Annotated in this window: 112 protein-coding genes, 1 pseudogene and 2 riboswitches (1 of these 115 running past the window's edge); of the genes and pseudogenes, 79 read left to right on the forward strand and 34 right to left on the reverse strand. The window is 37.8% G+C overall.

Annotated elements, in window-relative coordinates; all coding sequences use genetic code 11:
- Positions 1-517: 517 nt before the first annotated feature.
- Positions 518-1,150, reverse strand: a complete 633-nt coding sequence (locus tag C1N55_RS01470) for a glycerol-3-phosphate acyltransferase (protein WP_137727157.1) — start codon at positions 1,148-1,150, stop codon at positions 518-520.
- A 151-nt stretch (positions 1,151-1,301) separates the two neighbouring features.
- Positions 1,302-1,408, forward strand: a riboswitch (SAM riboswitch).
- A gap of 113 nt (positions 1,409-1,521) precedes the next feature.
- Between C1N55_RS01470 and C1N55_RS01475 the strand changes: the two genes are divergently transcribed.
- The 5 genes from C1N55_RS01475 to C1N55_RS01495 all read left to right on the forward strand — a co-directional run bounded on the left by C1N55_RS01475 (position 1,522) and on the right by C1N55_RS01495 (position 6,322).
- A complete protein-coding gene (locus C1N55_RS01475) occupies positions 1,522-2,823 on the forward strand; it encodes an O-acetylhomoserine aminocarboxypropyltransferase/cysteine synthase family protein (RefSeq protein ID WP_137727158.1) in 1,302 nt (433 codons plus the stop codon).
- A 270-nt stretch (positions 2,824-3,093) separates the two neighbouring features.
- Positions 3,094-3,483: a hypothetical protein gene (locus C1N55_RS01480; protein WP_137727159.1), complete on the forward strand. Its 390-nt coding sequence runs from the start codon at positions 3,094-3,096 to the stop codon at positions 3,481-3,483.
- A gap of 181 nt (positions 3,484-3,664) precedes the next feature.
- Positions 3,665-4,216: an RNA polymerase sigma factor gene (locus tag C1N55_RS01485; RefSeq protein ID WP_137727160.1), complete on the forward strand. Its 552-nt coding sequence runs from the start codon at positions 3,665-3,667 to the stop codon at positions 4,214-4,216.
- Positions 4,209-4,967, forward strand: coding sequence for a hypothetical protein (locus C1N55_RS01490; protein WP_137727161.1), 759 nt, complete (start codon positions 4,209-4,211; stop codon positions 4,965-4,967). Before C1N55_RS01485 ends, C1N55_RS01490 begins: the two co-directional genes overlap by 8 nt.
- Positions 4,968-5,335: 368 nt before the next feature.
- Positions 5,336-6,322, forward strand: a complete 987-nt coding sequence (locus C1N55_RS01495; protein ID WP_137727162.1) for a homoserine dehydrogenase — start codon at positions 5,336-5,338, stop codon at positions 6,320-6,322.
- 81 nt (positions 6,323-6,403) lie between these two features.
- Here the strand turns inward: C1N55_RS01495 and C1N55_RS01500 are convergent, their stop codons facing one another.
- On the reverse strand, positions 6,404-6,634 hold the full coding sequence (locus C1N55_RS01500) for a DNA-binding protein (protein ID WP_137727163.1): 231 nt from the start codon (positions 6,632-6,634) through the stop codon (positions 6,404-6,406).
- Positions 6,635-6,998: 364 nt separating this feature from the next.
- Here C1N55_RS01500 and C1N55_RS01505 point away from each other — a divergent pair, with 364 nt between their 5' ends.
- On the forward strand, positions 6,999-7,865 hold the full coding sequence (locus C1N55_RS01505; RefSeq protein ID WP_137727164.1) for a DMT family transporter: 867 nt from the start codon (positions 6,999-7,001) through the stop codon (positions 7,863-7,865).
- Between the two features lie 337 nt (positions 7,866-8,202).
- Here the strand turns inward: C1N55_RS01505 and C1N55_RS01510 are convergent, their stop codons facing one another.
- Entirely contained in the window at positions 8,203-8,625 is a 423-nt protein-coding gene (locus tag C1N55_RS01510) for a MarR family winged helix-turn-helix transcriptional regulator (RefSeq protein WP_137727165.1), read from the reverse strand.
- A 144-nt stretch (positions 8,626-8,769) separates the two neighbouring features.
- Between C1N55_RS01510 and C1N55_RS01515 the strand changes: the two genes are divergently transcribed.
- From C1N55_RS01515 to C1N55_RS01550, 9 genes are all read left to right on the forward strand, one after another.
- Positions 8,770-9,174, forward strand: coding sequence for an Ohr family peroxiredoxin (locus C1N55_RS01515; RefSeq protein WP_137727166.1), 405 nt, complete (start codon positions 8,770-8,772; stop codon positions 9,172-9,174).
- A gap of 134 nt (positions 9,175-9,308) precedes the next feature.
- Positions 9,309-9,854, forward strand: coding sequence for a glutathione peroxidase (locus C1N55_RS01520; protein ID WP_137727167.1), 546 nt, complete (start codon positions 9,309-9,311; stop codon positions 9,852-9,854).
- A gap of 598 nt (positions 9,855-10,452) precedes the next feature.
- Positions 10,453-11,154 carry a response regulator transcription factor gene (locus C1N55_RS01525; protein WP_137727168.1) on the forward strand — a complete coding sequence of 234 codons (702 nt, stop codon included), beginning with the start codon at positions 10,453-10,455 and terminating at the stop codon, positions 11,152-11,154.
- A complete protein-coding gene (locus C1N55_RS20400; RefSeq protein ID WP_168193769.1) occupies positions 11,144-11,287 on the forward strand; it encodes a hypothetical protein in 144 nt (47 codons plus the stop codon). The genes C1N55_RS01525 and C1N55_RS20400 overlap by 11 nt, the downstream gene beginning before the upstream one ends.
- A 17-nt stretch (positions 11,288-11,304) precedes the next feature.
- Positions 11,305-13,527 (forward strand): sensor histidine kinase, encoded by a 2,223-nt coding sequence (locus C1N55_RS01530; RefSeq protein WP_137727169.1) that lies wholly within the window; start codon positions 11,305-11,307, stop codon positions 13,525-13,527.
- Positions 13,528-13,659: 132 nt separating this feature from the next.
- Positions 13,660-14,739, forward strand: a complete 1,080-nt coding sequence (locus C1N55_RS01535; RefSeq protein ID WP_137727170.1) for a metallophosphoesterase — start codon at positions 13,660-13,662, stop codon at positions 14,737-14,739.
- A gap of 121 nt (positions 14,740-14,860) precedes the next feature.
- Entirely contained in the window at positions 14,861-15,688 is an 828-nt protein-coding gene (locus C1N55_RS01540) for an undecaprenyl-diphosphate phosphatase (RefSeq protein WP_137727171.1), read from the forward strand.
- A gap of 163 nt (positions 15,689-15,851) precedes the next feature.
- Positions 15,852-16,289, forward strand: a complete 438-nt coding sequence (locus tag C1N55_RS01545) for a cell wall hydrolase (protein ID WP_137727172.1) — start codon at positions 15,852-15,854, stop codon at positions 16,287-16,289.
- A gap of 322 nt (positions 16,290-16,611) precedes the next feature.
- Entirely contained in the window at positions 16,612-17,913 is a 1,302-nt protein-coding gene (locus C1N55_RS01550) for a methyl-accepting chemotaxis protein (protein WP_240758348.1), read from the forward strand.
- A gap of 193 nt (positions 17,914-18,106) precedes the next feature.
- On the opposite strand, the gene C1N55_RS01555 is transcribed toward C1N55_RS01550, so the two are convergent.
- Positions 18,107-18,901: a TIGR00266 family protein gene (locus C1N55_RS01555; protein WP_137730489.1), complete on the reverse strand. Its 795-nt coding sequence runs from the start codon at positions 18,899-18,901 to the stop codon at positions 18,107-18,109.
- Between the two features lie 185 nt (positions 18,902-19,086).
- On the opposite strand from C1N55_RS01555, the gene C1N55_RS01560 reads away from it, so the two are divergent.
- The 3 genes from C1N55_RS01560 (at position 19,087) to C1N55_RS01570 (ending at position 24,147) form a co-directional block, all read left to right on the forward strand.
- A complete protein-coding gene (locus C1N55_RS01560; RefSeq protein ID WP_137727174.1) occupies positions 19,087-20,568 on the forward strand; it encodes an aldehyde dehydrogenase family protein in 1,482 nt (493 codons plus the stop codon).
- Between the two features lie 22 nt (positions 20,569-20,590).
- Complete coding sequence (locus C1N55_RS01565) at positions 20,591-21,760, forward strand: saccharopine dehydrogenase family protein (RefSeq protein WP_137727175.1); 1,170 nt, start codon at positions 20,591-20,593, stop codon at positions 21,758-21,760.
- A 215-nt stretch (positions 21,761-21,975) separates the two neighbouring features.
- A complete protein-coding gene (locus C1N55_RS01570) occupies positions 21,976-24,147 on the forward strand; it encodes a beta-propeller domain-containing protein (RefSeq protein WP_137727176.1) in 2,172 nt (723 codons plus the stop codon).
- Positions 24,148-24,218: 71 nt separating this feature from the next.
- Here C1N55_RS01570 and C1N55_RS20705 read toward each other — a convergent pair whose 3' ends face one another.
- Positions 24,219-25,667, reverse strand: a complete 1,449-nt coding sequence (locus C1N55_RS20705) for a polysaccharide deacetylase family protein (RefSeq protein ID WP_240758349.1) — start codon at positions 25,665-25,667, stop codon at positions 24,219-24,221.
- Between the two features lie 127 nt (positions 25,668-25,794).
- Here C1N55_RS20705 and C1N55_RS01580 point away from each other — a divergent pair, with 127 nt between their 5' ends.
- Both C1N55_RS01580 and C1N55_RS01585 read left to right on the forward strand, forming a co-directional pair.
- Positions 25,795-26,544: a threonine/serine exporter family protein gene (locus C1N55_RS01580; RefSeq protein WP_137727177.1), complete on the forward strand. Its 750-nt coding sequence runs from the start codon at positions 25,795-25,797 to the stop codon at positions 26,542-26,544.
- A gap of 10 nt (positions 26,545-26,554) precedes the next feature.
- Positions 26,555-27,037 carry a threonine/serine exporter family protein gene (locus C1N55_RS01585; protein WP_137727178.1) on the forward strand — a complete coding sequence of 161 codons (483 nt, stop codon included), beginning with the start codon at positions 26,555-26,557 and terminating at the stop codon, positions 27,035-27,037.
- A gap of 74 nt (positions 27,038-27,111) precedes the next feature.
- Here C1N55_RS01585 and C1N55_RS01590 read toward each other — a convergent pair whose 3' ends face one another.
- A complete protein-coding gene (locus tag C1N55_RS01590) occupies positions 27,112-29,139 on the reverse strand; it encodes an EAL domain-containing protein (protein ID WP_137727179.1) in 2,028 nt (675 codons plus the stop codon).
- A gap of 438 nt (positions 29,140-29,577) precedes the next feature.
- Here C1N55_RS01590 and C1N55_RS01595 point away from each other — a divergent pair, with 438 nt between their 5' ends.
- From C1N55_RS01595 to C1N55_RS01615, 5 genes are all read left to right on the forward strand, one after another.
- Positions 29,578-31,311, forward strand: coding sequence for an ABC transporter ATP-binding protein (locus tag C1N55_RS01595; protein ID WP_137727180.1), 1,734 nt, complete (start codon positions 29,578-29,580; stop codon positions 31,309-31,311).
- Positions 31,311-33,140: an ABC transporter ATP-binding protein gene (locus tag C1N55_RS01600; RefSeq protein ID WP_137730491.1), complete on the forward strand. Its 1,830-nt coding sequence runs from the start codon at positions 31,311-31,313 to the stop codon at positions 33,138-33,140. Before C1N55_RS01595 ends, C1N55_RS01600 begins: the two co-directional genes overlap by 1 nt.
- 102 nt (positions 33,141-33,242) lie before the next feature.
- On the forward strand, positions 33,243-34,121 hold the full coding sequence (locus tag C1N55_RS01605; RefSeq protein ID WP_137727181.1) for a GNAT family N-acetyltransferase: 879 nt from the start codon (positions 33,243-33,245) through the stop codon (positions 34,119-34,121).
- A gap of 189 nt (positions 34,122-34,310) precedes the next feature.
- Positions 34,311-35,222 (forward strand): 1,4-dihydroxy-2-naphthoate polyprenyltransferase, encoded by a 912-nt coding sequence (locus C1N55_RS01610; RefSeq protein WP_137727182.1) that lies wholly within the window; start codon positions 34,311-34,313, stop codon positions 35,220-35,222.
- A 166-nt stretch (positions 35,223-35,388) separates the two neighbouring features.
- Complete coding sequence (locus C1N55_RS01615) at positions 35,389-36,330, forward strand: ring-cleaving dioxygenase (protein ID WP_137730492.1); 942 nt, start codon at positions 35,389-35,391, stop codon at positions 36,328-36,330.
- Between the two features lie 431 nt (positions 36,331-36,761).
- Here C1N55_RS01615 and C1N55_RS01625 read toward each other — a convergent pair whose 3' ends face one another.
- A complete protein-coding gene (locus C1N55_RS01625; protein ID WP_137727184.1) occupies positions 36,762-37,697 on the reverse strand; it encodes an aldo/keto reductase in 936 nt (311 codons plus the stop codon).
- Positions 37,698-38,694: 997 nt separating this feature from the next.
- On the opposite strand from C1N55_RS01625, the gene C1N55_RS01630 reads away from it, so the two are divergent.
- A complete protein-coding gene (locus C1N55_RS01630) occupies positions 38,695-39,690 on the forward strand; it encodes an LLM class flavin-dependent oxidoreductase (RefSeq protein ID WP_137727185.1) in 996 nt (331 codons plus the stop codon).
- A gap of 65 nt (positions 39,691-39,755) precedes the next feature.
- On the opposite strand, the gene C1N55_RS01635 is transcribed toward C1N55_RS01630, so the two are convergent.
- From C1N55_RS01635 to C1N55_RS01650, 4 genes are all read right to left on the reverse strand, one after another.
- Positions 39,756-39,968, reverse strand: coding sequence for a hypothetical protein (locus tag C1N55_RS01635; RefSeq protein WP_137727186.1), 213 nt, complete (start codon positions 39,966-39,968; stop codon positions 39,756-39,758).
- Positions 39,969-39,987: 19 nt separating this feature from the next.
- Positions 39,988-40,530 (reverse strand): DUF2441 domain-containing protein, encoded by a 543-nt coding sequence (locus C1N55_RS01640; protein ID WP_370452609.1) that lies wholly within the window; start codon positions 40,528-40,530, stop codon positions 39,988-39,990.
- A 747-nt stretch (positions 40,531-41,277) separates the two neighbouring features.
- Positions 41,278-42,258 (reverse strand): FecCD family ABC transporter permease, encoded by a 981-nt coding sequence (locus C1N55_RS01645; RefSeq protein ID WP_137727188.1) that lies wholly within the window; start codon positions 42,256-42,258, stop codon positions 41,278-41,280.
- A 38-nt stretch (positions 42,259-42,296) separates the two neighbouring features.
- The gene (locus tag C1N55_RS01650; protein WP_137727189.1) at positions 42,297-43,343 is read right to left on the reverse strand and encodes a FecCD family ABC transporter permease; all 1,047 of its coding nucleotides are present in this window, start codon (positions 43,341-43,343) and stop codon (positions 42,297-42,299) included.
- 136 nt (positions 43,344-43,479) lie between these two features.
- On the opposite strand from C1N55_RS01650, the gene C1N55_RS01655 reads away from it, so the two are divergent.
- Positions 43,480-44,472, forward strand: coding sequence for an ABC transporter substrate-binding protein (locus C1N55_RS01655; RefSeq protein ID WP_137727190.1), 993 nt, complete (start codon positions 43,480-43,482; stop codon positions 44,470-44,472).
- Between the two features lie 166 nt (positions 44,473-44,638).
- Here the strand turns inward: C1N55_RS01655 and C1N55_RS01660 are convergent, their stop codons facing one another.
- Positions 44,639-45,448 (reverse strand): S1C family serine protease, encoded by an 810-nt coding sequence (locus tag C1N55_RS01660; RefSeq protein WP_137727191.1) that lies wholly within the window; start codon positions 45,446-45,448, stop codon positions 44,639-44,641.
- A 152-nt stretch (positions 45,449-45,600) separates the two neighbouring features.
- A riboswitch (guanidine-I (ykkC/yxkD leader) is annotated at positions 45,601-45,697 on the forward strand.
- Positions 45,698-45,748: 51 nt separating this feature from the next.
- Here C1N55_RS01660 and C1N55_RS01665 point away from each other — a divergent pair.
- Together C1N55_RS01665 and C1N55_RS01670 are read left to right on the forward strand one after the other, a co-directional pair.
- Positions 45,749-46,081 carry a DMT family transporter gene (locus C1N55_RS01665; protein WP_137727192.1) on the forward strand — a complete coding sequence of 111 codons (333 nt, stop codon included), beginning with the start codon at positions 45,749-45,751 and terminating at the stop codon, positions 46,079-46,081.
- Positions 46,081-46,395 carry a DMT family transporter gene (locus C1N55_RS01670; RefSeq protein ID WP_137727193.1) on the forward strand — a complete coding sequence of 105 codons (315 nt, stop codon included), beginning with the start codon at positions 46,081-46,083 and terminating at the stop codon, positions 46,393-46,395. Before C1N55_RS01665 ends, C1N55_RS01670 begins: the two co-directional genes overlap by 1 nt.
- Positions 46,396-46,725: 330 nt before the next feature.
- Here the strand turns inward: C1N55_RS01670 and C1N55_RS01675 are convergent, their stop codons facing one another.
- The 3 genes from C1N55_RS01675 to C1N55_RS01685 all read right to left on the reverse strand — a co-directional run bounded on the left by C1N55_RS01675 (position 46,726) and on the right by C1N55_RS01685 (position 47,849).
- Entirely contained in the window at positions 46,726-47,115 is a 390-nt protein-coding gene (locus C1N55_RS01675) for a hypothetical protein (protein WP_137727194.1), read from the reverse strand.
- Between the two features lie 95 nt (positions 47,116-47,210).
- The gene (locus tag C1N55_RS01680; protein ID WP_137727195.1) at positions 47,211-47,483 is read right to left on the reverse strand and encodes a hypothetical protein; all 273 of its coding nucleotides are present in this window, start codon (positions 47,481-47,483) and stop codon (positions 47,211-47,213) included.
- Between the two features lie 93 nt (positions 47,484-47,576).
- Positions 47,577-47,849, reverse strand: a complete 273-nt coding sequence (locus C1N55_RS01685) for a hypothetical protein (RefSeq protein WP_137727196.1) — start codon at positions 47,847-47,849, stop codon at positions 47,577-47,579.
- A gap of 414 nt (positions 47,850-48,263) precedes the next feature.
- Here C1N55_RS01685 and thpR point away from each other — a divergent pair, with 414 nt between their 5' ends.
- Complete coding sequence (gene thpR, locus C1N55_RS01690; RefSeq protein ID WP_137727197.1) at positions 48,264-48,815, forward strand: RNA 2',3'-cyclic phosphodiesterase; 552 nt, start codon at positions 48,264-48,266, stop codon at positions 48,813-48,815.
- A 74-nt stretch (positions 48,816-48,889) separates the two neighbouring features.
- Here thpR and C1N55_RS01695 read toward each other — a convergent pair whose 3' ends face one another.
- Positions 48,890-49,411 (reverse strand): GNAT family N-acetyltransferase, encoded by a 522-nt coding sequence (locus C1N55_RS01695; protein ID WP_205758505.1) that lies wholly within the window; start codon positions 49,409-49,411, stop codon positions 48,890-48,892.
- 440 nt (positions 49,412-49,851) lie between these two features.
- Here C1N55_RS01695 and C1N55_RS01700 point away from each other — a divergent pair, with 440 nt between their 5' ends.
- Both C1N55_RS01700 and C1N55_RS01705 read left to right on the forward strand, forming a co-directional pair.
- Entirely contained in the window at positions 49,852-50,208 is a 357-nt protein-coding gene (locus tag C1N55_RS01700; RefSeq protein WP_137730493.1) for a rhodanese-like domain-containing protein, read from the forward strand.
- Between the two features lies 1 nt (position 50,209).
- Positions 50,210-50,506 carry a rhodanese-like domain-containing protein gene (locus C1N55_RS01705; RefSeq protein ID WP_137727199.1) on the forward strand — a complete coding sequence of 99 codons (297 nt, stop codon included), beginning with the start codon at positions 50,210-50,212 and terminating at the stop codon, positions 50,504-50,506.
- A gap of 392 nt (positions 50,507-50,898) precedes the next feature.
- Here the strand turns inward: C1N55_RS01705 and helD are convergent, their stop codons facing one another.
- The 4 genes from helD to C1N55_RS01725 form a co-directional block, all read right to left on the reverse strand.
- On the reverse strand, positions 50,899-53,094 hold the full coding sequence (gene helD, locus C1N55_RS01710) for an RNA polymerase recycling motor HelD (RefSeq protein ID WP_205758534.1): 2,196 nt from the start codon (positions 53,092-53,094) through the stop codon (positions 50,899-50,901).
- Positions 53,095-53,403: 309 nt separating this feature from the next.
- A complete protein-coding gene (locus tag C1N55_RS01715) occupies positions 53,404-54,492 on the reverse strand; it encodes a copper resistance D family protein (RefSeq protein WP_240758350.1) in 1,089 nt (362 codons plus the stop codon).
- Complete coding sequence (locus C1N55_RS01720) at positions 54,493-55,077, reverse strand: copper resistance CopC family protein (RefSeq protein WP_168193770.1); 585 nt, start codon at positions 55,075-55,077, stop codon at positions 54,493-54,495.
- A gap of 219 nt (positions 55,078-55,296) precedes the next feature.
- On the reverse strand, positions 55,297-55,827 hold the full coding sequence (locus tag C1N55_RS01725) for a hypothetical protein (RefSeq protein WP_137727201.1): 531 nt from the start codon (positions 55,825-55,827) through the stop codon (positions 55,297-55,299).
- Between the two features lie 101 nt (positions 55,828-55,928).
- Here C1N55_RS01725 and C1N55_RS01730 point away from each other — a divergent pair, with 101 nt between their 5' ends.
- Positions 55,929-56,501 (forward strand): TetR/AcrR family transcriptional regulator, encoded by a 573-nt coding sequence (locus C1N55_RS01730; protein WP_137727202.1) that lies wholly within the window; start codon positions 55,929-55,931, stop codon positions 56,499-56,501.
- A 111-nt stretch (positions 56,502-56,612) separates the two neighbouring features.
- Entirely contained in the window at positions 56,613-57,353 is a 741-nt protein-coding gene (locus C1N55_RS01735) for a glycerophosphodiester phosphodiesterase (RefSeq protein WP_137727203.1), read from the forward strand.
- A gap of 163 nt (positions 57,354-57,516) precedes the next feature.
- Here the strand turns inward: C1N55_RS01735 and C1N55_RS01740 are convergent, their stop codons facing one another.
- On the reverse strand, positions 57,517-58,545 hold the full coding sequence (locus C1N55_RS01740; protein WP_137730496.1) for a DUF2804 domain-containing protein: 1,029 nt from the start codon (positions 58,543-58,545) through the stop codon (positions 57,517-57,519).
- A 288-nt stretch (positions 58,546-58,833) separates the two neighbouring features.
- On the opposite strand from C1N55_RS01740, the gene C1N55_RS01745 reads away from it, so the two are divergent.
- The 4 genes from C1N55_RS01745 (at position 58,834) to C1N55_RS01760 (ending at position 63,236) form a co-directional block, all read left to right on the forward strand.
- Entirely contained in the window at positions 58,834-59,370 is a 537-nt protein-coding gene (locus C1N55_RS01745) for an amidase domain-containing protein (protein ID WP_137727204.1), read from the forward strand.
- A 149-nt stretch (positions 59,371-59,519) separates the two neighbouring features.
- Positions 59,520-60,107 carry a nitroreductase family protein gene (locus C1N55_RS01750; RefSeq protein WP_137727205.1) on the forward strand — a complete coding sequence of 196 codons (588 nt, stop codon included), beginning with the start codon at positions 59,520-59,522 and terminating at the stop codon, positions 60,105-60,107.
- 272 nt (positions 60,108-60,379) lie between these two features.
- Complete coding sequence (locus C1N55_RS01755) at positions 60,380-62,590, forward strand: MMPL family transporter (protein WP_137727206.1); 2,211 nt, start codon at positions 60,380-60,382, stop codon at positions 62,588-62,590.
- A gap of 157 nt (positions 62,591-62,747) precedes the next feature.
- Positions 62,748-63,236, forward strand: coding sequence for a GNAT family N-acetyltransferase (locus tag C1N55_RS01760; RefSeq protein ID WP_137727207.1), 489 nt, complete (start codon positions 62,748-62,750; stop codon positions 63,234-63,236).
- A 532-nt stretch (positions 63,237-63,768) separates the two neighbouring features.
- Here the strand turns inward: C1N55_RS01760 and C1N55_RS01765 are convergent.
- Positions 63,769-64,968, reverse strand: coding sequence for a mannitol-1-phosphate 5-dehydrogenase (locus C1N55_RS01765; RefSeq protein ID WP_240758351.1), 1,200 nt, complete (start codon positions 64,966-64,968; stop codon positions 63,769-63,771).
- 126 nt (positions 64,969-65,094) lie between these two features.
- A complete protein-coding gene (locus C1N55_RS01770; RefSeq protein WP_137727209.1) occupies positions 65,095-65,769 on the reverse strand; it encodes an HAD family hydrolase in 675 nt (224 codons plus the stop codon).
- A gap of 385 nt (positions 65,770-66,154) precedes the next feature.
- Here C1N55_RS01770 and C1N55_RS01775 point away from each other — a divergent pair, with 385 nt between their 5' ends.
- The 11 genes from C1N55_RS01775 to C1N55_RS01825 all read left to right on the forward strand — a co-directional run bounded on the left by C1N55_RS01775 (position 66,155) and on the right by C1N55_RS01825 (position 76,000).
- Positions 66,155-66,622 (forward strand): GNAT family N-acetyltransferase, encoded by a 468-nt coding sequence (locus C1N55_RS01775; protein ID WP_205758507.1) that lies wholly within the window; start codon positions 66,155-66,157, stop codon positions 66,620-66,622.
- Between the two features lie 44 nt (positions 66,623-66,666).
- The gene (locus tag C1N55_RS01780) at positions 66,667-67,293 is read left to right on the forward strand and encodes a hypothetical protein (RefSeq protein WP_137727211.1); all 627 of its coding nucleotides are present in this window, start codon (positions 66,667-66,669) and stop codon (positions 67,291-67,293) included.
- Positions 67,294-67,319: 26 nt separating this feature from the next.
- Entirely contained in the window at positions 67,320-67,883 is a 564-nt protein-coding gene (locus C1N55_RS01785; RefSeq protein WP_137727212.1) for an NUDIX hydrolase, read from the forward strand.
- 331 nt (positions 67,884-68,214) lie between these two features.
- Positions 68,215-68,994 (forward strand): ABC transporter ATP-binding protein, encoded by a 780-nt coding sequence (locus tag C1N55_RS01790; protein ID WP_205758535.1) that lies wholly within the window; start codon positions 68,215-68,217, stop codon positions 68,992-68,994.
- Positions 68,995-69,855, forward strand: a complete 861-nt coding sequence (locus C1N55_RS01795; protein WP_137727214.1) for an ABC transporter permease — start codon at positions 68,995-68,997, stop codon at positions 69,853-69,855. It begins immediately after the preceding gene.
- A gap of 64 nt (positions 69,856-69,919) precedes the next feature.
- Positions 69,920-70,963, forward strand: coding sequence for an ABC transporter substrate-binding protein (locus C1N55_RS01800; RefSeq protein WP_137727215.1), 1,044 nt, complete (start codon positions 69,920-69,922; stop codon positions 70,961-70,963).
- Between the two features lie 248 nt (positions 70,964-71,211).
- Complete coding sequence (locus C1N55_RS01805) at positions 71,212-72,384, forward strand: amidase (protein WP_137727216.1); 1,173 nt, start codon at positions 71,212-71,214, stop codon at positions 72,382-72,384.
- Complete coding sequence (locus tag C1N55_RS01810) at positions 72,365-73,222, forward strand: fumarylacetoacetate hydrolase family protein (RefSeq protein ID WP_168193771.1); 858 nt, start codon at positions 72,365-72,367, stop codon at positions 73,220-73,222. Before C1N55_RS01805 ends, C1N55_RS01810 begins: the two co-directional genes overlap by 20 nt.
- Positions 73,223-73,243: 21 nt before the next feature.
- Positions 73,244-74,884, forward strand: a complete 1,641-nt coding sequence (gene ggt, locus C1N55_RS01815; RefSeq protein WP_137727218.1) for a gamma-glutamyltransferase — start codon at positions 73,244-73,246, stop codon at positions 74,882-74,884.
- Entirely contained in the window at positions 74,874-75,473 is a 600-nt protein-coding gene (locus tag C1N55_RS01820; RefSeq protein ID WP_370452568.1) for a chromate transporter, read from the forward strand. The genes ggt and C1N55_RS01820 overlap by 11 nt, the downstream gene beginning before the upstream one ends.
- The gene (locus C1N55_RS01825) at positions 75,473-76,000 is read left to right on the forward strand and encodes a chromate transporter (protein ID WP_137730497.1); all 528 of its coding nucleotides are present in this window, start codon (positions 75,473-75,475) and stop codon (positions 75,998-76,000) included. Before C1N55_RS01820 ends, C1N55_RS01825 begins: the two co-directional genes overlap by 1 nt.
- Before the next feature lie 548 nt (positions 76,001-76,548).
- Here C1N55_RS01825 and C1N55_RS01830 read toward each other — a convergent pair.
- The 5 genes from C1N55_RS01830 to C1N55_RS01850 form a co-directional block, all read right to left on the reverse strand.
- Positions 76,549-77,976, reverse strand: coding sequence for an NAD(P)-binding domain-containing protein (locus tag C1N55_RS01830; RefSeq protein WP_137727220.1), 1,428 nt, complete (start codon positions 77,974-77,976; stop codon positions 76,549-76,551).
- A gap of 239 nt (positions 77,977-78,215) precedes the next feature.
- A complete protein-coding gene (uraH, locus tag C1N55_RS01835; protein WP_137727221.1) occupies positions 78,216-78,572 on the reverse strand; it encodes a hydroxyisourate hydrolase in 357 nt (118 codons plus the stop codon).
- Between the two features lie 26 nt (positions 78,573-78,598).
- On the reverse strand, positions 78,599-79,129 hold the full coding sequence (uraD, locus tag C1N55_RS01840; protein ID WP_137727222.1) for a 2-oxo-4-hydroxy-4-carboxy-5-ureidoimidazoline decarboxylase: 531 nt from the start codon (positions 79,127-79,129) through the stop codon (positions 78,599-78,601).
- Between the two features lie 2 nt (positions 79,130-79,131).
- Positions 79,132-80,457: a nucleobase:cation symporter-2 family protein gene (locus C1N55_RS01845; RefSeq protein ID WP_137727223.1), complete on the reverse strand. Its 1,326-nt coding sequence runs from the start codon at positions 80,455-80,457 to the stop codon at positions 79,132-79,134.
- A 144-nt stretch (positions 80,458-80,601) separates the two neighbouring features.
- Positions 80,602-82,218 (reverse strand): PucR family transcriptional regulator, encoded by a 1,617-nt coding sequence (locus C1N55_RS01850; protein ID WP_137727224.1) that lies wholly within the window; start codon positions 82,216-82,218, stop codon positions 80,602-80,604.
- 264 nt (positions 82,219-82,482) lie between these two features.
- Here C1N55_RS01850 and allC point away from each other — a divergent pair, with 264 nt between their 5' ends.
- From allC to C1N55_RS01935, 19 genes and pseudogenes are all read left to right on the forward strand, one after another.
- Complete coding sequence (allC, locus tag C1N55_RS01855; protein ID WP_137727225.1) at positions 82,483-83,727, forward strand: allantoate deiminase; 1,245 nt, start codon at positions 82,483-82,485, stop codon at positions 83,725-83,727.
- A gap of 13 nt (positions 83,728-83,740) precedes the next feature.
- Positions 83,741-84,991, forward strand: coding sequence for a pyridoxal-phosphate-dependent aminotransferase family protein (locus C1N55_RS01860; protein ID WP_137727226.1), 1,251 nt, complete (start codon positions 83,741-83,743; stop codon positions 84,989-84,991).
- A 2-nt stretch (positions 84,992-84,993) separates the two neighbouring features.
- Positions 84,994-86,316 carry an allantoinase AllB gene (gene allB, locus C1N55_RS01865; protein WP_137727227.1) on the forward strand — a complete coding sequence of 441 codons (1,323 nt, stop codon included), beginning with the start codon at positions 84,994-84,996 and terminating at the stop codon, positions 86,314-86,316.
- Between the two features lie 647 nt (positions 86,317-86,963).
- Complete coding sequence (locus tag C1N55_RS01870) at positions 86,964-87,815, forward strand: ParA family protein (protein WP_137727228.1); 852 nt, start codon at positions 86,964-86,966, stop codon at positions 87,813-87,815.
- Between the two features lie 137 nt (positions 87,816-87,952).
- The gene (locus tag C1N55_RS20405; RefSeq protein ID WP_168193772.1) at positions 87,953-88,204 is read left to right on the forward strand and encodes a hypothetical protein; all 252 of its coding nucleotides are present in this window, start codon (positions 87,953-87,955) and stop codon (positions 88,202-88,204) included.
- Between the two features lie 152 nt (positions 88,205-88,356).
- Entirely contained in the window at positions 88,357-89,667 is a 1,311-nt protein-coding gene (locus tag C1N55_RS01875) for a GHKL domain-containing protein (protein WP_137727229.1), read from the forward strand.
- 302 nt (positions 89,668-89,969) lie between these two features.
- Positions 89,970-90,425: a hypothetical protein gene (locus C1N55_RS01880; RefSeq protein WP_137727230.1), complete on the forward strand. Its 456-nt coding sequence runs from the start codon at positions 89,970-89,972 to the stop codon at positions 90,423-90,425.
- A 4-nt stretch (positions 90,426-90,429) separates the two neighbouring features.
- Entirely contained in the window at positions 90,430-90,969 is a 540-nt protein-coding gene (locus C1N55_RS01885; RefSeq protein ID WP_168193773.1) for a hypothetical protein, read from the forward strand.
- Between the two features lie 559 nt (positions 90,970-91,528).
- The gene (locus C1N55_RS20410; RefSeq protein WP_168193774.1) at positions 91,529-91,696 is read left to right on the forward strand and encodes a hypothetical protein; all 168 of its coding nucleotides are present in this window, start codon (positions 91,529-91,531) and stop codon (positions 91,694-91,696) included.
- Positions 91,697-91,821: 125 nt separating this feature from the next.
- Positions 91,822-93,402: a sensor domain-containing diguanylate cyclase gene (locus C1N55_RS01890; protein ID WP_137727232.1), complete on the forward strand. Its 1,581-nt coding sequence runs from the start codon at positions 91,822-91,824 to the stop codon at positions 93,400-93,402.
- A 441-nt stretch (positions 93,403-93,843) separates the two neighbouring features.
- A complete protein-coding gene (locus C1N55_RS01895; protein WP_137727233.1) occupies positions 93,844-94,437 on the forward strand; it encodes a TerD family protein in 594 nt (197 codons plus the stop codon).
- Positions 94,438-94,482: 45 nt separating this feature from the next.
- Positions 94,483-95,064 (forward strand): TerD family protein, encoded by a 582-nt coding sequence (locus C1N55_RS01900; protein ID WP_137727234.1) that lies wholly within the window; start codon positions 94,483-94,485, stop codon positions 95,062-95,064.
- 100 nt (positions 95,065-95,164) lie between these two features.
- Positions 95,165-95,743, forward strand: coding sequence for a TerD family protein (locus C1N55_RS01905; RefSeq protein ID WP_137727235.1), 579 nt, complete (start codon positions 95,165-95,167; stop codon positions 95,741-95,743).
- Between the two features lie 59 nt (positions 95,744-95,802).
- Positions 95,803-96,573 carry a TerC family protein gene (locus tag C1N55_RS01910; RefSeq protein ID WP_137727236.1) on the forward strand — a complete coding sequence of 257 codons (771 nt, stop codon included), beginning with the start codon at positions 95,803-95,805 and terminating at the stop codon, positions 96,571-96,573.
- A gap of 160 nt (positions 96,574-96,733) precedes the next feature.
- Positions 96,734-97,921, forward strand: a complete 1,188-nt coding sequence (locus tag C1N55_RS01915; RefSeq protein ID WP_137727237.1) for an HpcH/HpaI aldolase/citrate lyase family protein — start codon at positions 96,734-96,736, stop codon at positions 97,919-97,921.
- A gap of 12 nt (positions 97,922-97,933) precedes the next feature.
- On the forward strand, positions 97,934-99,313 hold the full coding sequence (locus C1N55_RS01920) for a phosphoribosyltransferase family protein (protein WP_137727238.1): 1,380 nt from the start codon (positions 97,934-97,936) through the stop codon (positions 99,311-99,313).
- A gap of 40 nt (positions 99,314-99,353) precedes the next feature.
- Positions 99,354-100,463, forward strand: coding sequence for a cysteine protease StiP family protein (locus C1N55_RS01925; RefSeq protein ID WP_137727239.1), 1,110 nt, complete (start codon positions 99,354-99,356; stop codon positions 100,461-100,463).
- 12 nt (positions 100,464-100,475) lie between these two features.
- Positions 100,476-101,279, forward strand: a complete 804-nt coding sequence (locus tag C1N55_RS01930) for an HAD family hydrolase (RefSeq protein WP_137727240.1) — start codon at positions 100,476-100,478, stop codon at positions 101,277-101,279.
- A gap of 94 nt (positions 101,280-101,373) precedes the next feature.
- Positions 101,374-101,997: pseudogene (locus tag C1N55_RS01935) on the forward strand (TerD family protein); the annotation flags it as partial.
- 58 nt (positions 101,998-102,055) lie between these two features.
- On the opposite strand, the gene C1N55_RS01940 reads toward C1N55_RS01935, so the two are convergent.
- The 3 genes from C1N55_RS01940 to C1N55_RS01950 form a co-directional block, all read right to left on the reverse strand.
- Positions 102,056-102,685 (reverse strand): CAP domain-containing protein, encoded by a 630-nt coding sequence (locus C1N55_RS01940; RefSeq protein WP_137727242.1) that lies wholly within the window; start codon positions 102,683-102,685, stop codon positions 102,056-102,058.
- 486 nt (positions 102,686-103,171) lie between these two features.
- Entirely contained in the window at positions 103,172-103,837 is a 666-nt protein-coding gene (locus C1N55_RS01945; RefSeq protein WP_137727243.1) for a vWA domain-containing protein, read from the reverse strand.
- Positions 103,838-103,900: 63 nt separating this feature from the next.
- On the reverse strand, positions 103,901-105,274 hold the full coding sequence (locus C1N55_RS01950) for a VWA domain-containing protein (RefSeq protein ID WP_137727244.1): 1,374 nt from the start codon (positions 105,272-105,274) through the stop codon (positions 103,901-103,903).
- Between the two features lie 237 nt (positions 105,275-105,511).
- On the opposite strand from C1N55_RS01950, the gene C1N55_RS01955 reads away from it, so the two are divergent.
- The 4 genes from C1N55_RS01955 to C1N55_RS01965 all read left to right on the forward strand — a co-directional run bounded on the left by C1N55_RS01955 (position 105,512) and on the right by C1N55_RS01965 (position 108,843).
- Positions 105,512-106,831 (forward strand): S-layer homology domain-containing protein, encoded by a 1,320-nt coding sequence (locus C1N55_RS01955; RefSeq protein WP_137727245.1) that lies wholly within the window; start codon positions 105,512-105,514, stop codon positions 106,829-106,831.
- Positions 106,832-106,994: 163 nt separating this feature from the next.
- Positions 106,995-107,405: a hypothetical protein gene (locus tag C1N55_RS20415; protein ID WP_168193752.1), complete on the forward strand. Its 411-nt coding sequence runs from the start codon at positions 106,995-106,997 to the stop codon at positions 107,403-107,405.
- 239 nt (positions 107,406-107,644) lie between these two features.
- Positions 107,645-107,791 (forward strand): hypothetical protein, encoded by a 147-nt coding sequence (locus C1N55_RS20420; RefSeq protein ID WP_168193775.1) that lies wholly within the window; start codon positions 107,645-107,647, stop codon positions 107,789-107,791.
- A gap of 191 nt (positions 107,792-107,982) precedes the next feature.
- Positions 107,983-108,843 (forward strand): aminoglycoside phosphotransferase family protein, encoded by an 861-nt coding sequence (locus C1N55_RS01965; RefSeq protein WP_137727246.1) that lies wholly within the window; start codon positions 107,983-107,985, stop codon positions 108,841-108,843.
- A gap of 50 nt (positions 108,844-108,893) precedes the next feature.
- Here C1N55_RS01965 and C1N55_RS01970 read toward each other — a convergent pair whose 3' ends face one another.
- Entirely contained in the window at positions 108,894-109,367 is a 474-nt protein-coding gene (locus C1N55_RS01970; protein ID WP_137727247.1) for a DUF4188 domain-containing protein, read from the reverse strand.
- Between the two features lie 6 nt (positions 109,368-109,373).
- On the reverse strand, positions 109,374-109,922 hold the full coding sequence (locus C1N55_RS01975; protein WP_137727248.1) for a PadR family transcriptional regulator: 549 nt from the start codon (positions 109,920-109,922) through the stop codon (positions 109,374-109,376).
- Positions 109,923-110,052: 130 nt separating this feature from the next.
- Here C1N55_RS01975 and C1N55_RS01980 point away from each other — a divergent pair, with 130 nt between their 5' ends.
- Positions 110,053-110,652: a DUF3885 domain-containing protein gene (locus C1N55_RS01980; RefSeq protein WP_137727249.1), complete on the forward strand. Its 600-nt coding sequence runs from the start codon at positions 110,053-110,055 to the stop codon at positions 110,650-110,652.
- A gap of 172 nt (positions 110,653-110,824) precedes the next feature.
- Entirely contained in the window at positions 110,825-111,550 is a 726-nt protein-coding gene (locus tag C1N55_RS01985) for a 3-ketoacyl-ACP reductase (protein WP_137727250.1), read from the forward strand.
- A 72-nt stretch (positions 111,551-111,622) separates the two neighbouring features.
- Here the strand turns inward: C1N55_RS01985 and C1N55_RS01990 are convergent, their stop codons facing one another.
- On the reverse strand, positions 111,623-112,210 hold the full coding sequence (locus C1N55_RS01990; RefSeq protein WP_137727251.1) for a hypothetical protein: 588 nt from the start codon (positions 112,208-112,210) through the stop codon (positions 111,623-111,625).
- 459 nt (positions 112,211-112,669) lie between these two features.
- Between C1N55_RS01990 and C1N55_RS01995 the strand changes: the two genes are divergently transcribed.
- The 5 genes from C1N55_RS01995 to C1N55_RS02015 form a co-directional block, all read left to right on the forward strand.
- On the forward strand, positions 112,670-113,245 hold the full coding sequence (locus tag C1N55_RS01995; protein ID WP_137727252.1) for a bifunctional transcriptional activator/DNA repair enzyme AdaA: 576 nt from the start codon (positions 112,670-112,672) through the stop codon (positions 113,243-113,245).
- Entirely contained in the window at positions 113,242-114,150 is a 909-nt protein-coding gene (locus tag C1N55_RS02000) for a DNA-3-methyladenine glycosylase family protein (protein ID WP_137727253.1), read from the forward strand. Before C1N55_RS01995 ends, C1N55_RS02000 begins: the two co-directional genes overlap by 4 nt.
- On the forward strand, positions 114,143-114,634 hold the full coding sequence (locus tag C1N55_RS02005; protein ID WP_137727254.1) for a methylated-DNA--[protein]-cysteine S-methyltransferase: 492 nt from the start codon (positions 114,143-114,145) through the stop codon (positions 114,632-114,634). Before C1N55_RS02000 ends, C1N55_RS02005 begins: the two co-directional genes overlap by 8 nt.
- A 99-nt stretch (positions 114,635-114,733) precedes the next feature.
- A complete protein-coding gene (locus C1N55_RS02010) occupies positions 114,734-115,060 on the forward strand; it encodes an ArsR/SmtB family transcription factor (RefSeq protein WP_137727255.1) in 327 nt (108 codons plus the stop codon).
- A 3-nt stretch (positions 115,061-115,063) separates the two neighbouring features.
- On the forward strand, positions 115,064-115,343 hold the 5' portion of the coding sequence (locus tag C1N55_RS02015) for an SRPBCC family protein (RefSeq protein ID WP_137727256.1). Its footprint extends 110 nt past the window's final position; the window shows 280 of its 390 coding nt (coding positions 1-280); it begins with the start codon at positions 115,064-115,066; its stop codon lies off the right edge, out of view.

A 115,343-nucleotide genomic window follows, 5' to 3' on the forward strand; every position in this document is an offset into this window, starting at 1 on the left:
ATGATAGTATATTTTGGAATTAGATACAAAAATGCAATCTCTCAGCCGGGTTTGAGAGATTGCATTTTCTGCGACGAAAGCAAAAGCGACAGTCGCAAAAAGGGCTCAGACGGGTTTGAGAGATTGCATTTTCTGCGACGAAAGCAAAGCGACAGTCGCAAAAAGGAGCTCAGGCGGGTTTTTAGAGATTGCATTTTCTGCGGCGAAAGCAAAAGCGCCAGTCGCAAAAAGGAGCTCAGGCGGGTTTGAGAGATTGCATTTTCTGCGACGAAAGCAAAAGCGCCAGTCGCAAAAAGGGCTCAGCCGGGTTTGAGAGATTGCATTTTCTGCGACGAAAGCAAAGCGCCAGTCGCAAAAAGGAGCTCAGGCGGGTTTTTAGAGATTGCATTTTCTGCGACGAAAGCAAAAGCGCCAGTCGCAAAAAGGAGCTCAGGCGGGTTTTTAGAGATTGCATTTTCTGCGACGAAAGCAAAGCGACAATCGCAAAAAAAGCAGAACTCAGGTTTTCGAAAGATCGCTATCGCTTCTTCTTAAAAGCAGCTGTAACTTTTGGTTCCGTCCCGAGTCGCATACGGTTGATGTTCTCGATATGAAGATAAAGTGCGATTAATAATAAAGTCAGTGTAATAATGAATGGCCCAATTGTTGGTTCGATTAAAAGTGCAGTGACTGCGAATATAATATATAAAATACCAACGCCAATAAGTAAATAATTTGTTAAAAGCGATGTAATCACAAAAGCAAGTACAGCAATTAATCCCAATTTCCAATTCAGTGCAATAAAAATGCCAATTAAAGAAGCAGTACCTTTTCCACCGCGAAACCTCATATGAATTGGGAAGTTATGGCCAAGGATTACTGCTGCACCAGTAAGGTATAGTAAAAGTGAAGTCTGATTAAGGGTAAAGGATTCAAAGTTAACTAAGTAGAGACGTATGAATACAATTGCTACTATTCCTTTTCCAATGTCGATTAAAGCAACAAGAACACCATATTTCCAACCTAATGACAGGGTTGCATTTGATGCTCCTGCATTCCCATGTCCAACTTCTTTCAGGTTTACGCCTGAAAGTAATTTAGCAATATTAGAGCCATGAATGCAGCCAATTAGATAACCTGCTAATAATATAAAGATAATGGCATAAAGCAAAATGAAAACTCCCTTCAAAGTATGCTTTTTACAATATACTCTATGATTATATAAGATGTTTCAAATATTTTCGAAATATTTTAAAAATGCAGTTGACATAGTAGATTACTATGCTTTATAGTTTCTATAACGATGGAACATGAATCAAATACCTTTATCCAGAGAGGCGGAGGGACTAGGCCCTACGATGCCCAGCAACCAGCGATTACGCAAAGGTGCTAATTCCTACAGATTTTGATTAGATCTGAGAGATAAGGGGAGGAAAAATTGCAACTTTGCAGCCCTCTTCTTAGAAGAGGGCTTTTGTTTTTCCATAAGGTCCTCCTCATTAGTTAGATCACCCCATCGATTCTATTTTAGGAGGAGAAAACATGTCACAGCAACGACCGGAAACACAATTGCTTCATGGAGGGCAAAAGCCAGATCCAGTAACAGGAGCAATCGCAGTACCCATTTACAGAACAACGGCTTATGCTTTTGAAAACACTGAGCATGCACGAAAGCTTTTTGCACTAGAACAAACGGGTAACATCTATTCACGTATTATGAACCCAACTGTCGATGTTTTTGAAAAACGTGTGGCTTTACTTGAAGGTGGAACAGCTGCAGTTGCGTTATCTTCAGGTGCAGCGGCCATTGCTTTTTCTATCTTGAATATTGCTGGTACAGGAGATGAAATTGTTTCAGCAGGATCGCTTTATGGTGGTACCTATAACTTATTTGCGAATACATTGCCACGCTATGGTATTACAACGGTATTTGTAGATGAGAGTAACCCTGAAAATTTTGAAGCGGCCATTACGGACAAAACAAAAGCAATTTATGCAGAAACAGTGGGTAATCCAAGCTTAAACATTTTAGATATCGAGCGAGTAGCGGAAATTGCTCATGCGCATGGACTTCCGTTAATCATCGATAATACTTTCCCATCCCCATATGGATCGAATCCAATCGACTTTGGAGCAGATGTTGTGGTACATTCAGCAACTAAATGGATTGGTGGTCATGGTACAACAATTGGAGGTGTCGTAGTAGATGCCGGTAAGTTTGACTGGACAAGCGGACGCTTCCCGGGATTCACTGAACCAGATGAGTCTTACCACGGCATACGTTACGGCATTGATACAGCAGGGGCTGCTTTTGCAACAAAGTTGCGGGTTCAATTATTACGCGACTTCGGTCCAACTCTAAGTGCGGATAGTGCATTTAACTTCCTTCAAGGTTTAGAGACGCTTCATTTGCGTTATACAAAGCATGGAGAAAATGCATTGAAGGTTACAGAATACTTGGAAAACCACCCATTCGTGGAATATGTCAACTATCCAGGCAAGGAAAGCTTCCCATCGCATTCATTAGCGAAAAAATACCTGAAAAATGGTTACGGCTCTATGATTACATTTGGCATCAAAGGTGGCCGTGATGTAGGAAGTAAAGTAATTGACAATGTCCAGCTTTTCTCTCATGTGGCAAACGTAGGGGATGCAAAATCTCTAATTATTCACCCTGCTTCAACAACTCATCAACAACTATCGCAAGAAGAGTTAAAGGTGGCTGGTGTTTCTGAAGAGCTCATTCGCTTGTCAGTTGGCTTAGAGGCTGTAGAAGATATCATTGCAGATTTAGATCAGGCTTTGGAAAAAGCGGTTGAAAATATTGCACAAGCAAACGCCTAATTAGATAGATGGAATTGGTGAAAATGACCTTTCACTCATTTGTGAAATAGGAGAGTTTTCACCAATTTTATCTAATGCCATTCATTCGGTTATGTTGCATCTTAAAACCTAGTAATTCAATTAGTTTTATTGACTTTTAGGTGTTTAATTCATATAATATCTAATATAGAGAAAACTTATCGGAATTAAAATCTATCCCTTGCAGGTTAAATTTTTAATTGGTTTACAGGTTTTCGATACGGTATTACTTAGTAAAAGGAGTGTTGTTAAATGGGAAACATCTATAGTGCGCAAAATATCGCAGCATATTTTATATATGAATTAAATGAAAAAGGTGCCTTTATAAATGCATTTTCACTTCAGCGTTTATTAGCTGGTGTAGATAATCTTTGGCATAAGACATTTGGACATACAGCGTACAAAGAGGAAATTGCAACATTTTCAGAAAGTAATTATTACGTAAAAGAAGTTTTCGAAGCGTACAAAGAGTTTGGAAATCATCACTTGTCAATACCGGCAAAGGAATGGCATTTAGAGTATGGTCAATTCCAGCTTGTTCAGCGCACGTATGGCGTACCCGTCTTTACAACTAAAGAAATGCTGCTAGTTAATAGTGTCATAAATAAATTTAAAAAAATGACCATAAATCAAGCATCCTAGCAATCTCCCATTTAACAACTCCTAAATAGTGTATTTGATTTAAACCTGTATGATTTGATACAGGTTTTTTTTATTTTTTGCAACTTAAAGTTTTGCTCTGTTGAAAACTTTTTGGAAAGTGCATAGGTATTATTAGTAAACAAATTAACTGTTCCAAGAAATGAATGAAAGGATGTGAATTATGAAGGAAAAAGAAATGATTCAACAGATAAAAAATGGAGACGTTCGAGCATTTCGTGAATTATATGATCTTTATTTTGATTATGCCATTAGAGTTGCAACAATTATCATGAACCATCAGCGTTCAAATGCAACAGATGCAGTACAAGAAACCTTTATTCGTGTTTATCAAAACATCCAAAGCTATGATACTAGTCGTCCATTTAAAGCATGGTTTTATCGGATTCTCATTAATGAATGTAACAGGATATTAAAACGGGATGGCAAAATCCTTAGTGTAGGTGAGATCATGGTCGAAACGAAGAATGATGGGCAAATGGGTGAGGATATCTCCCGTTTTACTGAATATGAGAGTTTGTATAGTGCCATTGAGAGTTTGGAGCAGCATCACCGGATTCCCATTGTATTGAAATATTTGAATGGCTTTAAGGAGAAGGAAATTGCAGAAATATTGAATGAAAACATCAACACGATTAAATCACGATTATATAAAGGGAAACAAAAGTTAAAACGTTTACTGCAAACGGAAAAGGGGGGAAGTCAGAATGGATGAAAAAAACCTGGAACGGGAAATAAAAAATGCCATCAATAAAAACACCGATGATTATTTAGAAGATAAGGAAGAGATCTGGAGTCATATTGAATCGAGGTTGGATTTGAAAGAACAAAAGGGAAATGGAGCTTTAAGAATAAACAAAAAATCAAAAAGGCGGTTGCGGGGTGTTTTGATAAGTGCTGCAATCTTAGTACTTATTTTCAGTGTCATTAATGTAACGACTACGGGTCAAGCTTTTGTAGAGCGAATGAAACAATACTTTGAACCGGAAAAACATGTAGTAACTGAAATTGAAGGAAAACCAGAAGAACAAGAAGTAATTCTCCATGAAAAAGCCGATTATGTGATTTATATCGACGAAGAACGGTACAAAATGATTCAAGAGGGCGACAAAGACCTAATAACTACGAAAGAACCTTTGGAAGAAAGATATCCAGAAGTTTCTATGACGATTTCTCAAGTAGTCGATAAAACACCGGAGCAACTAGCACAGGAATATTCACATGAGCTAAAAACCTCTTTTGCAACAGTAAAAGAAATAGAATCAGTAACAGAGCCGGTGGAGGGACTTTTAGTTGCAGCAATTGATGGGAGTGAATGGGATAGCAGGGTAAGTAAGATCTATATTATTTCAAATGGGAGAGAAGGCAGCTTTGTTTTCAATATTAAATATTTCCTTGAAGCTGCAGAGGGACATGGAGCAAGATTCTACCACATGCTAGAGGAGTTTCAAGTCGTCCAACCATAATTACTATGCTATAATAATAAAAAGGTATCTCAAACGAAGAGATACCTTTTTATTTATACATATTGTGAGAGCTAATTAATTGAAATTTATTTTTGGCATATTAAAATATAAATTATTTATGAATCTTTTTGACCTTCTTAGAAAAACAATTGTCCACCTTAGGAAGAATGTTCTTGAGTTCCTTCCAAATATAAGATAAAATTCTCTTAAGTTAAATTTTTCGAATTGTTTGTTATTATACTGATAATTACTTATCGGTTTGGCGTAAGATAATGTAAGGAGTCGTATATCACCTATCCTTATAAATTCAGATTCGTAGACACGCTAATTAGGTAGGATGTTGAGTGAAGATGGAGGCGAGTATAGAAATGGCAACAATCAAGGCGGCCATCTTAGGTTTTGGCACAGTAGGTCAGGGTATATATCATATTTTAAATGAAAAACGCGAAGAGCTTCGCGATAAACTAGGATTAGAAATAGAAGTTGCTAAAATTTTAGTAAGAGATACAACGAAAGAACGTGTACCAGGTACTGCACATCTATTAACAGATAGTATAGATGATTGCCTTTCAGTAAAAGGGATCCAGGTTGTATTTGAAGCCATTGTAAATGAAGAGCCTGCATTTGGTTATTTAAAAAAGGCTGTTGAAAATAAGTGTCATGTCATTACTGCCAACAAAGTGATGTTTGCTAAACGAGGACTGGAACTGCAGGAACTTGCTAAGCAAAATGGTGTATTTGTCGGATATGAAGCGACAACTGCCGGCGGTGTACCAGTGATAAAAACCATGAAAAATATTCTATTAGTAAATGATGTTTTAAGAATTCAAGGGGTTTTAAATGGTACGACAAACTATATCCTAACAAAAATGCGTGCAGAAGGCTGGTCGTTTGAAGAAGCTTTAAAAGAAGCACAAATACTTGGCTATGCAGAGGCTGATCCATATAATGATATTTCTGGTCAAGATGCATTCAAAAAGCTAATGATTCTCTCCTCACTTGCTTTTGGAGATCAACCGAATTGGGCGGATGTAGAAGTAATTGGGATTGACACGATCTCTGCTGAACAAGTAGCCAATTCGATAGAAAAAGGATTACGCTATCGCCATGTGGCAGAGGTTGTAAAATATCCGGATGGAACGCTTTTCGCAAAAGTAGCGCCAATGCTAGTGGATAAAGAACATCCACTATACCCAATTGATGATGTATTTAATGCCGTTACAATGGAAACAAACTACATTGGCACACTGACACTGGTCGGACCTGGAGCAGGTATGTACCCAACAGCAAGTGTCATGGTGGAAGACTATGCAGAAATTATCGGCAAACGTGCAGGTTTTGTCGTAACAATTTAAAACATCTTGAGGCGTGAAAAGTCATTCGCGCTTCAAGATGTTTTTTGCGGTTGTTTATTGAAAAAGACAGTTCATATTCAATTAGTCCTCATCCTTAATATCCGGATCTTCAGGAATAGGGGTATTGCGCCAAATTTCAATTTCTTCTTTAATCCGTTCTAATTGCTCATGATACGTATCAAATTGAGCACTATTTACGAGGTACTGTGTTCCATCATGCACTGCTTTAATGCGGCCGGCATAGATGTAGCGAAGCACTTGTTCCTCGGGCATTGAGATGTCCTTTGCCGTTTCGGCAACAGTTTTATACATGTATGGTGCCCTCCATTTTATTGGTTATATAAAGCCCTCTCTCTTTGAACAAGGGTAACATGGGGAAAGTTCATCATTTCCATTATAAGTGATTATCTAAAAAACGCTACAAAACAAATAGGGCAACCAAAAGAACAGTTCATGATTGAAAGATTTATTCTAATATATTTTCAGTTTGTGCAATTATTTATCAAAGAAAATTATTCGATTGTCAATTGTGTTTGGTATAATTTAACAAGTTAATCTATGTATATAGGTAGTAGATTGAGGTAGGAACAAGTTTAACTGATTGAGATAGAAATTAGCATCGCTGAGTTCTGTCACTCAGAGTAATGGTAAAAATAAAATTAATGAGGTGTAATCAATGAATATATTTTCATACATATTTGTTTTACTAGCGGCAATGCTTTGGGGAACCGTTGGAACAACACAAACCTTTCTGCAAGCCGAGGTTTCCTCCATTGCAGTTGCAGCAGTCCGCTCGGCTATCGGGGGAGGGGTACTACTCGTTATTGCCTTATTCTTTCGGAAAATCAATGTTAAAACGTGGTCGTGGAAGTGGACAATTCTAGCAGCCTTAACGATTGCATTATTCCAATCGTTATTTTTCACCTCTGTACGCTTTACAGGGGTAGCTTTAGGAACGGTTGTAACAATCGGTAGCTCCCCAGTTTTTTCAGGTTTAGTAGAGTGGGCAATATGGAAAAGGAAGCCGAATCGAATTTGGGCAATATCTACAACGCTTGCCATTATTGGATGTATTTTATTATTTGTAAATCGAGGAGAAGCTTCAGTTAACCCAATCGGCATTCTTCTTGCATTAAGTGCGGGTCTCATGTTCGCGTTATATACGAACTGCAGCAAGCAATTAGCGGAGAAAGAAGAAACCCTGCCAGCCGTTGCAATGACATTCACATTGTGTGCACTTTTACTGCTGCCGTTTTCAGGTAATGGTGTTATGTGGACATTTGAAAGCCAAAACTTGTTCCCGATGCTTTATATGGGATTAGCCGCAACAAGTATAGCCTATCTTTTATTCTTAGCAGGTTTAGAGAAAATTTCTTCATCCTCCGCGGTGACATTGTCTTTAGCTGAACCTTTAACAGCCGCATTATTAGGTGTGTTTTTAGTAGGAGAATATTTGAGCCCGACATCTTGGATGGGCGTCGTGCTGTTACTGGGTGGAATTATTGTGTTGACGGTGGGCAGTCGAAAGAGCGGAAAACACTAAGTTAATAGATTCTTTTAATATTTTTAAGTTGTCGATGCAGGTGGTAAGAATACCCTTTTTGTTGGCAACCTAAATTTAGGGCGCTCATAAAGGTATGAACGCCCTTTTTTAAAAGAGACCTAAATCAATTCTCACACAAAATATGATTCAATCTTACGTCTAAATAAATCAATTCTCGATTAAATCTATTCATAGGGTCGTTCTAAATCACATAAGCCGTCAGAGACAACCGATAGCTGCTTCAAAAACGTTTTCATTTACGATAGAACAGCTATTGATATTTGACTTTAATATTAGCTACTGAATAATTTTGCAGTTTACGTAGTAGGCAACTTTTTTATTGGAAATCATTTTTTAAGAATGATTTCAATATGCCTTTAATTTGATCAAATTGTTCCTGTGTTAATTGCATGTCTAGTGAAATTTGTTCAGAAATACAAGGAAGCTTCTGACGGACTTCTCGACCATGTGCTGTTAATGAAACCATCATTTGACGCTCATCTTGTATAGAGCGTTCTCGCGTAATATAATTTTTTTCCTCTAATTTCTTCAATAAAGGTGTCAATGTACCGGAATCTAAAAATAGTCGGCTGCCTAATTCCTTCACCATCAGTTGCTCTTCTTCTTCTATTGCGAGCATTGTAATAAAGCCTGTATAGGTAAGGTCGTATGGTTTTAACAACTTTGTATATTTGCGTATAATTTCTTTCGACGTGACATATAGCAGGAAGCATAATTGATTTTCTAGGTAGTTGGTCATCGTTATCTCCTTTATAACGCTGAATGTTTGCTTTTATGATAAGGACAATTTAAATACTTGTCAAATACAATTTAATTGTATAAAATGTATTTAACCAATTAGATTGTACACAATTTAATTGTATAAAATTACGGAGGGGTTAAGATGAAAACATTATTTACTACGAAAATGATTAATGTAGGCGGACGCAAAGGAGAATCATATTCTGAGGACCATTCTTTATCGTTAAAAATAGCTCCACCAGGCTCCAATGTAGCTGATGCAACAAATCCTGAGCAGTTATTTGCAGCAGGTTACAGTGCATGCTTTAATAGTGCATTAGATCTTATAAAACGCAAAGAAAAAATAACAGGAGAGTCGACTATTACAGCGACTGTTAATCTAGTGGAAAAAGCTCCATTTGATTATGTATTAGATGTAGTTCTAGAGGGGCATATTGAAGGGCTTTCACTAGAGGAAACACAAAAATTATTACAATTAACACATACAGTTTGTCCTTATTCAAAAGCTACACAGGGTAATATTGAAGTTAAGATTATAGCTGTTTAAGGTTTTAGTAAAGTTTGTTCGATAATTTGGCTAAATGAAATGAATATTTTTGAATTCAGATATTACCAAAAGTATTCATTTCATTCATAAAAGTGCGGAATACTATATTTCTAGAAAAAAGTAGGGAATAGCGGATGAGCATTTATAATTACTTAGTGAAAAAACCAAATGGGGAAATTTTATCGATGGAAACGTATCGAAACAAAGTACTGCTTATCGTTAATTCAGCGAACCATTGTGAGTTTACATACCAATATGAGGACTTACAAAAGCTATATGAAAAATATGCACAGCAAGGTGTTCAGGTTCTCTCGTTTCCATGTAACCAATTCGGAGCGCAAAATCCGGAAGATGGACAGACAACTGCGACCCAATGCAAGCTTCAATTTGGAGTATCATATCCTGTATTCGACAAAATTAACGTCAACGGAGATAGTACCCACCCATTATTCAATTACTTAAAGCACGAGGTTGATTGCCCAACATTTAAGCGTGAAACAATGCAGCAAAAAATGATGTATAAAAGCATTCAAGAAAACTATCCAGAGTATCTTATTGGTCGCAATATTCGATGGAATTTCACGAAATTTCTAGTCAATCAAAAGGGACAAGTCATAAAACGTTTTGAGCCATATGATTCATTTTTAGATATTGAACAGGCAATAGAAGTGTTATTATAAGAATTTTTACTGCCCGTTCTTAAAAAATATGCTCATTTAATTGCCTTAGGCAAAGTTAAATGAGCCCCACTTTTCCAATCCCCTATCATTCAACGTATTACATTTTCTAATTAGGCAAATAATCCTTGTATGAAAGAATGAAAAAAACAGTTAAAACTTATTAGAAGAGTTCTTATCTTTCTTTATCTTGTCAAAAGGTAGGAACCATCCCACCAAAACGCAATTATTCCATTTCGAATGAATTTACAATATTCCTATAAAAATAACGATTTTTCATCCGTGTTTTTACATAGTTAGATTCGTACCTAATCAAATTCAAAATTCGAGGGTGCTGAACATCCATGACCAATACCCTAAGTACCCCACATAGAAAATCCGTGTACCCCAATTTCCCCATCAAAAATAAATACTAGTATCGTATTTAAAATAAGGTAAAATGGAAATGTATGTAAAGTGTATCCTGTATTTAAAAGGGTTTATAAATATCAAATACACATTAAAAAACCAAAATCTTAAGAATTTCTTCATAAATTTACAGACTATAAATTAAGATTCAAATTTTATGATAGTAACATAAGAAAAAGATGAGGTGAGGGCAGTGGAGAAACTAACCGTGCTCGTCACAGATGATGACAAAGACATTCGTGATGGGATAGAGATTTATTTGAAAAATGAAGGCTATAACGTACTAAAAGCTGCGGATGGATCTGAAGCCTTGAAGCTGCTGGAAGAAAATGAAGTTCATTTAATCATCCTGGATATTATGATGCCTACTATGGATGGAATTACAGCTACTTTTAAAATTCGCACAGAGCGCAATATTCCCATCATCATGTTAAGTGCGAAGGCGGAAGAGACAGATAAAATTCATGGGTTATCAGTAGGAGCAGATGACTACATTACCAAGCCATTCCATCCAATGGAGTTGCTTGCCCGTGTGAAGTCGCAATTGAGACGTTATGTGCAATTGGGGACTTATTACGGGAATGCACAGCAAAATTCGAAAATAGAGGTAAATGGTTTATCGATCGATTTTGATGCAAAAGAGGTACGCTTAGATGGCGAATTGGTGAAATTAACACCGATCGAGTACAAGATTACGGAGCTATTATTAAAAAATGCGGGGCGTGTCTTTTCGATTAACGAGATTTATGAGCTTGTATGGAAGGAAGAGGCTTATAATGCGGAAAACGTGGTGGCAGTTCACATACGAAAAATCCGGGAAAAAATCGAAGCAGACCCCAAAAATCCAAGATACTTAAAGGTTGTGTGGGGAATTGGATACAAAATTGAAAAATAAAATTGAGACAAGCCTAACTGTGTTAAGTCTCATTGCAAGTGTCGTCGGTATGTTCTTTATTATCACAAAGACGTGGCAATTTATAAGTGAACATCTTGATGAAACCATGCAAATGCTTGTGAAATTATTTTAGAGGAGGAAAGTAGTATTATGAAGTCAAAAAATAAATTACTCCTCATACTTTTTCTTATAACTTGGTCAGCGTTAGCAGTCGTTACATTTATAAATCATTCACATAATTATTTATTTAAATCGTACTTTGAATCCGATTATTTTCAGTCTTCAAGAGATGGCTTTATTGAAGGATTAGGGAAGTATGTTTTAGCTCCATTTGATGCTGAAAAAGCAAAAGAGCAAATCAATGTAACACAAGAAGAGATTGAAAACTACCGAAATTATTATGGAAGTCTTTCGGAACAGGTAGAGAATATTCGCTCACAATACATTGATGAGATTACGAATGCAGAACAAGCAGAAGATACACAGTTAAAGGAACACCTCGTTGCGGAAAGAGATGCAAAAATAGCGGACATTACGAAGAATTTTGAAAGCGATGAATATGTTGAAGAGAAAATTCGTAAACAAAAAGAACAAATGATTGATTCTTATGCTAATCAACAGGCTAAGTATCGAAATGAATTTTTGAGAGAATACAAATTCTTCGCTTTTAACTTAGTCAATGTAGATACAGAAGAAAAATTTGAAAGTGGACAACAACAAAAAACAACTATTTATTCAGAAAAATTTGGGGAAGATAATTTAACTCTCACAGTAGATAGTTCAGTTTCTATTGATACGTATGGAGAGGATTATAATCATGTGCAGCAAACGCTCATTCAACCCTTCGAGATACAAGGTGAAGTAACGCAATTTGAAGGAACAATTAGTGTACCAAAGACAATGGCGAAGGATTTAAATCATTCTACTGGTTCAGAATATAAGTCATTTGAAGTGGCAAAATACTTCTTCTATATCGTATGGCTAACAGGTATAGTAGCGATCATTGGATTGTTTAGTTTTGCTAAGCCTTCTAAAGAAGTGTTTAGAGGGGAATTGGAAAGGTTACATGAGATTTATGCAAGAATCCCGGTTGATGTTCAAATTGTACTGATTCTTATTGGGGTGATGGTATCTTTTGCTGCAGCAGATAGCCTTGGATATACTATCATAAATTCATATCGTTATACATCGAACCTATCTAGCCTAACAGATTTTCTGGTGTTTTTCTTAGTATTGTTCGGATCGATAACAGCGATCATTATGGGCTCTATTTGGACTTGGGATTCCATTAAAACAGAAGAAAAAATGAAGAAGCAAGTGAGTCAAGCAATGCTGTATCGTTTAGCAGATGGGATGAAGGATTTATTTTTAAACCGTTCTGTTGGTATGCAGGCAGTTGGCGTTCTAACTATTGCATTCCTTACGGGGATAGGCTTTATCGGAGCAGCCGTACAAGGCCAAGAATTAGTCCCAATTTTTATGCTGTTATTTTTCTTCATCGCTTTACCAGCCTTCCTTGTGTTCCTGCGACATATGGGCTACCTCAATCGTATTATGAAACAAACACAAGAAATGGCTGAAGGGCGATTAACCTCTGAAATTAAAGTTAAGGGGAAGTCAATTTTTTCTAAGCATGCAGCCAACTTAAATGACCTTCGTGAAGGTGTTAAAACTTCTATGTCTGAACAGGCAAAGAGTGAGCGATTGAAAACAGAACTGATTACAAATGTAGGTCATGATCTACGAACTCCCTTAACGTCAATTATCACATATACAGATTTGTTGAAAAATCCAAATCTGACAGAGGATGAACGTAAACAATACATTGACGTCCTAGATAAAAAATCAGCACGTTTAAAAACGTTAATTGAAGATTTATTTGAAGTATCCAAAATGGCAAGCGGCAATATCGAGGTGACGAAGCAACGTTTAGATTTAACTCAACTATTGAAGCAATCGATTGGCGAACATGAGGAAGAATTTGCAAAGTCCAATTTTGAATTGCGAGTTTCAATGCCTGAACAGCCTCTATTTGCTTATGTAGATGGCCAAAAGATGTGGCGTGTGATCGATAATCTGATTGTGAATGCACTGAAATACTCATTAGAAGGTACAAGAATTTACATTACATTAAAGCATATAGGTTCAGCGGCAGAATTTACGGTGAAAAATGTTTCAAAATATGAGCTTAATGAAAATGTTGAGGAACTTACAGAACGCTTCAAGCGCGCGGATGCTTCTCGACACACAGATGGCTCAGGTTTAGGCCTGGCCATTGCACAATCAATTGTGGACATTCACAATGGGCGCTTAAGCATCGATTTAGATGGCGACCTATTTAAAGTAACAGTATCCGTCCCAGCTGAATATTAACCTTGCAGATGAAATTGGGGGAGAAAAACGCAGTCCGTTTTTCTCCTTTTTTATTTGGAAAGCGGATGCTGTGAAACATTCCTACCCAGCATGGTATACTTTTTCATATTGGTTATTGGGAGGATTATACAAATGGGAAGGATTTTGGGCATAACAGTTGCGCTCATTCTATATAGTACGATTACGGCTTATTTGGGAATGAATTTGAAAAAATGGCTAGAAGCGATACATCTATTTCGCTGGCCGATACTGTATTGGATTATTTTCTTCGTAGTTGCTTTTGGTTTTCTGATTGGACGCATGCATGATCTGCTTAGTCCGTTATCGATAGTGGGGAACTATTGGATGTTCTTTTTTGAGTACGGGCTCATATTATGTATCATCGCCAACCTCTTCATTTCTTTTACTCCGTATAAAAATGTTGCTGTTGTCGGTTCCGTTGTGGTGGCGCTTTTAGTCATTTTATTTTCTTGGGGTACATACAATGCGTATTCGCCGGTAGTTCGGAATTTAGAAATTTCCGTAGATAAGCCAGGTGAGCCAATGAGACTGGTTGTAGCATCGGATTTTCATCTTGGGGTTCTTTCACATAAAAATCACTTGCAAAAATTTGTGAATCTATCCAATGAAGCCAATCCTGATGCGGTTTTATTAGTAGGAGATATTGTTGATGATGACCCTGTTTGGTTCGTGGACGAGGGTATGAATGAAGTGATGAAGCAGCTAAATGCAACATATGGTGTTTATGGAGTACTTGGAAACCATGAATACTATGGAGGGAAAATTCCGCAGTTTGTCGATGAAATGAAGGATTCGAATGTCCAAATCTTAATGGACGAAACCATTTTAGTTGGAAATCGTTTTTATTTAACAGGTCAGGAAGATGTTACGAATGGCAAGCGAAAAGAGATTCAGGAGTTAAAACCGGAAAATATTGAAATACCTTGGGTTGTCATGAATCATACACCATACGATTTACATGAGCCACAGGATGCAGGGGTTGACCTCCATTTGTCAGGACATACGCATTTAGGACAGTTGTGGCCAAACAATTTTATTACGGATCGGATATTCGAATTGGATTATGGTCATATGAAAAAAGAGGACATGCATGCGCTTGTTTCTTCAGGATTTGGTTTTTGGGGGCCGCCGATGCGTATCGGTAGTCGGTCTGAATTATGGGTTGTAGATATCACGTTTAGAGAGGACTAGTACGAATACAGCTCGAGACGTATGGACAACCAAAAGTACTTCATGTATTGTAAATTAGGAATTTATACAATTTCGTAAGCGTGCGTAGTAAGTAGAAAATAGTGAGGAGCAATAGTGATTTATGGAATTTTTCGATTTAATGAAAGCGATTATCCTCGGTTTTGTTGAAGGGATGACGGAATTCGCTCCGGTTTCATCGACGGGACATATGATTATCGTGGATGATTTGTGGCTAAACACGAAGGAATTTTTGGGTGCTGGGTCGGCAAATACCTTTAAAATTGTCATTCAACTAGGTTCCATCTTGGCAGTTGTTTTTGTCATGTGGAAGCGAATCCTTAGCTTAGTAGGTTTATATAAAATTGAAGGACAGACATCCTCTCGTAAATTTAATTTGGGACATGTACTTGTAGGGATTATCCCAGCCGGCGTTTTTGGTGTGCTATTTGAAGATTTTATCGATGAAAACCTTTTCTCAACGAATACAGTAATAATCGGCTTAATAATCGGTGCCTTTTGGATGATTATTGCTGATCGGGTTGGGCAAAGAAAAACAACAATTAAATCCTTGGATGATATTTCATACGGGAAAGCATTTAAAATTGGATTAATTCAATGCTTATCTCTATGGCCTGGTTTTTCCCGTTCAGGTGCTACAATTTCCGGTGGGGTAATGCTGGGGCTTGACCATAAAACAGCCGCTGATTTTACCTTTATCATGGCGGTTCCAATTATGGCAGGAGCTAGTACCCTATCATTAATTAAAAACTGGAGCGACTTAGAGCCAAGTCATACAGGATTTTATATCCTCGGTTTTATTAGTGCATTTGTGTTTGCGCTAATTGCGATTAAGTTCTTCCTAAGACTTATTTCAAAAGTAAAATTAGTACCATTTGCTATTTATCGTATCGTGTTAGCCGTAGCTTTAATCGTAGTATTATATCTTTAGGAATTTCTCGTCTCAGAAGTTTATACTTTTGGGACGTTTTTATTTTGTCCTGGAATGCAACTAGTCCATAAAAGCTCAACCTTTATAGCAGTAAAGTGGTCGATATTTTAAATTATGACATCTTCTTACACTTTTCTTCATACTATAGTTTTGGGGTGAGAAAATGGCGAGAGCAAAATACCGAGATGTTGACGTTGACTTAATCGCAAGGATGATGAGAGCGGAAGCAGAAGGTGAAGGAAATCAAGGAATGCTTTATGTTGGAAATGTAATTGTAAATCGACTTGTGTCGAATTGCCTAGACTTTAGAGGGTTACGATCGGTTGAGGACGTAATTTATCAGGTGCAGGGAGGCAATTACTCCTTTGAAGCGGTTCAAAAAGGGAATTTATTTTATAATCGAGCAAGAGCAAACGAACAAAGACTAGCGAGACAGGTTTTGGATTATTGGAGAGAACACCCAGCAAAATATGCCCTTTGGTATTTTAATCCGTATGCAGAATGCCCTCCAACTTGGTATAATCAACCACTAACCGGACAATTTAAGAACCATTGCTTTTATGAACCAACCGCTGGAACGTGTGAAGGGGTTTATGTCTAAGAGACAAAAAGTACTTTTATCTTTTAATACATGATTAAAATACTCTAGCTTGCAAAAGGGAACTTCCTGAATAATGGGAGTTCCTTTTTTGAGCTGGAAAACGACTTTGTAAATATAGGTTGAGGTGTGATAAAAGTCACAGTAAATTTTTGTCTTTCGATAGCTATAATATTAATTTTTTGTGTAAATTCATAAAAAATATTGAATGTTAAAAAAACTAACCTTATATTTGAGATGTCAGGATAGTTCCTTTTTATTACTTTTATTACATATTTCTTTGCAGGGTAGATTTATAGAGTGTTACTAAATAAATACTTAAGGGGTGAACCATTTGTTCGCTTTAAAGAAAAAAGAGGCCAAAATATCATTATTTAAAGAGCGTTACCCTAATGTTGGCATTTTTGTTCAAGAGCCAGATCTTTTACTTCAGCTTAAAATTATCGGGCTAGATGAAGAAGATCTACAAATCATTCGGTTTTTAAAACCATATGTAGAACTAGAAATCCATGAAATTGTCGAAATCTTTTATGAGGCAATCGGAACTGGTGTCGAATTCCAGAACAAGATCGCCACTTATAGTAGTTCTGAAAAACTGCACCAAACACTCAAGCGCCATATGATTGAGATGTTTGATGGGCGTATTGATGATCGGTTTATTGAAGTGAGAAGAAAAGTTGCAAACATGCATGTGTTAATAGGGTTAACAACCAAATGGTATCTTGCATCTTTTTATAATCTAGAAGCTAAAATTCAAGAAATGCTTTTTGGTTTAAACCTGGATTACATTGAAACACAAAGAGCGATTCAAGCGGTAAGGAAGATTTTTAGCTTTGAGCAGCAAATTGTCTTAGATGAATATGACCAAGTTGCTTCGAATGCCTTGAAGGAACAGCAACAAAATGTGAAAGCAGAAGTGAAGGAAGTAATTGGAAGTATCTCGGTGACTCTTGAAAATCAATCGTTAGCTACAAATAGTACAGTTACTGAGTTGGTTGCCAATACCAAAGAGGTAATAGAATTATTGAGAAGCAGTATTCAGGATGCTCAAGGGACAAAAAAAGCATCTGGAGAAGGCTATGAACAACTTCAGCATTTAAGCAGGCAAACAAAAGAAATCAATAAAAATACCATTATTATGACAAAATTGGTTGAGGATCTAAATCATTCTTCATCAGAAATTCAAGCAGTTGTTGAGATTGTCAAAAATATTGCAGGGCAAACGAATCTATTGGCTTTAAACTCTGCTATAGAAGCTGCTCGTGCTGGAGAGCATGGGAAGGGATTTGCTGTTGTTGCAGATGAAGTAAGAAAGCTAGCCGATCAAACAAAGCAATCCGTTGAAAAAATTGCATCGTTAATTGGCATGTCGAGCGTTGCAACCTCTCAAGTGATAGAATCCATTCATCAAATTCAAAATTTAGTAGAGGATGGTATTGAGCAAAATGAAAAATCGTTGAGATCTTTTGAAAAAATCTCATCCTCTGTTGATGCCACCATTTTAGATTTTGAAAACGTAGGACAGCAAATAGGGGAGTTATCAAATATTGTTGAAAATATAGGAGTTTCTATCGAACAGCTTGAATTTGCTTCTACAACACTAAAAGAGACGATTAGTCGTTTTTAAAAAAATTCATATTAAAAGTAAGTTTACCCAGACTGTCTCGAAAATGCTTGTCGGACAAGGCGGGAAGTCGAGTGAAGATCCGAATGGAACTTAATGTTCATGAGGGGGCGATCAAGTCAATCTACTTAGTATGCGAGCGTTTGTCAACAGTATGAGAGTCTCTTTGTAGAAGAGACTCTCATTACCACTAAAATTACTTATTGAACATATTAAACAATCCACCGAGTCCGCCCTCGCCGGCATTATGACCGCCGCCGCCTTGGGAAACAGGAGCAGCTGCGAATACACGGCTAGCTAAACGGCTAAATGGCAGTGATTGAACCCATACAGTTCCAGGACCACGTAATGAGGCTAGGAAAATTCCTTCTCCACCAAATAGGGCAGTTTTAACGCCGCTCACAGGTTCAATGTTATAGTCAACATCTGAAGTCATAGCCACAAGACAGCCAGTATCTACAAGAATTTTCTGACCTGGTTGCAGACCGATTCTTTTGATTGCACCACTCGCATGAATAAAGGCCATACCATCACCCTCAAGCTTTTGCATGATGAATCCTTCTCCACCGAAGAAACCAGCGCCAATTTTACGTTGGAACTCAATACCGACAGACACGCCTTTTGCAGCAGCTAAAAACGCATCCTTTTGACAAATTATTTTGCCATTATACACACTTAAGTCCATTGGTATTATTTTACCTGGGTATGGAGAGGCAAAATAGACATGTTTTTTACCTTGGCCAACGTTTGTGAAAGTAGTCATAAATAGGCTTTCACCAGTAAGCATACGTTTTCCGGCACCCATCAATTTGCCCATTAGACCACCGCTATTTTTAGAGCCGTCACCAAAAATTGTTTCCATTTTGATGGATTCATCCATCATCATTAAGCTGCCTGCTTCAGCAATCGCAGTTTCATTTGGATCTAATTCGACTTCAACAAATTGCATATCGTCACCATACAATTTGAAATCTATTTCATGATTGTTCATCATTCATAACCTCCTAATATTAATAATAAATATATACCATCTAAGGTTACGTTTTCCCTCTTTAAAAGTTTCATTTAATAATTTTTCCTTTGATTTAATAATCTATAAAGAGGGGTTTCGGAAGGGAAAATAGAATAAAGAACGATATAAGTGATAATTCGAGCGAAAATACAAGGGGGATGTTTATGGAACTTCAAAACTTTATCGGTGGTAAATGGCAGGCTAATGATGACCTTCAAACAATTCCTGTAGTAAATCCTGCCAACAGTGACCAGCTTGCAAGAGTACCGTTATCAACCAAAGCACAAGTTGCAGAAGCTGTTGCTGCTGCTAAAAAGGCGCAAAAGTCTTGGGCACTGACGCCAGCTCCAAAACGAGCTGATTTTTTATATGAAATTGGATATAAATTAAGAGAAAAAAAGGAATATCTGGCTCAAATTTTAACAAAGGAAATGGGAAAGGTAATTGAAGAAGCGCGTGGTGAAGTCCAAGAAGGTATTGATATGGCATTTTATATGGCGGGGGAAGGCAGAAGATTATTTGGTGAAACAACTCCTTCTGAGCTTGCCGACAAATTTGCAATGAGTGTTCGAGCGCCGATTGGGGTTGTAGGGCTTATTACACCATGGAATTTTCCAATTGCAATTGCGACATGGAAATCCTTCCCAGCAATCGTTTCAGGAAATACATTTGTATGGAAACCGGCAACCGAAACACCTATGATGGCCTATGAAATGGCTAAAATATTTGAAGAAGTAGGCTTGCCTGATGGTGTAGCAAATGTTGTTTTCGGTGCGGGCTCTACAGTTGGGACTGAGCTAATCGAACATCCAGATGTAAAAGTGATTTCATTTACTGGTTCTACTGAAACGGGAAGTAAAATAGCCGAATTAGGTGGCAGACATCTAAAAAAAGTTTCACTTGAGATGGGCGGCAAAAATGCGGTCATTGTGATGGAGGATGCTGATCTGCAGCTAGCTGTGGAAGGCATCATTTGGAGCGCTTTTGGTACAGCAGGACAGCGCTGTACCGCTTGCAGTCGAGTCATTGTCCAAAAAAATGTAAAAAACAAACTAGAACAAATGCTAGTTGAAGAGATTAGTAAATTAACAATTGGGGATGGTCTGGATTCGAATAATAAAATCGGTCCTGTCATTAACGGGGCTGCTTTAGAAAAAATCAATCATTACGTTGAAATTGGAAAACAAGAAGGTGCTACATTACTTGTTGGTGGCAGAACGTTAACAGCACCTCCTTTTGATAAAGGCTTTTACTTTGAGCCTACCGTTTTCACTGACGTGAAAAATGATATGGTCATCGCACAAGAAGAGATTTTTGGTCCAGTATTAAGTGTCCTTGAAGTTGCTAGTTTGGAAGAAGCCATCGAAGTAAATAACAGTGTGAAATTTGGCTTGTCGAGTTCTATCTTCTCCCAAGATGTTAATAAAATATTTAAAGCCCAAAGAGATCTGGATACAGGAATTGTGTATGTCAATGCGGGAACAACAGGAGCGGAAATCCATTTGCCATTTGGGGGCACAAAGGGAACTGGAAATGGGCACCGTGACTCAGGTCAAGCGGCATTAGATGTTTATACAGAATGGAAAAGTATCTACGTAGATTATAGTGGGAAGCTACAACGAGCGCAAATTGATACAGAAAACTAAACAGCGAAAAGGGGATGTTGTTATGAAAGTTGTCGTTTTAGGCGCTGGCTTGATGGGGAAAGAAGTTGCACGGGATTTAAATTCAAGCGAAAAAGTAGAGAAAGTGTTTTTAGCAGACATTGATACATCTGCGGCTCAAAAATTTGTTGACTCACTTCAATCGGAAAAAATTGAAGTAGTGGCATTAAATGCAAGAAACGAAGAAGAGCTTCGCACGGTCATGTCTAAAGGAGAAGTTTGTGTTAATGCACTTTTCTATGAATTTAATAAAGTTGTAGCCAAAACAGCTATTGAAGTAGGCGTTCATTCCGTTGATTTAGGAGGACATATTGGGGAAGTAACGGAATATCTACTTACTCTTCAAGATGAGGCAAAAGAAAAAAATGTCACATTAATACCAGACTTAGGTGTGGCACCGGGTATGATTAATATTTTAGCAGGATATGGTGTTTCTAAGTTAGATTCTGTAGAGTCCATTAAACTTTATGTGGGGGGGATCCCTACTAAACCGGAACCTCCTTTAAATTATACATTGGTCTTCTCGCTTGAGGGTGTATTTGACCACTATACAGAGCCAGCGAAGGTGATTCAGGGAGGAAAACTTACAGAAGTTCCATCTCTTTCTGGAGTTGAGCCTATCTATTTCGATCATTTTGGTGTGCTGGAAGCCTTCTATACTTCGGGTGGTACATCAACACTTATTAATACATTTCCAAACGTTAAGACTTTAGAGTATAAAACAATTCGTTATAAAGGGCATGCTGAGCAATTCAAGCTTCTTAATGAGTTAGGATTCTTGAGTAAAGATAATTTAGTCGAAGTTGATGGGCAGCCAATGTTGGTTCGAAACGTTGTACGTGAGGCCTTAAAGAAAAAGCTGGAATTAGGGGATAAGGAAGATGCAGTATTATTACGGGTGATTGTAGCTGGTGAAAAATCAGGGGAGCAAGTAACCTATGAATACGAATTAAATATTAAACGCGATCAAGAAACGACTATGACTGCAATGGCACGTGCTACAGCTTGCACGATTGCAACAGCAGCAGTCATGATTGGTAGTGGTGTTATCCAAGAACGTGGCGTTTTCCCTCCGGAATCCATTGTACCAGGAAAAGAATATATTGAAGAAATGGCAAAACGCGGTGTTATGATCAAGGAAACCTCCCACCGCTCCACTATTGTAAAATGGTAACAGTTCAAATTTAACAGCCAAGAAACCCTAAAGTTAGTTCAACTAGCTTTAGGGTTTTTTCACTTTGTACCATAGCTTCGTCAAATAGGATTGATGATAAAGTACAAAGGGGCTCACTCATTTTTTATTACTAAAAATTTATTTGTAAAGGGTGAAACGAATTCAAATTATGAAAGTCTAATCGATTAAACAAAAAAAATAAAGGAGTGAGCTACTTGAAACGAAGGATTTTTGCAGGGGGTATATTAGTAGTAACGATTGCGATTATTTCTAGTGTTGTATTCTTCTTTTTTGGGCAAAAACTTGAAGTAATGAGTGCATCAACTGTCATGGTAAAGCAGCCTTATCATGTTCACTTTTCTAAAGCCGTTGCGGAGAACAGTATTAAGGATCGAGCAATTTTTGTAACCAATTCCGATGGAGACAGGGTGAATGCAACCATTACACTACAGGAAAACCAACAATCGCTAACGGTTGAAGATTTAAAGCCAGGTCAATATGTTCTGCATATTGAAGAAAAAGCATTTGAAAAAAAATCATTAAATACTAAAAAACAGGTGATTGAATTTAAAGTCATCGAGGAAATAGAGAAGATTTCATCAGTTCAAGATTTACAAGACTACTTCCATACTATTTTAAACAGAGAATCAAAAAATCAAGATCTCTCAACAGGAGCTACAGAGGAAATTGAAGAGGTAGCAACTTTTAACGAGGCGTCTGATAAGGCGAGTTCAGGAGCGGGAGCTGGGTCAACCCATTCTACAACAAATAACCAAGTTGATGACATTGAAGAAGGTGATATTGTTGCAACTGATGGTAAATTTATCTATTCCATCCTTGATAATCAGGTTGTCATAACAGATGCAACGAAGCCAAATTTAAAAATCGCAAGTAAAATCACATTAGACTCAAATAGCTATCCGACCCAATTAATGGTTCATAACGATATTCTGATAGTCATTACCGATCAATACATTGAGACGAAAAAGGATGGATATGTAAGTGGGATTAGTATGACAAAGGCTTCCTTTTACAATGTAAAGGATGCAGCGAAGCCGAAATTGATTAGAGAAATTGGGCAAGATGGATATGTAAATGGCGTTCGTAAATACGACAATACACTGTATATCGTGACAAATAAAACGCCGGATTACTGGTTGCTGGCGGAACAGAGTGATGTTGAGCTTCGACCGTATATCTATGATAGTGCGGAAGGTGAAGAGTTGGAGCCGATGGAAATTGAAAAATTAACGATTCTACCTGGCTCAAGTGAACCGAATTATACGGTTATTACTGCCATTGACTTAGCTAATTTTGAAAACGAAAAAATCGAAACAAAAGGATTTTTAGGTGGGAGTTCTGCCCTCTATATGTCCAAGGAAGCGTTATATTTAACAGCTGTAAACTACTTGCCGATAACAACTTTTGAAGAGAACAGTTCGTCAAAAATTGCTTCAGATATGGCAATCATGCCGGCTTTAGCATCAGATACGGAAATCTATAAATTTTCCATTGATGGGACGGATGTAGAATTTAAAGCAACTACATCTATAAAGGGGTCGATACTAAATCAATTTTCGATGGATGAACATGATGGTTATTTCCGCGTGGCAACAACAGAAGGGAATATTTTTGGAGATGCAGATGAACCTACCAAGAATCACTTATTTATCTATAATGAAAATCTAGAAAAAGTAGGAGAGGTAACAGATCTTGCTAAGGGGGAAAAAATTTACTCTGCTCGGTTTATGGGGGATAAAGCCTATATTGTAACCTTTAAGCAGGTAGATCCTTTATTTGTAATTGACCTGCAAAATCCGAAAAAGCCTGAAGTGTTGGGAGAATTAAAAATTCCAGGCTTCAGTAATTATCTCCATCCTTTAGATGAAAACCATTTGATAGGAATTGGCTATGATACTGAAAACAGGGTGGATGGTGTTTCAAAAGAGCCATTTACAACAACGACGGGAATTAAAGTGTCCTTGTTCGATATTACGGACTACGCTAATCCAAAGGAACAAGATAGCGTTGTAATAGGAGGACGTGGTACGCATTCAGAGGTTGAATATAATCACAAAGCCTTGTTTAGAAATGAAAAGAACAACTACTATGGTTTCCCGGTGATTGTTTATGAAGGGAAAGGTGAGTATGATGTTGAATATAAAGGTTCTGGAGCTGTTGTTTACGAGATTACTGCAGAAAATGGTATTAAATTAAAGGGTGATTTAGTGAAGCCTGCAGAAGACGGCGAGGAATATGAGGATTGGGAATCGCTTGTCTCTCGTTTGATGTATATTAACGATACGCTGTACACGGTTTCTAGAGAAGAAGTGAAAAGCTACAACTTAGATACATTCAAAGAAATTAGTAGTGTGAAAATCAACTAAAGATTAGGCGATGAAAAGAGTGATTCTTTCATCGCCATTTTTATGCTAGTCTTTATTATTATGACATTCGTTTACTTTTGAGAGGCTAAAATTTCACTCACTGTTACGCATTCGTAGCCTTGCTTTTGCAAATAATTTAAGACACTTTCTAAACCATCGGCAGTCGATTGGTGAATATCGTGCATTAAAATGATATCGTTATTTTTAATATTCTTCTGAACCATAGGTAGTAGCTTACTAGAATCACGATACTTCCAATCCAATGTATCAATTGTCCACAAGACAACGGGCATATTGATTAAATCCGTAACCTGTTTATTCTTGGCTCCATAAGGTGGGCGGAAAACACTAGGATAATGGCCAGTTACCTTATAGATTATATTATTCGTGGAGCTTACTTTTGATAGCACACTTTTGGAGGTTAGTTTTGTTAGCCTTGCATGGTCCCATGTATGGTTTCCGATCTCATGGCCACGAGCTAATACGTCCTTTACAACAGATGCATTACCTTCAACTCGCTCCCCGACCATGAAAAACGTTGCCTTTGCGTGATATTTATCTAACGTATTTAAAATTTGATTCGTAATTTTTTTGTGTGGTCCATCATCAAAGGTTAGAGCAACCCGTTTGCTCACATTTCCCTTTTGATCAGAGGTAAGAATTGTAATTTCACTCTTCGTTTCAGTTTGAAATTCAGCTGCTAAAATAGGGTTAATAAATGTCAATGGAATTGAGAGTGAAGGAGATCCTATCGATTTATTCGAAAACTCGCCTTTATTATAATAAAGTACTAATGAATCATTTTCGATAGCGAAACGATCATAGCGTTCCCAATAAGGATAGGAAGCATGATTCCATTTTGAGAGATTAATATTTTTTTTATAGCCTTTTTGTTCCAGCATTTTTTGACGAACGTATTTTGATAGTTTTTCAAGATTGGAGACATCCTGATTAAATAAAATCCTTGGAAAAATTCGATTTCCCGTTTTTACATTAAAGACAACAGTATTAAAGGATTCTTCAATATTTTTACCTTCTAATTCTAGTTGTTTCGTAAAGATAATAGAGTAATAGGCTTGCTTGTATTTACTAATCTTTACTTGGATTTTTAGATTACTTTTAAGGTATGGATTTTCCTTTTTCTTCTGCTCGGCTGCTGATAGATATTGTTGTTTTGAAGTCTCTATGTATTTGGTAATTTCTTTATTGATCTTTTCATACTTTGTTGTTGGATACATGATGGAATAGGGGGGTGTTGAATTGTTCGGCGTTTCATTAAAAAGGCGGATACCATCAAAGTCAGATGGAACTTCAACGACTGATAAAGTTGGCGTTTTGCCCTTTTCCTCCATTTCTACTTTTGTAGTATTTTCATGAGCGCCTTCAGGAGGGCTACTAGCAGAAACAGTGGAAGCTTGGTATTTTGAATCGCCAGATATGAAAATAAACATCCCGATGAATGCAGTTAACATACATATGGAACTTAGTAATAAAACATCTAACCATTTATGATGTTTCATGGTCTTGCTCCTTTCTGTTTAAATAATTATTCTACTTAAATTAAAAATAAACAAAAATATGTATTGAGATATGTGAATCTGTTCGATAATATGAGCATGGAGAAAAAAGGAGATTAACGAAAAATTTATGAATAAAGAACAACAATATGAATTAGCCCTTGATTGTTTATTACTAGCTGGCCGGCTTATGATGGAAAGTGGTGCAGAAACCTATAGGGTGGAAGATACGATGCTTCGAATGGCTCGCTCACAAAACATTGAAGATGCACAAAGCTATGTTACACCGACAGGGATTATCCTATCATTAGGAAAAAGACAGGTAACAAAAATTACTTCAATTCCAACAAGGATTACTGATTTGCATAAGATTGCTAAAGTCAATAACGTTTCTCGTAAGCTTTCAGTTCAAATGATAACATTGGAAGAAGCCTTTGACGAGTTAAGAATGATACAAAAAACAAATTATTTCTTGCCAATTCACATTCAGATGTTAGCCGCCTCTATAGCCAGCAGTTGCTTTTTAATTTTGTTTAACGGGTATAAATCCGATATGCCGGCAGCCTTTGTAGCAGGGGGGATAGGTTTTGCCGTTGTGACTGTTATTCAAGAAATGACTAAAGTAAAATTTTTCTCGGAATTTCTTGCGGCATTAGTTGTGGGCTTAGTTGCTTCTCTTGCAGTCCACTTTGGATTAGGGACGGAGATGGATAAAATTATTGTTGGAGCAGTAATGCCTCTAGTTCCAGGATTGGTCATAACAAATGCAGTTCGAGATTTAATGGCTGGCCACTTTACAGCAGGAATTGCAAAAGGAGCTGAAGCATTTTTAACAGCGTTTGCAATTGGTGCTGGCATAGCGGTCATTGTTGCTTTTTAGGAGAGTGGATATGGAGTTAATCATACAATTAATATTTAGTTTTATATTTACGGCATGCTTTGCTGTAATTTTTAACGCACCGACTAAAGCGATTCCTTATTGCGGTTTTGTTGGAGCTATAGGGTGGATAATTTATTATGTGCTCATACAATTTGATGTAACAGAAGTACAGGCATCCTTTATAGGGGCATTTGTCGTTGCAATCGTGGCGCAAATTTTTGCCCGCCGTTTTAAAATGCCGATGATTATCTTTAATGTATCAGGAATTATTCCACTAGTTCCTGGTGGTATTGCATATAATACTATGCGTAATATTGTAGAACTAGACTATAATATGGGTATTCAAAACGGGATGAGAGCCTTTATGATCTCAGGTGCCATCGCTATGGGACTTGTGTTTGCAGAAGTAATTATCCAATTAATGATGAAGTTTTTTAAAACAGGTCTTACTTCAATGCAATCCTTTGCTCGTGCAAAGAGAAGGCAAAAATAGAATCGATAAAAAAGAAAGGCTACTTTTTAATTCGTAGGTAGCCTTTCTTTTATTTATCTTAGCTAAAAATAGATTTATTTGACCGAGTTTAACGTTAGCTGAGCAATTGCTTTTTCAGATACAGGTTTACTAATCAGATAACCTTGAATAGCGTCACAGCCATACTCCTGTAGAAGTTTTTGTTGTTCTATCGTTTCGACACCTTCTGCCAACACCGTTAAGTTCATAGATTTACCGAATTGAACCATTCCATGTATTAATCGTTGAGTTTTTTCAGACTGAAGAAGCGAATGAATAAACGTCTGATCGATTTTCAAAGTTTCGATAGGTAGAAGCTGCATATAACGGAATGACGCATAGCCTGTACCAAAATCATCAAGGATAAAGACGATTCCCTCTTCTTCAAGCTGACGCATTTGTTTAATAATTGACGTCTCTGCCTCAGCCTCTAATGCAAATTTCTCTGTAATTTCAATTTGTATTAGATTAGCAGGGCATTGTGTGCTTTCTAAAGTCGATAAAATCGATTTTGCCATGTTTTTATCACGGAATTCGCGAACGGATAAGTTAATCGTTACTTTTAAATCGAGTCCTGCTTTCTCCCATTTAACAGCTTGCTTACATGCTTCTTCAATAACGAATGATCCAATGTTATTAATTAACCCTGTTTCCTCAGCGATAGGAATTAATTCTTCAGGTTTTACTACCCCGATTTCATCATCTTCCCAACGAACCAATGCTTCAACAGCCAAAATTTTACCTGTGTGAATATCCACTTGTGGTTGATAAAATACCTTTAAATTTTGTTGATCAAGTGCCAGTAATAATCGTTTTTCGATAATTGATTTACGGTTAATCGCTTTATGTGTTGCATTTGATAATGAGACAATATTATCTCCACCTGCTTCACGGACATTAGCGATGGTAGCAAGTGATGCCTTCATTAAATGTGGGAATGTTGACTGATCCTGTGGTGAACGTGTAATACCTCCACTAATCGAAATAGGGACAGCCACATTTCCAGTGTAGATTGGGTTTTGTTTTAAATAAGTTAAGAACCCTTGAGTAAACCATTCGCCAAGTGGTGTAATAACCACAAATTCATGCTCATTGATTCGAGCCATTTCACTGTCTTGGAAGTATATTTTCATTCTTTTTGTAAATTCTGTAATTAAATTTTCTTCCATTTGACTATTATGAAGTTCTTTAATTGTGTAATATTTATCGATACTAATATAAACAAAAGAGAAGTGACGTTTCTCTTCAATCATATCATTTACTACTTGTTCCAAACGGTGAGCATTCATCAAGCCAGTTTCTGGGTCAATGTAAGCAATCTTTTCAAGCTGATGTTTCATTTTTCTTTCGTTTGTAATGTCTTTTTCAAATAATACAAATTCATAATTTTTCGTAGTCGGTGAGTACGTCGGGATAGCAGTTAAATGCACCCAATAAGGTGAGCCATCCTTTGTGATTTTTTCTACATCACCTTCCCATATCTGGCCTAAGTTAATGGTTTTCCAAATGGAATCCGTAACTTTCATACTGCTTTCGGTATCAGGAAACAGCTGCCAGAATGTTTTGCCTAAAACTCGCTTTGGCGTCCAGTGACTGATTGTTAAAAAGTTTTGGTTACAGTTTAGAATCAATCCCTCTGCATCTATAGTTACTACCATATAGGAAGAGTAAAGGCCGTTCATTAGATCCTTCAATACTTGCATGGAGTCATCCATTCGAGTGTAGGACTCCTCTAAAATACACGTAACTAAAACGGCAGGTTCATTGTTGAACAAGACATTTGAGGTAATTATTGCTGAATCTGTCATTGTATCTGATTTTGTTAAAAGTTGAACTTTTTCAAAAAGCAATGACTCTTTTCCTAATAACAGATTTTGGTAGGCTTCCGCTGATAGAGAAGATAGTAAACCTGTCTTAATGGCAGAAGGGGTAATCAGAAAGTCCTCCACCTCATAACCAAAGTATTTCTTGCTTAAATCGTTCCAAGTAAGTACTTCACCATTTCGATTTAGTACAAAAGAAGGGAAAGGGGACAAATTTACCAGGTTTTCATCTATTGCCATGTTTGTTTTCTCTTGGTTCATTCGTTACTCACTCCTAAATAGCCGTAAATTCATACTATTTATTATAAAGATTTAGTGGCAAATAGTCACTATTAAAGTGTTGGGAAGTTTTTGTTTAAAAACCATTAGGGGTAAAAAAGTAATGTTAGAGTAGAAAAAATTTAAATAAAAGATTGATAATAGATAAAACGAACTATTTAGGGTCACGAATAAAGTATTTTCCGATTAGCTTGTGTGATGCGAAATCTTGTCTTTTTGTGTTTTTAGCCTAAGGAAAGCAATCTGCTCGTTTGGATTAGTTTCTTACGACTTTAGGTGGTTGGCAATTTTTAGGCTTTGCATTATGCTTATATATATTACGGGTTACGAAACAAAAATATAATCGACATTGTGATCACTTTCCATACGAAGAATAACATCAAGAGTGTGTCAATGGAATGAGAGTTAGGGGTGAATGTTTTGAAAACTGTTTTTTCATATGTAAAGCCATATAAATGGCCAGTATTAATTGCATTATTTTTAATGTTTACTGAGTTAGTCGTCGAGCTCACCCAACCTTTAATCATTGCAAAGATAATCGATGATGGAATTGTCGTAAAGGATATCGGAACGATTGGGTTTTGGGGGATAATCTTACTAATTTTAGCCTTCGCTGCATTTGCTAGTGGTGTAATTAACTCCTATTTTTCATCTCATGTAGCACAAAGCTTTGCTTATGATTTGAGAAATGCTTTATTCAGTAAGATTCAAGCCTTTACGATGACAACTTATTTACGCTTTCCTACATCAGGATTGATTACTAGGCTAACAAGTGATGTGCAACAGGTGCAGTCTGTATTATTCATGAGTCTGCGAATTATGATTCGAGCACCACTATCTGCTTTGGGAAGTTTAGTGATGGCATTTTTCGTTAATCCAAAAATGGCAATGTTTTTACTAATAGGGACACCTATTTTGATTGTTTTCTTAGTGATTATTGTGAAGAAAGGTGTACATCTATTTAGTGAAGTGCAAAGTAAGCTAGATCGTGTAAATCGGGTTCTTCAGGAAAATTTGCAAGCAATTCGATTAGTAAAAGCCTATATGCGCGGCGGTTATGAAAATAGCAGGTTTCAAAAGGTTTCTAGCCATTTACAGCTCGATACAGTGAAGGCCCTTCGAATAATGGAGCTTATTCAACCGGTATTATTATTTGTCATGAATGTAAGCTTATTAGCTGCTCTGTGGTTTGGTTCAATGGATGTTCGAAACGGTGATGCCCAGGTAGGGGAGCTAGTAGCAGTTGTCAACTATGCTTTAAGAATGACAGGTTCTTTTTCGATGTTTGCATTTATCATTATTGCCATCTCTCGTGCAAAGGCTTCATCTGAACGAATGGAGGAAATTCTTCTAATCGAAAAGGGAACCGAGACATACGCTACTTCTTCTAATCCGTTAAGTATAAATTCTGATGACAATGAAGCGATTCGATTTGAAAATGTAACTTTCCAATACCCAAATACAAAAAAGAATGTCCTTCAAGATATCTCCTTCTCTGTTGAATCAGGCGAAAAGCTAGCGATCATGGGAGCAACTGGTGCAGGTAAGTCGACGCTTCTTAACCTGCTACCGAGATTTTACGAGCCAACTAAGGGGGCAATCTTCGTAAATGGTCGAGATATAAAGGATTGGTCACTGGAAGAACTAAGAGCGATTATCGGCTATGTCCCACAAAGCTCGATGTTATTTACAGGTTCTATTTATGAAAATGTAAGCTGGGGTAAACAGGGTGCTTCTATGGATGAAGTGGTGCTTGCCACTACAAATGCTCAAATACATCAAACTGTTGAAAGTTTCCCGAATGGATATAATACAAGAGTTGGCCAAAAAGGGGTTAATCTTTCCGGCGGACAAAAACAACGCCTATCTATTGCTCGTGCTCTAATAAGAAATTCTTCAATATTAATCTTGGATGATAGTACAAGTGCGTTGGATGTAAAAACAGAGACTGCCTTCTGGGATGCGATAGAAGGGGAACGAGCTACAATGCTGGTGGTCACCCAAAAGATTCGAACTGCAAAAGGAGCGGATCGAATTCTTTTGTTGGATGAAGGATTTGCAATTGGTTATGGAACACATGAAGAACTGCTCAAAACAAATGCTCGTTACAATCAAATTGTTATGTCACAACAAGAGCAAGAGGGTGAGGCGTGATGAGATTCATACGAAAACCGTTTGGCTATGAACCCATCCTATCTAAGGAAGATGTGAAAGGTCCTCTCATCAAAAAGGAAAAGGGGCCACGAGCAAACAACTGGAAAAATACACTTTTGCGAATTTGGAAAATTGTGGATGAGAGAAGAGCTTTATTAATTGCTGTCTTACTATTGGTTATTGTGAGTTCTGCGATGGCTCTTTTAGGTCCTTATCTAATTGGTCATATGATCGATGAATATGTATTGAAAAATCAATTTGATGGAATGCTCCCAATGATCATTGGGCTAGTCTTCATCTATATTGTGTTGGCTTTATCGCTCTTTTTCCAAAACTTCTGGATGATTGGGATTGCACAAGAAACAATTTATCGAATGCGTACAGGGGTGTTTCATCACTTATTGCACTTACCTGTTACCTATTTCGATAAACGACAGCATGGGGAATTAATGAGTCGAGCAACAAATGATATCGAAACTGTGAGTGCTACTTTAAACACTTCCTTTATCCAGGTGTTTTCAAGTTTACTGACGTTAACAGGTACAGTGATTGTAATGCTAACCTTAAGTCCATTGTTAACATTGTTAACGATGCTGATTATTCCTTTCATGTTTATGGCAACTCGCTGGATTACTAAAAGAACAGGAAAGTTATTTAAGGAACAGCAAGCTGCGATAGGTGCTTTAAATGGAATGATCGAGGAGACGATTTCTGGGCAGCGGGTCGTGAAGGCATTTTCTCAGGAAGAACGAGTGAAGGACGAATTTCGCGAAAAAAGTGCACGTTACCGAAGAACCGGATTTTGGGCGCTTACTTATTCCGGTTTTATCCCTAAAGTGATGAACCTATTAAATAATATCAGCTTTGCTATTATCGCTGGAATTGGTGGACTATTAGCTTATAACGGTTATGTTTCAATAGGGACAATCGTTATTTTTACAGAATACTCCCGTCAATTTACACGACCTTTAAATGACTTGGCCAATCAGATGAATACAGTTTTATCAGCTATTGCAGGGGCAGAACGAGTTTTTTCAATTATGGATGAAAAGATGGAAGAGGATACTGGTATAGTCGATTATCAGCATAAGCTTTTAGGTGAAGTTGAATTCCGCAATGTTTCGTTTAAATATGAATCAGCTGAAGAAGCCTATACATTAAAAAATGTAAATTATCATGTGAAGCCTGGTCAAACGGCAGCATTAGTTGGAGCAACTGGTGCGGGAAAAACGACCATTATGCAGTTGATTGCTAGATTCTATGATGTAGAAAGCGGAGAAGTCTTGTTTGATGGTGTGAATGTTAAGGATATCAAGAGACAAACGCTAAGAAGTCAAATGGCCTTTGTATTACAGGATTCATTCCTATTTGAAGCAAGCGTTTATGAAAATATTCGTTATGGTCGGCTAGATGCAACAAAGGAAGAGGTTGAAGAGGCATGTAAGAAAGCAAATGCCCACGACTTTATTATGAAACTCCCAAATGGGTATGAAACGATTCTAAATGCTGATGGAAGCGAAATTTCACAAGGGCAAAAGCAGCTTCTCTCCATTGCCAGAGCCTTTGTAGCGGATCCGGTGATTTTATTGTTAGATGAGGCAACAAGTAGTATTGATACCTTGACAGAGCTGAAAATCCAACAAGCTCTAGAGGAACTGATGAGAGGAAGAACGAGCTTTGTAATCGCCCATCGACTTAATACGATTCGAAATGCAGATGTTGTATTTGTCATGCAGCAAGGGCAAGTGATGGAATCAGGAACACAGAAGGAATTAATGGAGCACAATGGTATTTATGCTAGCATGCTTAGTCAATCTGGTATTAAATGAATGCGCTAGGTAATTACATGTAATTCCTCAAAGGACCTTGCGACTGTATGAGCCTTCATCTAAAATGAGAAGCATAAGTTTAAGAATCGGAGAGTTTTATAAATGAACCTTTCAATCATTACGCAGTCGTTTCCAATCGATCTGGAAACTTATAATGAAATAAAAACGTTATGCGAATCGGCAATTCTTTCAGATAACTATAATTATAGTTCTGTTTTAAGTTTACAGGATTCTCTTAACTTTCATGTAAAGGGCTTTTTTGTCCTTGCCTATGATAATGAACAAGATCAGCTAGTTGGTGTAGCGAGTGCTACAGACCAAATGGGATTAAATACGTATGAATGGTCAATCTTAGTTGCCCCAATGTACCGCGATATTGGTTTGGATGAAGCATTGCTCAAAGTGATTGGTGATGGCTTGCATCAACGAGGGGCTGAGGGAGAATTAGCCTTAGTGATTGAAAATGATACACCCCGTCGTAGATTTGTAGAAAAGTATGGTTATTCCTATAGTTTTTCGGAAGCAACCTTAGAAGCGCATCCTGAAGAGATGGATTCACTTGAGTCCATTCATATTCGCCCATATTTAGAGGCTACCGATCAGGAGGCCTTAATAGAAATCTTTGGCAATGCCTTTGGGGATCTACGTGAAGAATCAATTGAGCTAATTCACTACAATACGATGTCAGAAGGTAGAGTGTTGTGGGTAGCCGAAATGGACGGAGAAATTGTGGGTACAGTTACTTCTTCCAAGGAAGGGAATGCCCAATCCATTTCAGCATTAGCCGTACATCCAGACAAACAGGGGCTAGGCGTAGGAACTGCCTTATTAAATTGGGTAAAAGATTTTGCAATGCGTAACGGCGACTCAATTGTCATGCTGGACGTAGAACTTGAAAACGAACGAGCTCTAGCAGTCTACGAAAAAGCTGGATTTATTAAATCAATGCAAGTCGATTATTTTGTCTATACAGGTGAGTAGGGGGATGCCCACAAATCAAGAAAGATTTGTGGGTGTTTTTTGTGTTGTGTAGAGGAGTATCCAATAAAATCCATCCAGTCAAATTTTGATCGCAAGAAACATAGAGAAGTCGTGATTGAGCATTCGTGTGAATTTGATATAATGAAGGAATGTGAAAAACTATAAAAGAGAGGTTAGTTGAATAGATTCATGGAAAATGAAAAAAATATGAGTCCCGCAAAATTAATGTGGAAAATGACTCGACCACATACATTAACGGCAACATTTGCACCTGTTATTTTAGGAACAGTGATTGCTTTATTTAATACTCAAATTGATTGGCTATTATTCATCGCAATGATGATTGCCTGTCTAGCTCTGCAAATTGCAACAAATCTATTTAATGAATATTACGATTTTAAACGAGGTTTGGATACAGCTGAATCTGTCGGAATAGGCGGCGGAATTGTACGTCATGGTTTAAAGCCTAAAAATGTACTAACAGTAGCTATTCTGCTATATGTATTGGCTGCTTTTATCGGTGTATATATTTGCGCGAATAGCAGCTGGTGGTTAGTGGTTATTGGATTATTTGGTATGGCTGTGGGCTATTTATACACAGGTGGCCCACTACCGATTGCTTACACACCATTTGGAGAATTATTTGCTGGTGCCTTGATGGGGACGGGCTTTGTATTAATTGCTTACTTTATTCAAGCTGGTGATTTAACGCTAACTTCAGTGTTGCTTTCAATTCCGGCGGGGATTTTAGTGGGTGGCATCAATATGGCAAACAATATCCGTGACATTGAAGAAGACACTAAAGGTGGACGCAAGACATTGGCCATTCTTCTTGGTAGAGATAAGGCTGTTCTTTCTTTAGCAGTTGCCTTTGTCATCTCATATCTTTGGATTACTGTTCTTGTTTTCATGGGCACAGTAAGTCCTTTTGCATTAGTTGTACTATTAAGTGTGAAGAAACCCATTTCAGCTATTCAAGGATTTAAAAAAGGTGAGAAAGAGCCGCAATTTATGCGAATTGCTATGAAATCAACAGCTATAACAAATACTCTATTTTCATTCTTATTATCAATCGGATTATTAATAAGTTATCTTTTTTAACAAAAACGTCTCTCTACAAAAGTAGAGAGCGTTTTTGTTTAGAAATTTAGAACGTGTAAATAATAGTGGGGCAGTGTTAATCAATGGATTGATTTTATCTCGAATTCGAGATAATATGGTTGTAAGGAATATTGGCTTTGGATTATCGATAAAAGGGGGAAGGGAAATGCCAACAATTTTAGGTCATCATCATATTTCCATGATTTCGAAAAATGCAAAGAAAAATGATGAGTTTTATAGACAAACTCTAGGGTTACGCAGAGTGAAAAAATCGGTCAATCAAGACGATCCATCCATGTATCATTTGTTTTTTGGAGACTTGGTAGGAAGTCCTGGTACAGGATTAACATTCTTTGAAATCCCAATGGTGGGAAGGACTCACCGAGGTACAAATGCGATTACCCAGATTGGACTTCTGGTACCGTCAGTAGAAAGTTTACATTACTGGAAATCACGCTTTGAAGAACTAAACGTAAAACACGATGAAATCTCGCGTTACGCAGGCAGAGAAGCGCTTTTCTTTGAGGATCCAGAAGGCTTGCGTATGATTCTTGTGAATAACAAAGGCGAGGAAGTACCAGAGTTCTGGGCAACGTGGGATCAATCGAACGTGCCAAGGGAACATCAAATTTTAGGGATGGGTACTATCGAAATTACTGTTAAAAATGCTGGTAAACTAGAGCGAACATTGACTGAACTATTTGGTTTTATTGTACTGGAGCGTACGGAGGAGCAAATCCTTTTACAATCGATTGAAGGGCAGGCATTTGGTGAAATTTTAGTGAAGGAATTGGATGGTCCAAGCGAGAAGCCAGGCCGTGGAAGCATACACCATCTCGCGTTACGCGCAAAAGACGATGAGGAATTAGCCTATTGGGATGAACAAGTAAAAATGCGCGGATTCCGTTCTTCTGGTATTGTAGATCGTTTTTACTTTAAGAGTCTCTATTTTAGGGAGTCCAATGGCATCCTTTTTGAAATTGCTACTGACGGTCCAGGATTTACAGTCGATGCAGAGGTGAAAAACTTAGGTGAGGAACTAGCTCTACCTCCATTCCTGGAAGATAGAAGACAAGAGATTGAAAATAAATTAGAACCACTTGATTGATAGATGAAGCCGTGCCAAATTTAATTGGTACGGTTTTGCTTCTTATATGGAAATAAGCCTATATGGGCTTTGAAATAATAGTCTTTCATTTAATATGCTAAACCTTAAATATGTATTCGCATATCCTAGTCACATGCTCACACCTTTCTTTTTCTATTTTCATAGAGTAGGACAAAGGGAGGTGAAAAATAATGTTCTTCTTAATTCTGGCAGTGTCTTTAATAACTTTGGGGCTAGTGATGTATGGTATTGGCAAATTAACAAAGAGAGGATGGCTGAAACATCTTGCTGTAATTCCGGTTATTGCTGGTATTGTGCTTCTATTAATTGTAGTATACTACTTGTTCACTTTAGGAACGCTACCTACATCACTAATATAAGAGGAATAGTGAAAGGGTGACCGTAACAAAATGTTCGGATCACCCTTTTTATTATGCCTTGAATAGTGTATCTATCGCTAAAATATCATCATTTGATAGCTGCACATCCAGAGTTTTTAAATTATTCAGCACTTGCTCCGGGTTTTTAGCACCTGGAATGATGGCTGTAACTGCTTCCTGATTCAAGTACCAAGCCAAGACAACATGGGAAACATCTACTCCTTTTTGATGAGCGATATTCCGAACCTGCTCTACTTTCGCTAGATTTTTTGCAAAAACCTCTTCTTGGAAATAAGGAAGTCTTGTACGGAAATCATTGAAAGTGGACTTCGTTGTATATTTTCCAGTAAGTAAACCAGAAGCTAGTGGGAAGTAGGGTATGAAAGAAATGTTATTTTCAACTGTATAAGGGAAATAGGTTGATTCAGCTGAACGGCTCAATAAATTATATTCTCCTTGTACAACATCCACATAGCCATCCTTATTTGCTTCTTTTAATTGTTCAGTTGAGAAATTAGAAACGCCTATAGCACGAATTTTCCCCTCATCCTTTAATTGTTTTAATGTCCCGATTGCTTCATCCTTAGGTGTAGCTTCATCCGGATAGTGGATATACAGTAAATCGATATAATCAGTTTGAAGACGTTTCAAACTTTTCTCAACTTCACTACGTAAAAAGGCAGGTGAATTATCGATTACTGTCTGGCCATCCACAAATTTTTGAGCAATCTTTGTTCCGATAATGACATCGTGACGTTTACCGCTTTCTTTTAATACTTCAGCAATTAATTCCTCTGAACGTTCGGGTCCATAACTAAAAGCGGTATCGATAAAGTTCATACCGTTATCAATGGATGTCCGGACTAAATCCTTACCGATCTCCTCATCTAAATTTGGGTATAGATTATGTCCCCCAACAGCATTGGCTCCTAACCCGATAGGATTTACAAAAAGCTCTGATTTTCCTAGTTGAACTTTATTTACCAAGATAGCACCCTTCTTTCTTAAATTTTTTTATTATCTTAAGCAGATCTTGTTAGTAGATTGTTAGATTTCTAAAGTTCATTTTAACCATTTTATTCCATAAAATAAACTAATCAGATTCGAAAGAGGAGTTCAGAAATAATGCTTTTCCTTTAAAGGTGTCGATTTTGGTGGATTAATGGTAGCTTGAAAACACATCCGAATTGTAGTGCGGAAATTTAGTTCGATGAAATTTTATGGCTTCATAGATGTTGGTGTAATAACACGCAGTATTCAAATTTTTGTCAACCTTGGTTGACGAATAGGCTAAATTTGTAAGGGCTAATTGTCGATATGTGAAACTAATTTTAAAATTTTATAAAGAAAGCGATTTAATAGTAGGGAAATTTACATGACCAATCCCAAAGTATAGTTAATAAGCTTCAATGGTCTGGAATTTTTGTCAACCTTATTGACGATATTGTTATATGAATAAAATCCTCATGTCGATTAGGGTAGGAAAGATAATTAATCTATTGTTATAGTTATTAGAATTGTGGGTTTTTAAAAGCGAGTTCATTTATAGTTGACCTAATTAAGGTGGGTGACGGAATTTTTGTCAACCTTGTTGACGGTATAACTATAGTAGAAAATAAAATTGTCGAGAAAGAGAAACTATTATTTAATTTACTAACATACTAAAAGTTAAAGTAGGAAATATGAATAGCTCCCTTTCTAGGTTGATATATTAAATCGAGGTGCTGGAATTTTTGTCAACCTGGTTTACCAAAAAAGTATATTATTGATAGTTGTGTGTCGTATGATGGCATTTAAAATATCCATTGCTGATAAAAAATGAATAGCTAAAAACAATTCGACATTATTAAAAGTTCAATGCTAGAGGCATGTAATTAGATTTATTGTCCATTATTTCTTACAATGAAACTAATTCCGATAGCATTGATATGTTTTTTGTATGGACCATATCTGGGGATGCTTATAGAGAAGGGAGTCTTCAAAGATGAAATTAAGTGTATTAGATCAAGCACCAATAACGAGCGGGAATACCGCATCAGATGCTTTAGCAAAAGCAGTAGAATTGGCGGTTGTGGCAGAGGAGTTAGGCTATGAGCGAATTTGGATGGCTGAGCATCACAACACAAAGGGGTTTGCTAGCTCAGCACCAGAAATTACAGCTTCGTATATTGCAGCTAAAACCAATCGAATTCGAGTAGGCACTGGTGGAACAATGATTATGCACTATTCTCCATATAAAATTGCTGAAGTGTTTAAAACATTAAGTGCACTAGCGCCGGGCCGAATAGATTTCGGAGCAGGCAGGGCTCCTGGGGGCGATAATTACGCCATGTATGCATTAGCTGAAGGACGCCAACCACAAGTAAATAATTTGTATGAAAAGCTGCAATGGACTTTGGATTTTTTAAATGAACAAGCACCACAAAATCCATATTATCAAAGAGTGATTGCTTCACCTTCTAATATCGTTCTTCCACAAAGCTGGTTACTTGGTTCAAGCGGAAATAGTGCTGTACAAGCTGGGAAAATGGGATTGGGTTACTCCTATGTCCAATTCTTTAATGGCTATATGAATAAAAAGGTGTTTGATGCCTATAAATCGAACTTTATTCCATCACCATTTATGGAGAAGCCTGAAATAATCGTATCCTATTTTGTAACCGTTGCAGAGAGTAGGGAAGAAGCTGAGTATCAAGCAAAGCCGGCTGATATTGCTCGGCTTTTATTTAATCGAGGACAGGTAGATTTACTGAGAATGACCCCGGAAGAAGCAAAGGATTATCCATTAACCGAAATGGATCGTATGTGGATTGAGGAAAACAGAAACCAACACTTCGTTGGTACACCTCAAGAAGTAGCAGACCTATTACTACAAGAACAAGAAGAATACGGGTTTGATGAAGCGATGATTTGTACAATCCCACATTCACAAGATGCAAGATTGAATGTGTACCGTTTGTTAGCGAAGGAATTAATGTAAGGTGATCATATTGAAACACTTGGATGACATCAATCCAAGTGTTTTTGTTACGCAATTTTTGATTTTTACATTTTCCCTTTTTTAATCCATGTCCAGATTCGATAGCTGCCAAATAAAGAGACGGATAAAAGCAAAAACAACATAACGAAATAGATTGAAAGCCTATGTATCTCTTCTAATCCTTTCAAATTACTTATTACAAAGAACGTTAGACCAAAAGCCATTAAGTAACAAAATACGTTAGGAATAATCCAAGCTAGTCTTAACTTTCTATTCAAATAGACACCTCTTTCATAATTAGTTGAATTGGTGTAAAATTTCAACCACTTCGATTTTTCCGTTAATCAAAAGTTCAGGGAGGTTGTTTTGCACATTCCCTTTCCAGTACGCTCGAGCTTGCTCGAATTTTTTATCAAAAGGAGCACCATCTTCCTTTGGTAGAAGGTTTCCATCACCTTCGAAACAGTCTCCGATTACATTTAATTTAACAATTTGCAAGACCTTTCGTTTATAAAAGGTAAATAAATCTTTCCATTTCAAAGCATCTTCATAGGTTTTGGCTGCATATAAACAACTTAGTCTTGAAGGGTATTCAGGATATTCTTGTCGTCTTACCATTTCGACGATCAATTCTCTTATCGCTCGAATAGTTTTACTTGTATACTTCATAGCAACATCAGTGTCTTCTTTATTTAGGTGCAGACCTTCAATTGTATGTTGATTTTGTAGAATCTGAAAAAAATCTTCACCTTTGGAATTCAATTGTTCACCTTCGAAAAAGAAATGATAGAGGGTATTATATTGGTTTTGGTCAAAGTTAATTACTTGCCCTAGCTTCATTTCTTTTCTTGTGACTACATGGTATACGAAAAATCCGCTCTCTTTCAAAAGTAGCCCTCCAATCCTGAATTTCCATTTTTGAATTATACTGGTTCAGAGAAGTTGATGATAGAGTTATTTAGTGTGTGAGGGGAGGGGGATATGATCATTAACTATATATGTAAGCATATAAATTCCCTTTACATTACCAGTATTAATATTGAAAGAAAGTTATTTCGTAAACAAGGTTGACGAAAATCTTGAGGGGTGGGGTGATAATGCCAATGATTACGTTCATTTTGGAATCTACCGGTTTGAAAATGCTTTAGTAATAGAACAATATAAGGAGATCCTATTTCAAGAGATGAATGGGCGTTCTTGTTATAGTGAGAGAGCATTCTTGTAAACAAGGTTGACGAAAATTCCGTAGGGTAGATTGATTCTATCAGCTCTGAAGGGGAGAAGTTTTGATTTTAGATTGAGAATATTAGTTTGGTAGTAGAATTTTTTCTAACATTCGATTTGAAGCTAGAGCTTGAAGAGCTTTTATTATAGAAATAAATCTTTAACGTAAACAAGGTTGACGAAGAAAACCTAGGGTGAAGTTATTTAAATAACGATGAAAGCGTGTAACAAAATAGTAGGTTATTTTATTTTGTTATTTGAATATAAAAGTGGCCTACTTTCCTTAGTAAGCAAATGTAATCATCCAATAAAAAGCATCTCCAGTTGTTAAACAAACTTAACAAGCTGAAAATGCTTTTTATTTTATCTTCCCTTTATTAACAAATACATAAAATAAGGTGCCCCGATAAGCGATACAATTAAGCCCACTGGAATCTCGGCAGGAGCCATAAACATTCTTCCGAGAGTGTCTGCGAGTAGTAAGAATAATGCTCCTGCTAGAGCTGTTAGAGGAATCAGCCTTTTGTGATTTGCTCCAACAAGTCTACGGACGATTTGTGGGATGATTAAACCTAAAAATGTAATGCCTCCTCCAACTGCTACACATGTCCCGGCTAAGATTACCGCAATGCTTAAAAGGAGTCGACGCTCACGTTCGATTTTCATTCCTAATCCAATACCTATCGAGTCGTTTAGATTTAGGATATTTAAATAGTTTGATTTATAAATGGCAAGAGGGATAAAGACAAAAATCCAGGGACATAAAGCTAACACATATGTCCAATTTGTTCCCCAAATGCTGCCGGAAATCCAAACTAAAGCAGCTGTAAAATCCGCTGGCTCCATTTTCATTTGAAAAATAATTAGTCCTGCATTGAAGGCGGCGTTCACACCAATACCAACTAAAAGCAAGCGCGAAATGGTAACGGATCGATTTTTCATCGAAAAGAAATAGATGAAAATTGCGGCCAAAAACGCTCCGACTAAAGCAGTAAGCGGCATGATAAAAATCGCTAATGGACCTGAAAAGAATGCAGTCCCTTGGAAGAAGAACATATAGAGTACAACTGCCAAGCCTGCTCCAGCATTAATTCCAAGAATACCTGGGTCAGCTATCGGATTTTTTGTTACGCCTTGCAAGATAGCGCCAGATACAGCAATTCCCGCACCTACTAATAATGCAATCACAATTCGCGGCAGTCGGAACTGGAGAATTGTCAGCTCATTTGCAGCAGTGCCGTTCCCAGTTAACGTTGCGTACACTTCAGAAATAGGAATATGTATATACCCTGCATTAATGCTGAATAATACAAGGGCAATGATTAGTATCAAAAATAATGTCATGTAACTTGTAAATTTTCGTGAATTGATCCGTTGTGAGTTCAATTTAAAGTTCTCCCTTCTTTTCTAGCTAAGTAAAGAAAGAAAGGTACACCAACTAGAGCTGTGATTGCTCCAACGGGTGTTTCAAATGGAGGATTTACCATTCGCCCAACAATATCAGCTCCTAGAAGTAATAGCCCTCCTAGAATGGCTGAGCATGGAATGATAAAACGGTAATCCAGACCGACAAAGAAACGTGTAATATGTGGAATGACTAAACCGACAAATCCAATCATACCAGCAATGGAAACAGCCGCTCCAGTTAATATTAAGACAGTAATTGTACCGAATAATTGTATACGAGTTGTATTTTGCCCTAAACCTTTGGCAATATCCTCTCCCAGGCTCAATACTGTAATGGATCGAGACAAGAATATGGCCAATACTAAACCTATACCAATAGCGGGAAAAGCAAAGGTTAAATGATGCATTTGAATACTAGAAACCCCACCAGCATAGAAAAAGCTAATATCTTTAGCGATATCAAATCGAATACTAATGATGGTCGATAGCGAGGTTAGTAAGGATGTTATTGCCGAACCTGCTAATACTAAGCGGATAGGAGTAATCCCACCCTTAGCCAACGCAACCATGCCAAATACTAAAAATGCACCTACACCAGCTCCTATAAACGAAAAAAGTATAAGTGATTGATATGGCAGGGATGGTAGAATGGCCATAGCAAGTGAAAGTACAAAGGAAGATCCAGCTGTAACGCCCATGATAGAAGGGGAAGCAAGCGGATTTTTCGTCATACCTTGCATAATGGCACCTGAAACTGCTAATGCTGCACCTACAGCAATTGCTGCAATGGCACGCGGAATTCGCAACTCTCTGATAATCACATGCTGGGAGTTGCTATCATCAAAGTGAAAAATACTTTCAACAATGGTAGCGACATTGATGGAGCTAGCCCCATATAAGATTGACGTAATGCCAAGGAATATAAGTGATAAGATACCCACACATCCAAGTATCAATGAAACATAGGGTTTTCCTTTTAAGGTGTTATGTAAATGTTGAGATATCTTTTTTGGCTGAGCCATACTTAAAAGCCTACTTTCTTTATACCTATATGAAAAATTGTTGACTATCTTGATTATTTAGCATTTAATATAAATGATAATCATTATCAATGAGTAAAACCAAACTAAATTTTAACATATTATCAGGAGGATTAAAATGGGCATTTTCTTTAAATCAACTAAGCCTTTAAAAATAGTATCTTTTGGTGTTTTGGCGTTAGCCTTAGCTGCATGTGGAGATAAAGCTGAAGAAACACCAAAGACAGATGATTCAAATACAGCTGAAGTATCGACGGAAAAAGCAGGATCAGAAACTCGTACTCTTACTGATGCTTTAGGAAACAAAGTTGAAGTACCTGGCAATCCACAACGTGTCATAGCATCCTATTTGGAAGATCCATTATTAGCCCTAGGGGTTACACCTATCGCACAATGGTCGGTAAAAGATGGGTCAAGTACTCAACGCTACTTACAGGATTATCTAAAAGATGTTGACTTAATCAATCACGATCTTCCTTTTGAAGAAGTACAAAGCTTTGAGCCAGATTTAATCATTATGGACTCAGCTAGCATGGTAGAGGGCGGAAAGTATGCTCAATACAGTGCGATTGCTCCTACATATGTTATTGGAGCTGAGTTAAATAATGATTGGAGAGAAGAGCTTAAAACAGTAGGTAGCATCTTTGCAATGGAAGATAAAGCGGAAGAAGTAATCTCTGATTACGAAACAAAAGCGGAAGAAGCAAAAGCTCAAATTGAAGAAAAAGTTGGCCAAAAGTCAGCTGCTGCTATTTGGTTAGTAGGAGGAAGCTTCTTTGTCGTAAATCAAGAGCTATCAAGTGGCGATGTACTTTATAATGATTTAGGATTTAAAGTGCCGGCAGTCGTAGAGGAAATTTCAGCTAACGCCGAGAACAACTGGAATGCTGTTTCTCTTGAGAAATTAGTTGAGCTGGATGCAGACTACTTATTCTTAGTAAACAGTGATGGCAGTGAAAATACAACTTTAAGCGACGCATTGTGGAAAAGCATCCCGGCGGTAAAAGCAGGGAATGTGTATGAATTTGGTCCAGAAACTAGCTGGTTATATACAGGTGCGATTGCGAACGGTCAAATTATTGACAATGTTTTAGAAAGTGTAGCGAAATAACAAATGAAAAGTACTTGCTGGAATCAATCCGGACAAGTACTTTTTGTTTTATTGATAAAGCAATTTTGTAAATCAAGTTGACAAAAATTTGAAATACTAGAATTATCATATCAAGTCTCATTAATCGTCTTTTTTTAAAATGGAAATGTATTTTGTTATTGTAAAATTAAAATAGTTTTTTTTCATGGAGCAAGTCAATCGGAATAAATAATCCAACTCGTCCGTGAGATGGATCTTTAATCGTGGCAAAAATAATTCCAATTACTTGCCCTTCAAGGTTAATAACTGGACTTCCACTATTACCACGATAGACGGGCGCATCTAACATTAATACTTTTTCTTCCCAATCTGAAAGCTGCTTGTAATCAATTACCTTCCCTTCATTGGCTATCCCGGTAAAATACAAAGGGTTTCCAATAAAGTAAATGGATTCATTTTGAGTGGGCGAATACGAATCGGCCAGTGTTAAGTAGGGGAGTTCTTCACCGTCCACTTTAAGAATAGCTAAATCAATGTCAGGATAGGTCTCAATAACCTCACCTTTATAGAGGCTTTCATCCGGGAAGATGACTGTAATGGTAAGGGCATCTTCAATCACATGATCATTCGTTACAATATAACCGTCCTCAGTTATGGCAAAACCTGTTCCTTTTCCATCATTCGTTTGAATTTCAACAACAGCTTCTTTATAGCGTTGAATATCTTCCTGACCAGAGAGTTTTGTAGATACCTTTAAAAACTCAATAGCCGGAATTGAGAAAATTTCTAAAATCACGGCAAATGTACTAAAGGCAAGCATTGCTGCCATTATCCAGGCAAAAAGGCGAACAGGCTTTGAACGTTTCTTTGTTTCATGCACCCCGGATAATCTTTTTTCCCGTTCCTTTTCTAAAGCCTTTTTTTGTTCTTCCAGGACTAATTCAATCAATTCTTCTTCGCTGATTGGTTCAAATTCGTTCTGTTTATCTTTATCCATTGTCGCCCCTCCTTGCACGTAGCCCTTTCCTTTATGATATCTGAAATCAGAGTTGTTTGGAAACTTCTGATAAGCTCATAGAAAGGTATCTTTTTAGAGTGGACTTGAAACGGAAATAAATATGTGACATAATACAAGACAATTGGATTATGAGAAAAGTTTTCTAGGGTTCCGTATCGATTGATCGATAGACTGGTCCGAGAGAAAACTACGCATAGCGTGACACGGAAGGATAAAAGCCTGGGAGATATTTTTTAATATCTTCCAGGCTTTTTTATTTTAATTTAGGAGGGATTTCACATGAAGGCGTGGTTCAAGGTTTTACTGGCATCATTGCTAGAAGTATTTTGGGTTATTGGTTTGGCCCATGCAGATGAGATTTGGGAATGGATAGGTACGATTATAGCAATCGGAATCTGTAATTATTTATTGATTAAGGCAACCTCAACCCTTCCAACAGGTACGGTCTATGCAGTATTTGTAGGTTTGGGGACTGCTGGAGCGGTTCTTTCTGAGATTCTGTTCTTTGGCGAACCATTTAACATTATTAAAATACTATTAATTGTTTTGTTACTAGTTGGTGTGATTGGCTTAAAGCTTGTAACAGATGATAAAAAGGAGGAGGAAGCATAATGGCATGGGTCGCTTTAATCGTAGCAGGGTTATTTGAAACTTTTGGGGTAGCCATGTTGAATCAATATAGTGTCAGTCGTAATTGGAAGCCGCTTGTATTTTTAGCGATTGGTTTTGGTATTAGCTTGTTTCTTCTGGACTACTCTATGCACACAATTTCAATGGGCACAGCCTATGCAATCTGGACTGGAATCGGGGTTGTCGGAGGTACAATCGTAGGGATGCTTTTTTATGGGGAATCAAAAGATTGGAAAAGAATAATATGTATTTTCATTATTTTATGTGCGAGCATTGGGTTGAAAATTGTTTCATAAAGCTGAACAAAATTTTGAGGATATGTTCCCTCGGGGTTTTGATTCTTGAGGTTACAGATCCCATTAAAATAGATATACACTATCTTTGTGAATTCTTTTGTCTTTGGGGCTTCGATTAAATGAAAAGATACGAACGTGGAGGGGAATGAAGCCTCAATGGTGGTTAGCCTGCTCGTTTGATGTTATAAACCGGCTAAAGAGCATACTTTCTTAAAAGAATAGTTAGGTATGCAAATTACTAAGTTCATATGCTCGCTTCATTCAAGTAGAGAGTAAATAATTCAAATTTGGTTAGTCTGGATACTTCAAAATTGCATCGAGGGTTGTGTACTATTCATTTTGCTTTAAGACCTCTAGTCTATTTAGGGCGGTTTCAAGCTCATCTTTAGAGAGTTGTTTTGAAGCAAATAAGGAATACAACACAGCAAAGGCTATGGATGATAAATCGATGTTAATTTTTATATCAATATCGGAATTCCCACTATTGCTAATCTCTGAAGTATTATTATTTTTTGTTTCATGGTTAGGCTCTTTTTCTGTTTTATGTTGGTTAACTAAATCTGAAAGTGCATCTGCCAACATTTTAGAAAGTGGATGCTTCTCATTTGATGAATCATCATCTAATCTCGTCTCCTGTAAACTTTGAATCGAGTTTATGAGAGATAAAATTTGTCTTTCCTGTTGTTTTGATTTTATAGTAGACGTTCTTTTCTGATCCATTATTTTTTCCCCCATTCATTTAGAGTTTATAGATGCCAACTTTAATAGTGAGAGATTGGGATAAATTATTATCCCAATCTCTTCAATTTAATTAGTTAACCTAATAGAGAATGTTCATTTTCGTTTTCATTCTCGTTCTCATTCTCTGATTCAGACTCAGATTTAGCATTTACATTGAAATGGAAACGGAACTTTACATCAGAATTTCCACTGAAAATTGTTTTAGCAGTGTTACTATTTTTTAGTTCAGTTTCATTTTCATTGTCGTTATCGATTTCACTATCAACTTTGTTATCATTTTTAACTGCAGCCTCAGCTTCTGCTGCCGCTTTCATGATTTCAGTTCTATTGTTATTAATTAGTGCCATTTTGTAATCTCCCTTCTAAGTTGTTTTTACTATCTTTGCAGATGGAAAACGAATAGATTAGAAGTGAACCAAACTATTCGTTAATTTAGAGAATTAACCGAATAAAGAATGTTCATCTTCATTCTCATTTTCATTCTCGTTTTCTGATTCAGATTCAGATTTCGCATTTACGTTGAAATGGAAATGGAATTTTACATCTGAGTTTCCACTGAAGATTGTTTTAGCAGTATTACTGTTTTTTACTTCAGTGTCATTTTCATTGTCATTATCAATTTCGCTCTCAACTTTGTTAGCATTTCTAACTTTTGCTTCAGCTTCAGCTTCTGCTTTAGTAAGCTCAGTTCTATTATTGTTTACTAATGCCATGTTTTAACCTCCTTTCATTATTAACTGCCTTGCATATACAAGATATTCAGTATCGTTAAAGGGAAGTAGATAGATGTACTATAGGAAAAAAATAATATGAAATATTTAAAAAGCAATTTTTTTAATGATTTGAGTGATATTTATACTAACGTGAAGATGATTAGAAAGTACAAGTTATAGTATCTTTAATATTTATTTATTAATTTGGGTGAATGAATAAGGAGTTTTCCATGGCTGGTTTTTACTTATCAACTTCAGAGGAAGGGAATAGGGACATGTTAAGGGTAAAAGGATAAAATGTTCACTAAAACATACACTGGAAAACAAAAACACATACTATTGGATGTTTATCTAGAGGATTACTTTTAATATAAAATAAAGGTAGAAATCGCCATATTTGAGGAGTGGAAAAGATTGAGTAAGCATCATTATTTTCTAGCAGCCAAGCTTCCAAAAGAAGTGAAGGACTATTTAAAAGAGTGGGTAGAGAAAAATAAAGCAGATTTTCCATTCGCAAAATGGGTCCATCATGAGGATTACCATATCACCTTAGCATTTTTAGGCTTTGCTGAAGAAAGCATGAAACAAGAAGTGCTCAATACAATGTCACAAACTTTAATAGAAGAAAGTCCATTCATCTTAACATTAAATAAGATAGGAACGTTTGGGCCGCACAAGAAACCACGTATTTTTTGGGGAGATGTAGAACAATCAGATAGTCTGAATCAGGTTCAAAAGAAGGTTCATCGCCAGTGTATGGAAATCGGTTTTCAATTGGATAAAAAACCGTTTAGGCCCCACATTACATTAGCTCGGAAATGGCAGGGTGAAAACGATTTTGACATAGTAAAGCTAGAAGAATTCGAAGACCGTCTTTCATTTACAGTTGATGAAGTTGTACTTTATGAGACTCACTTGGATAAAACACCAAAATATCATGAATATGCTCGCTTTTCATTAGCATAAAGGGGGATAAGGCAGCTTCAAATCTCTGTTGCAAAAAAAGAGGTATGGTCGATAAAGAACCACACCTCTTCTTATTAGTTGGCATTATTTAAAACTTCGCTTATATCATCCCAAGCATAAACGAGTTCGTATAGAATTTTTCCGCCAATCTCGATTTCAACACGATCCAGTAATTGCCCCCCAATTGCCCTGTAAAAGTCTTTAGCCGGATTGTCTTCTAGAACGAAGAGAATCATGGATCGGAATCCTAAAGCATGAACACCTCTAACAATGGCTTCAAAGAGTAATCTGCCAATTCCTTGACTCTGATATTCTTCTAATATATAGATAGCAGTTAGTTCGCCGGGATAGTCGTCGTATTCTCCGTTAACGGCCCTTCCTCCAGATGCAAATCCAATAATCTCACCACTGCGAGTTTCTGCTATATAAACATAGCATTGTGGAATAATTTGTTTCCAAATGCTTTCTTGATGCTCATACGACATATTTCTTAAATAATCCTCAGGAACAATATTTTTATACGTAGTTCGCCATGTATCTACTTGAACTTTGGCTATCGCTTTTGCATCTTCTAATCTAGCTGCTCTAATCTTCATAGATATCCCCCTATTAATTCAATACGACTTGGCGTATTTACGACTCACGCGAGCTTTCGTTTCAGGTAATACATTTGTGCTTCATATTTATGCGGTTCCCGCGGAATTTTCCATCTGAATAATCTTGTTAGCCACTAGATATAACTCTACTCAGTTGGGGCTTAAAATCACCCACGGCATGGAATATACTTTTTAACTTAACTCAATCCCGACTTACAGAAATAGGGGACCTTTTGTGTCTATCAAAGTGTACACAAAAGCTAGATAAAGTTAATAATAATCCAGTTTAATAGAGAAAAAAAGTTGAATTACTCATAAAATTAATATACTCCAAACAGAACTTCTCCTGAAGGCTTTCTCCTAGTTCTCGTGTATAATAGTTATAAGTGATCAAAAAAGTTAAACTTAATAGGCATATAATAGGAGTGAAAGCACCAGTGATAGAATGGATTCTGATTATTATCCTTGTTGCGTTAATCGTGTACCGATTAACACCGGCCAAGGGGGTTAAAACAATCACTACAGAGCAGCTAAAAACAGTCTTACACGATCCGGATAAAGTATTTGTAGATGTTCGTTCTCCGATTGAATATAAAGCGCAACATATTCAACAGTTTCAAAATATTCCGCTAAAATCCAAATTTAAAGATTTACCAAAGGATAAAGAAATAGTAGTTATCTGCCAAACAGGAATTAGAAGTAATCAAGCTTGCAAAAAATTAAAAAGACGTGGCTACAAGAATATAACGAATGTTCGTGGAGGTTTAAGCCACTGGAATTTTAAGGGGGAGAAGTAAGGTGAAAGAAATTACACCTCAAGATGTGCAAAGCCGTTTAGAGAACGGTGAAAAGTTAAACTTAATTGATGTGCGTGAAGTTGATGAAGTTCAAGCAGGTCATATTCCGGGTATTACACATATTCCGCTAGGGCTACTCGAATTCCGTACTAATGAACTGGATAAAAATATACCATATATTATGGTTTGCCGTTCAGGTGGTCGAAGTGGCAAGGCGACAGAGTTTCTACAAAGCCAAGGATTCGATGCAACAAATATGAGTGGTGGTATGATTGCTTGGGAAGGCGAAGTAGAGTAAAACCATTTTCTTATTAACGAAGTTCTAGTTTTTTACCAGGTCTAATTCAAATTTTTTGGATTAGGCCTTACTTTTTTAGAGAGTACTTCTTTCTTGGAAAGGCCGATTTAAAAAAGAAATTGTAAAAACTATCACATGAGATGCATAATATAGATCTTTTTTTAATATATTTAAATAAAGGAGTGATCTAATATGCGAATTCCTGCCTTACCTCAATCCAAGGATATTGATCTCAAGAGAAGAAGAGTGTTATTCAAGCTTCTTCGACAAATATTTTCAAAAAGAGCGGCAAAAAAGCGTTCCTTCGTCCGAATTCCACCAAGAAAATAAAAGCTGTTCCTAGTCTTAAAGGACTTTGAACAGCTTTTATCTATTTCGAGATTTTCTTCTTCTTACTCTTTTTTTACTGTTCCAGATACTTCGTTAAGTAAAAAGACGTCTAACCCTGGTCCAACTAAATACAATTCGTGCATGGCGCGAGTTAAGGCAACATATAGAAGCTTTCGGTCAATGGCAGTATCAAAGTAAGGGATGTCAAATGCTGCGATGATGACTGCATCAAACTCAAGTCCTTTTGCCAGGTGACTTGGGAGAACGAGAAGCTTTGCACCGCCTAACTCTGATTCTTCACTCAACATTTCAGCAGGAACGCCTGCCTGGTTTAATAGCTTCGTATAATTTGTGGCTTCAGCTGTTGTTTTACAAATAAGTGCAATCGATTTATGACCATTTTGACCAATAGACTGGTATAATTCGTTGATTTTCTCTGATTCAAAGCTGTCAGCCTGCACAAAGGTAGGTTCATGGCCGTGTCGAACAACCGGTTCAACTAATGGCAAATCTTCATCCATTTTCATGAGAATTTTATTAGCTACTTCCATTATTTCAATTGTCGTTCGATAGCTTTTTTGCAAAGTAAAGTAATTTGCGCGAGGGAACAGCTCAAGTACAGAATCCCATTCCGTCAAAGAACGATAACTATGAATTCCCTGTGCTAAATCTCCAACCATTGTAAACATGTCAGTATCAAGCCCACTTTGTAAGGCGGCTAATTGGAATAAGCTATAATCCTGAACTTCGTCGATAAAGACTACTCGCATCTTCCATTGATTCTCGATGCCTTTGATTTTTGCATGCAAGTAATAAAGAGCGGCTAAATCCTCTAATGCCCATCTTTCTTTTATATGGGCCTGCAAAAATTTCTCCTGTTGATCAAAAGTCCACTCTGGTGCAAGTTCTTGTAGGAGCTGTCGGTCGGTTAAAAGCTTTCGATACATTTTTTTGATTTTTGCTTTCTCGAACCGTTTCATATATGAAGTGGCCGTCGATTTTACTTCCGCCGTGATTTTAGGAATTCGTTCATCACGCTCGTCTATGAATTTTGTGACGGTTTCGCGTCTTTTGTCCGGGTCGCGAAGGCCACTTAAAGCTTTCCCAATCATATCTTCGTAACGAGTATTTAACGACGAAAGAACAGACTTGGATTTTCGTTTTACTTCCGTTTGCACAACTTTTTTGATGCGTTCAATACGCTTTTCAATAGGCATGTAGGCAAACTCTTCCAAAAATAGCTTCTTCAAGTGACTTCCGCGCATAATCCGGTATTTTTCTATAAATACATCCTCATTAAACAAACTTGCTAGATTTCGCTCGTGAACTTTGAGATAACGGTCAAGTAGTTCGCGGTAAAATAGTGATCCTTTAATTTGAGGGATGTTGAAAGAGGGAAGTCCATCAAGCCCTTCCTCAACAATTGTTTCAAGCTGCTCGTTAGGATTTTGTAATTTTAATTTGACTCCTGTAGCATTTTGGACGTATTCTGCATAGGTTGTTTGGCAAATTTGTTCCACACCCAGCTCTGGCAATACGTCACCAATATATTCGATAAATAATTTGTTTGGTGCTAGGATCATTAGTTGTTCAGGGTTAAAATGTTCGCCCATCGTATATAGGAAGTATGAGATTCGGTGAAGAGCAATGGTTGTTTTTCCACTTCCGGCAGCTCCTTGTACGAGAATCGGCTGTTTTAAATGGGCGCGGATAATTTCATTTTGTTCTTTTTGAATGGTTGCGACGATTTCGGTCAATCGCACATCGGCCTTTCCAGATAATGCCTCTTGCAACAAATCATCATTTGTTGTTAAATCAACATCCTGAAAGCTCAAAAGCTCGCCATCTTCAATTTTATATTGCCGTTTCGAGAATAAATGCCCAGTATAAACTTCATCACGTACCGGATAAGAAATTTCACCGAGACGACCGTCGTAATAAACATTTGCCACGGGAGAACGCCAATCCACAATAATGGGCTCAAAGGTTTCGTTATGGAAAAGAGAGGTTTTGCCAATATACAAAAGCTCCTCAAGCTCTCCTGTTCGTTGGAAATGGATGCGGGCAAAGTAAGGCTTTTTCTTAACGGCTTCTAAGCTTTCTTTTTGATTTAAAGCTAATTCGAAAAAACGAGAGTTCGTTAAAATATTGATGTAACTATCACTGGAATCGATATATTCAAGGTTCGCCATCGATTCTTTAATCTTGTCTTGAACAGCTTTTAAATCCCTTTGTGAAGCCTCAAGAAGCTCCCCCATATACTGTTTGGTATATTCTAATCGTTCCACTTCTTTTTGGAAATCAGGATGCTGAATAGTGTTTTGTTCATATTGCTCGGCCACTTAAGATCAATCCTCCATTCATTAAGTAATAACGTGCAAAAAAAGCTAGATATTAATCTTACTAAATTTTCCTTATGAAGTGAAGTTTTGTATAAAGTTTTTTCAGATAATTCATGTGAACGAGTAATGCGAGAGTATATGAGAAAAAGGGGAGTGTGTAAGTACTCAGCTTAAGGTAAATAAAAGCCGCTTCCAGAATGTAGATTGGAAACGGCTATTACTATTTTATTGAATGCTGAGTATTAAGGAAAGGTAGCCGGTAAAAACAAGAAATATCCCCATTATAAAGGTCATAATAACGGGCATTTTCTTTATGAAAGAAAGAATCATTAATACCAAGAACAAAAGAGTCAAAACACCTAACATAATTGCTGTTGCATTTGGTGCAAATTGAACACTCATATTTTGATGAATTTGCCCTTGGTAGAGTATGTTAAATAGTTGCGAGACATTGTTGCTCGAAATAGCTGTTTCCCTTGGCGGCGATTGTTGCCCTAGTGCAGCAGTCGCGGAAAAAATGAGCAGCATAAGTACGCTTTCGGCTTTTACCCATGGAATGGGATTAAAGCTCGCATCCTTCTGGACTTTCTTTTTAATCAATAGACTGTTAATCGCTGCAAAAACGACTAATGGAATGATTAATAAATGCTTCATTAACAGTGTTTGCCCATATGAAAGTGGCCAAGAATTTGTATAATCCTCCACAATGATGTCCATCAAAAGAAGACCGCTAACAATCGTCGCTGTAAAACAAACTATAGCAACAGGCGTAAACCATTTTAAAAAGTTTGACCAGTGCAGATGATTTTTAGAAAACCAACTGATTACAATCAATATGCCAACCCAAATGGATACGGCTGCAAAGTGAATCGTATCACTAACAAATCCGAGCAACTGATTGTAGGAGCTCGCATGACTTGACCAACCTAAAGCTAATATTAAAAGGAAGGTAAGGGCTAAACCAATCCCAATATAGAATTTATTTGTCCAATCATCGAAAAGGCTAATGTATATAAATAAAATCACCGAAACAATGAATGTAAAGAACCAAGCCTTTCCAACTTCAAATGTAAATAAAACAGATTGTATCGTTTCAAAAAAGCCCGTCTTCGGTACTAAGTACAACAAGATTTGAAGTACTGGGAAAAATGAAAAAAGCGCAAGACCAAGTGTAGCAGCAAGTAATGCCCTCTTTGGCACTAGAAGAGTTGGTCGCCTAGTTTCTGAGATTAAAAATAATATAAAACTACCTATTAAGATAGCGAAACAAAGATAAACCAATGCCTGACTAACAATACCTAATAAAACCATCATCTATTGTTTCCTTTTAGCGATGAAGAGGAAGCTTCCTACAACAATCAGAATAAGTACACCAATTAGTGATGGTACTAAATAAGAGGAAGATGTATTTTCGGCAGGCGCTTCTTCCACAGCTAATTCTTCTTCAAGATTTGATGCAGTTTCCTCTGTATCCATTAAGAGGTCAGCATCAGTAACTTCCATATTTACAGATTCTTCTTCTGTATGGTCGTTTGTTTCTGTTATAGGCATATCAACTGTAAAGGGAATCTCTCCCTCGATTAAATGGCCATCAGCACCGATAATATTCCAGATAATAAGGTATTCTCCGTTTTCAATGGGATTTGTAAGAGAGCCAGTCAGTACATTCTCGGATATGGAGATATTATCCACAGGAATAGAATCCCCAGCGGCATTTTGAAGTGTGAATGAACTACTTTGTTCAATTTTCCCTTCAAAGGTTAGTGTAATTTCCTTTAGTTCCTCAATCAGTACTTCTTCACTTTGCGGGGAGGAGCTTTCAATATGTGTATGCGCAAATGCGTTATTCACAAAAGTAAATAAGAAGATAAACGAAAAGGGCAGGAATTTTTTTAACATAAAAAAACCTCCAAACTTATGAATTCGGATAAATTGTAGCATATTTCATTTGTGGAAAGCCGTTAGGAAGGTTGCATGGCTGGAAGATTATTATAAGTTTCCAACAATCTGATGAATTTTTTTGTGAGTTCGGAGATTGAGATTGTAAATTTGCTCAGGATTAGGAAAGGAAGAATAGTAAAAGGTGTATGCAATGATCTTCCATACACCTTTCGTAGATTATTTAGATGCGGCTCTTTTCGGGAACACAAGATAAGAGAGGCTGATTCCTCCATCGATAAGTAAAGCAATGGACCAAATTCTCCATACATTAAATAATGCTTCAGTAGAGTTAGAGTTTACAAAAGTGATGATTAGCCAAAAGAGTACACTGCCAATTGCGTAAGCAAAAACATGCCTACCCCACATTTTTAATTCGTAAAGGCCTTTTTCAACTCCGTATAACTTCTTTTTCGCAGGTTCCTTTTTTAAAAAATAGGTTTGAAATATATTGTCTGCCCAAGCAATCATTGTTTTTCCATAGGCAATGGAGACACCAATATAAATAACAGAAATTCCATGTGCAATTGTAGCTGCAGAACCAGATTGTAAGTCGACTACAGTTAAGGCAATTAACGCTAAATCAATAAGGGGAGTTAATAAAAACAACAGAAGGCTTAAACGTTTTTGATGTAAAACATAGCGTGTAAAGAGCCCTGCAAAAATAGCAATCCAAAACAAAATTTCAGCAGCAATAATCCATTTAATCACTTATAGTAGCTCCTTTTGATTTTATTTAATACGACTGTATTAAAATAATAACACGATAGTTTAAATAATACAACTGTATTAAATAATGCTATAATTACGTTATGCCAAAAATAGTGAATCATGAAGAAAGAAAAGCGTTAATTGCCAAGTCGACATGGAATGTTATTGCTAGAGACGGGTTGGAAGGGACTTCGGTACGTTCAATTGCAAAGGAGGCAAATCTTTCCCTTGGAGCAGTTCGACACTACTTCAATACTCAAGAGGAGTTACTTGAGTTTGCTATGGCGTTAGTGGAAGAACAAGTAACTGAACGAATTATGGAACATGCAAAGCAGCCTCAACCACCAAAGCAACTAGTATTGAATATGCTAATGGAGCTAATTCCTATTGGGAAAAGAACAATCGAAATGCAGGTGTGGTTGGAATATATTTCTTATAAATTACGAAAAAAAGAGCTTCGGGAGGATTCGGTTCATCAGGGGATGGTATCGATGATGAATAAATTAAATGAAAGTGGTTTTTTAAAGAAGGATATTCATTTAGAGGAAGAAACTGTTCATTTACATGCATTAGTTGATGGGCTTGCACTTCATATTTTGATGGGACTAGTGAAATGGGATGAAAAGCGAATACGTTCATTGATAGAAAGGGAATTAGATAGGATATTTACATAAATTTAAAATAGTGACAATGAATGGTTAATTTTCGACTGATAGTATAGATTTTAGAATTAGAGATAGTGTATATAGTTTTCAAAAAAATTCTCGCAAAGGGATGGTCTTGTTATGAAAATTTATGCTCACCGTGGGTATTCCTCAAAATATCCTGAAAACACTTTAGCTGCTTTTTATGCAGCAGCCAATCTTCCAATTGATGGCGTTGAGTTTGATGTCCACTTAACAAAAGATCGGCAAGTTGTCGTCATTCATGATGAAACCATCGACCGTACCTCGAACGGAAAGGGCTTTGTGAAAGATATGACACTGCAAGAGTTACGTGAATTTGATTATGGTAGTTGGTTCAGTAAGGAGTTTGCAGGTGCGAGAATTCCTACTCTAAAGGAGGTACTGTCTGTTTTCCGTAGTACCGACCTTCACGTAAACATTGAGTTGAAGTCCGATATTTTTGTTTATTCAGGATTAGAGGAACTGGTATTGCGCGAAGTTGAATCACTAGAAATGCTGGAACAAGTAGTCATCTCATCCTTTGATCATGAGGCGGTTGCTCGTGTAGCTGAACTGGCTCCAAACCTTGAGAATGCGGCACTTTTCGTCAATACGATTTTAGATATTGCGGAGTACCAAGGAAAACTTCCTGCGAAGGCACTCCATGTCTCATTGCCATCTGCCGTTCGTCGCCCGGTACGGGAAGCTATCGAAAAAGGTTCTGTAGTGAGAGTTTGGACAGTAAACGAAGTGGAGCATGCTGCATTGCTTACTAACACTGGAGTAGATGCTATCTTTACCGATGAGCCGGAGACGATGCTTTCGTTTTTTGGAAAGCGTAACGTACTCATAGAAGAGTAGTCATACGTATTTTGGTGTATTGTGTAAGCAATAAAAGGCTATGTGCACACATAGGGTATGTTTTAGCAGTAAGAGGTTAACCGTACGCATAAGGTGCTATCCGCACACAATCCCCTAACTACAGTAAAAAGCGACCGTTTCATAGTTCAAACGGTCACTTTTTTTACCATTTTGCCTGGTGTGATTGAACACAACCTAGCATTTGTTGAATCGGCAGAGTAGAGCCGTCATCGAGTTTGATTTGCCCATTAAAATAGCCTGCTAATTGTTGTGTATGGGATTTCACTAGCTTTCTATCCATATCTTCATATCGTTCAAAGAAGGGATGGAAGGTCAGCATCACTGTATCCGAGAATTTTGATGTGATGTACCATGGCTTCATGAAATTTGAAGGATCGTAGTTAAATAACACATCTTCATGGATTTTGGTCATATGTCCGTTAACGAAAACGGCATTTTCCGTCATACCAGTTCCATCCGTCCATTGCCCACCAAAGTTTAAACCAATTCGTTGATCGCGAACTCGCTGAGAAGCCATTGCCCAATTCCACTTTGCCTCACGCGGCCAAACCCCACGACCGAAATCTAGTACGCTATAGCAATCTTCTTCATTAAAATTATATAGTCGGTTTCCGAGCCTCACAAAACCTGAAGTAGGTAGCGTATGATGCTTTGCGGTAAATTGGAAGGTTTGACGATTCCAAGGAACGACAACATTTAAAGTATCATCTTCTTTTGGATGGTGGATATTCAATTCCGAAAGAAGGGGCTCGCTATCAAAGTTATCAGAAGTAACTTTTAAAAAAGTTTGGTTTTGAAAATACGTAATATGAATATGAATCTCATTATTTTTAAATTGAATCGGTTCTAATACTCTAGTTGGCATTTTTAACTTGCTGCCTATACCGAGGGGAATCGTGATTGCCTTTTTAAAGAATCGTTGTGTTTCGTATTCCAAAAAGTTGACGAAGCAGATGGCAGCATAATCTAAATGATAAATTGAAATAGAAAACAGAATTTCTTCTCCGTAAATATACCAGTTATTCCATTTTTTCTTCCTTAAATAGTGACCAGATAAGTTGCAATCGATGATAGGTTTACGAGCAAAGCCAATAGCCTCTGGATTTAAATTTCCCTTTTTATCACAAAGCCTTGTTAGTTCAGTTATTTCTCTTTCAGCGTGCTGCGACAATTCCAACATCCTCTCAATCAAGTTATCTAGTATAAGTATCTGTTCCATTGGAAGTAAAATATGAATTCTATCTACAAAATATATCAAGCCTCAAGTATTTGTAATATTTTTAATATAAAATTTCAACATTCATTAAAAAATAAATTAGATTTATTGTAGCAAAATATAAGTTTCTTTTCTTTAAGCATACCGCATTAATAAATAATTGTCACAATTTCCCTTTCGGTTTTCAAAAATACGAAAGATGAACAAATAAATGCATAGAATGAAAAAAAGGAGGTTAAGTAAATTCCGACTTATTACAATCGTAATGCAGCTGTTGAATATGCAAGAGCTTGGTGGGATAAAAAAAATCCGGCATATCCGGCATTTTTAGTGGATTGCACGAACTTTATTTCGCAATGTTTACGTGCAGGCGGGGCACCTATGTCGGGTGCGCCAAATCGGGGAAGAGGTTGGTGGATTACGGATGCATGGAGAAGTGGGCATAGGGGGGAAGGTCACTATTCCAAAGAATCGTGGAGCTACAGCTGGTCTGTAGCACATAGTTTTCGCTGGTATTTACAAAATGCAAAGTCAGGATTAACCGCAAAGCAGGTACAGAATCCCTCCGAGCTGCAAATCGGGGATGTAATTTGTTACGATTTTCAAGGAAATGGTGTTGTAGATCATACAACAATTGTGACAAGTATGGTCGATGGTGTCCCGTATATCCATGCCCATACGGCAGATAGTGCAGATCGGCATTATGATTACTCCAACTCATTAGCTTATACACCAAACATTCGGTACTATTTCTTTAAAATTGATGATGTATTTCATTAATAAACAATTATGAACCAGCTCTCTCTGTATATAATTGGGAAATTGCTATGTATATTTTAAATGTCCAGAATATATGTTAAGGTTAATTATGAGGTTAACATATTACTATAGTTCTATATTTAGTTAATTTCTTTTAAGGAGAGAAACAAATGGACCAACAATCTTTATCTGTTCGCGAAGCTATAATTGGAAGACGTTCGATTAAAAAATTTAATGGTCAGCCAGTCGATCGCGAAGATTTACTACAAATTATCGACGATGCTGTTTGGGCACCAAATCATAAAAATAGAGAGCCTTGGCGACTAGTTGTGGCATGCGGGAGCGAAATTTTTGATCTGCATAAGCTTTTACGCGATACGGCCATTCCAAAATGGAAAGAGCTTTCTGAAGATGTATTAGAAAAACAGATGCAAAAATTCACTTTACCAGGGGCATATGCATTTGTAATTGTTCCTGAAGATGTACGTCAAAAACAACGTTTGGAGGATTTTGCAGCTGCAAGTATGTTTATTCAAAACATCCAATTGCTTGCATGGGATTACGGTATCGGCTCCTGCTGGAAAACACCAGATTTCTTAGATGCGCCAGAATTTCGTGAGGCACTTGGTGTAAAGTCGGGAGAAAGACTTATTTCTATGCTGCAAATGGGTTATTTCGATGACATTCCAAAAGCGGTAGAACGAAAAAAGAGTGACGAAATTGTGACGGTCTTCGGAGCGAAGGAAGAAAATAATTGATGTTGTTTTGAGGTAAGTGCGGATTTGGTTATATTAATATAATTAAAACTGGAAGGTAAAACGTTTGTAGAATGGTATTATAAAGAAGTGTAAACTGTTGTTAGGACAGGGTTCATTCCAATAATGTTTTTCTTTTCGTAGTAATTTTTCCTTGTCTCTTCATTATACGTAAAGCAGGAAAAGATTTACTGAATAGTCTACAATAAACGCTAGGGAAGCAAAACCCTAGCGTTTTTTTCGTAACGAACTAAAAATGAAAAGGGGATGAAAGCATGTCTAAACACCCGTTAGAAAAGTGGGGAAATGTCGTAGGAAATAAACGATCCCGTTGGATAACGCTTACATTATGGCTGCTTATTGTAGTAGTTTTGTCCATAACCTTACCTCAAATCAATAGCATTGAAAACTACGGCGGGAGTGATTTACCAGAAGATGTTATGAGTGAACAGGCAAGTGCTATCATCGATGAGCAATTTTCTTCTGATTCAGGCATTCCGTTATTAATTGTTTGGTATAAGGAGGCTGGTCTTGAGAGGGAGGATTTACAATCTATTCAAGGTCTTTATCAAGAGTTAGCCGAGAATCCGTTAAACGCCCAAACAACACTTCCACCGTTTGGTGACCTGCCAACAGAGGCACTTTTAGGTAGCGTTTCCGAAAATGGTACGTCCATCGTAACACCTGTATTTTTTGATGAAAAAGCCAATACAGATACATTGAAAGAAAATCTAGCAAAAATCAGTGACATTACGGAAGAACAATTTGGCGAGAATCCGTATGAGACAAACATGAATGAGGATGTGTTGCATGCACGTTTCTCTGGTCCGGCAGGTATTTCGGTAGATGCTACAAACTTATTTATGCAAGCAGACGTAAAGTTAATGATTACAACGGTAATCTTGATTTTAGTATTACTATTCGTGATTTACCGTTCGCCAATTTTAGCTATTACACCAATTGTTGTAGTAGGAATTGCTTATGGTGTCATTAGCCCACTTCTGGGTTGGTTTGCTGAAAATGGCTGGATTGATAAAGATGCACAAGCGGTCTCAATCATGTTGGTATTGCTATTTGGTGCTGGAACAGACTATTGTTTATTTTTGATTACCCGTTACCGTGAAAAATTAGAAGAAGTGGAAAATAAGTTTGAAGCGCTCTCTTTAGCTATGAAAGAATCTGGCGGCGCGATTATGATGAGTGCGTTGACTGTATTCATCGGTTTGGCTACTTTAGGATTAGCCAATTTTGGGGCATTTCAGCGTTTCGCTGTTCCATTTAGTTTTGCCATATTCGTGATGGGATTTGCAGCATTAACACTGTTGCCAGCTATTTTAGCAATATTAGGACGTGTAGCATTCTTCCCATTTGTACCTCGTACAGACGATATGGTGCGACAACATGCAGAAAGTAAAAATAAACCTTATAAAGCTCCAAAGCCAAAGCATCCCGTGATGACGAAAATCGGTGAGTTTGTAACAAACAAACCTTGGCTAGTAATCATCGTAACAGCTGTTGTTCTAGGTGGTTTAGCTTTAACTTCTACTCAAATTAAATACAATTATGATATATTATCTTCTTTCCCAGAGGATATGGATTCACGCGAAGGATTTACAATCATAGCAGAAAACTTCTCTCCTGGTGAGTTAGCACCTGTTCAAATCATCGTGGATACAAAAGGAGCAGACATTGATTTAACTGAACAAATTGCGAAGATTCCTTATATAGATGTTGTGAGTGAACCAACTGTAGGAGAAAGTAACGCAAATATCCAGCTCTATGAGGCCGATCTGAATGAAAACCCTTATTCAAATGAAGCGATGGAGTTAATGCCAGAATTAAAAGCGGATATTGAAAATATACTGGAAGAAGCCGGTATTGAAGAGGCTGATGAAAGCTACTGGATCGGTGGAGAAACGAGTGCACAAGTAGATACAAAAACAGTTCAAAAGCGGGATGAATCAATTATTCAACCCGTAATGGTCGTGATTATTGCGATTCTATTACTAGTGTATCTTCGTTCGGTTCCAGCTACAATTTACTTGGTAGGTACCGTATTAGTTTCATTCTTTGCCGCATTAGGATTAGGCTGGTTGGTGTTAACAGCATTCTTTGGAGCTGAATCGATTGCAAGTTCAATTCCGTTGTATTCCTTTGTATTCTTAATTGCACTTGGTGAGGACTACAATATCTTTATGATTTCGGAGGTTTGGAAGAACCGTAAAACTCAAACTCTAAAAGAATCAGTAAAGAATGGGATTGCTCAAACCGGTTCCGTGATAACATCTGCAGGGTTAATCTTAGCGGGTACATTTGCTATTCTAGCAACATTACCTATTCAAGTTTTAGTTCAATTCGGAGTAATCACTGCAATCGGGGTTTTAATTGATACATTTATTGTCCGTCCGTTATTAGTACCTGCAATTACAATGGTACTTGGCCGTTATTCATTCTGGCCGGGAAGTCTCTTTAAAAAACAAGATTAATATATGAATGCTTATCCAAAAGATTGGATAAGCATTTTTTTGATATGGCAAAAGGTAAATGAGGGTGTTCGACTTTATAAATAATTGAAAAATCTAACTATTTCACATTGTATTACCATTAATAATTTTGTATATTTATTATAAAAAGGTGATTAATATGCAAACCGAACTTTCGAAAAATGCACTAGTTATTCACAACATCATGATACAAGCGTTTTTGGAGTATGACCAAGTTGGAATGCCCTCAAGTGCGTTAAAGGAAACGATATATTCAATTCAAGAGGATTTGGATAATGGTGAGCAAGCATTTATAGGATATGATCAGAATCGAAAACCAGTTGCCATGGTCCGATTTCAAGTGAAAAATAATTATGTATACTTTTATAGATTATCTGTTTTACCAGAATGCCAAGGAAAAGGCTATGCAAAACAACTATTAAAAGCTCTTGAAGTTTACGCAAAACAAAATGCAATCCCAGAAGTCCATTGTAAGGTAAGAAAGAATGTAGAGAGAAATGTTCAATTGTATGTAAAACTCGGTTATGAAGTTTATGAAGAAGAGGTTGCACAGCTTATTAGTGGCGATGTTATACCGGTTGTCTCAATGAGAAAACAGGTAAGGCAGCCGAGTGAAATTTTAAAGTAGGAAATTGATTAATCCGTTCCTTCCTAAATCTCTTTTTTATTAATGGAATGATTAGCAGGGGAGTATCTCTTTTTTATGAGGAGAGGCAATTTTTCAATAGGATAAGAACAAAGAGCAGAATGGGTAATCACCATTCTGCTTTTTAAATGGTTGAGAATTGTCGATTTATTTCCCGAGAAATGTATTATTTTGCTAATAAAATCGAATGATAGTCGATTTTAAGGATTCAGATTTAGGGGATTAATCGAGATATTATAATAGTATTGGATCTTTTATCTGAAATTTTGTCGAATGCCTCTTCATTGTAGAGATTTTCACAGCTGTCACAATTTGCACATTGATTTGGTGCAGGTTGATTAAAGAGTGTACTAACAAAAAGGGGAGCATATGGAGTGAGTAAACTAGATGGATTATTACAAACTATAACAACAGCAAAATAAATAACGTCGGAATGAAGGGTACAATGATTGAAGCTAACATCATTTAGACAAAAGTTTATACTTTTGAGGAATTTACCTGAGATGCAAGTTACTTAGCTTAACGTTTTGACTTTAAGAAATCTATTTTCAATTTCCTTATATTTGCTCGCAATCTTGTCGTGAATTGGATGAGTTTTAGGAATACCTAGATATTTTGAAATGACGAGATGGATATCGTGTTTTACAAGTTCTTCGTTGAGCTTAACCGCTTCAGGATCTTTGTTGTAGTTGAAATGGAGGGCAGCAGCTATAGCCTTAGTTAAATTTGAGATTTCCATACCGAGTTCGTAAGCTTGAACGGTTGGTTTCACAAGGCGATCATTTATCGATAGTTTTCGTAGCGGGGACCTTCCGACACGCACGATTTTGTCTGTTAAATGGGGGTTTGCGAAACGATGTAATATTTTGCGGATGTAACGCTTATGCTCTTGTTCATCCAAGTCATATTTTTCAATTAACATCTCACCTGTTTCATTCATTACTTTTTGTACATCCAAAGATAATTTTGGGTCCATCATGACTTCTTGAATCGTAGAGTAGCCCTTGAGATAGCCGTAATAGGCAGCACAGCAATGGGCAGTGTTCACTGTAAATAGTTTTCTCTCAATATAAGCATCGAGTGAATCGACGAATTGAACTTCTTGGATGGTCGGGAGTTTTTCGGGTAGTTGGGAGCTTTCGATTACCCACTCAAAATAAGGTTCTACTGTTACTTCGAGGGGATCTTTATGGTGCTGTGCAGGAACAATTCGGTCTATAACTGTATTTGGAAAGGTAACGATTTTAGAAGCTTGTTCTTGCATTGATTTTGATAGGTATGAAAATACGAATTTTTTTAATATTGAACTTGCTCCATTGGTGTTTTCACATGCGATTATGTGGAGAGGATTTTTGTTGTTTTTGATGATTCTTGCCTTGATTCCTAAAGCAATGCACTCAGCGATTTTAGGTAAGTTTGTTACACCAAGCGCAGTGGTGATGATTTCAGCATGGACAATTTTCTTGACGATCGACAATGTATCTTCAGTTGAAACAGCCTCCACATGTCTAACGGTTATTCGTTCTTTTGTTTCGTTTGCAATACAAACAGGGTATTCTTTTCTAAGGTTTAATTGTTGGATTTTTGTTTGGCTACGAGTCACAAAACAGACGTCGTAACCAGATTTAGTTAAGATGAGACCTATAAATCCTCTTCCAATGTTTCCGGCACCAAAGTGAACTGCTTTTGGCCTCTCCATATTCAAATCATTCAAGTAAATCACTCTCCTTTTTGGGGATTATCACAGGAACAGGACAGGGTTATTGGGGTAAGCTAGGGTAAATCGAATTATTTGAAAGAAATCTGCCAGAAAAATATTTTGTGCACCAAAGCAATCGATCTACCTCGAATGGACTTCTTGGTGAACAAGCTCAATCAAATCCACTAATTCATAGTTTGCTAGAGAGTCAATTGTATGATGCCCTTCACTAAAAGAAAGTTGGTTTGTAATATCGTTTTTAATAACAACTGTTGGTATACCGGCTGCAACAGCCGCACGGGCACCATTTGGGGAGTCCTCGATGGCAATTGCTTCACTAGGTTTAACACCAAGGTTTTCTAAAGCTTGTAGGTAAAGTTCCGGGTCAGGCTTTACCCTTTGAACTGTTTCTGCAGTACAATAGCATTCAAAATAGTCTTCAATGCCATGTAGATTCACAAATTTATTGATCCAAGCCCGTTCTGAGCTGCTTGCTAGGCCAATTTTTAGTCCTTGTAATTTGGCAGATTCGAGTAACTTAAGAATGCCGGGACGTACTCTTTCTTTAGTCATCTTTTCAGTATGCTGTTGTTGGACTAATTGCTTGAATTCCTCTAAATCTATTGGAAGTTTGTAATGAGTTTTTAAGTGTGTGTATGGGTTAAAGGAATGGAGACTCGTTCCGAGGCATTGTGAATATTGCTCTAAGGTTAAATCGATCCCGTGAGTTTTATAGGCGTCCCTAAAGGTTATATACCAGGCTGTTTCGGTATCAATAATGGTTCCATCAAAATCAAAAATAATAGCTTTTATCATAAACATTTCTCCTCTCAAATTGCTGATTTTATTCTAATTATTAAAAATATCAGAATATTGGTTACTACCTTAACATGGAAAAACATATCATTCAAGGGCTTAATAGAATGATATAGATGGTTTTGCTAGAATATAAATCTGTGATAAATCCCCATATAATCCGAATGAAAACGCTATTTTTTAACAAAATAAAAAAGTTTGAAATGAACCTTTATGCCTATTACTATCACTTGGGTATGTAAAGTTTTGAAAAGTTGTTTAATAATCACAGTTCAATTTAGTTATGTGAATAGCTGCCAGCGGATGGTATTCGTAATCATTAAAAGGAATAGAGAGAAGTTTGGCGAATTATGTAATGAATGCATTTAATCTGGGGGTTATACAATTGGAGATTAAATTAATACAGGCGACTGCCGGAGATGTCCTGGTGCTCCATGATGTGCAAACCAAAGCCTTCCAACCCTTATTAGAAAAATATTTGGATTATGAGACGAATCCGGCTAACGAACCGATCAATCGATTGTTTGAAAAAATACAATATAGTTCATTTTTTAAAATCATGGTAGAGCAAAAATGTGTTGGTGGAATTCGGGTAGTCAGGAAAAATACGAGCTACTGGATTAGCCCAATTTTTATCCTGCCAGAATATCAAGGGAAGGGAATAGCGCAACAGGCAATTCAACAAGCTGAAAAACTATTCACGAAGTTCAATACTTGGGAGCTGCAAACGATTTTGCAGGAACAAGGGAATTGTTATCTATATGAAAAAATGGGATATGAGCGAACGGATTTTAAGCAAAAAGTAAATGAAAAGATGACGCTAATCGGCTATAAAAAAACGAAGCAGCAATAGACTTTAGGTTAGGGTAAAGCTTTAGATTTTTAGGGGGATAGAAAATGACGGTTCTAACAAATTTAGCATCACAGCTTAATAGAAAAGATGAACGTCCCAATATAGAACTCGCTCGGGAGCTTATGGAAACAAATAATATTGAGGGAATTCAAGAAATAGTAGAAAACTTAGCAAATCCAAGCAGGAAGATTAAAGTGGATTGCATTAAAGTTGTCTATGAAATCGGGAAAGTTAAACCCGAGTTAATTAGTGACTATGCAGAAATTTTTATTAACTTGTTAAAAAGCCCGAACAACCGATTAGTATGGGGAGCCATGCAAGTATTATCAACGATTGCAGAAATTAGTGCCATTGTCTTGATGAAACATTTACATACAATTAAGCTGGCTGTTAAAATAGGGTCTGTAATTACTACCGACAAAGGAATCCTTACTTTAGCCAAACTAGCAGCTGTGTATGAACAGAATCATAAACGAATTTTTCCGTTTCTAATCGAGCATTTGAAAACATGTCGAACAAAAGAAATCCCGCAGCATGCGGAAAGTACTTTAGTTGCTGTTACAACTGAAACCAAAGATGAGTTTTTAAATGTTCTGAGGGAACGTGAACCATATATGACAAAACCACAGGCTAAACGAGTTCAAAGGATTTATAGACAGCTTTTAGAATAAACAAAAGGAATAAAGGAGCATTCGCAATGAACATTAAACAAAAGCTTGAGCAATTCAGACCCTATAATGAACAAGAAGAGAAGGATCAGGAAATTATTCTTCGCTATATGGATACATTCAATAATTTATTTACTAGGGAAAACGAATTTGCCCACTTTACAGCTTCAGCCTGGCTTGTGAATGAAAGTCGTACGAAAGTACTGATGGTTTTCCATAATATCTATAATTCGTGGTCCTGGGTTGGTGGGCATGCGGATGGTGAAATGGATTTATTGCATGTGGCATTGAAAGAAGCAAAGGAAGAGACAGGACTGACAAACGTTAAACCTGTAACAGAGGAGATTTACTCCATTGAAATATTAGGAGTCCCTGCACATGTGAAAAAAGGTAAATATGTGGCAACGCATGTTCACTTAAATGTCACGTATTTATTAGAAGCGAGTGAAAGCGAATTAATCCATATTAAACCTGATGAAAACAGTGATATCGCGTGGCTTGATTTGGACAAGGCAATCGAAATGAGTACGGAACCAGAAATGAAAGTTGTGTATCAAAAACTCAACGAAAAGCTTGGACTACATACTTTTTAATAGCGAGTAATAGGAAAAGAAATGACTTTAGCAAAAGCTAAGGTCATTTTTTTTGTGGGAAGAAGAGTAAGTTTTCAAGGATACCGGGAAAAAAGCAAAAAACTCTATTTAGTTGGGTCGAGTTGTGTCTCTAGTGCCATTTTTCTTAGTTAAAGTAGCTAAAATTATAGGGGCAATTTGTAACTCTTACATAATGTCAAATGATTCTGAAAACTATACAATAACAATATGTTACGAAATATATACATTGAATGTGAGAAGATATAACGTTTGTTGAATTGAGATGACTTGTGGTTTGAAAAAACTTGTTCGACAGGGAGGAGTTGGAGTGATGGTAAATGAAAAAGAGGTCGTTTTATTTCAAGGAGTAGATAAAGTCTACAATACAGGAACTGTTGCTTTAAATCAGTTGAATTTATCGATCAAAGAAGGAGAGTTCGTTAGCTTCCTAGGTCCTTCTGGTTGCGGGAAATCAACTGCGCTAAGGATGGTTGCTGGTTTAGGTGAAGCAACAAGAGGGACGGTTGAAGTGTTTGGGAATAATCCTAAAGAAGTAATCGAAACTTCGAATGACGTAGCATTTGTTTTCCAGGATGCCAACTTGCTTCCCTGGAGATCGGTGCTGGACAATGTGTTGCTGCCCCTTGAATTGCGTGGGGCTGATAAAAAGAGCCGTAAAGAGTCGGCGATCCGTGTGCTGGAAAAGGTAGGGTTAAAGGACCATTTGAAATCATATCCTCGCGAGCTTTCGGGGGGGATGAGGATGCGTGTTTCCATTGCTCGGGCTCTTGCTGCAAAACCTAAGCTGCTCCTGATGGATGAGCCTTTTGCCGCTTTGGATGAAATGACGCGACAAACATTGCAAATGGATTTATTGAACATTTGGGAACGTGAAAAAATGACGGTTTTATTTGTTACACATAACGTTTATGAAGCGGTTTACTTATCTTCTAGAATTGCGGTAATGTCTGCTAGACCTGGACGATTATCAAATTTGATCGAGGTGGATGTACCTTATCCGAGGGAAAGAACTACGGCAGAATTCATGCGGTACGTGGATCTTGCTTCGCAAAGTCTTGAACATAGCATGGGACGAAAGGAGCTGGTTTAGATGACTGTTAAAACGGTATCAACCAATGGTGAAGAACTAGTCAATGAATCTAGTAATCTAAAAGTTCAAAGAGACAAATATAAGTTTAGCCTAAAGTATTTGGGACCTATTTTAGCATTAGTGATTTTCCTTTCATTATGGCAATTTATACCGGCCATGTTAGACATAAAGCCCTTTATCCTACCAAAACCTACTGATGTGATGGCTGCAGCTTTAGAGGATTGGCATTTATTATGGCCAGCGATGCAAATTACGATAGTTGAATCGGTTATTGGCTTTGTATTGAGTGCGGTAGTGGGGATTGGGATTTCGGTTTTATTGGCAAGTTCTCGCGTGCTGGAGATAAGTCTTTACCCGTATGCCGTTATTTTACAAACAATTCCGATTGTGGCCATTGCACCAATCATTGTTATCTGGTTTGGGTCAGGCTTCAACTCGATTGTCATTATATCGTTCTTAATTGGCTTTTTCCCGATTGTTTCCAATACATTAATGGGCTTGAATTCTGTAGATAAAAATATGAGCGATTTGTTCAAATTGTACAATGCGAGTAAATGGCAAACGATGATGAAACTAAGAATCCCGGCCGCGATGCCTTTTATCATGTCGGGGTTGAAGATTTCCTGTACGTTAGCAATTATCGGTTCAATCACGGGTGAATATATCGCTGGGATTGGTGGCGGTAAGGGAGGGCTTGGATATGCCATTACTGTTGCTGCTGTACAGTTAAAAACACCTTATTTATTTGCTTGTGCGATTGCGGGGGCATTATTTGGTATCGTGTTCTATTTGTTGGTGAGTATGGCAAGTCGCCTTGTACTGAAATCTTGGCATGAATCGGCAATGAAGGTAGAGAAATAACAAGTGAACTTCCTAGTTTAACCAACTTACTATAAACAAGAGTGTTTAAAAGGAGAGAAGAAAAATGAAATCAATAAAAAGGTTAACTTTTCTTGTTATGATGATGGCGCTGTTTGTTTTTCTTGCTGCCTGTGCCCAAAACGAATCAGGTGGGGAATCTGCAGAAAGTGAGACGGAATCGAGCGATGAAACGACAGGAACAGAGAGTGAAGAGGCTGTTGAAGTAAAAGATGTAAAACTTGTTCTAAACTGGTTCGCAAAGGCTCAACATGGTGGGGTGTATGCGGCACAAGAAAATGGGTTGTTTGAAGATAATGGACTAAATGTCACAATCGAGCCAGGTGGTCCCCAAGTATCATCTATTAATATGGTCGCTTCAGGGAACGCCGAATTCGGTCTTGCTCACGCAGACCAAATAGTTGTAGCACGTAATGAAGGGATTGAACTAGTGGCAGTTGCGACGGCGATGCAAGGTAGTCCGCAAGCATTTATGTTCCATAAAGAACATGGAATTGAAGATTTCGAGGATTTAAATGGTCGTAAAGTATATATTCAACCAGGTATTACGTATTGGGAATATTTAAAAACGCAGTATGATTTAAGTGGTGTTGAGGAATTGGCATACACAGGCCAGCATGTAAACTTCATTCCGGATGAAGAGGCGGTTACACAAGCATTCTTAACTTCTGAGCCGTATTTCATGGAATTGGAAGGTGTTGACGTGGAAACAAAATTAATTGCTGATGCAGGCTATGATCCATACAATGTTGTTTTATACGTATCGAAAGATTACTTAGAAGAAAATGAAGAAACAGTTCGTGCGTTTACGAAAGCCTTTGTGGAAGGTTGGAACCTATACGAAGATTCATATGAAGATATTAACAAAATTATTCAGCAAGACAATCCGGATATCGAATTAGAATCACTGAAATTTGAAGCAGAATCACAGGCTGATTTTGTTTACGGTATGGATGCTGCTGATAATGGTGTTGGGTATATGTCGGAAGAACGCTGGGCAACATTGATTCAACAATTGAACGACTTAAAATTATTAGATGAAGTCTTCGATGCGAAGGACATCTTCACAAATGAGTATTTACCAGAATAACTAAAGAGTAGAAGGAGGCGTGCTGCTAATTTGTGGGCGCCTCTTTACAATTATTGGATTGTCATGTAACCTTTTAGGTAAGATAACTGAATTAATTGAATTTTTATATAATTTAACTAAAACATTTTGGGATATTTGGTATTTATACCAATGTAGCGAAATGTTTATTTTTTTATACTGGAAAAAAGCTATTTCTAAAGATACGTATTTTAGAATAACCAGAGTTTATTAGATGTGGGAGGGGTTTTATGGAGGATAAAGCGTTTTTTGATCGGACATTGACTGTGCCAGCTAAAAAAGGAGGAAAGTTGAGTGGGATGTCCTTTGCAGTAAAGGATGTTTTTGCGGTAAGGGGGCATCGAAATAGTGCGGGAAATCCTACTTGGTATGAGACACATGAAGCGGCAGAATCGACGTCGCCAGTGATTGAACGCTTACTAGAGAATGGTGCGAGCCTTCAGGGGATGACTCATACAGATGAACTGATGTACAGCCTAAATGGTGAAAATATTCATTATGGGACACCGCTAAATCCAGTGAACCCCGATTGTATTCCAGGTGGTTCTTCAAGTGGATCTGCTTCTGCTGTCGCAAATGGATTGGTGAACTTCGCACTAGGAACTGATACGGGTGGTTCTGTCCGTGTCCCATCAGCCTATTGTGGACTGTTTGGCATTAGGCCAACTCATGGAGCAATCTCTATGGAGGGAGTCATTCCATTAGCACCAAGCTTTGATGCGGTAGGATGGATGGCGAAGGATATTGAAACGCTTGAAATGGTAGGAGAGGTATTATTGCCAAACTCACCATCAGTTAAATTGGATGAACTTCATATAGAAGAAACGACTTGGAGTTTAATGGAGGACGCTGATCGCGAGTTATTAAAGTTTGCTATTCCGCAAGATGTCGATATGGGGAGTATTGATTTTCAACATTTTGGTATAACCGAGTGGCCTCAGGTTTTTAAATATATTCAAGGGGTTGAAGCCTGGAGAGCTCATGGACAGTGGATCGAAAGAGAAAACCCTGTTTTTTCTCCGGCAATAGGCGGCCGATTTAAGGATGCGAGTTTACTAGATGTTGCGGGCTTTGAGGATGCAAAGAGACAGCGAGCAATAATAACAGAGCATATTGATCGAGTATTATTGGAGAATGTTGTGTTAGCCATCCCGACAGTAGCTTCTGTGGCACCGATCAAACAGGCGTCTAGCGAATCTGTTGAAAAGATTCGTGCGATCACTATGCAAATGACCTGTATTGCAGGACTTGCCGGCTTACCTCAGGTTACGGTTCCGATTTTCAGAATGGATGGCATGTCACTGGGGCTTTCCTTTATTGCCAATAAGCATCAGGACCTGTCTTTGCTTCGGTTTGTACGTCAGTATTTTGGAGGGGACATCCGTGAAACTAGCAACAATTAAATATGAAAATGAAGAACAACCTGTGTTGCTATTGGAAGGCGGCGCTGTTCTTATAAAAAGTTTAAATGACTATGCAAGTATAGGGCTTCCGCTTTCGCTCTATGAGTTAGTTGGGCTCGATGCTGTGAGTGAATTAAAACGAACTGTTTCTAAGTTTTCGGAATCAGATTGGATAGCATTGCCCAAGGTTCCAAGTGAAGAGTTAGATTTCGTTGCACCGTACCGGAACCCTCATTACATTTTCGGGGTAGGGATGAACTATGTGGAGAAGGCAATCGATCTACAAACTAAGCAGATTGAAGATGCACCCGTTTGTTTTATGAAACCGACATCTTGCTTAATCGGGATGAATGAAATGATTGAGCTTCCGAATTTTTCTAAGGTGGTTACAGCTGAAGGAGAGTTGTGCTTAGTCATTGGGAAATCGTGTCATGAGGTAAGTCCGGAAGAAGCGCTGTCTTACGTTAGTGGATATACAACGTCTTTGGATCTTACCGCAAAGGACATTCATGCTCAAAATCCAAGGTTTGTCCAAATGTCCAAAGTCTTTAAAACATTTTTTAGCTTTGGGCCACAAATCCAACTATTAGAAGGAACTGAATCGTTATCCGAGCTAGTTGTGCAAAGTGTCCAAAATGGAGAGGTGCGTGCAGCTAACATTGTCGGCAATATGATGTATACACCTGCATTTATTGTATCTTACATATCACAATTTGTTACGTTGCAGCCAGGAGATTTAATTATGACGGGGACTCCTGGTTCATTTGAGTTAAGTCACGGGGATATTGCAGGTTGCCAGATTACTGGTTTGCTAAGTTTGGAGAATCGGGTTATTTAGGGGAAAAGGGGGAAGGTTCTTATGGTGAAGCAATACAGGGCAACAACGATGTCGACAAAAGGGATGGTAACAACACCACATTATTTAGCATCCCAAGCGGCACTTTCAATTTTACAAAAGGGTGGTAATGCGATCGAGGCTGCAATTGCAGCGGCGTCCACAATTGGTGTAGTTTACCCTCACATGAATGGTATTGGTGGAGATAATTTTTGGTTGATCTACAATGCAAAATCAAAAGAACTAAAGGCGATTAATTCAAGTGGACGTTCTGGAGAGAAAGCGACCATCCAATTTTACCGATCGAAAGGTTTCGAAAAAATTCCTTCGCGTGGGGCTTTGGCTGCTAATACGGTACCGGGTGCAGTTGCTGGTTGGGGCGAGGCGTATAACTATGCGCGAAAGGAAATGGAAGGTTCATTACCTTGGGCAAGTTTACTAGAATCAGCAATTGGTTATGCAGAGGAGGGCTTTCCGGTTACGCCGAGTCAGGAGCATTGGGCAACTGTCAATCTTGATGAATTGGATACCGAGTTCCGGGCATTGCAACGATTCCAGGGGTTTACGGAAGTGTTTTTGAAAGAAGGCAAGCCTTATAAAACCGGGGAGATCATGAAGCAGGATGATTTAGCGAAAACGTTAAAGCAGATTGCTGAAAATGGGGCTGAATATTTCTATAACAGTGAATTAACTGAAAAAATTGTAGCGGACATACAAAATCAAGGTGGTATACTGACTGTAGATGATTTCAAACAGCATACAAGTGATTGGGTAGAACCGATTTCTGTAAATTATCGCGAGTATACAGCCTACAACCTACCGCCAAATACACAAGGGATGGCTTCTTTATCTATCTTAAATATTTTAAATCATATCGATTTGCAACATATAGAAGAGGGCTCCTCAACTTATTATCACGTACTTGTGGAGGCGGTTAAACACGCCTTTGTCGACCGGGATCGCTATTTGACGGACCCGACTTTTAGCCAAATTCCTCTAGCTGAATTGTTGAGTGAACAGAATGGTTTGGAAATTGCTGAAAAAATTAAAGAAAGCCAACTCGCAAAAGAACTGCAGCCTCTTGATGCGAAAGGAGATACGGTGTGGTTTGGTGTGGTGGATGAAAATGGAAATGCGGTTTCTTTTATTCAAAGTATTTATCATGAATTTGGTTCTGGCTTTATTCCAAAAGGGACAGGGATCGTTCTTCAAAATCGAGGGAGTTTCTTCTCTCTTGATGAAAACCATGTGAATGCCCTTGCACCTCGTAAACGGTCTTTCCATACATTGAATCCTGCGATGTTGGTAAAGGGCGGGAAACCTGCTTTAGTATATGGAACGATGGGTGGGGAAGGGCAACCGCAAACGCAAGCTGCCCTTGTTACGCGTATTATTGACTATGGTATGTCTGTACAGCAAGCAATCGAAGCGCCAAGGTGGTTATATGGCCGAACATGGGGAGCGTCTTCCAATAGCTTAAAGATTGAAGATCGAATAATTGAAAACATTCGTGGGGAGCTAGCCGTATTAGGGCATGAATTGGAAGTGCTTGAGGATTTTACGGATACAATGGGGCATGCAGGGGCCATTTTCATTGATGAGAATACAAATGTGAAATATGGTGGTGCGGACCCAAGAGGAGATGGATTGGCAATTGGTTACTAAAAAAATAACAGTACCGTTTGAGGAGAAGGAGTTGTGGGCGAAGCAAAAGGATATTTTCATCGCCTTCTTTCGGTCGGGTATTTTAGGTTTTGGTGGGGGGCCTTCTACCATTCCTTTGGTAAAAAAAGAGGTAGTGGATATCTTCAAAATGATGAATGATGAAGAGTTTTCGGATGTGCTCTCGATTGGCAATACATTACCAGGTCCGATTGCAACGAAAATGGCTGGGTATATCGGCTATCGAGTTGGAGGGTGGCTAGGTTTAGTGACGGCATTAATTGCAACGGTGCTGCCAACAGTGGTGTTGATGATTGTTCTTCTCGCTTCGTTGAATGAATTTAAAGATTTTGACTTTGTAAAAGGAATGACAAACGGTGTTGTACCAATCGTGGCTGTAATGCTTGGTGTACTAACATGGGATTTTTTAATGAAATCAAAAAAATCACTGGGCTGGAAAATTGGTTCGATTATATTGGTTGCATCGTTTATAGCGATGATCTTGTTAGGAGTTCATCCGGGAATCGTGATTGCGGTTTTATTGGTTCTTGCTTTAGCTCTTCCGATTAAAAAGGAGGAGAAAAATCAATGATGGTTTATTTTCATATATTTTTAGCGTTCTTTTTCCCAGGCATCCTTGGATATGGTGGAGGCCCTTCGTCGATTCCGTTAATTGAGCATGAAGTAGTTGATAATTATGGCTGGATGACAACGAGTGAGTTCAGTGAAGTGCTGGCGTTAGGGAATGCCTTGCCAGGGCCGATCGCAACGAAAATGGCTGGATTTATTGGCTATGAAGTAGCGGGGATCCCGGGGGCGATTGTGGCGTTATTGGCAACAGTTGGACCATCGTTAGTGCTGATGCTGATTCTTTTAAATATTTTGTATCGCTACCGTAATTCGCCTCGTGTAAAGCGATTATCGAGTTTCGTTTTGCCGGCGATCGCGATTTTGTTAGCAGACATGACATTTGATTTCTTCAACACGTCTTATGATGCGGTGGGCTTACTAGCGACAGTGGTATTGATGGCAGCGGCTTACTTCGCATTAGAAAGAATGAAAATTCATCCGGCTTTCGTGATTATGGCGGGGCTAGTAGTAGGTGGATTTTTCCTGTAATAGCTTTAAGTTGAAGGTCGTTAACTTATCCTTGAAATGGGATAAGTTGGCGGCTTTTTTGTATGTGGTGACTGGTAAAGAGTTGGAGTGGGCGTAAAGGGGAGGAAAACGTTCGTAAACAAGAGTGGGAGCGTTTAAAAAAGGAAAGTCGCAAGTAAAAGTGGGGAAGTCGCAAGTAAACAGAGTGAAGGCGCAAGTAAATAGAGTGGGTCGCTCATAATAAGGAAACCCGCAAGTAAAAGGGGGAAAGTCGCAAGTAAACAGGGGGAAGTCGCAAGTAAGGTAAGGAAAGTCGCAAGTAAACAGAGTGGGGTCGCTCATAAAAAGGAAAATCGCAAGTAAAAGTGGGAAAGTCGCAAGTAAAGTAGTGAAAGTTGCAAGTAAACTGGGTGAAGTCGCAAGTAAACAGGGTGAAGTCGCAAGTAAACAGGGTGAAGCCGCTCATAATAAGAAAACATGCCCGTAAACTCGCCCCCTACGCACAAAAAAAACCGAGCAACAAAGAGTGGGAAGGTTGCTCGGGTTTAATCATATTGGAAACCCTCGATTCATTTTATTGAAATCTTTGGGTTGCCTGTAAATTCGATTACATCATATTCGAAATAATCCTTTAGGATGGATGATTTATCGTCTTGGAAGAGTTCGTCGGCGATGGCGGTAACGAGCTTTGGAACAGCGTAACGAATGCCGGATAAAGCAGATGCCGAGACGCCGCAGCTAATTAGGGCGGAATAATTAAATGCAAACAACCCATATAAGGAATCCTTACCTTCTTCGGAATTCGGGACAAAGGCAAAGCTTTTAGATAAATAAGGATGTGCATCAATTGCCGAATTTGCAATGGCTGGACTAGGTTTGTAAACGTCACGCCATCGAGTGATAAATTGCTCGACATCTTTCAATTCTGGACGTAAAGCTGGGTCTGTCACTAAGCCGGTGCTAATAATTAAGTAATCAAATGTAAATGTATCATTTGGTGTGCGAACTACTGCACCTTCTTCTGATGCTGTTACCTCTACCCAAGGAGAATCAAGGTGCACCTGGAAGCCATCCCAAGCATTGGCGCGGTTAAATGTATCGTTTGTTGGAGGCTGATTGAATTTGAAAAAGTGCAGCATGGCTGCATATTTTTCATCATCATTTAAGGAATGATATCGTTCGATGATTCCTGATTGCTCTAGAACTCGCATTGGGTTTACGCGGACCATTTCTTTGCGTCGTATAAAGGTGTGTACTTCCTTTGCCCCTGTGGAAAGTGCGAAATTCGCATTATCGAAGGCAGAAGCCCCGCCTCCAAGAATCCCAATTCGCTTCCCTTTTAAATCTTCAAAATCAATTGCTTCGGATGTGTGGGCATAGAGGGATTTTGGTAGGTTATTTTTTATGAAATCAGGAATGTGCCATTCGCCTCCACCCTGAATCCCTGTCGCCAAAACGACCTTGCGAGCTAGAATCGATTTAGAATTTGCCCCGTTTCCGGAGAGATGTAGTCGGTGTAATTTACCCCCAATTGGTTCGACTAGTTCCACCTTTACTTCATTTTGAACGGGTAATTCCAATACTTCTCGGTACCACTTCAGGTAATTCATCCATTCGTCACGTGGGATTTTATCGAGTTGATCCCAAGCTTCTTGGCCATGCTTTGCCATCCACCAAGATTGGAAAGTGAGAGACGGGATACCTAAATCGATGGATGGCAGGTGTTTTGGGGTACGAAGAGTAACCATCCGGGCGTAAGTGATCCAAGGTCCTTCAATGCCGGCGGGGTTCTCGTCTAAGATGGTGATATTCGTGATTCGTTCACGTGTTAAGCCGAATGCAGTGCTTAAGCCACTTTGCCCACCGCCGATAATGACCACGTCATAAACATGACCTTCAGGATGTGAAATGGGTCTGACCCAATCTACATTTGAAACAGGGTGAGCGATATAAGAAAGGTCCTTTTTTACTTGCTCATTTAACATTTCTAAACTCATCGAGCACATCTCCTTTATTTATATGTAAGAATTTCTGACATTTATGTTATATACCTATCCTATCATTCGTGAAAGGAACATTCTTTATAGCCATTGCTAAACTTGAGCTGAGTCTTTAGTTGAAATAACTAAAGATTCCGATAATTATAGGTCGACTCACTAAATTAGGTGACAAAAGTGTTAACCGGATTGGTTAAATGAAAATATTTGAAATGCCCTTCAAAAGAGGAGGCGATTTACTAGCTTCCTCTGTAAACTTGATAGCCCCACGGAGTGACCAAAAGGGGAACGTGATAATGAGAAGGAGATTCAGTCATGTTAAAGCGCACAGGCACGGTTGTTAAAAAGTTAGGGGTAGGTAAGCAGACGTTCTTTGCTTTATAGTAATCTGATACATGAAAGACAAGTTCGTAGGTTCCTTGTCTCCAGTTTTCGTTCGTTACCATTTGCTCATCGCAACGTCCATCTGAATTTGTGATTACAGTTGTAATAAGCTCTTTAGGTTCATTCTCCTGCTGATAAAATAATTCGATTTTTACATTTTGAGCAGGTATCCCATGGTGTAAATCTAAAACGTGAGTTGATAATGAGGGCATTTTCGTTACCTCCTGGTTATTCATTCTTAAAATTTGCTTTCCTCGCTTGCTAAATTTTCAATAATTGCATTAAATCGTAATCTGGCAATTTGGTAGATTTGCTGAAGAGCGGTTTCAAATTCTGTTTCCCGAGAATTGTTTAGACGTTCTTTCATGGCCTGTAAAATATCTTGCTTATTTTTTCCGGCTACAGCAATTATGAAAGGAAACTCGAATTTTTCCATATAAGCTTTATTGGTTGCTGTAAAAACGTCAAATTCTTCGGGTGATAAAGAATCCAGCCTTGCACCATTTTGCTCGCGGACAGATGCTGCGCTCATTTTAATGCGTTTTCCAAGTTCGGGATGTTCTAAGATGAGTGCAAGCTGCTCTTCATAGTTAGCTTCTTCTACAATTTTCTTCATCGTCTCAAATGCTTCTTCCACTGAGTTAAACGGTTTTGCCTCTGCTGCCTTTTGGGCAATCCAAGGCGAATGTTCAAAAATTTCACCAAACATTTCTTTAAATTGCTCGGTGTTAGATGCATTCATCTTTTCATTTACCGATGTTACTTTCATCTTTAGTTTCCTCCTTGAGAGACGAGGGCTGTCTCTGGTACTTTAACTTTTTCATTTTTGGAATGCTTCAAAGATAAAACGAGATTTAAAGTTATAGCTGTTAAACTACCTGTGATTAACCCGTCCCCAACAAGCATTTTTAATGCCGCTGGAAGGCTGGAGAATAATTCAGGCACAACAGTTGCCCCTAATCCGAGAGACACGGAACAAGCGATGACAAGTAAATGATTTTGGTTTGTAAAATCGATTGTACTAAGCATTTTGATGCCGGAAGAGACAATCATGCCGAACATCACAACGGTCGCTCCGCCTAAAACTGCTGTAGGGATTAGAGTGGCCAGCGCTGCAATTTTAGGAATTAGGCCTAAGCCAATCAAGATAATACCTGCAGCTACTGTTACGTTTTTTGACTTCACACCAGACATTTGAACGAGCCCGACGTTTTGAGCGAAGGTATTGTAAGGAAAAGCATTGAAAATTCCTCCTAGTAAAAAAGCGATTCCTTCTGCACGATAGCCTCTCTCCATATCCTGTGGCTTTAAGTTTTGCTTTGTAATATCGCTCAGGGCTAAAAATACACCCGTTGACTCAATCATAACGACAATCCCGACGATGATCATTGTAATAATTGGTCCAATTTCAAATGTTGGGACTCCAAAATAGAAGGGTGCCGGTAAGTGGAACAACGACGCCTCTCCAACAGTTGAAAAATCAATCGGATTGACAAAACCGTAAGCAATCGTACCGACGATAATACCAAATAGTACCGCAAGAGATTTAATGTAGCCTTTCCCAAAATACTGAACTAGTAAAATAACAAATAGGGTCCCGATGGAAAAGATTAAATTTTCAAGCGATCCGAATTCAGGGCTGCTTGCCCCCCCGGCCATATTTTTAACCCCAGTAGGAATAAGGGATAAGCCGATAATCATCACAACAGTTCCTGTAACAACAGGGGGGAATAGCTTAAGGATTTTGCTGAAAGATTTTGCGAAAAGGATGATGAACAGACCAGTAGAGATAATGGCTCCATAGATAGCGGTCATGCCGTAATTTGTACCGATTGCAATCATAGGTGTCACTGCAACAAATGATGAACCGAGAACCACTGGGAGACCGATGCCGAAGAAACGATTTTTCCACATTTGTAATAGGGTTGCTATCCCGCAAGTTACTAAATCGATTGCGATCAAATAAGCGAGCTGTGTAGAATTTAACCCGATTGCTCCGCCTACAAGAATGGGAACGAGCATTGCACCGGCATACATCGCTAAAACATGCTGTAATCCAAGAGAGGCCGCTTTTGGTTTGCTTATATTTTCTATCATATCTTTCCCTCCGAATCCATCCGGTACTTTTTATAACTACCGATGTCATTATTTATTACATAATAAAAAATATTCAGTCAATTGTCTTTGGATGAATTGGCCAATTAGATTAGAAAGTTTTAGCTAAAGTAACTGAATGCGATTTTAAGTGGTTTGTTCGATCAATAATTGATTTCGAATGCGCAATGCCAATCTGAGTTGGAGGGTCACTTCTGGATCCTTTAAATCTTTTTGCAATAAGCTGCTGCATTTTTCAATGCGATAAATTACCGTGTTTCGGTGTACATATAGCCGTTTAGCTGTTTCTGATATTTGGCAATGACATTCTAAAAACTCGTTTAATGTCTCGAATAGAATCTTTTGCTCTTCAACCGGCAAGGAAGAAAAGGCTTTGAAAACCATTCGATGATAATTCATTAAATCCGTTTGTGGAATCATTTGTAATAGTTCGTTGATTTCTTTTTTCTTATAGAAGGAAATCAACTTTTTGCGATTTCGAATTGTTAATAATGTACTTTGTGCTTCTTTGTATGCACGTTGAATCTCGGAGAAATTATGTGTTTGATTGCTTACGCCAAAAATCATGTGAAGATCAAAATATTGGTGGATAGAAGTCTCTAATTCGCTAAATAGCTCCGTTAAAAACAATGTGTAATCTGTATTTGGATCGTGTAATTCGTATAAAAAAACTAATTCGTTATTTAAAGTAAAGGCGTGTATGGGAATCCGACTCGCCTGAAGGGCCTCCTCACAAAATTTATGAATTTGCTCGACAACGAAGTTTGGTTGATACGTGTAAGAAGATGTTTTTGTTGTTACATGACCAATCATGCATAAATACACTTGTTGGTAGGGCAATGAAAGCTCTTGTGACATCGCCTTTAAGGCAATAAGTGAATGGCCCTCCTGCTCTAATAAATCGCGAAAATGCTGATTGCGTATATTGCGTTTTTGTTGATGGAGTGCTTGCTCTTGCATAATCGCAAAGGACAAAACGTTAATGGCTTGCTCAATTGTTAGACGGGAGATGATATCTTGTTCATCAATAGAGCCTTTAATCATTAAATAACAATTTTTTTCTGAATTAATATTGATAGGGTACAAAGAAATGGTTTGACGGTCAGCTATTAAAGAAAATGTCCAAGCTTTGTTTGATGTCGTGTACGTAAAATCGTTCCGCATCATTTTTTGAATAGATGCCAATTCAGGAACATGCTGCTGGGCAGAGTACATAGGGCGTAAAAAAGGACTGATTAACTGAACGTCACGCCCTATTAAAGAGGTTAACTGTCGTACAAGTCTTGGAATGCCGTGACCGTTTAAAATGAGCAATGTAAATTGGCGATGAATATCCATAGCGTGTGCTAATAAGGAAGCTTCGCTTTGTAAAATTTTTTCGGTCATTAAAAAGTTGATTTGCCCTAGCGAAAGATGCTCGGGAAGCTCGATAAAAGGTAAATGTAACTGGTCTGCGAGCTGCAAAATATCTTGAGGGATTTCAAGTAAAAAGCGATTCTTTTTAATGCCAATGCCAGCACACCCCTTGGTTGCCATTTCGCGAATGAGCTCCTGGAAGAAATCATGATTATTCTGTAGGTGATAGGCTGTCGTAATAATCAGCTCATTTTTGCGCAAATAGGGGATGATATCCGGAGCGTCCATCATTGTAATGGAACTGATTTCTCGACCGCCACTTTTTTCCCCGGCGACTAATAGGATGGGGGCTAATTCTTTTTGAGAAAGCATTTGTAGAATATTCACAAACAAAACCCTCCTTTTTGCTATATGTTACAAAATCTAACACAAAATCAACAAAAAAAATAGTGTGTTATAAAAAGTTACATAAATTAGTTGCGAAATTTGAATTTTTGTTCACATTAACTAAAAAAGAGATTTTTTTTAACAAAAATGCTGATGAAGTGAATTCTTAGCATTCTTTATACTGATTAAAAGGTTGAATATTCGGATATCTAGGAGGTTGCCGATACAGGGGCAACGAATTTCAAAGGGGAGGTGGTGTGTCTCATGAGTGAGGCTCAAGCGGCACAGATTGAAGTAAGCGAAATCCAAGGGTTGGTGAATTGGCTGGCATCGTTTGGTGGAACTCCTGAAGGCGGAGTCACGAGATTACTATATTCGGATGCGTGGGTGCAGGCACAGAACGCATTAGCAAACAAAATGCAAGAGACAGGTTTTTATACTTACTTTGATCAAGTAGGAAATCTGTTTGGGCGTATAGAAGGAACTGATTGCAAGGATGAAGTAATGCTAACAGGTTCACATGTTGACACGGTCGTTCAAGGTGGAAAGTATGACGGTGCTTACGGTGTTCTAGCAAGCTTCCTTGCGGTTAGAAAATTAGTAGAGCGTTTTGGCAAACCCAAAAAAACTATCGAAATCGTCTCCCTTTGCGAGGAGGAAGGAAGTCGATTTCCGCTAACGTATTGGGGCTCCAAGAATTTAGTTGGAGATTATTCACCAATAACAATAGAAGGAATGAAAGATAGGGAAGGCATGTCATTTAAGCAGGCAATGACCGATGCAGGTTTTCCATTTAAAGAATATCAAACGAAAAAAAGAGATGATATCAAGCGTTTTGTTGAAATTCATATCGAACAGGGGTCTGTTCTAGAGAAAAGTCAGTTGGATCTAGGATTAGTCAGTCATATAGCAGGTCAAAAACGATTTACCATTACGCTAAATGGTGAAAGCAATCATGCAGGAACAACGCCTATGACGGAGAGGAAGGACGCAATTGTTTGCGCTGCGAATGCAATTAGTGAATTGACCGCTATTGCCAAAGCAGAATACCCTTCATTGCGTGTAACAACAGGCCAGCTCCTTGCAAAACCAAATGTGCCGAATGTGATTGCGGGAAATGTAAGTTTTACTTTAGATATTCGTCATCATGAGTCAGAAATTTTGGAAGCGTTTTGTCATCGTGCAACAGAGCTGCTCTCTCAACTCGCAAGCAAAAGCGGCATTGCAATTGATATTGATCTATGGACGGATATTCGTCCCGTTCCATTAGACACAAATTTACATGATGAAATGAAGAAAGGTCTTACTGAAAAAGGGTTCAAATATACAACAATGGTGAGTGGGGCTGGTCATGATGCACAAGTATTTGGTCAGCACATCCCAACAACGATGCTTTTTGTTCCGAGTAAAAATGGGATTAGCCACTCGCCGCTTGAATTTACAGATAGCTATCATTTGGAAATCGGTGTCTCCGTTTTAATGGATTATTTATACGAGTTAGCATACTAAGGAGTGAAATAGGATGAGCTATAAGCAATTGCAAACCCCCTTAAGAACAATCATGACACCAGGTCCTGTAGAGGTGGACCCACGTGTTTTACAGGCCATGAGTACGCCTATTTTAGGACAGTTCGACCCGGTCTTCACCAATATGATGAATGAAGTAATGGAGATGCTTCGAGAATTATTCCAAACGAAAAATAGGTGGGCATTTCCAATTGATGGAACCTCCCGTTCCGGAAATGAAGCACTCCTTGCAAGTGTCATTGAACCAGGAGATAAAGTATTGGTACCAATTTTTGGGCGCTTCGGTCATTTGCTTGTAGAGATTTGCGAGCGCTATGGGGCAGAAGTGCACACGTTAGAAACAGCGTGGGGAAGTGTATTTGAACAGCAGATGATTGTTGACAAAATGAAAGAACTCCAACCGAAAATAGTGGCGATTGTTCATGGAGAAACGTCTACGGGTTGTATGCAGCCATTAGATGCTTTAGGGAAGGCATGCCGTGAGCAAGATGTGCTACTTATTGTTGATGCAGTAGCTACAATTGGTGGTGTCAATATTCCGGTGGATGAATGGTGTATTGATGGCGTTATTGCTGGTACACAGAAATGCTTATCGATTCCTGCCGGGATGGCACCGATTACGTATAATGAGCGTGTGGAAGCAGTTATTCAAGGACGCAAAAAAATCGAGTATGGGATTGCAACAGAAGAAGAGTTTAGGCTTAAACGGACTAACATAATTCGCAGCAACTACTTTGATCTCGCGATGATTCAGGATTATTGGGGTCCACGTCGCCTAAATCATCATACAGAAGCAACATCCATGATTTATGCTTTACGTGAAGGGTTAAGGATCGTTTTAGAAGAGGGATTAGAACAACGCTTTGCTCGTCACAGCTATCATGAAGCAGCCCTTATAAAAGGATTGGAAGCAATGGGGCTTACGATATACGGAGATCCGACATGTAAGCTAACTCCTGTAACATGTGTTGAAATTCCTGATGGAGTAGATGGAGAAAATGTCCGTAAAGTGATGTTGGAGCAATTCGGCGTTGAGATTGCCTCCTCATTCGGTCCGCTGCAAGGGAAAATCTGGCGCATTGGGACAATGGGCTATAGCTGCCGTAAAGAAAATATTTTAAAAGTGCTACAAGCTCTTGAGGCAGCTTTAATTCGCAACGGCTTTGAACCAAAACGCGGAGAGGGAGTTCAAGCTGCACTTGATTATTATGATGTTCCTTCATACATTGCAGTTAAGGAGGCATAAACATGACATTCGATCTCATTTTAAAAGGTGGAGCAGTGGTTGAGCCACATCAAGTAACTCTTTGTGATATTGCAGTGAAGGATGGCAAAATTGTTCAAATTTCCTCTGAGATTATGAGTGATGGTGTCTCGACTGTAGAGTTGGAGGGGAAAATTGTTCTACCTGGAGCTATCGATGCCCATGTACATTTTAACGAACCTGGTAACGTCGAGTGGGAAGGAATTGAAACCGGCTCTCGAATGCTTGCAGCAGGCGGGGCAACACTGTATTTTGATATGCCGTTAAATAGTAACCCGCCAACGATTGATGTGCCAGCGCTGGAGTTGAAGGAACAACTTTCAGCAGAAAAATCAGTAATCGATTATCGATTTTGGGGAGGGCTGGTGCCGGAAAATATTAGCGAGCTGGAAAGTCTTTCAGAGCGTGGGGTAATTGGATTTAAAGCCTTTATTTCAAACTCTGGTTTTGAGCCTTTTAAATGTGTTGATAATCTTGCTTTACTGAATGGGATGAAGGAAATTAGCCGTCTCGGCAAAATTTTGGCCCTGCATGCAGAAAGTGATGAAATGACGCATCATTTAGCCAGTCAAAAAATAGCGGGTGGTCAGCTTGAACCAAAGGACTACTGTGAATCCCGTCCAATTATCGCAGAGGTTGAGGCGGTTCAAAGAGCAATTGCTTACGCAGAAATTACAGGGTGTGCCTTGCATTTTGTTCATATTAGTAGCCCAGATGCTGTCCGAGTAATCAATGAAGCAAAGATGCGTGGGCTTAATGTGACACTGGAAACCTGCAGTCATTATTTATTATTCAATGATGGAGCTTTTAAAGAGCATGGTGTTTATGCAAAATGTGCACCACCATTACGAGCACCAAGTATTCAACAAGAAATGATCGAGTTAGTTGCAGATGGCAAGATTGACTTTGTTACATCAGATCATTCTCCATGTTCCCCGGAGTTAAAGGATTTATCGAACCGTACTTTCTTTGAAGCCTGGGGAGGCATAAACGGTGGTCAGTTTACATTGTTAGCTGTTTTAGAGGTAGCAAAAGAAAAAGGGTTACCTTTAACCGAAGTGGCAAAATTAACAGCCGAGGCACCTGCTGTTCGTTTTGGTATTGAGTGTAAGGGACGTATTGAGGTAGGCTATGACGCTGATTTTGCCATTGTAGAAGAAGTGCCTTTTTTGGTGACGAAGGATGCCATATTAGCGAGGCATAAAGATTCACTATATGAGAATCATCAATTCCCTTATCAAATCGCAGCAACGTATTGTAAAGGACAGAAAGTTTTTGCTAGAAATGAAGGTTTATCACACATTTAAATAGATTATGAAGGAAAACCAATGCTTATTATTAAGTGTTGGTTTTCTTCTATAAAAAAGCATTCAAAACAAAGAAAGTGTATGAAATTTTATGTATTGCAATCAATTGCCGATTTTTCGTTTCTTTCTTGAAATAAATAAAGAGTTTAGTAGAAACATTCCTATAAAAATTACACCTAACAAATTAAACAGCATAGCACTAGTATTTACTCCCCAATTGATGGCTACTTGGCGAATAAGCGCTATTTATAGTATCGACATTGGTATTAGTACCGCTTTACTATTAAACATTTGATCACCCTTACTTTTTTCTAGTTGCATTGACTATAATTATACTATAAATTTTTCCATTAATGAGAGTTCATATAACAATATATTCGTATACCAGATTTCACTGTCATTCAACATTTCCAAACAATAAAGTTATTTATTTCCCGAGAAATGTCTTATTTTGCGTTTGAAGTAGGAAATTGTAAAAACATTTAATGATTAATGAAACGTAAGAAAAAGACATACCTTGTCTTAAGGCAATTTACATTAATGGAATTGTAATAGAAACGGCGAATGAAAGATTCAATAGTTATGGCTTAGGAGGGCTGGAAAAACAAGTGTAAAAAGCTTATTTGACATAGGAAAGGGGAGATTAAATGGCAATTGTGATACCGACAATTAACCTAAAAGGTGGCGTAGCAAAAACAACTACGACTGTTGGCCTTGCAGAAGTGCTGACATCGGAGTTTAAAAAGAAAGTATTGCTAATTGATTTAGATCCACAAACGAATGCAACTGTGATGTTAATCGGCGATCGACGTTGGAAAGAGTTAAATCAAAATGGCTATACATTAGCTACTCTGTTTGAAGAAGCATTGGACCCTGACGAATCCAAATTTCTACTTGAAAAAACACTACAAAAAAATGTCTCTAATATTTCTTCCGTAAAAAACTTGGATTTACTTCCATCAAGTTTAGATTTAATCAATATTCAAGACGTTTTGGCCAAAATGCCGACAGGACCGTTTTATTCAGATAATCCAATCGAAATCTTAAAAAAAGCCATACGCCCTATCAAATATAATTACGATTATATCCTAATTGACTGTCCTCCGAATATGGGGATTATTACATTAAACGGTCTTCGAATTGCGAATGGCTATATCATTCCCACAATCCCTGATCTCCTTTCTACATATGGCATTCCCTATGTTGTGGATCGCATACAGGAATTTTCAGATAATATGGATATTAAAATTGAAGCATTGGGAATTGTTGTGACGAAATTTAGAGAAGATTCAATGGTACATAAAAACACTTTAGGGAAGTTAAAAAAGGGAATGTCCACGCATGTGTTTAGCTCGATATTTAAGGAGAATAACCAAGTGGCATTGGCAGCTGATTATCCTAAACAATATTCAACCTTCAAACAAAAGTGGGACGAAGATGGTCAATATACTGCTTTCTATAACTTAGGAAAAGAAATTATCGAAAGGTATGAAGGATAAAATCTTCAGAAATCCACTTTACGTTTAACCAAAATGGTGGTTTTTTTACTACAATAAATTATCCAATTCTGGACAAACTATTTGAGTAACAAATAGAAGAAGCTTTTCGAAAATTTTTTCTATTTGTTGCTATTCAAGTGAGAAGGATAGCTATACCAGATGTAGAAGCGAATAACACGATTAATAATTCCAATACGGAAGGGAATGTTTGTGCAATGGATAAGCTACTAGTCAATCAGAACAAACAAGCCAAAAACAATCATGAGGAGTTTGCTTCAGAGATTCATCAGGATGCCAATTTAGATGCTTATGAATCGAAAAATACGTTTGGGAATCAAACTAATGCGCGGAAACAACGACCAATGAGTGAACGAACTGCTTGGAATTAGTTGACGTTTGTTTGATGAGGCTATTCTAATACTTGAAAAAAACTGTGGGACATAAAGAGGTAACTCTTTAGTCCCATCATTTATTTGTTTTAAAAAAGTGGTTGCTATAGTACTATAATACTGAATGAAATAATTTAAGGAAGTACATAGTAATGAAAAATAATAAAATAAAACTAATTCTAGTAATATCGGCCGTATTATTGGTAGTATTTAATGTTTTTAGCTTTTATGTAACAGAGCAGAATATAGAAGCCACTGTTCAAGAAGCAATTGCAAACCAAACCTTGGACACAGCCAAAGCGGTTTCCGCAAAAATCGATATTGATACATATAAAAAATTTCTAAGCAATCCAGAAAAAAATGACTATTACTGGAAGATTAATGATCAATTAAACAATATTAGAGAAGACATAGGTGCTTTATTCGTTTACACTTTAAAAATTGACAATCCAAAGGTATCGCATGCGATGATTTTAGGTTTGCCCAAAGAAAAACAAAATCTATTAGACATTGGAATGATTTGTACACTTCCAGAGGAACAAGTACGTCTTGCTTATTATGATGGGGCACCGTATACATCGGAGATTATTGATGATCCTCAGCATGGAAAGTATCTGTCTGTCGGAGCACCGATTATCGATGAAAATAATAATATAATAGGTTTTATTGGGATTGATATTAGTACTGAAAAGATTAATGGCATCAACGAAAGTGTACAAGAAAACAACATGATTATCTTCCTGATAAATTCTGTATTTCTTTTAATTGTCATTATTTCATCGTATTTTATTCAAAACTGGTACCAAAGGGAAGTAAAGAAAGAAGTGGAGAATACGGAAGATACTTATCAAGGGGAAATTCAAACGTTACTTAGCTCGGTTTCTTCCTTAAGACATGATTACTCAAATCATATACAAGTCATCCATGGACTTCTAACAATAGGAGAGTCGGAGAAAGCACTGCAATACTTGGACTCCCTGTCAAATGAGGTTCAATTGATCGAGTCGATTAATTCTACAATTGAGCATCCTGGCCTTGCCATCTTGTTAAAATCGAAAAAGATTGCTGCCCAAAATCACCAAATTGCAATGGAAACCAAGGTAACACAGAATTCATATCAACTCATAAAAACGACCGATATGATAAAAATTCTATCAAATTTAATAGATAATGCGATTGATGCCACTAGAGAGTTATCCGAACAACCAAGGATAATATCTATCTTGTGTGATGCTAACGATACCCATTATCTGTTTGAGGTTACAAATACAGGTCCAAAAATAGTGGGAGATACCGAGATTTTTAAACAAGGATTTTCTACTAAGCCTACTGAAGAAGGGAAAGTTCGTGGACAAGGATTGTTTATTGTGAAAGAGGTAGTAAGAAAATACAACGGTGAAATCTTGATCCATTCAACAGATGAAAAGGTTACAACGGCAAAAGTTGTAATACCAATTAAATAATTCATTTATAGCTCCCTAAATTGGTATTTGGGGGCTTATTTTTTTACATACGGTTTTAACTGAAAAGTCTTCAAAATATTTTTTTGAAGACTTTATGGTCGAAAAATGAATTTTGAACTAGGGAAAAGAAAGCAAATTTAACTTTTGAGCATTTTTAATCTAAATACCGGATTTATGGGTGTTTGACTTTCAAAATCAAGGGATTAGAATAAGATTAACTCCAAAGATTACCTCATAATTCCTCAAAGATACTGCTATAAAGATCTGATTCTGAAAATTCGAAAAGCGAAGGAGCGGAAGATATGCAAACTATTGTATCGACAGTGGAATGTCCACGGTGTAAGGAAAAAGCCTTTGAACAATATGAGTACAATACAGGCAGGTGCAAGGGATGGTGTAATAATTGCAATTATAATTACGCCAAGAGAAAAAAAGTAATTGCCCAAAATAAAGATTTCGAAGTGAGTGCTGACAATGGTTACGGAATAGTATGTTTAGTTAAAATAGACGGTTCTTCCCATTATTATATGTTTAACGCTGATATTGAAAGAATCGTGATTGATCGTTTTGTCGCCTATTTAGATATTCCTGAGGTGGATGCTGAAAACAGTTATATGGTTAACTATGGCAACGACGCATTTTACGTTTTATATGGAAAAGTTCCTGAGAATTTCATAGATATCTATATAGAAACCTTAAAATGTCATAAACCGTTTTTAGAAGCTGTTGATAAAAGATACCTCCTTAAGAAAGGTTGAAGAGATGGTGCATGAAACGAAAAAATTGATGGAATCCAAAAATCTTCTACTAAAAATAGCAAGTGGTATCAATCCTTTAGACGATTCACCGATTCAAGATGAAAGCTTCCTACATAATCCTCAAGTTATTCGACCATTATTTTTTCTCACTGACTATATTTCATATGAAATTGAGAGAACAAACCGCCAAAGAAGCAAACCAACCAAGTTTAATATAACGGATGAAAGGTTAGCATTGGTGGATTTACCATCAGGAAGCATAGGAATAAATGAATTTGCGAAAGTCATTAATGCAGTCATTGATCCATCCGTAAGTAAAAAAATAACGGGGGCAATGATCAATAAAAAACTAAAAGAGAAGGGCATCTTGAGTGAGGAAGTTGATGAAAAAGGACATAGGACAACAATTACTAATGGCAAATCTGAGGGTTATGGAATTGAAAGCGAAACCCGGACATTTAACGGTCGGGAATATCAAAAGATACTATTCAATGAGATAGGAAAGAAATTCTTATTGAAGAATTTTCAAGAGTTGATGCAGTAGGTAAAAGTACAAAAGCTCTATACAAAATCAAAAGGCTTCAATTCGTTCCAACCTTGTTAGGGAAGCAGAAAATCTGGTATACTAAAGATACGAATTTCATAATTTAAAATGACTGCCTGATGCTGCAACATCAAGCAGTCAAGTGTAATAGGCTAGTCCCAAAAAGAGGATTGGCAATTTCAAAGAAATTAACCCATCTAGTCGTTCAACCGTCTATAGGAGGGGTTATTTTTTATGATTGAAAGATAGAACCGACACAATCAAAGCTGAAAAACCGACGGCAAACATAAGCGTTTCAGCAACTGTCATGGCATCACCACCTCTCCTTTAAGAAGTGTGAGCCAACCAATCTTCAAGGTCCATAAACTATTACAACTAAATTATAGCACATACGTTCGCTTTTTAAAGGGTACAAGGTTGCGTTTTTTAGAAGATACTAGAAATAAATAGAAAATAGTTCATTGTTTATGTAGAAAACATTCCATCAAAATCAGTTTTATTCGCATATTTTAACACCTAATGTAAAAAATAAACCAAATAACAAAAGTGGAGGGAAAATATGCGAAAACGTTTATATCTATTGATGAGTTTAATTGGTTTACTAAGTTTTACGGTAGGTTGTACAGATAATGGAGATGAAACACCGGTTGAGGCGAAAAATGAAATGAAAGAAACGAAAACATCGAACGCTTTAAATGAAATCAATTCAATGCTAAAAGAAGTATAAGATTTTATGAATCGAACAATTAATTACGCAAGTTAGCGATGATAGCCATTATATTGATATAATAGTCCACAACAGATAGTAAATATGCTACATTTAAGAAAAAATAAGTTGAAGAGGAAAAAATCGTGACTTCTCACTTAACAACCTATATTACATTGTTTTGTACATCGGGTATTCTGAATTTGTATTTATGCTCGTATGTTTTTTTTAAGCGGCATCAATATACGAATATTAAAAATGTCTTTGCTCTGTATTGCTTAAGTATAACGATTTATTGCTTTGCAGCCGCTTTTGGGCTAACTGCTTCGAACATACAGGAAATAAAATTTTGGACCATTATACAATATATTGGGATGCCGTTTTCATCACCCCTTGGATTACTATTTATCATGCAGTATCTAGGCGTGAAAGTAACAAGAAAACGGATTATGCTCTTGCTTGCCATTCCCTTGATTAGCTTGATTATGGTTGCAACCAATGATTTTCACCATCTTCATTATAAAGAGTTTATCGTTCATCCAACACTAGGTGCACCATTTAGCATACTCGAGATCGGTATCTGGTATTTGGTTCATGGTATGTTTACCTTTGGATGTATGCTAGCGGCTTTCTTACTATTAATCGTCAGATGGAAAGAAAGCGCGAAGATATATCGTCCGCAGGTCCTAGCCTTAATGCTTGGTCAATTCGTTCCGATGGTGACGGCTTTTATTTACTTAATTGGTTTAACTCCTCCAGGCTTCGACCCTGTGCCAATGGTTCTTTGGTTAACTACTATCTTATATTTATGGTCGATTAGCTCTACTCGCTTATTTACTGTTATGCCGATTGCCAAGGATGCCATTTTCCATAGTATAAGCGATGGTGTCCTTGTTTTGGATGATGAATACCATTTAATCGAGTTTAATGAAGAAAGTAAAAGGATGTTCCCACAATTAAATAAATCCATGATCGGACAGGATATTACGGCTGTTTGGTTAGAAGTATCAAGGGGTTCTAATGAATTTCCTATAGAAGCTATCGATAATAAGCAGGAAATGAAAGTTGAAATTGAACTTTCCGGGAATATTTATCAGATTCGTACAGCCACACTGCAGCATGGGGATACTAAAAAAGGATTGCTGATTATTTTTACAGAAATTACGGAGCTAAAAAGGCTTCAATCACAATTGGAGCGGCATGCCTATTTTGATGAACTAACTCAAATCTATAATCGACGGGCTTTTTTCCAGCGTTGTGAACAAAGGCTGGCTCAAGCCAAAGTTGCGCAAATCCCCTTGACTGTCATTTTATTTGATATTGATTACTTTAAAAAAGTGAATGATACATATGGTCATTTGATTGGCGATCAATTATTAAAGCATGTGGCAGAAATTTGCCGCACACATCTAGAGCGGGTTGGAATTTTTGCGCGCTATGGTGGGGAAGAATTTGTCATTGCGTTAGAAGGCTATACAGCAAATGAGGGAGCCAAGGTTGCCGATGAAATACGTAAGGCAATTGAAATGGAGCCTCTTGTAGTAGATGAACTAAATATTTCAATTACAGCAAGCTTTGGTGTAGCACAATTTACAAAAAATCTAGACGAGACACTGACACAGATACTTAATAATGCAGATAATGCCCTTTATGGAGCGAAAGAAGAAGGGCGTAACTGTGTAATTGTTTATTCAGACACAGCTAACTTCATAAACACACAGACCTAACTTAGGAATTCAACCTAATGTTAGGTTTTTTTAGTTGATTGATTCGTGTGAGTTTCGACCAATTTATGGAAAAATATAGGTGGGTGTATTAATTGTAAATATATGCCCAATATGGTAACATTGAAAATGTGTTAATTATCAGAAAAATGCGCTAAATACAGCTTTTCATCGCTTAAATTCAGCTTCATATTTATTCTCGATAATTAAATCCACCCGTATAACAACTAATATTTAACTAGTTGGGAATTTAATGTTTATAAAGGTGTTCATTGTAAAATAAATGTTAAAAAAAGGGAATATCATTTACTTACTACTTTTTTCTAACTAGACTAATAGTGGGTATATTAATTTACTGATTTAAACAAGTAAATATTCGTACATACTGATTTAGCGAAATGGAAAACTAATATTTTTAATTGTTTTAAGGAGGGAATGCAACTCATGACGATTAACTTGCAAAAAGGTCAACGGATTGATTTAACAAAAGGGAAGACTGATTTAAGTCGTGTAGTAGTCGGTTTAGGATGGGACCCTGTAGGGAAATCGGGAGGATTTAGCTTTTTTAAATCTTCTGGACCAGATGTGGACTGTGACGCGTCGGTAATTATGCTACAAAATGACCGTTTTACAGACAAAAAGGATCTCATATACTTTGGTAACAAAAAAAGCAATAATGGATCGGTTGCTCACTCTGGTGATAATTTAACAGGTGAGGGCGACGGCGATGACGAAACAATTATTGTTGATTTGAAAAATATCCCGTCACAATATAACAAATTGGTTTTCGTTGTAAATATTTATGACTGTGAAAGAAGAAAACAAGATTTTGGCATGATTAAAAATGCGTACATTCGAGTGGTGAATCCACAAACCAACGAAGAAATCGTTCGATATAACTTATCTGATAACTATTCTGGTCAGACAACATTAATAACAGGTGAAATTTATCGTCATAACGATGAATGGAAGTTTGCTGCGGTTGGAACTGGTACAACAGATCCTGGCCTGTCAGCGATCTGTAACCGTTATACATGATTTTTGAAATAAACAAAAACTATTCAATAACTAGGAGGATTTTAAATGGTAGTTTCTCTAGCAAAAGGTCAAAAGGTTGATTTAACTAAAACAAATCCGGGTCTCTCTAAAATAACAGTTGGACTTGGATGGGATACGAATAAGTATGATGGCGGAAATGATTTTGATTTAGATTCATCTGTATTCTTGTTAGAGGCAACTGGTAAAGTATCAGGTCCTCAAGATTTTATATTCTATAACCAAACAACAGGTGGAAATGGTTCGGTAGTCCATACTGGCGATAACTTAACTGGTGAAGGGGACGGAGATGACGAGCAAGTTCAAATCGCCCTTAAAGAAGTACCTGAAAGTGTACAAAAAATTACGTTCACTGTAACAATTCATGAAGCTGAAGCTAGAACACAAAACTTCGGTATGGTATCAAATGCATTTATTCGTGTAGTAAATGATGATACAAAACAAGAAATCATTCGCTATGATTTAGGAGAAGATTTCAGTATCGAAACAGCAGTAGTTGTTGGTGAACTTTACCGTCATAATGGCGAATGGAAATTCAGTGCGATTGGTTCAGGCTACCAAGGCGGCCTAGCAGCATTATGTAATGACTTTGGTTTACAGGTAGGTTAATTTTTTAGATATGTAGCACAGTGACTGATACTTAGTTACTGTGTTACTTTTTAATGAAATTGATTGATTATTCTAAAATATATGTAGGGGGGAATTCAATATGGCAATTCAATTAAGCAAAGGTCAACGTATTGATTTAACCAAAACGGACCCATCTTTACAACGCATTATTATTGGTTTAGGGTGGGATATTAAACAATTTGATGGTGGCCAAGATTTCGACTTAGATGCATCTGCCTTTCTTTTAAATGCAAGTGGTAAATGTAGAGGTGAATTAGATTTTATTTTCTACAACAATCTACGCAGTGTTGACGGTTCAGTTACTCATACAGGGGATAACCGAACTGGTGAAGGCGATGGAGATGACGAACAGATTAAAATTGACCTTTCAAAAATTCCCCATGATGTACAAAAAGTAGCCATTTCTGTAACGATCCATGATGGAGAAGTGCGTCATCAAAACTTTGGTCAGGTATCAAATGCATTTGTTCGTTTAGTAAATGAAGATACAGGTGCTGAAGTGCTGCGTTATGATTTAGGAGAGGACTTCAGTATTGAAACGGCAGTTGTTTTCTGTGAGGTTTATAAGCATGGAAATGATTGGAAATTTAATGCGGTTGGTTCTGGTTACCAAGGCGGTTTACAAGCCTTAGTAAATGCATACGGACTAAATGCATAAAACGCTCTAAAAATGAATTAATAATAAGAGAGATTATGTAAAGCGAGAGGAATACGACTTTGGACATTATAAATCAAATACTAAGCACATATGCCATGTTTTTTGATTGGGAAATGTGGGGCGAAGTGTTAACAGACCCTGTTGCATGGGGATTAATCGGATCGCTGGTAGTCATTGAAGGTCTATTATCTGCAGATAATGCCCTTGTACTAGCGGTATTAGTTAAGCATCTTCCAGAGAAACAAAGAAAGAAAGCACTTATGTACGGGATGCTGGGTGCTTACTTCTTCCGTTTCCTGTTCATCGGAATTGGTGTTTACCTCATCAAATTCTGGTTCATTAAAGTATTAGGAGCTCTTTATTTAGGGTGGCTTGTTTACGCCCATTTCCGCAAAAAGGGTGGAGATGAGGATGATGAAGCAAAAGAGTTTAAAAAAGATACTTTATTAGTTCGCCTATTTGGTACGTTCTGGGCAACCGTAATCTCTGTTGAGTTAATGGACATTGCCTTTTCAGTCGATTCCATCCTAGCGGCATTCGCAATTTCTGATCAGGTTTGGGTTCTTTTACTAGGTGGGATGCTAGGAATTATCATGATGCGTACAGTTGCCGGGATATTCCTTACGCTTATTGAGAAAGTCCCTGAATTAGAGAATACAGCATTTATATTAATCGGTATTATCTCCTTAAAAATGTTAGCGAGTGTATTTGGATTCCATTTAGAACACTGGTTGTTCTTCATCATTTTACTATTAGCGTTTGCCATTACATTTATTATTCATTTCATTAATAAGAAAAAATTAGTAGATACAGAGATTACAGAAAAGTAATCTACTAGTTTAAATCAATAGATTTAGCTACTGCTGTATAAGCGGTAGCTTTTCTTTAACGGATAGATAATTTTTAAGGTTATCCGCATAAGAAAAACATCAACTCGGCCAATTTGGGTCGAGTTGTGTTTTTCTAATACGAACAGTTTGGGGGAATGGGATGAAACATTTTAGTTTTGAGACACCTGAAAGATTGGAGAAAATCTTTTATAAGCAACCAGAGTCCTTTACTAAGTATTCAGAAAAAGAAGTTCTTTCTTATATGGTGGGTGCAACTCTTTATATGCCGGCAACAAAAGAAAGTATTGCTCAGGATGTGATTACAAAGAAATTTAAAGAACTGGTTTCGATGGTGATTGATTTAGAGGATGCAGTTGGGGATAACCAGTTGGAGGAAGCAGAGGAACTTTTAGTCAAGCATCTAGAAACCATCTATTATGCACTGGAAAATCACATCATCACATTCGAGGATTTGCCTCTTATCTTTGTAAGAGTCCGAACGCCTGAACAGTTTAAGCGAATGAGTTCAAGAATTGGCGTATATAATAGGGTGTTAACTGGATATGTTTTTCCGAAGTTCTCTCCTAAAAATGGCAGGGAATATCTAGAAATACTGGACGCAATCAACACGGAGGATATCGTTCTGTATGCCATGCCGATCTTGGAATCTACTGATTTTATCTATAAAGAAGATCGACTGGAATCGTTATTAAAAACGAAGGAGATCATCGATTCCTATAGTAAATATATTCTAAACATACGAGTTGGTTGTACAGACTTTTGTGGATTGTATGGGATTCGAAGAAATGTAGATACGACAATTTATGATGTTTCGATTATCAGAGATTGTTTAGCCGATATATTAAATGTCTTTAATAGACAGCAGGATGGCTATGTCATTTCTGGTCCGGTTTGGGAGTACTTTTCGAAAGAAGAACGAATTTTAAAACCCCAGCTTCGTGTCAGTCCGTTCGAAGACAGAAATGGCAACACGGGCCTTAAAAAACGTAATGAATTAATAAACCAATTCCTGGATGGACTTATTAACGAAGTCATTTTAGATAAACTAAATGGCATTATCGGCAAAACGATAATCCACCCAACGCATATCAAACCTGTTCATGCCCTTTATACAGTGACGCACGAAGAATATATGGATGCACTAAGTATTATCGATAATGCGGAAGGAAATGTGGGGGTGCTGAAAAGCCAGTATCAAAATAAGATGAATGAAGTGAAGCCTCATTATTATTGGGCAAAACGCATTTTACTAAGAGCAAAAGCGTTTGGCGTATTTAATGAGCACCAGGATTATACAAGTATCATTATAGAAGACGATGAAGAATAACGATTGGGAGCGATGACGCTGAAACCTGTTGAAAATAAAGAAGTATATCATGTATTAAATAATCTGACTGTTGAAGTTGAAGTGATGAATAATCCCTACAATTTTCAGCTAGGACAGTTATTTCAAATGGCAGCAAGAATTAATAAAAACAGAAGCTTCTTATTTGTGAGCAAGGTTTTAGGAAAGCATCTTGCCGTCAACCCTAAAATACCTTTGCTTGTAGGAAGTTTACTAGCGATACGCTATTTAGAAGTTGTTCATGGAGAAAGCGACGCACGTGCCGAAAAAATTGCAAAGGCCATTCAAACAAATGAAGGGCTGGAGGAAATATGGGCTTCACTTCAAAAAGACCCAGTTACACTTCCAAGGGCAACAACTTTTGTCGGCTTTGCAGAAACAGCAACAGCACTGGGTCATGCGGTTTTTAGTACATTTAGCAATCATGCTAAGTACATCCATACAACAAGAGAACAAATTGACAATCTCCAGTCCATTATTAATTTTGAAGAAGAGCATTCTCATGCAACAAGTCATAGAGTCTATGCACTGGATTCGGAATTTTTCCAAGACGATAGTGAAGTGGTGCTGGTTGACGATGAAGTCACAACAGGAAAAACGGCAATCAATATTATTCGGACAATCAAAGCCGAGTACCCTTTAAAAAATAAGTTTACAGTTGTTTCGATTTTAGATTGGCGAACACCGGAGCATCGTGAGCGATACCGTCAATTAGAAGAAGAACTAGACATCACGATTCATACGATTTCATTAATAGACGGCGTGGTTTCCGTAAGTGGAACACCATCAACAGAAGAAAATGGATTGAAAACAGAAAATACTTTTAGGCCGGAAGTGGTTTATTTACCTGTTTGTCATCTATTATCATCAGAGAACTTTCAACAAAGTGCCTCAACTAGTGTCAATGGGATTATAAACAAATCGAGTTATTTGCATGCAACAGGAAGATTTGGTCTTTCTATTGAAAAGGAAAAAGAGTTTTCAAACCGCATCCAGGCAGTGGCGAGCTACGTGAAAGAAAAAAGGCGCGGTGAAAAAACATTAGTCATTGGTACGGGAGAATTCATGTATTTGCCTATGTATCTTGCTTCTCAAATGGGGGAGGGTGTATATTTTCATTCAACAACACGTAGTCCCATCTATCATACAAACCTAAATGACTATACGATTAGGCAAAAATTCATCTTTGATAGTCCCGAGAATCAAGGGGTAACCAACTACCTGTATAATATCCAACCAAATCAATATGATGAAGTGTTTATTATTTTTGAAAGAATGTCTTCACTAGAAGCGGCAAGCCCACTAATCGAAGAGTTAAGCAAAGTGAACATCCCCTTTATCAATATAGTCAATATGACAGAAATCGTAGAGTAGAGGAGCAAACGCCAACGACAAAAGCATGGAGGCAATATGTATGAACAAACCAATTGTGAAACCGGATAAAATGGGAAGCTACCTGGAAAAGGATGTCGTTTTTTTATTACGGGATATCAGCAATTTTAAGATTGAAAGAAAGTCAGAGGAAAGAGAAAAACTGATTCAATCGGGTACACATTATTCGGAAATGCTGCCGGTAGAATACCAACCAACGAAAGAATATCTATCATTATTTCATGATACGTTAGATCAATACTCAAAACGTGTGGCCATCGCGGTCGGCGTCGTTGCCGAGCAAATCAAGGAAAGAAACGGTCTTGAGCATCTTGTGCTTGTGAGCTTGGCAAGAGCTGGCACACCAATTGGCATATTGATTAAGAGGTATTTAGCATTTAAATATAAAGTGGAAATCCCGCATTACTCGATCTCGATTATTCGTGGGCGAGGATTTGATGAGACGGCGATTGACTATATTTTTGACCAACATGCGGAGGCAAAAATTCAATTTGTTGATGGCTGGACAGGAAAAGGGGCCATTACTAAAGAGTTAGAAAAATCATGTAAGGCTTATACTGAGAAGCATGGCAAGAAATTGGACCCGAGTCTAAGTGTTTTGGCGGACCCTGGTCATTGTGTAAGTATTTATGGGACACGGGACGATTTTTTAATTCCATCTGCTTGCCTAAATTCAACTGTTTCAGGCTTAGTCAGTCGTACTGTATTGAACCATGACATCATGGATGAAAATGATTTCCATGGTGCGAAGTATTACAAGGAATTAGAAGATGCGGACGTTTCCAATCTTTACGTGGATACGTTAGCAAGCGAATTCGAAGTGGTGCAAAACGAAGTAATGGAAAAGCTTGAGGAACTAGGAAATGAGGATACAACCCCTTCATGGAAAGGGATGAAATCCGTTGAGAGGATTCAAGAGTTATTCGGAATTCGTAATATCAATTTCATCAAGCCGGGTGTCGGGGAAACAACACGGGTGTTATTACGACGTGTTCCATGGAAAATCCTCATAAATCCTGAGCATGCGAATGATTTAACCCACATCCTAATGCTGGCCAAAGAGCGAAATGTGCCGATTGAAGAATGGAAGGACATGTCTTATTCGTGTTGTGGAATCATTAAGGAATTATAAGGGGGATATATTTTGATACTATTTACGTCCGATTTAGATCGTACTTTAATCTATTCAAATACAATGATGGAGACATATCCGATAGCTGGAGACGTGATTCCGGTTGAACATAAAGAGGAAAAAATCGTTTCTTATATGTCTAGGGATTCTATTGATTTGCTGAAGCAATTTAGTAAAGACCATCTATTTGTACCCGTTACAACCAGAGCAGTTTATGAATATGAAAGAATCCATGCACTCTCAAAGGATATTAATCCGAAATATGCGATAACGAGTAATGGCGGGACGATTTTAATCGATGGCAAACCCGATTTAGAGTGGAGTAAAATCGTGAGAAATCGATTGGCAGAACAGTCTCAGCCAAAAGAAGAAATGATTCGGGTGTTTGCCAAGATCCGTCACGAGTCATGGGTTTTAAGGGAATTTTACATCGAAGATTTATTTTATATGTTCCGTGTCGATAGAAAGCTGGTGCCACGTGGAGAGCTTGCAGCATTTCAGAAGGAGCTAGCACCAATGGGCTGGAGTATTTTCCTGCACGGTAGAAAACTATATGTGCTACCGACAAGCTTAAATAAAGCTTATGCCGTTCAATATTTACAAAACTTCGTGGACTATGACCTACATGTGGCAGCAGGGGATTCTATGATGGACTACGATATGATTATCGATGCCGATTATGGCTATAGCCAACTACACGGTGAGCTTTACGAAAAGCAGCCGGATGATGAAAAGGTAATATGGCTAAACGGCATGGGTGCTACGTCGACCGAGGAGCTGCTTCGAAATATATTGGAGCTAAACCTGGTGAGGTAGTGGTTTTAAGTTCATGAAGGAATAGTTCAGATAGGCGAAATAATCGGAATCCGCAATGAAAGTACCTATAAAAATTGGGAGGCTACATTAAATGGTGAATTTAAATAAAATCGAGTTAAAGAAAAAAGGACAATCCATTAATTTGACCAAAAACAACCAAGTACTTGGTGAAATTTTAGTCAATCTAAATTGGAATCAGCAAAATGCTGGTAAAAAATCTGGGGGCTTCCTTTCTTCTTTATTAGGTAAGTCAAATAATGTAGATCTTGATTTAGGCTGTTTATATGAGTTGAAAAATGGGGAAAAGGGCTGTGTACAGGCTTTAGGGAAGGCATTCGGATCTTACGAAAGCTATCCATATGTCCAATTGGATGCAGATGATCGAACTGGTACGGCTACAGGGGGAGAAAACCTGCGCATTAATGGAAGCAAGATTTCTGAAATTAAACGTGTTTTAGTATATGCGTTTATCTATGAAGGTGTAGCGAATTGGTCACAGGCGGACGGTGTTGTGACATTAAAGTACCCTGCAGGTCCAGACATTGAAGTGAGGCTGGATGAGCACAAAAATGGGCAAATTATGTGTGCCATTGCCATGATTGAAAATGTCAACGACGAAACCTTTAAAGTGGAGCGTCTTGTTGAGTACTTTAATGGCCATAAGAATATGGACCAAGCCTATAACTGGGGCATGAATTGGGTAGCTGGAAGAAAATAATTTTTGGTCAAATCAGCTTAAAAAAAGTAGCCCATTTCTAAAAATGGGCTACTTTATATTATGATTGAATAAACATTTGAACCCACGCGCCGTTATAGTAACCGACACCAATCGCATTGTATTGGCCGTTTAGAATATTGGCTCTGTGTCCAGAGGAGTTCATCCAGGAATTCATTACCTCTTGTGGTGATTTTTGTCCTTTTGCAATGTTTTCACCAGCAGCTCTATAGGAGATACCGAAACTTTTCAACATATCAAAAGGACTGCCGTAGTTGGGACTCGTGTGGCTAAAATAATTGCTGTTGATCATATCCATCGCTTTCTTTTCAGCAACATTTTTCACATCTGCTCGATGTTGAAGAGGACCCAATCCCGCTTTTTGTCTTTCGATATTCACTAAACGAACGACTTCTTCTTCAAAGCTTGCCACCGGTTTACCGGAATCCTTTAAGCGAATTGTTGAACCAACCTGCATATTCAGTGGGTCAACTGAGGGGTTCAGCCTCATTAATTCCTTATAATCCAGCCCGTATCTTTTGGCGATAAACCAGAAAGAATCCCCTTTAGAAACCTTATAATACTCGAATGGTGGCTCCTTGAACATTTTGATTTCTTGCCCCTGTACAGAATAACTAGACGAAAACAGGAGTAAGGCACAAAATAGAAGGACGCTCGTAATTTTTTTCATCCTTTACACCTCCTTTGACTGCTCTTATTTTTGATTTTCACTAGTATTTTTATACGGCATATAATTGTTAATTGTTAGATGGAAAGCCATAAAATAAAGTTTCGAATGGGGATTGATGATTAACTGCATTGGCAATAATCTAGCCACTTTTTGTCGAAATCTAGCCACTTTTTTCAATAATCTAGCCAATATCATCAAAAAACCCGCCACTTTCAAATTTTAAAAATATTTCAGCTCAATTAAGTACATATTAAGAATGCCCAATAAATTGAGAAGCTTCCTAAAAAAATGAAAAAACCCTTGCTAAGCAAGAGCTTAACAAGGGTTCAGACTGTTGACAAACGCTCGCATACTGCGTTGGTTGCCTCATTCGTCCTCTCATGAGCTTTAGGTTCTATTCGAGTCTTCACTCGGCTTCCCGCCTTGTCTGACAAGCGTTTTCAAGACAGTCTGGGTAACCTTTCATTTTTTTTAGAACTATATAAGTTATATAATTCCTTTTTCCTTTGCCTCTTTAAGCCAAGAGGGGAATTCGTTTAACAAATTGTCGTAAAGCTGTTCATCTGTAACTTTTTCGATATCCTCGAAGTGGAAGAAGCTTGCGTTGTCAATAAAGCGTCCTTCCATTGTGTCCAATTTGCGGAGTACATCAAAATTGGCGTCACCAATGCCTACAAATTGCCAAAAGATTGGCTTGGTAGAGGATTCTACGATAAATTTCTTGATCCCAGGTTTACAGCCACCATCATTGATGAATATTAAGAAAACGGGTTCATCATTAGGTTCTTCAACCGTGTATTTTTTCATCACATCAGCCATCACTTGTGGCTCATCGTTACGGCCGAATTTGTGGATTTCCCCATTATTCAAAATGTTCTTTTCAACATAGCCAAGCAAGTTGTGCTCTGTTACTTCAGGCAGACGAGCGAATTCATTGTCATATACCCAAATGTCCAAAGAGCCATCATCATCAAACTGGGAGGCCACAGCTGCAATTCGTTCTACAGCTTCTTGTACCTCCCCGACTTTATAGAGACGTCTCATGGAACCAGAAATGTCTAGAACGAGTCCAACTTTTGCTCGAACACCGGTTAAATTTTTCTTTGTAAGGACGACTTTTACTTTCTCTTTTCTTAATGAAATACTGGACATTGTTGCCTCCTAAAGATGAGATTCGATTATATTTGGTCATTCGAAGATCCTAAGTCGTTTATTTTATTCGATTAACCCTTTTTGGGAAGCCGTTTTTACCCAAGCAGGATATTCAGTCATAAGTAAATCGTAGAGCTCTGTGTCCGAAACCTCCAGTGGATCCTCTACACTAAAGAAGTTGGCATTATCTAGATAGCGGCCACTTAATTCGTCTAATTGCTCCAAGAAGGTGAAATCAGATTGGAAAATACTATTAAAGAAGCCACTTTTCTTTTTTGCACTTTTGTTTGACTTACCAATGGCCATGAACTGCCAGAAAATCGGCTCATAGGACGAATATTGGATATGGTTCGTTGCATCAGCTCTATCAAATGGGGCACCGTCCGTAACAAACATTACATAAACGGGGTGCTTTTGCGGGTAGGGTTTGTCACGTTTGCCACCGGAACCTACATAATTTTTGCGGATAATTTTCATGGCTTTCCCGTAGAACGTATTGCCCTCCAGTGGATACTGCTTGATTAACCGGTCTACAGAGCCATTAAAGTTATCGATGGTGATTTCCCCTGCGTCATAGGCATTTTTGCCGAATAAAAACACATCAATGGAGCCGTCATCATCAAAGCGAGTCCCTAGTGCCAAGATTCTTTCAACAAATTCTTGAATCTTGCCCGAGCGGTACATTTTTGACATAGAGCCAGAAATATCAAGGCAAAGTGCAACCTTCGCAGTATGATTTTGAAGCCCGACTTTTTCTAGTAAAATTTTGGCTTTTTTTGAAAGATCCAATAATTTCGGTGCCTTTTGTTCCATCTTTTTCTCAAGTAGAACTTTCTTATCAAGTACTGGTGCAGCGGAAGCCGTCGATGCAGCAGAAATTGGCTCTTGCGCTGTTGCAGAGATGGCAGCCTGTTCTTCTGAAGCAGTACCGCCAAAGCTTGTTAATAAAGCAGCAAGCCCTCCATCAAAGCCACTCCCAACAGATGAAACCTTCCATATGGACTTATAATTATAAATTTCAGTGATAATCACAGCTTTTTCGTTTTTGAAATCATTTGCAGTAAAGGAATAGTCAAGTAGCGTTTGATTTTCTGCTTTAATTTTTAGGAAACCGTTTTGAATCATTCCCATTGTTCCGTTTCCGTCGATTGTTGCTGTAAAAACGAGATAATGGATGGAAGAAGGGATAGTGGCTAGATCAATAAAAAATGATCCGCTGCCGTTCCCAAGATTTCTAAGTTGAATTTCGTTGGATGGGGAATTTAATTGATTGTAAAAAATCATATATCGATCGTCAGTCAGTTGCTTTTTCTGGTCTAGCCCAAAACACGTAATATCCATTTCAAAATTTGATGCGACATTCACCTCTACTTCTAATTGAGTTGTAGAAGTAAAATCAGATACATTTACTTTTTCACCACGAATTAAAGTTTTCATAGACCCTCCATTTAAAAATAAACTAAAAGCATATATCCATTATATCCCATTTGAAGTAGTGATAGGTTTTAACTTTGTGTTTTAGGGAAATGAAATTTAGTATGAGATGCTTTTTTTAGAGTAACGGTTGTTAAGTAGATTCCAACAGAAATTGGGAAGAATTTCTAGCTTCGTTGATACATAGAATAGTATTATGTTGATTTTTCCTAAAAATATACAAGTTAGTAGGAGGTCTCTATGAAAAAGCTTTTTAGTATACTAGTTTCGATAATATGTCTTAGTTTTGCTATGAGTATCCAATCAAATGCTCTGGCGGACACCTCTGGGACGAACGAGATACCGAAGAAAGCCATGGCTAGTTTCCCGGATGTCAAAGAAGATCACTATGCATATGAGGCAGTCGCTTGGGCAAAGGCAAATAGCATTGTGAGTGGCTATGAAGATGGGAATTTTGGGCCGAACAATAAAGTGAGTGAGGCACAATTTGCAGTCATGTTACAAAATTTCTTCGAATTAAATAAGGTAGACAAACAGCTTACTAAAGAGACTCCTGCCAAACATTGGGCAGATCCTGTATATAATTCCTTAGCTTCATATGGAGTACCTTTGAATGGCTATTTCGATCATTCGCTAAGAAATCTGCCAGCGAAGAGAGGCTTAGTTGCGCAAGCCTTAGTTTATTTAGGCCATGATCGTTTGGATTTAGAGAATTCGATTCAGTTTTTGTTAGATCATCAAGTTTCTACTGGACAAAATCATGATAAAAAAGAACATGTATTAGAATTTTTCGGTTATAAAAATGATCTCACTCGCGCTCAAGTCATTACTTTTTTATATAAGATGAATCAAATTGAATTGAATACGGTTAGTGAAACGGCCTTAAACACAGCTGGTAATGGTGATTCATTGGATGAGTTAGCCAAACAGGCAAAAGCAAAGGTGCATGGTGAGCTGGGTATTCTTTCTAAAAAAGAAGCAAAGAAAGTTGTAAATGAGACCCTGTCTGGAATTATTGACACATTCAATCGTTTAGGGGAAGAACATAATTGGTCATTTGAAAACCATCCCGATTTTACTATTTTAAGACCAGAACTATTAAAATATGCATCTGAAAATTTTACGGATGGATTCTTAAAAGATGCGAAAAATGATTTTTATTGTTCTTGTGATGTACCTCCATATCCATATGCTGCTTTAGATATACGTTTTACTGTACATGAAAACTCAAGTGAACGTGTTGTAGCCTCTTCCATCGAATTCGATCATATGGTTGCAGGGGGTAGTTCAGTCTACTTTACGTTAGTCAAGGAAGATGAAAGATGGGTAATGGATAATTATAAATGGGTTTCACTAGAAGAAGAGCCGATTCACCTAACGTGGGAAGAAGTAAAAACCCATATGGAAAAAGACGGTACGAAGATAGAACTTTTAAATACTACAGAGCATAATGGAAAAACGATATATATTATTAAGTATGGTGAAAGACAAGAAATTATCGGTGTCTATGCTGATAATACAGGGCATTTGTGGGAAGTGCCTTCCTCTTTATTGCCATAAGAAGCTATATAAATAGAAGTTAGTTAAATGATGTAACCCATTAAAGTGAAAGCTTTAGTGGGTTACTTTTAAGTTTAGAATCAAATTCTTCTAAAGTCTAATCCATTAAAAAGTTCACACATATACTAGAGAAAAAGATGAATCCTAATAGGGGGTGAAAAGATTGATGCCGTTTTTTCCGCCAGATGAGAGAAGAAGAGCATTCTCGCAAGATCCGAGGAGGGGAGCAAATCCACCAGCTAATAGACAAAGTTATGGGCCACCAAACCAAATGAGAAGACCCAACAATCCTTACCTATATAATCAGGAACAGCCGGGGGGCTATCCACAGCAACATCAAGGATACCCGCAACAGGCTCAGGGCTATCCACAGCAACATCAAGGATACCCACAACAAGCTGGGGGCTATCCGCAACCACCACAAGGTTATGCGGAACAGCCAGGAGGCTATCCACAGCAAGGACCTCGAAGAAGAAGACCAGACATGAATAGAATGATGGACCATGCAGGTAAATTATCCGAAGGAATCAATATCGTTAGACAGATAGGTGCTTTGTTTAACTTTTATAGATAATTCGCTTGTTTTATATGCATTATAGGATTACACATCAATCTACAAGAAATTGATGTGTATTTTTTTTGTGTACCAGGTACATAAACAATTCTGAATATTGAAAGTGTTGCGTGACCATTCATCGAGAGCCGATTCCATATAGGAGTCGGCTTTTTCATGACAGGATGCGATATTGTTTAAAGCAGGTTTTATTTTATACCGAATAGGGGAACCTTATTGAAAAAGGAGGTTATTCCTAAATGAAAAAGTTATTGTTGATGACGTTCTTATCGTTTTCGGTGTTCTCTTTGGTGGGTTGTGGTGATGATGAACTTGAAGAAGGAGAGCACATTGAAGAGGTAGAAGAAGAAGATGAAATCGGTGATGGCGAGATTGATGATGAATAAACGTTAAATTCTATTGAATGATAAGAAGACCTCTAATGCTAGTATTAAAATAGTGTTAGAGGTTTTCTTATTTTTCATACACTTGTCGTTATTGTGAAGGGATTCCATTGATTGATATTGAATCGTTAAAGAGAGTTGAAAAGTGTTTTAAGGAAGTAGGGTATCCCGTTACATAAAAAGGAGAATAACGGATGAATAGAAAATTTGAAGAGAAAATAAAAGCTGCTTTTGGTGATTTTGGAGAGCAGTGGCTAAAACAATTACCGGAGAAATTGAAGGTGATTTGTCATCAATGGGGGTTAACTATAGAAGGGGAACCATCGAATTTGTCTTATAACTACGTAGCGTACGTAACGGATGCCATGAACCGTTCACTCGTATTGAAAGTTGGCATTCCGGGATATGATTTCTCAAATGAAATAAAGGCATCGAGAGAATTTCAGGGTGATGGATTCGTAAAATTATATAACCATGATGATCAACTTGGATGCCTATTACTTGAACGACTAAGCCCGGGTAAGATGCTGAAAGAAGTTGAAAAAGAAAATCAAATCGACATCTATCTGGATGCGTGGAACAAGTTAAACAGACAGCCGTCAGAAGAGTTACCCCATATACATAATTGGTTTAATGCCTTAGTCAACCCGGTTCAAAATGATTTCATTACACAGGAGCAAATTGAAACAGCACTTCACTTTAAAAAGGAAATTGAAGCCACGTCTGATGGGCATGTGCACTTACATGGGGATCTACATCACGAAAACATCTTATTTGATCAGGAACGAGGCTGGTTGATTATTGATCCAAAAGGGGTGCAGGGAGATCTTTACTTTGATTATATCTCGTTTTTATTTAACGATTTAAATGGAGACTTCGAATTGCTGGAATCTCGAGTGAAGCAATTGTCCAATAAGCAAGAATTAGACGAGCAGCGCTTAAGAAAAGCGGCTGTGGCACTTCTAACGGTTCAGGTTCTATGGGCGGTAGAGGATGGAGCAGATGATGCTAGGGAAATGAATGAGGTGTTGGAATTTTTGAGTGGCACGATTTAGAAGTACTAGGGCCGCAAACTTTTATGAGTAGTTCGCGGACCTCTTTTCGTTCAATAGTTTAGACGGTTACGAGCGGAACTCTTTTCTTTAGTAACGGGTATTGGATTCAAAGCCTTCCCTAAGCCATACTGGGGCATATTTACATAAATCGATTCATACGTTTCTTTACTTATTTGATAGGTTTCATGATAGATTCCAACCGCATCATTATTGCCAGCTTTTTGGTTGAATTTTTTCCAAGCTGTAAGATGTTTTTCATTTTTAGCGTAAGATAGCAGGGCATCGGTTGAGCGCCAATATTGAATCATGACCGTTGTTCTTAGCCCGAAATAACTCTCCATCGATAAAAATCCCAGTTCTTCTTTGTTTGAATAGAGCTCCTTAATCATTCCAGGCATGGCATTGAAAACTGGTAGCCACTTATGCATGGCCAGTCGCTTGTTGATTCTCATGCCAATGATGAAAACGACAATGTCCTCAGTATTATCAATTGTATAACGCCCTGTAAAAATCTTTTTGGCCACTATTGATCACCCCATTGATATTTTTTCAAGAGTAAACTCACACCATTCGATTGCAGCTTGGGTCGTTCTTTTTCCATAATCCAATGTGAACAGCCAGTAGTCTGAGTCCTTGTCCTTACTTTCGTGATTGAGAATTGCTTGTTCGATAGAGAGATAGGTTTGGTAGCGTTTCTCGAGTTCTAGTTGGTAATTTTGTAAAAGTAACATCTGGTTGTCTTGTTCCTGATAGCGGCCAAAAAATAATTTAAGCAAAATTTCATTGCGTTCTGTTGGCAATTGTTCAATCGGCTGCTCCAACCAAGTTTTGAGTGTTTGGAGTCCTTTTGAGGTAAGGTAGTATTCATTTTTGTCAGGTTTGCCGGGGCTAGTCGAAGAACGGACTTCAGCTAATTCTTCCTGGACTATCAATTTTAAAGTGGGATAGATTTGGCCATAACTAATTTTCCAAAAATGATTTAAGCTCCGATCGATCAACTGTTTTATGGCGTAACCGGATTTACATTCAGTAGTTAATATGCCTAGAATTGCATACGTCGTATCGTTATAATGTTTCACTATTTTCACACCTATCTAAAAGATATGTATCATTTAGATATATAATAATGGATATTAAAGGAAATGACAAGTTTATTTTCTGAATTTATAATCAATTTAAAGAAACTTAAAAAATGAAAAAGGTGATTCGTTGAAGTTAGAAGATTATATGGAAAAGAGTTTCCCGAATTTATTCCTCACACCTCCACTTTTTTATAATTGGGAAATTGGTTTGCGTTTTGAATTAGGGAACCCAAAAGAAGAAAATGACAAGGTATATTTTGAGCGTGTCTATAATCGAGCTAAAACACTTTTTTCTGCAACTCATCAAGAAAACGATGAGTTGTTTATAGTGGCTCATGATTATCAGCTAATAAATGACAAGAGGAAAGGGAAGAGAACGAAGCTTTTCACTTCATTTTTGAAAGAAAAAAATCTAAAGTACAACATTCAACATCAGATTTTGCCTTCTGATAGGGGAGATGATGATGACATCTGTAAACATCAGTATAGTTTGACGTGTCAGGTGAAAGACCTGTATCACAAACGTTTAATCAACGCTTTTTTTGCTACTAATATGACATGGCTCTATTTTGTGAATGTTACGAAAGGGACCATTTTTCATATATATGATGACAGAGGCTGTGATTTAGTCGCAACGAAAAAAGAAGCGATCCAGGGTATTTATCTTCAATACAATGACTGGATTTTAAACTATGATCGAGAGAAAATTGATGAAGTATTTAAGTAGAATTTAGTTAGGACCAGGTACACGTAATTATTCTAAATATTGCGAATTGTTTCTGTACCTGGTACACAAACAACACAAACAATTTACCCGAAGCGAATTCCATGCCTGTATTATCCCGAAATAGTATAATGGGGGCGAGATTACAATTTGTATGGAAGGGAGCCGAAATCAAATGGCACAATCATTACAAGGGAAAGTAGCAATTATTACAGGTGGAGCAAGAGGAATTGGTAAGGCTACGGCCATTGCCTTGGCAAAAGAAGGCGTCAATATTGGTATGATTGCTCGAACTGAGGCGGGCTTAAGAGAAGTGGCTACAGAACTTGAAGGCTTAGGTGTGAAAGTTTCTTATGCGATGGCGGATGTTTCATCTCAAGAACAGGTGGAAGTAGCTGCTACTTTACTAGCAAAAGAATTAGGCAATGCGGATATTTTAATCAATAATGCCGGGATTGCCACATTTGGTTCGGTATTGGATATGGAGCCCGAAGAGTGGAAGAAAATCATTGATGTGAACCTAATGGGTACCTATTATGTGACGCGTGCCGTGTTGCCTCAATTGCTTGAAAAAGAGAACGGCGACATTATCAATATTTCTTCAACAAGTGGCTTAAACGGAGCAGCGACTTCAAGTGCCTATAGTGCATCGAAATTTGGTGTAATCGGCTTTACAGAATCGTTAGCTCAGGAGGTTCGCCGCAACAATATTCGCGTAACGGCACTAGCACCAAGTACAGTAGCAACGGACTTGGCACATGACTTGAGCTTAATCAAAGAAAACGATGAAACAAAACTCATGCAGCCTGAAGATATCGCTGAGATTATCGTGAACCAACTAAAACTAAACCCACGTATCTACGTGAAAAATGCAAGCTTCATTGCGACAAATCCTTACTGATCAATTGAAAGCCAACCCTCCATTTTTGAACATGGGGAGTTGGCTTTTTTAATCTTTTGTTTTATTCAGAATCTATTTGTTCTTTTCTTGTTCGCGTTCTTTTTTTATTTCTTCAATCTTTTTCATATATTCCTTGTGTTGCTTCTCCATTTCTGAAGTGGTTGGGATGAAGGACTCTGTATTGAAGTCGACCCGTTTTCCATATCGAATTAATTCATAAATAATCATCCCGTTGTTTGGCTTACCATTCACTGTACACATAGGAACGATGTCAAATAAAACAAAATAAAAAGCATAAAAAATAAAGCGGTCCCAAAACGTCTTGTATTCTTCGCCCCATCCATTGGCTAGTAAAAAGTTAATGAGCAGGGCAATGGAGAGGTTGATAAAAATGGGGCTGGCATAGACTAAAATGTAGGCTAGTTTACTATCGGTTTTTAAATCATCATAGGAAAACCAGCTATAGACATGATAATATTTGCGAATATCGATAATGCCAATTTTAAATAGCCGAGGTCCGGAACCAATCGTTAGCCTTGGATTGTTTACCCCAAATAACCAACTGACAATTAAATAACTCATTTCCCGAAGGAAGATCACAATAGGCAAGATGATAAATGCTGACATAACAAGAGATACGAGATTGGAAATTCCAAACATCTACTATACACATCCTAATGAAATGCTCGTGCGTTAATCTTTTATTACCCACAAATAATATGATGAACCATCGAAAAATTGAATTGTTTGTGTACCAGGTACACAAACAATTCTGAAAGTTGAAGTTGTGGTGCGGGATATATGGTTAGACAGGACCATAAGAGCAAGAATGAGGACGAAATGAGGCAAGCTTCCTTGTTAAAATGGGTTCCAATAGGCAACAACCCACGCTAAGAAATCGCATCATCACTACTTTACATAAGCCACTAAATGTGATGTCTTTGCCTGGACTTACCAATTGTAATAAGCTTAAAGAATTAGTAGTAATAAGATTTAGTCTTGATAACGCACTATTAGGCAAATAGATAGCCTTTTTAGAAACGGATATTGAACAAGTAGTAGGAACTAGGAGTATTTCTCATGTTTATGAGATTTATAAATAGGAGGGGTGAGCGTAAGATGGGGGCTAGTATCAAGCTGTCTTTTGAAGAAATGTGGGAGAAGATTATTGACTGTGACAGTAAGTATGACGGGTTATTTTTTACGGCCGTGAAGACAACCAAAATCTATTGCCGTCCTTCCTGTCGATCAAGAAAGCCAAAAAAGATCAACGTGGCATTCTACTATGACATTCATGAGGTAGAACTGGCTGGTTTTCGGGCATGTAAAAGGTGCCAGCCGGAAGCAGACCATTCGCCAAATAAGGAACTTGTCAGAAAAGTGATTACCTTCCTAGTAAATCAATATAAACAAAAGCTGACATTACAGGATGTTGCTAATCATGTAGGCATCAGCACCTTTTATCTTGAGCGGCTGTTTAAAAAGGAGACTTCAGAAACGCCACGTACCTATTTAGAAAAAATTCGGGTGGATAAAGCGGCCCATCTTCTAAAAAATACGGAACAATCGAACCTTGAGATTTGCTATGAGGTTGGTTTTCAAAGTCCATCGAATTTTTATAAAGTCTTTCGCCGCTTGAAAAACTGTTCTCCTAGTGAATATCGAAATTTAATGAGAAAAGAGATGCACCAATGAAGTGGACCAATCATGGGACGTATATGGAAATAACACCACCGATGGATTTCAATTTTAGAGAATGCCTCGTATTTTTAGGAAGGTCCGAGCATGAGATTCTGCACCAAATACGAGATGGCTACCTATATAAATTGATAAAAATAAACGGCGAGTTGGTTTTGATGAAAATTGGGGAAGCCTCAAAAAACATTCGAGTCGAATTCCCATTCAATATATTAACGCAGAACGTATGTGAGAAAGCGGTTGCCTATCTAGCTGATTGGTTTGATTTGAACCAAGAGTTAGCACCATTTTATGAAATGGCTAGTCAAGATAAGGTGTTACACCAAATTGCGAACCAATATCGGGGTTTAAGAATAATAGGCATTCCAGAATTATTTGAAGCTTTGACTTGGGCCATTCTCGGCCAACAAATCAATCTAACCTTTGCTTATACGTTAAAGAAACGCTTTATCGAACAGTTTGGAGAGAGTTTTTCATTCGAAGGGAATACCTACTGGCTATTCCCGGAAATCGAAGCAATCGCGCAGCTATCGATCGAGGAGTTAAAAAAACTCCAGTTCACAACAAGGAAGGCAGAATATATTATTGGCATTGCTCAATTAATGTCGGAGGGCAAGATCACGAAAGAAGATTTGCTCCATATACAAGACAATCAACAGGTGAAAAAATCTTTAATGGCGATAAGAGGGGTAGGGGCTTGGACGGCGGATTATGTGATGATGAAATGCCTACACCACACGTCTGCGTTTCCAATCGCAGATGTCGGTCTTCACAATGCGTTAAAGCTTCAATTGGGACTAGATCGAAAGCCAACTCTCGAGGAAATTGAAGAGCTCGCAAAAAATTGGGAGGGGCATCAGGCGTATGCCACTTTTTATTTATGGAGGTCCTTATATGTGTAGCAAATTACATCAGTTAGATTATGTATCACCGATTGGACTAATTGAAATCATCGGAACAGAGGAAGCTGTTTATTCCATCTTATTCGCTGAACGGGATCAACCAGTAAAACTTGTTGAAGAAGGAACTCCTGAGAGTCTCAAGCTTTGCCTTCAAGAGCTGGATGAGTATTTTAAAGGTGAGCGGTTTGAATTCACATTCCCTTATGCCTATGAGGGAACAGACTTTCAAAAAACAGTCTGGCACGCATTGAAAGAAATCCCGTACGCCAAAACGGGATCTTACAAGGATATCGCAGCCACGATAGGCAACGAGAAGGCAATCAGAGCTGTCGGAAGTGCCAATGGGAAGAATAAGTTAAGTATTGTGATTCCGTGCCATCGAATCATCGGCTCAAATGGAAAGTTAACAGGTTACGCAGGCGGTTTATGGAGAAAAGAATGGCTGCTTGAGCATGAGAAAAGGTTTATAGGCTCAAGAGAATAAAACAAAAACCATGATAGGAATAATAAAATTGACATAACACCTTTTAGTGTCCTATAATTATGACACTAAAAGGTGTCCAATTGTTAAGGGGAGGCTAATTTGAGCGAGAAAAGTCAGGATCGGGATGTATTTGTAGCGATTGCAGATCCAACAAGACGTCAATTGCTGCACTTATTGGGAGAAGCTGAAGAGCTACCTCTTCATGAATTGACCCCTCATTTTCAAATGGGGCGTACCGCTGTTTCAAAACATATAGCAATCCTTAAAGAGGCCGGTCTAGTTCTTGACCGTAAAGTGGGTAGAGAAACGAGGTATCGGCTCAATGCTGCGCCCCTTCAGGAAATTAAAGATTGGGTATCCTTTTACGAGAATTTCTGGTATGAAAAAGTGGCACGCTTAAAAGACTTATTATTAGAGGAGGAATAACAAGTGGCAGAAGTATCATTAGATTTCAAGTTTACAAGCTCAATCAATAAGGTATGGGATGCATTAACAAATTCAGAAACGCTAGCAGAATGGGTCATGATCAATGATTTTAAACCAGTCGTCGGTCATAAATGCCAATTCAAAAACCCACAGTGGAATTTAGTTGTCGATTGTGAAGTACTCGTAGTGGACGAGCCTAATAAGCTTTCTTACACATGGGTAGGAGGCCCGATAGATACAATCGTCACATGGACATTAAAGGAAGAGGATGGCACAACTTATC

Source organism: Lysinibacillus sp. SGAir0095 (assembly GCF_005491425.1).
GTDB lineage: Bacteria > Bacillota > Bacilli > Bacillales_A > Planococcaceae > Ureibacillus.

Excerpts from the sequence above, each read along its gene's own strand:
- C1N55_RS01860 (WP_137727226.1), top strand. The coding sequence starts at position 83,741 with ATGAGCTATAAGCAATTGCAAACCCCCTTAAGAACAATCATGACACCA.
- C1N55_RS01885 (WP_168193773.1), top strand. The coding sequence starts at position 90,430 with ATGGTGCATGAAACGAAAAAATTGATGGAATCCAAAAATCTTCTACTA.
- C1N55_RS01825 (WP_137730497.1), top strand. The coding sequence starts at position 75,473 with ATGGTTTATTTTCATATATTTTTAGCGTTCTTTTTCCCAGGCATCCTT.
- C1N55_RS01500 (WP_137727163.1), bottom strand. The coding sequence starts at position 6,634 with ATGTATAAAACTGTTGCCGAAACGGCAAAGGACATCTCAATGCCCGAG.
- C1N55_RS01770 (WP_137727209.1), bottom strand. The coding sequence starts at position 65,769 with ATGATAAAAGCTATTATTTTTGATTTTGATGGAACCATTATTGATACC.
- C1N55_RS01685 (WP_137727196.1), bottom strand. The coding sequence starts at position 47,849 with ATGGCATTAGTAAACAATAATAGAACTGAGCTTACTAAAGCAGAAGCT.
- C1N55_RS02000 (WP_137727253.1), top strand. The coding sequence starts at position 113,242 with ATGAAGTGGACCAATCATGGGACGTATATGGAAATAACACCACCGATG.
- C1N55_RS01895 (WP_137727233.1), top strand. The coding sequence starts at position 93,844 with ATGACGATTAACTTGCAAAAAGGTCAACGGATTGATTTAACAAAAGGG.
- C1N55_RS01605 (WP_137727181.1), top strand. The coding sequence starts at position 33,243 with ATGAACCTTTCAATCATTACGCAGTCGTTTCCAATCGATCTGGAAACT.
- allC (WP_137727225.1), top strand. The coding sequence starts at position 82,483 with ATGAGTGAGGCTCAAGCGGCACAGATTGAAGTAAGCGAAATCCAAGGG.
- C1N55_RS01545 (WP_137727172.1), top strand. The coding sequence starts at position 15,852 with ATGGCGAGAGCAAAATACCGAGATGTTGACGTTGACTTAATCGCAAGG.
- C1N55_RS01720 (WP_168193770.1), bottom strand. The coding sequence starts at position 55,077 with ATGTTAAAAAAATTCCTGCCCTTTTCGTTTATCTTCTTATTTACTTTT.
- uraD (WP_137727222.1), bottom strand. The coding sequence starts at position 79,129 with ATGAAAGTAACATCGGTAAATGAAAAGATGAATGCATCTAACACCGAG.
- C1N55_RS01535 (WP_137727170.1), top strand. The coding sequence starts at position 13,660 with ATGGGAAGGATTTTGGGCATAACAGTTGCGCTCATTCTATATAGTACG.
- C1N55_RS01755 (WP_137727206.1), top strand. The coding sequence starts at position 60,380 with ATGTCTAAACACCCGTTAGAAAAGTGGGGAAATGTCGTAGGAAATAAA.
- C1N55_RS01875 (WP_137727229.1), top strand. The coding sequence starts at position 88,357 with ATGAAAAATAATAAAATAAAACTAATTCTAGTAATATCGGCCGTATTA.
- C1N55_RS01950 (WP_137727244.1), bottom strand. The coding sequence starts at position 105,274 with ATGAAAACTTTAATTCGTGGTGAAAAAGTAAATGTATCTGATTTTACT.
- C1N55_RS01995 (WP_137727252.1), top strand. The coding sequence starts at position 112,670 with ATGGGGGCTAGTATCAAGCTGTCTTTTGAAGAAATGTGGGAGAAGATT.
- C1N55_RS01785 (WP_137727212.1), top strand. The coding sequence starts at position 67,320 with ATGAACATTAAACAAAAGCTTGAGCAATTCAGACCCTATAATGAACAA.
- C1N55_RS01480 (WP_137727159.1), top strand. The coding sequence starts at position 3,094 with ATGGGAAACATCTATAGTGCGCAAAATATCGCAGCATATTTTATATAT.
- C1N55_RS01665 (WP_137727192.1), top strand. The coding sequence starts at position 45,749 with ATGAAGGCGTGGTTCAAGGTTTTACTGGCATCATTGCTAGAAGTATTT.
- C1N55_RS01730 (WP_137727202.1), top strand. The coding sequence starts at position 55,929 with ATGCCAAAAATAGTGAATCATGAAGAAAGAAAAGCGTTAATTGCCAAG.
- C1N55_RS01750 (WP_137727205.1), top strand. The coding sequence starts at position 59,520 with ATGGACCAACAATCTTTATCTGTTCGCGAAGCTATAATTGGAAGACGT.
- C1N55_RS01920 (WP_137727238.1), top strand. The coding sequence starts at position 97,934 with ATGACGCTGAAACCTGTTGAAAATAAAGAAGTATATCATGTATTAAAT.
- C1N55_RS01760 (WP_137727207.1), top strand. The coding sequence starts at position 62,748 with ATGCAAACCGAACTTTCGAAAAATGCACTAGTTATTCACAACATCATG.
- C1N55_RS01490 (WP_137727161.1), top strand. The coding sequence starts at position 4,209 with ATGGATGAAAAAAACCTGGAACGGGAAATAAAAAATGCCATCAATAAA.
- C1N55_RS01800 (WP_137727215.1), top strand. The coding sequence starts at position 69,920 with ATGAAATCAATAAAAAGGTTAACTTTTCTTGTTATGATGATGGCGCTG.
- C1N55_RS01540 (WP_137727171.1), top strand. The coding sequence starts at position 14,861 with ATGGAATTTTTCGATTTAATGAAAGCGATTATCCTCGGTTTTGTTGAA.
- C1N55_RS20705 (WP_240758349.1), bottom strand. The coding sequence starts at position 25,667 with ATGAAACATCATAAATGGTTAGATGTTTTATTACTAAGTTCCATATGT.
- C1N55_RS01830 (WP_137727220.1), bottom strand. The coding sequence starts at position 77,976 with ATGAGTTTAGAAATGTTAAATGAGCAAGTAAAAAAGGACCTTTCTTAT.
- allB (WP_137727227.1), top strand. The coding sequence starts at position 84,994 with ATGACATTCGATCTCATTTTAAAAGGTGGAGCAGTGGTTGAGCCACAT.
- C1N55_RS01735 (WP_137727203.1), top strand. The coding sequence starts at position 56,613 with ATGAAAATTTATGCTCACCGTGGGTATTCCTCAAAATATCCTGAAAAC.
- C1N55_RS20410 (WP_168193774.1), top strand. The coding sequence starts at position 91,529 with ATGCGAAAACGTTTATATCTATTGATGAGTTTAATTGGTTTACTAAGT.
- C1N55_RS01610 (WP_137727182.1), top strand. The coding sequence starts at position 34,311 with ATGGAAAATGAAAAAAATATGAGTCCCGCAAAATTAATGTGGAAAATG.
- C1N55_RS01805 (WP_137727216.1), top strand. The coding sequence starts at position 71,212 with ATGGAGGATAAAGCGTTTTTTGATCGGACATTGACTGTGCCAGCTAAA.
- C1N55_RS01955 (WP_137727245.1), top strand. The coding sequence starts at position 105,512 with ATGAAAAAGCTTTTTAGTATACTAGTTTCGATAATATGTCTTAGTTTT.
- C1N55_RS01780 (WP_137727211.1), top strand. The coding sequence starts at position 66,667 with ATGACGGTTCTAACAAATTTAGCATCACAGCTTAATAGAAAAGATGAA.
- C1N55_RS01515 (WP_137727166.1), top strand. The coding sequence starts at position 8,770 with ATGAAAACATTATTTACTACGAAAATGATTAATGTAGGCGGACGCAAA.
- ggt (WP_137727218.1), top strand. The coding sequence starts at position 73,244 with ATGGTGAAGCAATACAGGGCAACAACGATGTCGACAAAAGGGATGGTA.
- C1N55_RS01560 (WP_137727174.1), top strand. The coding sequence starts at position 19,087 with ATGGAACTTCAAAACTTTATCGGTGGTAAATGGCAGGCTAATGATGAC.
- C1N55_RS01495 (WP_137727162.1), top strand. The coding sequence starts at position 5,336 with ATGGCAACAATCAAGGCGGCCATCTTAGGTTTTGGCACAGTAGGTCAG.
- C1N55_RS01655 (WP_137727190.1), top strand. The coding sequence starts at position 43,480 with ATGGGCATTTTCTTTAAATCAACTAAGCCTTTAAAAATAGTATCTTTT.
- C1N55_RS01645 (WP_137727188.1), bottom strand. The coding sequence starts at position 42,258 with ATGACATTATTTTTGATACTAATCATTGCCCTTGTATTATTCAGCATT.
- C1N55_RS01845 (WP_137727223.1), bottom strand. The coding sequence starts at position 80,457 with ATGATAGAAAATATAAGCAAACCAAAAGCGGCCTCTCTTGGATTACAG.
- C1N55_RS01565 (WP_137727175.1), top strand. The coding sequence starts at position 20,591 with ATGAAAGTTGTCGTTTTAGGCGCTGGCTTGATGGGGAAAGAAGTTGCA.
- C1N55_RS01945 (WP_137727243.1), bottom strand. The coding sequence starts at position 103,837 with ATGTCCAGTATTTCATTAAGAAAAGAGAAAGTAAAAGTCGTCCTTACA.
- C1N55_RS01630 (WP_137727185.1), top strand. The coding sequence starts at position 38,695 with ATGAAATTAAGTGTATTAGATCAAGCACCAATAACGAGCGGGAATACC.
- C1N55_RS01695 (WP_205758505.1), bottom strand. The coding sequence starts at position 49,411 with ATGAAGATTAGAGCAGCTAGATTAGAAGATGCAAAAGCGATAGCCAAA.
- C1N55_RS02005 (WP_137727254.1), top strand. The coding sequence starts at position 114,143 with ATGTGTAGCAAATTACATCAGTTAGATTATGTATCACCGATTGGACTA.
- C1N55_RS01555 (WP_137730489.1), bottom strand. The coding sequence starts at position 18,901 with ATGAACAATCATGAAATAGATTTCAAATTGTATGGTGACGATATGCAA.
- C1N55_RS01580 (WP_137727177.1), top strand. The coding sequence starts at position 25,795 with ATGAATAAAGAACAACAATATGAATTAGCCCTTGATTGTTTATTACTA.
- C1N55_RS01680 (WP_137727195.1), bottom strand. The coding sequence starts at position 47,483 with ATGGCACTAATTAATAACAATAGAACTGAAATCATGAAAGCGGCAGCA.
- C1N55_RS01675 (WP_137727194.1), bottom strand. The coding sequence starts at position 47,115 with ATGGATCAGAAAAGAACGTCTACTATAAAATCAAAACAACAGGAAAGA.
- C1N55_RS01640 (WP_370452609.1), bottom strand. The coding sequence starts at position 40,530 with ATGAAGCTAGGGCAAGTAATTAACTTTGACCAAAACCAATATAATACC.
- C1N55_RS01900 (WP_137727234.1), top strand. The coding sequence starts at position 94,483 with ATGGTAGTTTCTCTAGCAAAAGGTCAAAAGGTTGATTTAACTAAAACA.
- C1N55_RS01590 (WP_137727179.1), bottom strand. The coding sequence starts at position 29,139 with ATGAACCAAGAGAAAACAAACATGGCAATAGATGAAAACCTGGTAAAT.
- C1N55_RS01660 (WP_137727191.1), bottom strand. The coding sequence starts at position 45,448 with ATGGATAAAGATAAACAGAACGAATTTGAACCAATCAGCGAAGAAGAA.
- C1N55_RS01990 (WP_137727251.1), bottom strand. The coding sequence starts at position 112,210 with ATGTTTGGAATTTCCAATCTCGTATCTCTTGTTATGTCAGCATTTATC.
- C1N55_RS01985 (WP_137727250.1), top strand. The coding sequence starts at position 110,825 with ATGGCACAATCATTACAAGGGAAAGTAGCAATTATTACAGGTGGAGCA.
- C1N55_RS01505 (WP_137727164.1), top strand. The coding sequence starts at position 6,999 with ATGAATATATTTTCATACATATTTGTTTTACTAGCGGCAATGCTTTGG.
- C1N55_RS01790 (WP_205758535.1), top strand. The coding sequence starts at position 68,215 with ATGGTAAATGAAAAAGAGGTCGTTTTATTTCAAGGAGTAGATAAAGTC.
- C1N55_RS01905 (WP_137727235.1), top strand. The coding sequence starts at position 95,165 with ATGGCAATTCAATTAAGCAAAGGTCAACGTATTGATTTAACCAAAACG.
- helD (WP_205758534.1), bottom strand. The coding sequence starts at position 53,094 with ATGGGGGAGCTTCTTGAGGCTTCACAAAGGGATTTAAAAGCTGTTCAA.
- C1N55_RS01600 (WP_137730491.1), top strand. The coding sequence starts at position 31,311 with ATGAGATTCATACGAAAACCGTTTGGCTATGAACCCATCCTATCTAAG.
- C1N55_RS01670 (WP_137727193.1), top strand. The coding sequence starts at position 46,081 with ATGGCATGGGTCGCTTTAATCGTAGCAGGGTTATTTGAAACTTTTGGG.
- C1N55_RS01915 (WP_137727237.1), top strand. The coding sequence starts at position 96,734 with ATGAAACATTTTAGTTTTGAGACACCTGAAAGATTGGAGAAAATCTTT.
- C1N55_RS01715 (WP_240758350.1), bottom strand. The coding sequence starts at position 54,492 with ATGATGGTTTTATTAGGTATTGTTAGTCAGGCATTGGTTTATCTTTGT.
- C1N55_RS01650 (WP_137727189.1), bottom strand. The coding sequence starts at position 43,343 with ATGGCTCAGCCAAAAAAGATATCTCAACATTTACATAACACCTTAAAA.
- C1N55_RS01485 (WP_137727160.1), top strand. The coding sequence starts at position 3,665 with ATGAAGGAAAAAGAAATGATTCAACAGATAAAAAATGGAGACGTTCGA.
- C1N55_RS01475 (WP_137727158.1), top strand. The coding sequence starts at position 1,522 with ATGTCACAGCAACGACCGGAAACACAATTGCTTCATGGAGGGCAAAAG.
- C1N55_RS01615 (WP_137730492.1), top strand. The coding sequence starts at position 35,389 with ATGCCAACAATTTTAGGTCATCATCATATTTCCATGATTTCGAAAAAT.
- C1N55_RS01520 (WP_137727167.1), top strand. The coding sequence starts at position 9,309 with ATGAGCATTTATAATTACTTAGTGAAAAAACCAAATGGGGAAATTTTA.
- C1N55_RS01795 (WP_137727214.1), top strand. The coding sequence starts at position 68,995 with ATGACTGTTAAAACGGTATCAACCAATGGTGAAGAACTAGTCAATGAA.
- C1N55_RS01585 (WP_137727178.1), top strand. The coding sequence starts at position 26,555 with ATGGAGTTAATCATACAATTAATATTTAGTTTTATATTTACGGCATGC.
- C1N55_RS01880 (WP_137727230.1), top strand. The coding sequence starts at position 89,970 with ATGCAAACTATTGTATCGACAGTGGAATGTCCACGGTGTAAGGAAAAA.
- C1N55_RS20420 (WP_168193775.1), top strand. The coding sequence starts at position 107,645 with ATGAAAAAGTTATTGTTGATGACGTTCTTATCGTTTTCGGTGTTCTCT.
- C1N55_RS01530 (WP_137727169.1), top strand. The coding sequence starts at position 11,305 with ATGAAGTCAAAAAATAAATTACTCCTCATACTTTTTCTTATAACTTGG.
- C1N55_RS01510 (WP_137727165.1), bottom strand. The coding sequence starts at position 8,625 with ATGACCAACTACCTAGAAAATCAATTATGCTTCCTGCTATATGTCACG.
- C1N55_RS01925 (WP_137727239.1), top strand. The coding sequence starts at position 99,354 with ATGAACAAACCAATTGTGAAACCGGATAAAATGGGAAGCTACCTGGAA.
- uraH (WP_137727221.1), bottom strand. The coding sequence starts at position 78,572 with ATGCCCTCATTATCAACTCACGTTTTAGATTTACACCATGGGATACCT.
- C1N55_RS01870 (WP_137727228.1), top strand. The coding sequence starts at position 86,964 with ATGGCAATTGTGATACCGACAATTAACCTAAAAGGTGGCGTAGCAAAA.
- C1N55_RS01940 (WP_137727242.1), bottom strand. The coding sequence starts at position 102,685 with ATGAAAAAAATTACGAGCGTCCTTCTATTTTGTGCCTTACTCCTGTTT.
- C1N55_RS01965 (WP_137727246.1), top strand. The coding sequence starts at position 107,983 with ATGAATAGAAAATTTGAAGAGAAAATAAAAGCTGCTTTTGGTGATTTT.